Below are 85,478 nucleotides of genomic sequence, written 5' to 3'. Positions count from 1 at the left end.
GTTTATAAATTAACCTACTGTTTAATTTTCAAAGTTCTTTTGTCGTATTTTTGTGCTCCTTTTGGGCACTCATATATAATACCATCTATATGATTTCAAGTCAACGCTTTTTTAACTTTTATTTTAAATATTTTTTTGTCAAAACAAAAATAGCCTATATTAATGCATTTTAACTGCTTTAATACAAGCTATTTACATATTCAGACTTATTTATATAGTAACTTTAACTTAGATATTTTTGTATTCCTATGTATATCGCCCATGCTATCTTCTCTTGATATGTTTCATCAGTCAAAAGTTTACATTCTTTTTCATTCGATAAAAAACCACACTCTATTAGTACTGATGGAATATTGTTCTCTTTTAAAAGATATATATCATCTCTAGGCTTGACTTCTCTATTATTTGTTTTATCTACTACTCTTTTAAGTTCTTCTTGAATACACTTTGATAGCTCTTTACTATCTTGTTTGTCTTTAGGATAAAAAGTTTGAGCTCCATAGTATTTTGATTGTTCAAATGCATTGAGATGTATGGAGACGAACATGTTAGCATTAGAATTTGATATCATTTCTTTCCTATTTTTCAAATTTTCATTATACTTTTGTCTTGTTGTTTTATTATTTCCCTCTTTGTAAAGACTACTATCATCTTCTCTAGTCAATATTACAAGACCTCCGCTTGATTCTATAAGCTCTCTAAGCTTAAGTGTTATAGCTAAGTTAATATCCTTTTCAGATGTGCTCTTATCCTTATTTAACGCACCTGGGTCAATACCCCCATGACCAGCGTCTAAAATTATTGTTTTATTTGTTACTGGCATATACTTAATAACATCTTCAGATATATTTTTCACTTCAAATATTGACACTATTACTAGGCACACCATAACAAAACTAAAAATTATATGTTTTATGTACTTTCTCACAACATCACCCTGTATATGTATACTTATAAAAACACTATAATATTCCAAATATTAGTACAAACATTTAAATTCTCCTTTTCTAATTATCAATTTCCATTTATTATATTGATTTATCAATATCGATATATGTGCTTTCAATATTATATATTATTAACCTCTTTAATTTAATACTCTTATCTACTATTGAATAACTATTATTTTGACAACAAATCATATAATTTATAATAACATAGTCTACGAATTATACTAATGTATATTCATAGACTATGTTATTATAGTATATAAAATTTTTAATTATTAATATATAAACTACTTTTGTTAATAATGCTATTGCATTAAATAAATCTAATGCATAGTCTTTCCATTATATAAATAAAAAAGGATGCTTTCCCTACAGAAAAACATCCTAATAAAATATCTTATTATTTTATTGTATATCACTCTTAATTCAAACCCAACATTTTTAACATACAAATACTTTTTAAATAAAAATATATAAAGTATTTTGTTTTTCCAAAAAAATAAGTAATTATCTTTTTGAGAATTGTGGAGCTCTTCTTGCTGCTTTTAATCCGTATTTCTTTCTTTCCTTCATTCTTGCATCTCTAGTTAAGAAACCTTCTTTCTTTAAAGCAGGTCTTAAATCTAAATCAGCTTTTAATAAAGCTCTAGATATACCATGTCTTATAGCTCCAGCTTGTCCAGTGAATCCTCCACCTTCAACTTTTACTATAACATCATATTTATTTTCATTTCCAGTTAAAACTAATGGTTGTTTAACATCTCTTATTAGTGTTTCATAGTTAAAATAATTTTCTAATGCTCTTCCATTTACTAATATATTTCCTTCACCTGCAACTAGTCTTACTCTAGCAACAGAACTTTTTCTTCTTCCAGTTCCATAATATTGAACGTTAGCCATTATAAACTCCTCCTTTCACCTATTAATCTTACTTAAAGTTTAAAACTTCTGGATTTTGAGCTGCATGAGTGTGTTCAGCACCTGCGAATACTCTTAATCTAGTCATCATTCTGCTTCTTAATTTGTTCTTAGGTAACATACCACTTACAGCATGTGCTATAACTTCTTCTGGTTTCTTATCCATCATATCTCTGTAAGATATTTCTTTTAATCCACCTACATAACCAGTATGGTATCTGTAATATTTTTGATCTAATTTTTTACCACTTAAAACTATCTTTCCTGCATTTACTACAACAACAAAATCTCCACCATCAACGTGAGGAGTAAATGTTGGTTTATGTTTACCTCTCAATACTGTCGCTATTTCTGTTGCTAAACGACCTAGTGTTTTACCTTCAGCGTCAACTAAGTACCATTTTCTTTGTACATCAGCTGGCTTAGCTATATAACTTTTCATAACTGTCCCTCCTTAACTATTTCTCATAAAATTTTTTTACCGTTTATGTCAAGTCCGGGGCAAGTGGACTTATTAACACATTCTCATATATTTTAATACATGTAGCCTGGTGTGTCAAGTTAATAATGAACTTTTTTAAGAAATAATCCTTGTGCTGGAGCTGTATGTCCACATTTTGACCTAGTTTTAGATTCTATTATATCTAAAAATGACTCATTAATCCTACCACGACCTATATCAATAAGTGTTCCAACAATAATTCTTACCATATTATATAAAAATCCATTTCCACTAATTTCTATGACAATTAAGTCATCATTTTTATTGATATCAATATCATATATAGTTCTAATTGTATCTTTTACAGATGAACCAGTACTCATAAAACCTTTAAAGTCATGTGTTCCTAAAATACTCTTTGACTCTAAACACATTTTATCAAAATCAAGTTCATATTTTACTTGATACGATATATCACTAAGTATCGGATTTCTAAACTTGCTATTATATATTAAATATTTATATGTTTTACCTTTTGCACTATACCTTGAATGGAAATCTTCCTTAACTTCACATGCTTTTATAATTGATATATCCTTTGGTAGTTTAGCATTTAAAGCCATTGGTATACTTTCTACATTTATGTCTGAATTAATTTTAAAATTTGCAATTTGACCAATAGCATGAACTCCTGAATCAGTTCTACCTGACCCTATGAGTTTAACTTCTTCCCTTGTTATATCATATATAGCCTTTTCTATTGTACCCTGTATTCCTAAAGAATCAGGTTGTTTTTGCCATCCACAATAATTACTGCCATTATATTGGATTGTAATTTTTATATTTCTCATACTTTACCTCGTTTATATCTATGTTTCTATTAAATTACTATAAATCTAGTAGCTATAATCACGCCTAAATAAACAACTTGGAATACACATGCTATATAGTCTCCCTTTGCTATGACAGACTCTCTCATTTTAGTTCTATTGTGTCCACCTCTATAACATCTAGCTTCCATGGCCATAGCTAATTCATCAGCTCTTCTAAACGCACTCACAAATAATGGCACCAAAAGAGGCACTAAGTTCTTAGCTCTATTTATAAGGTTTTTACTTTCAAAATCTGCTCCTCTAGACATTTGAGCTTTCATTATTTTATCTGTTTCATCCAATAATGTAGGAATAAAACGTAAAGCAATTGTCATCATCATTGCAAGCTCATGTACTGGTAAACCAATTTTTTTAAATGGGTTAAGCAATCTTTCTATACCATCTGTTAATTCTATTGGAGAAGTAGTTAGAGTAAGTAAAGATGTCCCAACCACTAAAAATATAAGTCTTATTGCCATAAAAATTGCTTGTCTTAGACCTTGTTTTGTTATTGCTAAAAATCCAAATGACCATATTTCATCACCTGGCAAGAAAAAAATATTTATAAGAAATGTAAATAAAATAATCCATTTAAGAGGCTTTACACCTTTAATAATATACTTAACTGGTATATTAGCTAACTTTATCATACCTAATAAACATAATAAAACTACTATATAAGGCCAAAATTTATTTACTACAAATATAGACACCATAAATACAATTGTTGCTACAAGTTTTATCCTTGGATCTAATTTATGAATAGCAGAACTTGTTGGGTAGTATTGCCCTATAGTTATATCTTTTAACATAATCCTCGTCCTCTCACAACTTTTAATATTTCTTGTTTTGCTTCCTCTAAAGTCAATATATCTTCTCTGATGTTAAATCCTTTTTGTCTCAATTTCAATGCAAGCTCTAAAACTTGTGGAATATCTAATCCTATCTCTTTCAATTTACTAGCATTTGATTTAAATACTTCTCTAGGAGTTCCCATAAATTCTATTCTACCATGATTCATAACAATTAAAGTCTTTGCTAGTTTTGCCATATCATCCATACTATGAGATGACAGTATTATAGTCATATTGTTTTTTTCATGTAAATCCTTTATTAAATTAAAAATTTCATCTCTTCCTCCAGGATCAAGACCAGCAGTAGGTTCATCCAGTATAAGAACTTCTGGGTTCATAGCTATAACTCCAGCAATTGCTACCCTACGCTTTTGACCACCAGATAATTCAAAAGGAGATTTGTCCTTAAATTCCTCATAATCAAGTCCTACAGCTTCCATTGATGCTTTCACCCTATTATGTATCTCAGACTCCTCTAAGCCTAAATTAGCAGGTCCAAAGGCTATGTCTTTATCAATCGTTTCTTCAAACAATTGGTATTCTGGATATTGAAATACAACACCTACCCTTTTTCTAATCTCAGTTAAATTCAAGTTTTTATCTGTTATATTAAAATCATTTATAAATATTTCTCCTGAGGAAGGCTTTAATAATCCATTTAAATGTTGTATTAATGTAGATTTTCCTGAACCTGTATGACCTATGAGACCAACAAAATCTCTATCTTTAATCTCAAAAGAAACATCATCAAGTGCCTTACTTGCAAAAGGCATCCCTTCATTATATATGTGTGTTAAATTCTTTACTATAATTGACATAATTCCATCACCATCTCATCCACAGTTAATATATCACTACTAATATTCATTCCTTCTTCTATTAATAAACTAGATAATTCTGTCATACAAGGTACATCTAAACCGATTTCCTTTAGCATCTTTATTTCACTGAATACTTCTCTAGGAGTTCCCTCTAAGATTTTTTTCCCTTTTTCCATAACCACAACTCTATCTGCCTCTACTGCTTCTTCCATAAAGTGTGTTATATGTATAACAGTTATATTTTCTTCTTTATTAAGTCTTTTTATTGTTTTCATAACTTCTTTTCTTCCAGATGGGTCTAACATTGCTGTTGCTTCATCAAATATTATACATTTAGGCCTCATAGCAATAATTCCTGCTATTGCAACTCTTTGTTTTTGACCACCTGATAACAAGTGTGGTTGTCTACCTCTTAAATCATACATACCTACACTCTTTAAAGATTCCTCTACAATACGCCTTATTTCTTTAGGCTCTACACCTAAGTTTTCAGGTCCAAACGCAACATCTTCTTCTACTATTGTAGCAACTATTTGATTATCTGGGTTTTGAAATACCATGCCTGCAGTTTGTCTTATATCCCATAATCGTTCTTCCTCCTTAGTATCCATTCCATCAATAAGAATGTTTCCCTCAGTAGGCATAAGAATTGCATTTAAGTTTTTAGATAAAGTAGACTTACCAGAACCATTATGTCCTATTATCGCAACAAATTCTCCTTTTTTAACATCTAGGCTTAAATTATCTATTGCTTTAAGTTTTGCTTCATCTGTAATATACTCAAACGAAATATTATTTACCTTTACTATATTATCCATTAATTCATACTCCTTTTAGTAAGCAATAACTTATAAAAATCATTTTACACATTATTATATCACACCTGAGTCAAAAAAATAAAAAAAAGATTAAGCCATCAAGCCTAATCCTTTCCTTACTATACTAATTCTATAAAAGCCATTTCAGCAGCATCGCCTTTTCTTGGCCCTATTTTTATTATTCTAGTGTATCCACCATTTCTCTCAGCATATTTTGGAGCTAAATCTGTGAATAAGTTATTAACTACTGTTTCATCCATAACATAAGCTAAAACTTGTCTTCTAGCATGAAGATCTCCTCTTTTAGCAAGAGTTATCATCTTTTCAGCCATTCTACGAGTTTCTTTCGCTCTAGTCACTGTAGTTTCTATTCTTCCACTTCTTAGTAAGCAAGTTACTAAGTTTCTTAACATAAGGTTTCTGTGAGCTGTTTCACGTCCTAATTTACGGTACTTAGCCATTCTTATCCCTCCTTTGCTCGCTATTCTTCACTTGGTTTTAATCCTAGTCCAAGTTCCTCTAGTTTTTGTATTACCTCTTCTAATGACTTCTTACCTAGGTTTCTAACCTTCATCATATCATCCTCAGATTTATTAGCTAATTCTTCAACTGTATTAATTCCCGCTCTCTTTAAACAGTTATATGATCTAACTGATAAATCTAATTCTTCTATAGTCATCTCAAGAACTTTTTCTTTTTGATCTTCTTCTTTTTCTACCATGATTTCAACACTACTTACATGTTCAGTTAAGTCTATAAATAGATTTAAATGCTCAACTAATACTTTCGCAGCTAATGATATACCCTCTTGAGGATTTATACTACCATTAGTCCATACTTCTAGCACTAATTTATCATAATCTGTTTTTTGACCAACTCTTGTGTTTTCCACATGATAACTAACTTTCTCAACAGGAGTATATATTGAATCCACAGGTAAAACACCTATTGGAACATTCTCTGTTTTATTTTCTTCAGCAGAAACATATCCTCTACCTTTATCTACAAATATCTCCATATTAAGTTTAGCATTATCATCTAATGTAGCTATTGCTAAATCTTTACTTAATATTTCAACATCTGGAGGACAGATTATATCTGCACCTGTGATAGAGCATGGTCCTTGAGCCTCTATTTTAAGTGTTCTACTTCCTTCACCATCTATAGTTGCTGAAAGCTCTTTTAAAGTTAATATTATCTCAGTAACATCTTCTTTAACACCAGGTATTGTAGAGAATTCATGAAGAACTCCATCTATTTTTATAGCATTTACCGCTACACCTGGTAATGATGATAATAATATTCTTCTTAATGCGTTACCTATAGTTATTCCATATCCTCTTTCTAGAGGTTCTATAACAAACTTACCATATCTATAGTCTTCGCTAAGCTCAACTATATCTACTTTTGGCTTTTCTATTTCTATCATGGACAAAACCCTCCTTAAAATTCAGTAATCCACTGAGGGTAAACAAAATTTTAAAATAATTTTTAAAAGTGTGCTTATTATTTAGAGTAAAGTTCTATGATTAAGTGTTCAGCTATCTCAAGGTCTATATCTTCTCTTGTTGGAACACCAACTACTTTTGCTGTCATTCCTTCTACATTAGCTTCTAACCATTTAGGAGCTATTCTTGAGTTAACTTCTACTAAATTTTTGAATTTTGCAGAAGATCTTGATTTCTCTTTAACTTCTATAACATCCCCAACTTTAACTACTAATGAAGGTATGTCTACTTTATTTCCATTTAAAGTGAAATGACCATGAGCTACTAATTGTCTAGCTTCTTTTCTAGAAGATGCTAGTCCCATTCTGTAAACTACATTATCTAATCTTCTCTCTAATAAACTTAATAAGTTTTCACCTGCTTTACCAGGCATATTTTCAGCACGTTCATATAAGTTTCTAAATTGAGTTTCTAAAACTCCATATATTCTTTTAACTTTTTGTTTTTCTCTTAATTGTAATCCATAGTTAGAAACTTTCTTTCTCCCTTGGCCATGTTGACCTGGAGCATAGTTTCTTTTTACTATAGCACATTTATCTGTATAACATCTATCACCTTTAAGGAATAATTTCATTCCCTCTCTACGGCATTGTCTACATGATGCACCTGTATATCTTGCCATTTATCTACACCTCCTATTTGTACTCTTCTTAATTACACTCTTCTTCTCTTTGGTGGTCTGCATCCGTTATGTGGGATTGGAGTAACGTCTTTTATCATAGTTACTTCTAGTCCAGTTGCTTGTAAAGCTCTTATTGCAGCTTCTCTTCCTGAACCTGGCCCCTTTACGAATACCTCAACACTTTTTAGTCCGTGTTCCATCGCAGCTTTTGCAGCTGTTTCAGCAGCCATTTGAGATGCAAATGGAGTTGATTTTCTTGATCCTTTGAATCCTAATTGTCCAGAACTTGCCCAAGATATAGCATTTCCATGAACGTCAGTTAAAGTTATTATTGTATTATTGAAAGTTGATTGTATATGAGCATGACCACGTTCTATATTTTTACGTTCTCTTCTTCTAATACGTGTAACTTTCTTTTTTGGTTTAGCCATTTTCCTTTTCCCTCCTTCATCTAATTATTATTTATTTATTTTTTCTTTTTACGAGATACTGTTTTTCTAGGACCTTTTCTAGTTCTAGCATTAGTCTTAGTTCTTTGTCCTCTTAATGGAAGACCTTTAGCGTGTCTTATTCCTCTATAACATTTTATATCTCTTAATCTCTTTATGTTTAAAGCAATTTCTCTTCTTAAGTCACCTTCAACTAAGAAATCGTCATCTATAACTTTTCTTAAATCATTAACTTGATCTTCTGATAAATCTTTTATTCTAGTATCTGGATTTATCTCAGCCTTAGCTAATATTTCGTTAGCAGTTGCTTTACCTATACCATATATATAAGTTAAGCCTATCTCCGCTCTTTTTTCTCTAGGTAAATCTACCCCAGCTATTCTTGCCATGATCGCACCTCCTACACATAGTTTTTAGTGTTTAAAACTTCGTATCATATACCAATCCTACGCCAGATTGTTCAACGATTTTAACGTTCTTTTGTTAACATCACAATATAGTATTATACTATAAATTTTAACAAAATACTAGTAATAATTTCTTATCCTTGCTTTTGCTTATGCTTTGGATTTTCACAGATAACCATTACTTTTCCTTTTCTTTTTATTACTTTACATTTTTCACATATTGGTTTTACTGATGGTCTAACCTTCATTATTAATCCCTCCTTAGACTAAATATTAATATAGTCTACTTCTTACGCCAAGTAATTCTTCCTCTTGTAAGGTCATATGGAGAAAGTTCAACATTCACCTTGTCACCTTCAAGAATTCTTATGAAGTTCATTCTTAGCTTTCCAGAAATGTGGCATAATATCTCATGTCCATTTTCTAGTTTAACTTTGAACATAGCATTAGGTAAAGCTTCTGAAACTGTACCTTCTAATTCTATAACATCTTTTTTGGCCATTAACTAACCAGCCCTCCATTTCAATAAGTTAAATTATCTAATTTAACTTAGTAAGTTCAGCTCTTAAAAAAGAATCTGTAATTTCTTGTCCAGATACTACTCTTTTTCTAACTTCATCATTAATAAAATTATATTTTTTTAAGTGCTTCACTTTCTTTAACTTAGGTTTGTCAAGTTTTCTTTTCTTTCCATCAGCTATTAATACATATTCATTATTAACTATTTTGACTACGAAAAATAAATTTCCTTTATCTCGTCCTAATGAAACTTTAACAACTTGACCTATACTTAAATTATCTGATAGCACTTTTTTCACCTACTTTTTAAATTACAACTTTGTCAATATCAAAGGTTCATGTTCAGTAATTGCTATCGTATGCTCATAATGAGCTGATTTTTTTCCATCTATTGTAACAGTCGTCCACCCATCTGATAGAGTCTTTACATGATAACGACCTGCATTAACCATTGGCTCTATAGCAATAACCATTCCTTCTCTAAGTCTTGGTCCTTTTCCTGGGAGTCCATAATTAGGTACTTGTGGATCTTCATGAAGATTTGCTCCAACTCCATGACCCACTAAATCTCTAACTACTGAGAAACCATGTTTCTCAACGTGTGTTTGTACTGCGTGTGAGATATCTGAAAGTCTATATCCTAATTTAGCAAATTTTATTCCTTCATAGAAGCTTTCTCTAGTTACTTCTATCAATTTCCTATCTTCTTCAGATATCATGCCTACTCCGTGAGTTTTCGCAGAATCACCATGATATCCTTTATAATAGGCTCCTATATCTAAGCTTATAATGTCTCCTTCTTTTAATATGGTTTCTCCTGGAATCCCATGTACTACTTCTCTATTGATAGAAGCACATATACTTCCTGGAAAACCTCCATATCCTTTAAAAGAAGGTTTTGCATTATATTTTCTTATATTCTCTTCAGCTATTTTATCTAATTCTAAAGTAGATATTCCCGGAGAAATAGCTTTTCTTAAAACTTCATGAGTATCAGCAACAATTTTTCCAGCTTCTCTTAGAAGTTCTATTTCTTTTTTTGATTTCAAGATAATCATTTATTTTCCACTTCCTAAAGCTGAGACAATATCTTCAAATACTTTATCTATTGCTTGGTCACCTTTTATATCTGCTATTATACCTTGCTTGCCATAATAGTCTACTAAAGGTTTTGTTTCATCTAGATAAACTTGTATTCTCTTAGATACAGTTTCTTCATTATCATCAGCTCTTTGATATAATTCTCCTTGGCATACATCACATACACCTTCTACTTTAGGAGGATTAAACTCAACATGGTAAGTAGCTCCACAAGACTTACATATTCTTCTACCAACTGCTCTAGATACTAGTATGCTCTTGTCAACTTCAATATTAACAACTTTATCTAGTTCTATACCAGTATTTTTTAAGAATACATCTAAGTGTTCTCCTTGTGCTACATTTCTTGGAAATCCATCTAACATAAATCCATTTTTACAGTCTTCTTGAGATATTCTATCAGTAACTAAACCTACAGTTAACTCATCTGGTACTAATAAACCTTGGTCCATGTATTCTTTAGCTTTTTTTCCAAGTTCTGTTCCCTCTTTTATATTCTTTCTGAATATATCTCCTGTTGATATATGAGGTATATTGTATTTTTCTACTATTCCTGCCGCCTGAGTACCTTTACCAGCACCTGGAGGTCCAAGTAATATTATTCTCATATTATCCATCTCCATTTTATTTTAAGAAACCTTGATAGCTTCTCATAACTAAGTTTGACTCTAACTGTCTCTTAAGTTCCAAAGCAACCCCAACAACGATTAGCAATGAAGTCCCAGCTAGACTCATATTTACTTTCATATAATGTGTTGTAAGAGCTGGCACCATAGCAATTATTGCTAAGAAAGTTGCTCCAGCTAAAGTTAATCTAGTTAAAATTCTATTTAAATAATCCATAGTAGGTTCACCTGGTCTTATACCTGGTATAAATCCACCATTGTTTTTCATATTTTTAGATATATCTTCTGTATTGAATGATACAGTTGTATAAAAATATGAGAAGAAAATTATAAGTAGAATCTCAATTGATCTATATGTCCAAAATCCTTGTTCTGTTGCCATACTTAAGTATTTTTGAACAAAAGCTTGAGCATTTGGTCCCATAAACATCGCTATTGTTTGAGGAAAAGCTAAAAGTGAACTAGCAAAAATTATAGGCATAACTCCTGATTGGTTAACTTTCATTGGTATATGAGAACTTTGTCCTCCATACATCTTTCTTCCAACAACTCTTTTAGCATATTGTACAGGTATCTTTCTAGTTGCTTCTTGTATGAATGTAACACCTGTAACTGTAAGTAATATAACTACAATTAGAAGTATTATAACCCAAGGTGCAACTTGACCAGATTTAACTTGTTGCGCGATTTTAATAACATCTGTTGGTATTCTTGATATTATACCTGCAAATATTATCACTGAACTACCATTACCGATTCCTTTTTCAGTAATTTTGTCCCCAATCCACATTACTAACATACTTGCTGAAACTAATGTTATTACAACAGTTGATATAAAAAACACACTATTTGATATTAAAGCACTTCTTACAATTCCTAATGTAATTCCCAAAGCTTGTACAACTGCTAGAGCTAGTGCTGTATATTTAGTGTACTTATTAATTTTTTTCTTTCCTTCTTCACCAGATTTTTGAAGTTCTGCTAGACTCTCAAAACCTACTGTTAGAAGTTGTATTATGATTGATGCAGTAATATATGGACTTATACCTAAAGCAAATAGTGAAAAGTTACTAAATGCTCCACCAGTAAACATATTATACAGAGAAAGTAGACTATTGCCGCCTACCATCTTTTGTATAATACTAGTGTCTATGCCTGGAACTGGTATAGTAGTACCTATTCTGAATATCACGATCATCATAAGTGTATACATTACTTTTTTTCTTACTGCTTTAATCTTCCAAGCTTGTTTTAATTTTGACAGCACGCTAATTCACCCCGCCTGTACTGGCTAGGAGATTAGCAGGTTATTATACTAACTCTGCTTTTCCACCAGCTTTTTCTATTTTTTCTTGAGCTGAAGCTGTAAATTTAGCAGCTTTAACAGTTAAAGCTTTCTCTAAATTACCTTCACCTAAGATTTTGATTCCATCTTTACCTATCTTGCTTATAGTTTTAGTAGATTTTAATAATTCTGCAGTTATTTCTGTTCCATTTTCAAATCTATTTAAAACTTCCACATTAACTTCTGTGTAAACTTTCTTAAATATGTTATTGAAACCTCTCTTAGGAAGTCTTCTAGCTAGTGGCATTTGTCCACCTTCAAATCCTACTCTTACTCCACCACCAGAACGAGACCATTGACCTTTTTGTCCACGCCCTGCAGTTTTACCTTGTCCAGTTGCAGTACCTCTACCTAATCTTCTTTTAGCTCTTACTGCACCTTCAGCAGGTTTTAACTCATGTAACTTCATGGATTGCACCTCCTTGCACTACTTTATAAAAATTATTCAGCTATTTCAGTTACTTCTAATAAGTGACTCACTTTATTTATCATACCTCTTGTTTGAGCATTGTCTTCTTTTACAACAACTTGTTCTCTTTTTCTTAATCCTAACGCTTCAACATTCTTTTTTTGGTTAGGAGTAGTTCCTATAACACTTCTAACTAACTTTATTTGTAATTTAGCCATTTTACACTACCTCCTTACCCTAGAAGTTCTTCAACTTTTTTACCTCTAAGTTTAGCTATATCTTCAACTGTTTTTAGAGAATTAAGTCCTTCTATTGTAGCATTTACCATATTTCTTGGATTGTTAGATCCTAAAGACTTAGCTCTAACGTCTTTTAGTCCAGCTAGCTCAAGTACGGCTCTAGCAGGTCCCCCAGCTATTACTCCTGTACCTTCTACAGCAGGCATTATTAATATATTTCCAGCACCAAAGTGTCCGCGTACTTCGTGAGGAATTGTAGTCCCAACTATTGGCACTACTATTAGATTTTTCTTAGCATCTTCAACTGCTTTTTTTATAGCATCTGGTACTTCCATTGCCTTCCCAGCACCTATACCAACGTGTCCGTTTTCATCTCCAACAACTACTAACGCTGCAAATCTGAAGTTTCTACCACCTTTTACAACCTTAGTAACACGTCTTACTTCAACAACTTTTTCTTGTAAGTCAAGTTGTCCTGCATCTATCGGCTTACGACGTAGCATGTATTTTTCCCTCCTTCGTATTAGAACTTAAGACCAGCTTCTCTAGCACCTTCAGCTAATTCTTGAATTCTTCCATGATATAAGTATCCACCTCTGTCAAATACAACTTCAGTGATTCCTTTTTCAACAGCTTTTTTAGCAACTAATTCTCCAACTTTCTTAGCTGCTTCCTTGTTTCCTGTATGATTGACAGCACTCTTAACTTCTGCTTCTAAAGAAGATGCAGCAACTAGAGTTACTCTGTTTGTGTCATCTATTATTTGAGCATATATATTATTAGCACTTCTAAATACACATAATCTTGGTCTTTGAGAAGTACCGCTTATTTTTCTACGAACTCTCTTATGTCTTTGAAGTCTATTAGCATTTTTATCAGCTTTTTTTAACACCTAGCTCACTCCTTTCTAGCGTTTAAGTTTTGGTATTATTTTTTACCAGTTTTTCCTTCTTTACGTCTGATTACTTCATCAACGTATTTTATACCTTTACCTTTGTATGGCTCTGGTTTTCTCCAAGCTCTTATCTTAGCAGCATAATTTCCTACTAATTGCTTGTCTATACCTTTTACTATTAACTCTGTTTGGTTTGGAGCTTCAACAGTTATTCCTTCTGGATCTTCCATTTCAACTGGATGAGAGAAACCTAAGTTCATAACTAATTTATTTCCTTGTTTTTGAGCTCTATATCCAACACCTTTTAGTTCTAATTTCTTTTCGAAACCAGTATTTACACCTACAACCATATTATCTAATAAAGTTCTAGTTAATCCGTGTAAAGATCTATGTTTTTTATTATCAGTTGGTCTTTCAACCATTATTGTATTTTCTTCTTTTTTTATGTTTAACTCAGCACTTAATTGTTTAGTTAAAGTTCCTTTTGGACCTTTTACTGTAACTAAATTTCCTTCAGCTATAGTAACTTCAACACCTGCTGGTATTATTATTGGCTTAACACCTATTCTTGACATGGTCGCACCTCCTTACATTGTTCATATTAATTACCAAACGTAGCAGATTACTTCTCCACCAACATTTTCTTTTCTAGCTTGCTTGTCAGTTAATATTCCTTTTGAAGTAGATATAACTGATATTCCTAATCCGTTTAATACTTTTGGTATCTCGTGATTAGCAGCGTAAACTCTCATACCAGGCTTAGATATTTTCTTAAGACCTGTTATAACTCTTTCGCCTTCTTGTCCGTACTTTAATTGTATTCTTATGATACCTTGTTTTCCGTCTTCTATAACATCATAACCTCTTATGAAACCTTCTTCTAATAAGATTCTAGCTAACTCTTTCTTAATATTAGAAGCTGGAACATCTACAGTTTCATGCTTAACAACATTAGCATTTCTTATACGAGTAAGCATATCTGCAATTGGATCTGTCATTGTCATTTTGTTGCCCTCCTTCCATTCTAATCAAGCTTCTACCAGCTTGCTTTTCTAACACCAGGTATTTGACCTTTATAAGCTAATTCTCTAAAGCATATACGGCATATACCAAATTTTTTCAAAACTGAATGCGGTCTTCCGCATATAGTACATCTAGTGTATTCTCTAGTAGCGTACTTTTGCTTTCTTTGTTGTTTAACAACCATCGCTTTTCTAGCCACGGGAATCCCTCCTTTGCTTACTTAGAAAATGGCATTCCTAATAATTTTAATAATTCACGAGCTTCTTCGTCAGTTTTCGCTGTAGTAACAAATATTATATCCATTCCTCTTACTTTATCTATTTTATCATATTCTATTTCAGGGAATATTAATTGTTCTTTAACTCCTAAAGCATAGTTTCCTCTACCATCAAAAGCGTTAGGGTTAACTCCTCTAAAGTCTCTAACTCTTGGTAAAGAAACAGAAACTAGTTTGTCCATAAAGTAGAACATTTTGTCAGCTCTTAATGTAACTTTTGTTCCTATTGGCATTCCTTCTCTTAATTTGAAGTTAGCAACAGATTTTCTAGCTTTAGTTATAACAGGCTTTTGTCCTGATATTATTTCTAATTCTTCAACGCCTTTTTCTAATCCTTTTGGATTTTCTCTAGCGTCACCTATACCCATGTTAATAACTATTTTATCTAACTTAGGTATCTCCATTACGTTTTTGTATCCAAATTTCTCCATTAAAGCAGGAGCAACTTCTTTCATGTATTTTTCTTGTAATCTAGAAGCCATTTAAGGTCCCTCCTTTCAAGCAATATTTATTATAATTCTTTTCCGCTCTTTGCTGATACTCTTACTTTGTTCCCATCTTTTACTTCATATCTTACTCTAACGCCTTTTCCTGTTTCAGGATCAAATGGCATTACATTAGATATGTGTATTGGGGCTTCTTTATTTATTATTCCACCTTGTTGGTTCATAGCACTTGGTTTTTGATGTTTAGTTATTACATTTACACCTTCAACTAACACTTTGCTAGCTTTAGGATATACCTTTAAAACTGAACCTTTTTTACCTTTATCTTTACCTGCTATAACTACAACAGTGTCACCTTTTTTAACACGCATCATGTCCTATTGCACCTCCTTAATTATAGTACTTCTGGAGCAAGAGAAACTATTTTCATGAATTCATTGTCTCTTAACTCTCTAGCAACAGGCCCGAATATACGAGTCCCTACTGGAGTTTTATCGTCTTTTATTATAACAGCTGCATTCTCATCAAAAGAAATATAACTTCCATCATTACGTCTCATGCCTTGTTTAGTTCTCACTATAACAGCTTTAACAACTTTACCTTTTTTTACAACTCCACCAGGTGTTGCACTTTTAACAGTAGCAACTATAACGTCACCTATGTTACCATATCTTCTTTTACTTCCGCCTAGAACACGTATACATAAAATTTCTTTAGCTCCTGAGTTATCAGCAACTCTTAGACGTGATTCTTGTTGTATCATATCGTAATCCCTCCTTCTTCAAAAACTATTTCACTTTCTCAACAACTTCAACTAGTCTAAATCTCTTGTCTTTTGATAAAGGTCTAGTTTCCATTATTTTAACTCTATCTCCGATGTTACATATATTCTTTTCATCATGAGCCTTGAATTTTTTAGTTCTCTTAACACGTTTATTATATAGTGGATGACGTACAAACTCTTCAACAGCTACTACTATTGTTTTATCCATCTTATCACTAACAACACGGCCTATTCTAACTTTTCTTCTTCCTCTTTCCATGTTTAAAAAGCCTCCTTTCCAAATTAAGCTCTAGTTTCGTATAACTTTCTTTCAGCAAGAACAGTTTTAACTTTTGCTATATCCTTCTTAACAAACTTTATTCTAGCTGTATTTTCTAATTGACCAGTAGCTAATTGGAATCTTAAGCTAAATAATTCACTTTTGAAGTCGTTTAATTTGTTCATTAGCTCTTCGCTTGTTAAATCTCTTAATTCTTTAGCTTTCATCCTATTCACCACCCTTTACTTCTAAATCTTCTTTTTTCACAAATTTACATTTGATTGGTAATTTATGTGCAGCAAGTCTCATAGCTTCTCTTGCCTTATCTTCAGAAACACCCGCTAATTCAAACATAACTCTTCCTGGCTTAACTACAGCTACCCAATATTCTGGAGAACCTTTCCCTGCACCCATACGAGTTTCTGCTGGTTTTCTTGTTACTGGTTTATGAGGGAATATTTTTATCCAAACCTTTCCCCCTCTTTTTATATATCTAGTCATCGCGATTCTGGCAGCTTCTATTTGATTAGAAGTTATCCAAGAAGCTTCTAAGGCTACTAATCCAAACTCACCATAAGTAACTTTGTTACCTTTATGAGCTTGCCCAGCCATACTTCCTCTATGAACTCTACGACGCTTTACTCTTTTTGGCATTAACATGAGTATTTTTCCTCCTTCCTTGAACCTAACTATTATTAATTTCCTTTGTTTTCAGTTCTTTGAGGTCTTGATCCACCTTGAGGTCTTTGTCCTCTGTAGTTTCCTCTGTTATCATTTCCTCTGTTATCATTTCCTCTATAGTTTCTATTGTCATTTCCTCTTCTATCGTTTCTTCTGTTATCTCTCTTATTGTCTCTTCTATCGCTCTTTCTGCTTTCTTCTCTTGGATTTACACCGTCTCTAGTTGGTAAAACTTCACCATTACATATCCAAACTTTTATACCGATTTTTCCATAAGTAGTATCAGCTTCAGCGAAACCATAATCTATATCTGCTCTTAAAGTTTGTAGTGGCACATTTCCTTCACTATAACCTTCAGTTCTAGCCATCTCAGCTCCACCTAATCTTCCAGAAGCAGAAACTTTTATTCCTTTAGCACCAGATTTCATTGCTCTTTGTATAGCTTGTTTCATTGCTCTTCTGAAAGCAACTCTTCTCTCTATAGCTAAAGCTATATTTTCAGCTACTAATTGAGCATTTTTATCTGTACTTCTTACTTCTACTATATTAACTATTATAGTTTTCTTTGTCATTTTTTCTAATTCAACTTTTAATGCTTCGATTCCTGCACCAGCTCTTCCTATAACTACTCCTGGCTTAGCAACGTGTAAGTCCATTTTTATTTTATTAGCTGATCTTTCTATTTCTATCTTAGCAACTCCAGCTGAGTATAATCTTTTCTTTAAGAATTTACGTATATTATGGTCTTCTAATAATAAGTTTCCGAACTCTTTTTTATCAGTAGCGAACCATCTTGAGTCCCAATCTTTTATAACACCGACTCTTAAGCCGTGTGGATTAACCTTTTGACCCATTACTTTCCCTCCTATCTATTAATTATTTTTTCTCTTTAACAACAACCTCTATATGAGAAGTTCTTTTTCTTATTGTAGTTGCACGACCCATAGCTCTAGGCATGAATCTCTTCATTGTTGGCCCTTGATTAGCAACTATTGATGCTATATATAATTTTTCAGTATCCATTTCGTGATTGTTTTCTGCGTTAGCTTTAGCTGATTTTACAACCTTAGCTATTATTGAAGCTGCTCCTCTTGGAGTAAACTTTAATATTGCTAATGCTTCATCAACATTCTTTCCTCTAACAAGGTCACATATTTGGCCTGCTTTTCTTGGTGATACACGTACGTATTTAGCAGTAGCTTTTGCTTCCATTGTTATTCCTCCTTTCTTAGTCATAATTTAATTATTTTCTCTTATTAGATTTTTCGTCATCCTTATGTCCTTTGAAAGTTCTAGTAGGAACGAACTCACCTAATTTATGTCCAACCATATCTTCTGTTATATATACTGGAACATGTTTTCTTCCATCATGAACAGCTATAGTGTTTTCTACCATTTGTGGAAATACAGTTGAAGATCTTGACCAAGTTTTTATAACTTCTTTACTTCCACTAGCATTCATAGCTTCTATCTTCTTTAAAAGTCTTGCATGGACAAAAGGCCCTTTTTTAGTTGATCTTGACATTTATATTCCTCCTTTCCGAGCAAAAATAAATTTACTACTTAGTTCTTCTTGATACTATTAATTTATTTGAAGCTTTATTTTTCTTTCTAGTTTTATATCCAAGAGCTGGTTTACCCCATGGAGTAACAGGAGATGGTCTACCTATTGGAGATCTACCTTCCCCTCCACCGTGTGGATGGTCATTAGGGTTCATTACAGAACCTCTTACAGTAGGTCTTATTCCCATATGTCTTTTTCTTCCTGCTTTACCGATAACTACGTTACCGTGCTCTATATTCCCAACTTGTCCTATAGTAGCTTTACAGTTTATACTTACTAATCTCATCTCACCTGATGGTAATCTTAATAAAGCATTTTTTCCTTCTTTAGCCATTAATTGTGCAGAAACTCCAGCAGATCTAACTAATTGAGCTCCTTTTCCTGGCTTTAATTCTATATTATGAATGATAGTACCAACTGGCATATCTTTTAATGCTAAACAGTTTCCTGGCTTTATATCAGCACCTAATCCTGATAATATAGTATCTCCAACATTAATTCCAACTGGAGCTAATATATATCTTTTTTCACCATCAGCATAGTTTAATAATGCGATATTTGCAGTTCTGTTTGGATCATATTCTATAGTAGCAACCTTAGCAGGTATACCATCTTTATCTCTTTTAAAATCTATTATTCTATATTTTCTTTTTTGTCCTCCACCTCTATGACGAACAGTTATTCTACCATGTACGTTTCTACCAGCATTTTTCTTTAAGTTAACTAAAAGAGATTTCTCTGGTTGATTACATGTTATTTCATCAGAAACTAAAACTGTCATTTGTCTTAAGGCAGGAGAAGTTGGTCTAAACTTTTTTATAGCCATCTGTTTTCCCTCCTTCGTTTGTTATAATACTACATTCCTTGGAAGAATTCTATTTCTTTACTATCAGCAGTTAATTTAACTACTGCTTTCTTAAAGCTTGATGTTCTTCCTTGAGTTCTACCCATTCTTTTAACTTTTCCATCGTAGTTTAAAGTATTTACTTTATCAACACTAACTCCGAATACTTTTTCTACTGCTTTTTTTATTTCAGTTTTGTTCGCATCTTTAGCCACAACAAAAGTGTATTTTTTTTCACCCATTTCAGCCATACTGTGCTCAGTTACAACTGGTCTTATTATTACATCATGTGGATTAGTCATTATGCGTACACCTCCTCCACTTTTTTAACAGCATCTGTAGTTATTATAAATGAATCATATTTTAATATATCATATACGTTCATAGTATTAACTAATGCAGTTTGAACACCTTCTATATTTCTAGCTGATTTTATTACGTTATCGTTTTTGTCAGCTATAACTACTAAAGCTTTTTTAGCAGCATTTATATTATTTAATATTTGAGCGAATTCTTTAGTTTTAGGAGCATCCATGTTTAATGCATCTAATACTATAACTTCACTATTTTGTACTTTTGAAGATAAAGCACTCTTCATAGCTAATCTTCTTACCTTCTTAGGTAATGTATATCTGTAGCTTCTTGGCTTAGGTGCAAAAGCAACTCCTCCACCTACCCATTGTACAGATCTTGTAGAACCTTGTCTTGCTCTACCTGTTCCTTTTTGTTTCCAAGGTTTTCTTCCGCCACCTCTAACTTCTGCTCTAGTTTTAGCAGATTGAGTTCCTTGTCTCTTATTTGCTAATTGATTTTTTACAACTTCGTATAAAACATGTCCATTAACTTCTACGCCAAATATAGAATCTGATAATTCTATTTCTCCAACGTTTTGTCCACTAACATTTAGTACATTTAATTTTGGCATTGTTATTCCTCCTTTCTCTAGGTTAGTCATTATTTAGAAACCTTTACAGCTTCTTTTATAGTTACTACTGAACCTTTAGCTCCTGGTATAGCTCCCTTAACTAATATAAGGTTCTTATCAGCATCTACTTTAACAACCTCTAAGTTTTGAACTGTTACCTTTACGCTTCCCATGTGTCCAGCTAATTTTTTGTTTTTAAATACTCTACCAGGGTAAGAACAAGCTCCCATTGAACCTGGTCTTCTGTGGTATCTAGAACCGTGAGTTTCAGGACCTCTACTTTGTCCATGTCTTTTTATTGGACCTTGGAATCCCTTACCTTTACTTATTCCAGTAACATCTATTTTTGCACCTGCTTCAAATACATCAGCTTTTATTTCTTGTCCTACTGTGTATCCTTCTACAGAATCTACTCTAAATTCTTTTAAATGTTTCTTTAAAACATTAGCAGCAGCTAAATGTCCTTTTTTAGGTTTGTTTAAAGCTTTTTCTTTAGCATCTTCAAAACCTATTTGTATAGCATTGTATCCATCTTTATCAACTGTTTTTATTTGAGTAACGACCATAGGTCCTGCTTCAACAGCTGTTACAGGTATAACTACACCTTTATCAGTGAATATTTGAGTCATACCAACTTTTTTGCCTAATATTCCTTTCATATTAGCACCTCCTATAATTCTTACAGCGGATTACATCTTTTAGAGTAATCATTCTAAGATAATCATCTATAGGATAATATCTTAGGGGTTCTTATAATTTTATTTCTATATCTACACCTGCTGGTAAGTCTAATCTCATTAATGAGTCAACTGTTTTAGGTGTTGGATTAGCTATGTCGATTAGTCTTTTATGAGTTCTTATTTCAAATTGTTCTCTAGAGTCTTTGTACTTATGTACAGCTCTTAATATAGTTACAATTTGTTTTTCTGTTGGTAGAGGCACAGGTCCTGAAACTTGTGATCCAGCCTTTTTAGCAGTTTCAACTATTTTCCCTGCTGAAAAATCTAATAATTTGTGATCATATGATTTTAATCTTATTCTTATTTTTTCATTCTTAGCCATTTTGTTTTCCCTCCTTTATCACGTGTTTAATTTTCAAGTTGCGTACAACCAATACCGATACACTGCTCCGGGTGTGTTGTAACTTTCAAATCGATATTAGTTCGTATTTCACTAGGATTTAATTCTTATTTTCTTAATCTCTCAAGCACACTATTATATTTTATATCATCTGTTACATTTTTTCAAGTTTTTTTTGTATTTTTTTCAATTTTATTTTCTATTACAACAGCATAACCTCAAACTTGATTGTTAATCTATCTCAAGGCACTAGTTTAGTATATATGCTTTAGTGCTACTTGTCAACAAAAAACAAAAAAGAGAGGTGTTATCCCCTCTTTTTCTATATTAAATCCATTAGTTTAGTAAAAGATTACTCTATTATAGTAGCAACAACTCCTGAAGCTACTGTTCTTCCACCTTCTCTTATTGAGAATCTTAATCCCTCTTCTACAACTATTGAGTTTATTAAGTCTACTTCCATTGTTACGTTATCTCCAGGCATTACCATTTCTATTCCATCTGGTAACTTACAAGCTCCTGTTACGTCTGTTGTTCTGAAATAGAATTGTGGTCTATATCCATCAAAGAATGGTGTATGTCTTCCACCCTCTTCTTTTTTAAGTACATATACTTCTGCTGTAAACTTTGTGTGTGCCTTTACTGATCCAGTTTTTGCTAGTACTTGTCCTCTTTCTATCTCACTTCTTTGTACTCCTCTTAATAATGCTCCTATATTATCCCCTGCTTGTGCTTGGTCTAATAATTTTCTGAACATCTCTACTCCTGTTACTACTACTTTTCTTGGTGCTTCTGTTAATCCTACTAATTCTACTTCGTCTTGTACTTTTAGTACTCCTCTTTCTACTCTTCCTGTTGCAACTGTTCCTCTTCCTGTGATTGAGAATACGTCCTCTACTGGCATTAAGAATGGTTTATCTGTATCTCTCTCTGGAGCTGGTATATACTCATCTATTTGCTCGAATAATTCTACTATCTTATTTCCCCACTCGCTCTTTGGATCTTCTAATGCCATTAATGCTGACCCTCTTATTATTGGAGTATCATCTCCTGGGAAATCATATTCTGTTAATAAATCTCTTACTTCCATTTCTACTAGTTCTAATAACTCTTCGTCATCTACCATGTCACATTTGTTTAAGAATACTACTATATATGGTACACCAACTTGTCTTGATAATAGTATATGCTCTCTTGTTTGTGGCATTGGTCCATCTGTTGCTGAACAAACTAATATTGCTCCGTCCATTTGTGCTGCTCCTGTTATCATGTTCTTAACGTAGTCAGCATGTCCTGGGCAGTCAACGTGTGCGTAGTGTCTGTTTGGAGTTTCATACTCAACGTGTGCTGTTGATATTGTGATTCCTCTTTCTCTTTCTTCTGGAGCTTTATCTATGTTTGCGAAATCTACTGCTTCTCCTAATTGATATCTGTCATATAATGTTTTTGTTATTGCTGCTGTTAATGTAGTTTTACCGTGGTCAACGTGTCCTATTGTACCTATATTAACATGAGGTTTTGTTCTTTCGTATTTAGCTTTAGCCATTTTGAATTTCCTCCCTTTATCTTGTGCGATATGAGATATATCTCATATCGCTGATTATTTTTTATATTTATATTATTAATTATTTTTAAATTATTTTCCTTCAGCTATTTTCTTAGCAACTGAAGCTGGAACTTGCTCATAGTGATCGAATATCATTGTATAAGTTGCACGACCTTGAGTTGAAGATCTTAGGTCTGTTGAGTATCCAAACATTTCTGAAAGTGGAACGAATGCATTTATAACTTGTGCACCACTTCTAGCTTCCATACCTTGGATTAATCCTCTTCTTGAGTTTAAGTCACCCATAACATCTCCCATGTAATCTTCTGGAGTAACAACTTCTACTTTGAAGTAAGGCTCTAAAAGAACTGCATTACCTTTCTTCATAGCATCTTTGAATGCCATTGAACCAGCCATTTTAAACGCCATCTCAGAAGAGTCAACCTCATGGTAAGAACCATCATATAACTCAACAGCAACGTCTACAACTGGATAACCAGCAACTATACCAGATTGCATAGCTCCTTGTATACCCATGTCAACTGGACCAACATATTCTTTTGGTACAGATCCACCAACAGTTTTGTTTGTGAACTTGTATCCTTCACCTGGCTCTTGAGGAGCAACTCTAATCTTAACGTGACCGTATTGTCCTCTACCACCTGATTGCTTAGAGTACTTGTATTCAACATCAACTGGTTGAGTTATAGTTTCTCTATATGCAACTTGTGGTGCACCAACTTTAGCTTCTACTTTAAATTCTCTTAATAATCTATCTACTATTATCTCTAAGTGTAACTCACCCATACCAGATATTATAGTTTGTCCTGTTTCTTGGTCAGTCTTAACTGTGAAAGTTGGGTCTTCTTCAGCTAATTTTTGAAGAGCTATACCCATTTTTTCTTGAGCTGCTTTAGAGCTTGGCTCTATAGCAACAGATATAACTGGCTCAGGGAATTCCATAGATTCAAGTATTATTGGATTAGCAGGGTCACATAATGTGTCTCCAGTAGTAGTATCTTTTAATCCTACTGCTGCTGCTATATCTCCAGCATAAACTTTAGTTATTTCTTCTCTTGTATTGGCATGCATTTGTAATATACGACCAATTCTTTCTCTCTTATTCTTAGTTGCATTTAAAACATAAGAACCAGATTCTAATGTTCCAGAGTAAACTCTGAAGAACGCTAGTTTTCCAACGAATGGGTCAGTCATTATTTTGAATGCTAGTGCAGAGAATGGCTCTTCATCAGAAGAATGTCTTTCAGCTTCTTCTCCATCTTCTAATATACCTTTTATAGCTGCTATATCTGTTGGTGCTGGTAAGTAATCTAAAACTGCATCTATTACTAACTGAACACCTTTATTTCTATAAGCTGTACCACAGAAAACTGGGTTCATTTCACAAGCTATAGTAGCTTTTCTTATAGCAACTTTTAATTCTTCTATAGTAGGCTCTTCACCTTCAAGGTATTTCATCATTAGTTCTTCATCAGTTTCAGCTACTGATTCAACTAATTTTTCTCTCCACTCAGTGGCTAATTCTTTCATGTCTTCTGGTATATCTGTTTCTTCCATTTCAACCCCTAGGTCGTCTTTGTATATAACAGCATCCATTTTTAATAAGTCTATTATACCTATGAATGAATCTTCTTTACCTATTGGTAATTGCATAGGAACTGCATTAGAATTTAATCTAGATTTCATCATGCTTACAACATTGTAGAAATCTGCACCTAATATATCCATTTTATTTACAAAAGCTATTCTAGGTACTCCATAAGTTTCAGCTTGTCTCCATACATTTTCTGATTGAGGCTCAACTCCACCTTTTGCACAGAATACAGCAACTGAACCGTCAAGAACTCTTAGAGATCTTTCAACTTCAACTGTGAAGTCCACGTGTCCAGGAGTATCTATTATATTTATTCTATGGTCTTTCCATGAAGCAGTAGTAGCGGCAGAAGTTATTGTTATACCTCTTTCCTTTTCTTGCTCCATCCAGTCCATTTGAGAAGCTCCTTCATGAGTTTCTCCTATTTTATGAGTTTGCCCAGTATAAAACAGAATTCTTTCTGTAGTAGTAGTTTTTCCTGCATCTATATGAGCCATGATTCCTATATTCCTAGTTCTTTCCAAAGGAAACTTTCTAGCCATGGTTATCCTCCTTATGATATCCTCAATTTTATAAGATATCTATATATCCTACCATCTGTAATGAGCAAATGCTTTGTTAGCCTCTGCCATTTTATGAGTATCTTCTTTTTTCTTAACTGAAGCTCCAGTGTTGTTAGCTGCATCCATTATTTCTTTAGCAAGCTTATCAACCATTCCTTTTTCTCCACGAGCTCTAGTGTATTTTACTAGCCATCTTAAACCTAATGTTTGTCTTCTTTCAGGTCTAACTTCGATTGGTACTTGGTAGTTTGCTCCACCAACTCTTCTTGCTTTTACTTCTAAAACAGGCATTATATTGTCCATTGCTTTATTAAATACTTCTAAAGCTTCTTCTCCTGTCTTTTCAGCAATAACTGCGAAAGCATCATAAACTATACTTTGAGACTTTCCTTTTTTTCCGTCTACCATTAGATTATTTATTAATTTAGTAACTACCTTACTCCCATACATAGGATCTGGTAAAACTTCTCTTTTTGGAACATTACCTTTTCTTGGCATTTCGCTTCCCTCCTTAATTATTTAACTTAAATCATAGGTACTCGACATAATTCACTTAATGCCGTGATGCCATAAATATATATATTTAAAGCACCGAACTATAATCAATCATTAATTGTTTTTACTTTTTAGCTTCTTTAGGTCTCTTCGCACCGTACTTAGATCTTGATTGTCTTCTCTTATCAACACCTGCTGTATCTAAAGTACCTCTTAGTATATGGTATCTAACCCCTGGAAGGTCTTTTACTCTTCCTCCTCTTATAAGAACAACACTATGCTCTTGTAAGTTGTGTCCTTCTCCTGGTATATAAGCAGAAACTTCTATACCATTAGTTAATCTAACTCTGGCAACTTTTCTTAAAGCTGAGTTAGGTTTCTTAGGAGTAACTGTTTTTACTGAAGTACAAACCCCTCTTTTTTGTGGGGCACTAGCGTCAGTTACTTTCTTGTTTAAAGAGTTGTAACCTTTTTGTAATGCTGGAGCAGTAGATTTCTTCTCTACCGCTTTTCTACTTTTACGAACTAATTGGTTAATTGTTGGCATCATCTGCACCTCCTTCCAAATTTTCGATCTTATCAGTGACCGCCAACTACATCAATATGAATATTCATACTGACTGATTGTAACATACGTTACTTACAATTTAATGTCTATAACACATAAATATGTGATATTAGCATTTTTCTAGCTTGATGCTTTTTAGTTTTTATTTATTGCCATCTAAAAGTCACTAAGAGCTTATTCAAGCCCTTAGTGCACTTTTAAACAACACACTTTACTATTTTAACACCACAAATAATGGTTGTCAAGATTTCTTTACTCTATCTGCCATTAATCTTCAATTTTTTCAACAGCTATATTTCTATATTTCTTCATTCCTGTTCCAGCTGGTATTAATTTACCTAATATAACATTTTCTTTAAGTCCTATTAAGTGGTCTTCTTTACCTTTTATTGCTGCCTCTGTTAATACTCTTGTTGTCTCCTGGAATGAAGCTGCTGATAAGAATGAATCAGTTGCAAGAGACGCTTTAGTTATACCAAGTAAAACTCTTTTAGCAACTGCTGGTCTTAGACCTTTGGCTACAGCATCTTTATTACATTCATTGAATGTTAATACATCTTCATATCCACCTGGTAATAAATCTGTATCTCCTGGGTCTTCAACTTTAACTTTAGATAGCATTTGTCTTACTATAACTTCTATATGCTTATCGTTAACGTCAACCCCTTGAAGTCTATACACTCTTTGAACTTCTTTAACTATATATTCTTGAACTCCCTTAACACCATTTACTCTTACTATATCATGAGGATTTATAAACCCTTGTGTTAATGGGTCTCCAGCTTCTAACATTTGACCTTGTTTAACCTTTAATCTAGAACCATATGGTATCACATATGTTTGAGTTTCGCCTTCTGCTGGTATTACATTTACTTCTTTTCTCTTTCCAGTTTCGTCTATTTCAACTCTACCAGATACTTCAGTTATTACGGCTAATCCTTTTGGTTTTCTAGCCTCAAATAATTCTTCAACCCTTGGAAGACCTTGAGTTATATCGGCTCCTGCAACTCCTCCAGTATGGAATGTACGCATTGTAAGCTGAGTACCAGGCTCACCGATAGATTGAGCTGCTATTATACCAACTGCTTCACCTATATTAACTTCTTTTCCTGTAGCTAAGTTTCTACCATAGCACTTAGAACAAACTCCATGATTAGTTTTACAGTTAAGAACTGTTCTTATCCTAATTTTTTCAATTCCTAAATCTACTATAGTTTCTGCTTCATCTTCTTGTATCATAGCATCAGCTTCAACTATAACCTCACCAGTTTCAGGATTTAATATAGGGTCTATAGTATATCTTCCTACAATTCTATCGTATATCTCTTCTATAACTTCATTTCCTTCTTTTATAGCATAAATTTCTGTAGTATCCTCTGTTCCACAATCTATTTCTCTTACGATAACATCTTGACTTACATCAACAAGTCTTCTTGTTAAGTATCCAGATTCAGCTGTACGTATAGCGGTATCAGCAAGACCTTTTCTGGCACCATGTGAAGATGTAAAGTATTCTAGTACTGATAGACCTTCACGGAAATTAGATTTAACTGGTATCTCAACTGTTTTACCAGACGCATTGGCCATAAGACCACGCATTCCTGCCAGCTGTCTAATTTGGTTTTTAGAACCTCTGGCTCCTGAATGTGCCATTATATATATATTATTTAATCTGTCTAATCCACCCATAAGAGCATCAGTAACTTTATCAGTTGTTTCTGTCCATGTCTCTATGACTTTCTCATATCTCTCTTCATCAGATATTAGACCTCTTCTGTACGCTTTTTCATATTTATCAACTTTTGCTTCTGCTTCAGATATAAATACTTTCTTTTCTTCTGGTACACTCATATCATCAACAGCAACTGTTATTCCACCTAGTGTAGAATATTTAAACCCTAGAGCTTTTATATAATCTAGTAATTCAGCTGTTTCTGTATTTCCATGTTTTCTAAAGCATTTATCTATTATTTTACCAAGAGATTTTTTATCTGCTAAGAAATCAACTTCAAGTGCAAATGGGTTTTCTTTTCTATCTACAAAACCTAAATCTTGAGGTATATTTTCATTAAATATAAATCTACCAACAGTACTTTCAACTAATGAGCTGCTTCCATCTTCAAGTGTTACCTTTAATTTTACTAAAGCATGTAGATGAACTGATTTATTATAATAAGCAAGTAATAGCTCATTAAAGTCTTTAAATACCATTCCTGTTCCTTTAGCTCCATCTTGTGCTTCTATTGTTAGATAATAGCAACCTAAAACCATATCCTGAGATGGAGTAGTTATAGGTGAACCATCTTTAGGAGCAAGGATATTATTTACAGAAAGCATTAAGAATCTTGCTTCTGCTTGTGCTTCTACTGATAAAGGTACATGGACTGCCATTTGGTCACCATCGAAGTCTGCATTATAAGCTGTACATACAAGAGGATGTAGTTTTATAGCCTTACCTTCAACTAAGATTGGTTCAAATGCTTGTATACCTAATCTATGTAGAGTTGGTGCACGGTTAAGAAGAACTGGATGACTTTTTATAACATCTTCTAAAACATCCCAAACTTCTGGCTTAACTTTTTCTACTATAGATTTCGCACTCTTTATATTATGTGCATAACCTTCTTTAACTAATTTATCCATAACAAACGGCTTGAATAATTCCAACGCCATTTTCTTTGGAAGTCCACATTGATAGAATTTAAGTTCTGGTCCAACAACTATAACAGAACGTCCTGAGTAGTCAACACGCTTACCAAGTAAGTTTTGACGGAAACGACCTTGCTTACCTTTTAGCATATCTGATAAAGATTTAAGTGGTCTATTTCCAGGACCTGTTACAGGTCTACCTCTTCTACCATTGTCTATTAATGCATCAACTGCTTCTTGAAGCATTCTTTTTTCATTTCTTACAATTATATCTGGAGCTCCAAGCTCTAATAGTCTTTTAAGTCTATTATTTCTATTTATAACTCTTCTATATAAATCATTTAGGTCTGAAGTCGCAAATCTTCCACCATCAAGTTGTACCATTGGTCTTAAATCTGGTGGGATTACTGGTATTGCATCTAAAATCATCCATTCTGGTTTATTTCCAGACTTTTTAAATGCCTCTACAACTTCTAATCTTCTGATTGTTCTAACTTTCTTTTGTCCTGTACTATCTTTTAATTCCGCTCTTAAGTCTTTACTTTGTTGCTCCAAATTTATATTTTGTAGTAATATCTTTACAGCTTCAGCACCCATTCCTACAGTAAAAGTATATCCATACTTTTCAAGAGCAGTTCTGTACTCTTTTTCTGTAAGTAACTGTTTTTCATTCAATCCAGTTTCTCCAGGGTCAACTACTACATATGAAGCAAAGTATAATATTTTTTCTAATGATCTTGGTGACATATCAAGTAAAAGTCCCATTCTACTTGGTATACCTTTGAAGTACCAGATGTGAGACATAGGAGCTGCTAGCTCTATATGTCCCATTCTCTCTCTTCTTACCTTTGATTTAGTTACTTCTACTCCACATCTATCACAAACTACACCTTTATATCTAACTCTTCTATATTTACCACAATGGCACTCCCAGTCTTTTTGTGGTCCAAATATTCTTTCACAGAAAAGACCATCTTTCTCTGGCTTTAAAGTACGGTAATTTATAGTTTCTGGCTTTTTAACTTCTCCTCTAGACCATTGTCTTATTTTTTCTGGAGAAGCCAATGCTATTTTTATCGACTCGAAATTGTTTAATTCAAACAAGGAGTTCTCTCCCTTCTATTTGAGATTTACATTAATTAAATTTACATATCAAAGTCATCACTTTCAAAATCTATTTCTTCTTCAAATAAATCATCTTCAGTGAATTCTTCTAAATTCTCTATATCCTCATCTTCTGCGTTTTCAGCAAAATCATCTTCAATTTCTTCTATTATGTTACTTTCTTCAACTTCTCCCATATGATTTACAACGTCTAGCTCAAATTCACCTATTGTATCATCTTCATCTACAGATTCTCTCACTTCTATTTCTTGGTCTTCATCTGTCAACACTTTTACATCTAAGCATAAACTTTGAAGTTCCTTTATAAGAACCTTAAATGATTCTGGGATTCCTGGCTCAGGTATGTTTTCACCTTTAACTATAGCTTCATAAGTTCTAACACGTCCTACAACATCATCAGACTTAACAGTAAGTATTTCTTGAAGTATGTGAGCAGCTCCATATGCTTCTAGAGCCCAAACCTCCATCTCTCCAAATCTTTGTCCACCAAATTGTGCTTTACCACCTAGTGGCTGTTGAGTAACTAATGAGTATGGTCCAGTACTTCTTGCATGTAGCTTTTCATCTACTAAGTGATGTAGTTTTAAGTAATACATATATCCAACAGTTATTCTGTTGTCAAAAGTCTCACCTGTTCTACCATCGTATAAAGTTAATTTACCATCTCTAGGATAACCAGCATCTTCAAGAGCATCCATTATATCGTACTCATTAGCACCATCGAATACTGATGTCGCTACATACCATCCTAATGTCTTAGCAGCTAGTCCTAAATGTACTTCTAGAACCTGACCGATGTTCATACGTGATGGTATACCTTGTGGGTTAAGTATTATATCTAGAGGAGTTCCATTTTCCATAAATGGCATATCTTCTTCTGGTAATATTCTTGAGATAACCCCCTTATTACCATGACGACCAGCCATTTTATCTCCAACTTTTATCTTTCTCTTTTTAGCTATATAACATCTTACTAATTCATTTACTCCTGGAGATAAATCATCTCCATTTTCTCTAGTAAATACTTTTACATCAACTATTATACCAGATTCACCATGAGGTACTTTAAGTGAAGTATCTCTAACTTCTCTAGCTTTTTCTCCAAATATTGCACGAAGTAATCTTTCCTCAGCAGTAAGTTCAGTTTCTCCTTTTGGAGTTACCTTACCAACTAGTATATCACCTGAATCTACCTCTGCACCTATTCTTATTATACCTCTATCATCTAAGTTTTTGATTGCACTATCTCCAACATTAGGTATATCTCTAGTTATTTCCTCTGGTCCTAGTTTTGTATCTCTAGCTTCACATTCATATTCTTCTATATGAATTGTTGATAATCTATCTTCTTTAACTAATCTTTCATTTATTAATATGGCATCCTCGTAGTTATAACCTTCCCAAGTCATGAATGCTATAAGACAGTTTCTTCCAAGTGCAACTTCACCTAAATCAGTTGCTGGACCATCTGCTATAACATCGCCTCTCTCTATCTTTTCACCTTTACTTATTATAGGTGTTTGATTTATACAAGTACCTGAGTTTGAACGTTTAAACTTAAGTAGATTATATCTATCTCTGTTTCCATCTTCTCTTTTTATAATTATTTCATCTGCTGTTACTCTTTCTGCTATACCAGAATTTCTAGCAACAACAACTGCTCCAGAGTCTTTTGCAGCTCTATATTCTATACCAGTTCCTATAATTGGCGCTTCTCTTCTAACTAGAGGCACTGCCTGACGCTGCATGTTCGCTCCCATAAGGGCACGGTTGGCATCATCATTTTCTAGGAAAGGTATCATAGCAGTTGCAACAGATACAACTTGCTTAGGAGATATATCCATGTAATCTACTCTACTTTCAGGAACCATTTCAACAGCACCATTTACAGTTCTACAAACAACTCTATGGTTTACGAACTTTCCATCATCTGTTAATGGCTCATTTGCCTGAGCTCTTACGAATAAGTCTTCCTCATCAGCAGTTAAATAATGTATTTCATCAGTAACTGTTGCTGTTTCTTTATCAAATTTTCTATATGGTGATTCTATAAATCCAAATTCATTTATCTTTGCATAAGTTCCTAGAGAGTTTATAAGACCGATATTTGGTCCCTCTGGCGTCTCTATTGGACACATTCTACCATAGTGTGAATGGTGAACGTCACGCACTTCGAATCCAGCTCTTTCTCTTGAAAGACCTCCAGGTCCAAGAGCTGATAATCTTCTCTTATGTGTTAACTCAGATAGAGGATTTGTTTGGTCCATGAACTGAGATAACTGAGAACTACCAAAGAATTCTTTTATTGCAGCAGAAACTGGTCTTATGTTAACTAACGCTTGAGGCGTTATAGCTTCCATATCTTGAACTGTCATTCTCTCTTTTATGACTCTTTCCATTCTTGAAAGACCAATTCTAACTTGATTTTGTAATAATTCACCTACAGATCTTATTCTTCTGTTTCCTAGGTGGTCTATATCATCAATATTTCCTATATTATAGAATATATTGAACTCATAACTTATTGAAGCTATTATGTCATCTAATAATATATGTTTTGGTATAAGTTCTTTAATTCTTGATTTTATAGCTTCTTTTATTTCTTCTTCATCGCTATATCCATCTAAAATTTCTTTTAAAGTTGGATAATGTACTTTTTCTTTTATGTTTAAATCATCTATGTCAAAATTAATGTGAGACTTAATATCTACGAAATTATTTCCTATAACTCTAACTTTCTTATCATCATCCATTAGTAGATTTACTACATTTATACCTGCATTTTGTATATCTTTAGCTAACTCATAACTTATTTTTTCTCCAGCTTTTACAAATACTTCCCCAGTTTCTGGATTTATTATGTCTTGTGCTGAAATTTTATTCATTATTCTATAACATAAAGCAAGTTTCTTATTAAATTTATATCTACCAACTTTTGCTAAGTCATATCTTTTTGGATCAAAGAATAAAGCATTTAATAAAGATGATGCACTTTCTACAGTAGGAGGCTCACCTGGTCTTAATTTTTTGTATATCTCTACAAGACCTTCCTCTACTGATTTAGTATTATCCTTTTCTAATGTAGCAGATAATCTTTCGTCTTCTCCTAAAAGGTCAATTATCTCTGCATCTGTTCCTATCCCTAAAGCTCTAAGTAAAACTGTAACTGGTTGTTTTCTTGTTCTATCAACTCTTACAGAAATTACATCATTAGAATCTGTCTCATATTCTAACCATGCTCCTCTATTAGGAATTACAGTAGATGAAATCAATCTCTTACCTGTTTTATCTCTTTCTTCCGCATAGTAAACACCAGGAGATCTAACTAATTGACTTACTATAACTCTTTCTGCTCCATTTATAACGAAAGTTCCTCTTTCTGTCATTAAAGGGAAGTCACCCATAAATACTTCTTGTTCTTTTATCTCGCCTGTTTCTTTATTTATAAGTCTTACCTTAACTTTTAGAGGTGCACAATATGTAGCATCTCTCTCTTTACACTCTTCTATATCGTACTTTGGTTTATCGTCTAAAGAATAGTCAACAAATTCCAATATAAGATTACCAGTATAATCTTCTATTGGTGAAATATCATCAAACACTTCTTTTAAACCTTCTTTTAAAAACCACTCATAGGAATCTACTTGAATTTCTATAAGATTTGGCACATCAGCTATTTCCTTAATTTTAGAAAAGCTCATTCTAGTTCTTTTACCTATCGTGACAGGATGTGGCATTCACTTTTCACCTCTCAATAATTAAAAATAAAACAATAGTTCATTCTAACGCATCTAATAATTTTAGCATATTGTCAAGTATTTTTCAATATATTTTTTATCTTATATGTAAACTATGCATTATTTTTGATTTTTTATAAATTATTTTTAGCATATATTATGTATTATGTACAATTTCTTAATATAAAATCCATATTTTTCATTTATAGGTCTAATTTTCTATATAAACTTATATACAAATACCCTTCCCCTATTTAATTATAATTCCATAATGAAATAGTTGTAAATAATTAGATTTATACAAATATATACAATTTATTAAATATACAAAATAAAGACCATAGATAAATTTAACTTGGAATTTTTAGTCTTAAACTTTTTCCAATGTAAATTATATCTATGGTCTTTATAAAAATAGAATTTCTAACATAACTAATATATAAATTTTCTTTATATATTAGTGTATTGATTATCCTAATATGTTATCTGCAAATTGTGGAGTAGGTAAACCAAATCCTCCTGCAACTTCAAGTAAATCCCCTGTTATGAATGATGAGTCATCACTAGCATAGAATAGAACGGTTTTTGCTATATCATCTGGTTCTCCTATACGATTTAAAGGAACATGCTTTAAAAACTCTTTTATGAACTCTGGAGACATATTATCTAATGCTGCCTTAGTTGCAATAAGTCCTGGAAGTACAGCATTACATCTAACATGATTCTTTGCATATTGTGTTGCTATATTTTGAGTTAATGAATTGATTGCTGCTTTTGATACACAGTAAGCTATTCTAGATAAATCAGGTAATACTGAACCTATACTTGATATATTTACTATACTGCCTTTTCCATTCTTTATCATATGAGGAATTGCTGCTTTACATGGTAAATACACACTTTTTAAATTAGTATTTACTGTATCAAAGAAATTATCTGTATCCCCAGTTACAAGGTCTTTGTCAAGAGAAGGGTTTGTTGAACCAAAATTGTTTACAAGTATATCTATCTTACCTTCTTTTTTAACTACGTCTTCTATCATTGAAGTAAAAGTTTCTTCTTCACGAGCATTAAAGTAAACAAACTTAGCACAACCACCTTCTGCACTTATTTTATTTATAACTTCATTAGCTAATTCTTCTGAACGAGCTGCTAAATATACAATTGCTCCATTCTTTGCTAATATCTCTGCTGAAGCTAATCCAATACCTTTTGTTGCAGCAGTAACTACTGCAATTTTTCCTTGTAATTTTTCCATTATTAATTCCTCCTTAAATACATCCTTCAAAGTCTACAAATTTCGATTTTTTTAATACTTAGTTCATTTTAAAATTTATATTTGTTAATTAATTATTTATTACATTTTATTTCTAAATTATTCATGTATTTTTTTAAAATAATATGTAATTTTTTACAGTTCCATTTAATTATATACCCTATATATATACATTACAATAATTGTTTATATATTAATTTAATAATAGTATTAAATTAATATACCATTACATACTATATGATACCCTTAATTTAATACTATTATATATATTTTTTGCATTTTATAAAAATATTTTCTTTATAATTCTAGATAAATTCTATAATTTTTTGCAAATAAAAAAGATACCCTATGGGTATCTTTTTAAAGAAACTACTTAACTTCTACTTTAGCTCCAGCAGCTTCTAATTTTTCTTTTATTTGGTCAGCTTCTTCTTTAGAAGCTCCTTCTTTAACTGTCTTAGGAGCGTTATCAACTACTTCTTTAGCTTCTTTTAATCCTAATCCTGTTATTTCTCTAACTGCTTTTATAACTCCAACTTTTGAAGAACCAACTTCAGCTAATACTACATCAAATTCAGTTTTTTCTTCAGCAGCTGGTCCACCAGCAGCTGCACCAGCTACCATTACTGGAGCTGAAGCTGATACACCGAATTTTTCTTCAGCAGCTTTAACTAATTCATTTAATTCTAAAACTTTCATATTTTCTATAGCTTCTAATATTTGTTCTATTGTCATTTTTAGCACCTCCGAATTTTATTTCAAATTAATATTTATAATTTTTTAATTAAGCTATTAAGCTTCTTCTTGACCTTCTGCCTTTTTCGCTATTGCATCTATTAAATATGCAAAGTTTGATACTGGAGCTTTTAAGCTACCAAGTAATTTAGCGATAAGAACTTCTCTTGATGGTATGTTAGCCATTTCAACAATTTTAGACTCATCGTAGAATGCACCTTCCACAATACCCATCTTTAATTTCATCTTTGGATGAGAATCCATGAATCCTTTTAATATTCTTGCTGGAGCAACTGGATCATCATATCCAAATGCTATAGCATTAGTTCCAACTAATAATTCATCATTGAATTGCTCTATACCAACTTCTTTAGCTGCTCTTCTAACTAAAGTATTTTTATATACTTTGTAATCTACACCAGCTTCTCTCATTTGTTTTCTTAACTCAGTTACCTCTTCAACTGTTAATCCTTTGTAATCTACAACAACAGCAGCAGAAGATTTTTGTAACTTTTCAACTATCTCAGAAACAACTTCTGATTTAATTTCTATAGCTTTTCTCATATAGATGTGCACCTCCTTCACCAAATAGGCTTAGTATTTACCGCAACATTATAAAAAGCTTTTGTTGCCAAAAGTAGACATCAAAAGCTTTAGTAATCTCAATTTATCTAAAACCTCGGCGGGATATTAAGCTCTCGCACCCACTATCTACGGCAAATCTATTCTTTTTTACATTGACAAGTGATATAATAACATTTTTGTCAACCTGTGTCAACAGTTTTATTATTCAGCTGTTCTTGCTGGGTTTATTTTAACTCCAGGTCCCATTGAAGAAGCTACTGTTACACTTCTTAAATATTGTCCTTTAGCAGCAGCTGGTTTAGCTTTTATTATAGCATCCATTAATGCAGCAAAGTTTTCAGCTAATTTTTCTCCACCAAATGATACTTTTCCTACTGGAACGTGTATTATGTTAGTTTTGTCTAATCTGTATTCAACTTTACCAGCTTTTATTTCATCTATAGCTTTAGCTACATCAAATGTAACTGTTCCTGATTTAGGGTTTGGCATTAAACCTTTAGGTCCTAATACTCTACCTAATCTACCTACTACACCCATCATATCTGGAGTAGCAACTACTATATCAAATTCAAACCAGTTTTCACCTTGTATTTTTTGAACTAATTCTTCAGCTCCTACAAAGTCAGCACCAGCTTGTTCAGCTTCTTTAGCTTTCTCACCTTTAGCAAAAACTAAAACTCTTTTAGTTTTACCAGTTCCGTGAGGTAATACAACTGCACCTCTTACTTGTTGGTCAGCATGTCTTGAGTCAACACCTAATTTAATGTGTGCTTCTACTGTCTCATCAAATTTAGCTCCAGCTATATCTGAAACTAATGTTAATGCTTCTGATGCATCATAAAATTTAGTTCTATCTACTTTTTCTAATGCACCTGCATATCTTTTACCTTTTTTAGCCATTTTATTTTCCTCCTCGTGGTTAATTTCGGCTTTTCGCCTCCCACTTTATAAAAAAAGTGTATCTTTTAATTAGTCTTCTACTACAACACCCATGCTTCTAGCAGTACCCGCTATCATACTCATAGCCGCTTCTACTGATGCAGCATTTAAGTCAGGCATTTTTAACTCAGCTATTTCTCTTACTTGAGCTGAAGTTATTTTAGCAACTTTCTTTTTGTTTGGTTCTCCAGAACCTGATTTTAAGTTTAATGCTTTTTTAATTAAAACTGCAGCTGGTGGAGTTTTTGTTATAAAACTGAATGATCTATCTTGATATACAGTTATAACAACTGGTATTATCATTCCAGCTTGATCTGCAGTTTTAGCATTAAATTCTTTTGTGAATCCCATTATATTAACACCATGTTGTCCTAATGCTGGTCCAACTGGTGGCGCTGGAGTAGCCTTTCCTGCAGGTATTTGTAATTTTATTTGACCTATAACTTTTTTAGCCATTTTGAGCGCACCTCCTCAGATTTTTCTATAATAATAGTATTAGATTTTTTCTATACCTTCAAGCTCTATTACAAATAGAGTCCTTTTACCAAATGCATTTATGCATACTTTGACTTCTCTATTTTCTAAGTCAATTTCTTCTATGTTACCTATTTGTCCACTAAATGGTCCTTGAGATACTTTTACTGTATCTCCTATTTCAAAATCAATATCACTATTTACTACTTTAGGGTCTGTTGTATCTATCCCCATAGCTTTGACTTCATCTTCACTTAATGGTACTGGTTTTGAACCAGGTCCAACGAAACCTGTAACTCCCTTAGTATTTCTTACTACATACCAAGATTCATCAGTTATTATCATTTTAACCAAGACATAACTTGGATAAACTTTACGTTGTCTAGTTTTTTCTTTTCCAGTTTTAGTAGTTTCCACTACCTCTTCTGTTGGAACAACTACTTGTCTTATGCAGTCTTCCATACCTCTTGTTTTAACTGCTTTCTCAATTGTAGCTTTAACTTTATTTTCATGTCCCGAATAGGTATGAACTACATACCAACTTGCTTCTTGTAATTCTGACATTTAACTTACCTCTTTTCGTCTATTTTAGTAATAACGCTAGTGCACCAGATAATATAGTGTCTATACCCCATACTAATATAGTGCATGAAATAACTACAGTTAAAACTATACTTGTGTTTTTAAACAGTTCCTTTTTTGTCGGCCATGTAACTCTTTTTAATTCTTGCTTAGTTTCTTTTAGATATCCAAATAAACTAAACCTTTTTTTAGTTTTTGCACCGTCATTTTTTTGGGCAGCCATTCCATACTCACATCCTTATAAAAAACTATTTTGTTTCTTTATGAGTTGTATGCTTTTTACAGAATCTACAATATTTTTGTAATTCTATTCTGTCTGGATTATTTTTCTTATTCTTAGTAGTGTTGTAGTTTCTTTGCTTACACTCTGTACATGCTAAAGTTACTTTAACTCTCATCTGATACACCTCCAACTTTGTAATACAATAATATATATTGTTAATATATGTGAATATAATACCTTTAAAATATGTATTTATTAAAAATCTACAGTATTCAAGATATTATTAACTTCCTATAATCATTACCTTGTATAAGTTATCACAAAATCCTATGCTGTGTCAATGTTTTTGTATTTCTATGTTAAAAAAAGAGGAGCATAACCCCTCTTTTTATTATTCTTTTTAATCCATCAGTTTAATAAAAGATTACTCTATTATAGTAGCAACAACTCCTGAAGCTACTGTTCTTCCACCTTCTCTTATTGAGAATCTTAATCCCTCTTCTACAACTATTGAGTTTATTAAGTCTACTTCCATTGTTACGTTATCTCCAGGCATTACCATTTCTATTCCATCTGGTAACTTACAAGCTCCTGTTACGTCTGTTGTTCTGAAATAGAATTGTGGTCTATATCCATCAAAGAATGGTGTATGTCTTCCACCCTCTTCTTTTTTAAGTACATATACTTCTGCTGTAAACTTTGTGTGTGCCTTTACTGATCCAGTTTTTGCTAGTACTTGTCCTCTTTCTATCTCACTTCTTTGTACTCCTCTTAATAATGCTCCTATATTATCCCCTGCTTGTGCTTGGTCTAATAATTTTCTGAACATCTCTACTCCTGTTACTACTACTTTTCTTGGTGCTTCTGTTAATCCTACTAATTCTACTTCGTCTTGTACTTTTAGTACTCCTCTTTCTACTCTTCCTGTTGCAACTGTTCCTCTTCCTGTGATTGAGAATACGTCCTCTACTGGCATTAAGAATGGTTTATCTGTATCTCTCTCTGGAGCTGGTATATACTCATCTATTTGCTCGAATAATTCTACTATCTTATTTCCCCACTCGCTCTTTGGATCTTCTAATGCCATTAATGCTGACCCTCTTATTATTGGAGTATCATCTCCTGGGAAATCATATTCTGTTAATAAATCTCTTACTTCCATTTCTACTAGTTCTAATAACTCTTCGTCATCTACCATGTCACATTTGTTTAAGAATACTACTATATATGGTACACCAACTTGTCTTGATAATAGTATATGCTCTCTTGTTTGTGGCATTGGTCCATCTGTTGCTGAACAAACTAATATTGCTCCGTCCATTTGTGCTGCTCCTGTTATCATGTTCTTAACGTAGTCAGCATGTCCTGGGCAGTCAACGTGTGCGTAGTGTCTGTTTGGAGTTTCATACTCAACGTGTGCTGTTGATATTGTGATTCCTCTTTCTCTTTCTTCTGGAGCTTTATCTATGTTTGCGAAATCTACTGCTTCTCCTAATTGATATCTGTCATATAATGTTTTTGTTATTGCTGCTGTTAATGTAGTTTTACCGTGGTCAACGTGTCCTATTGTACCTATATTAACATGAGGTTTTGTTCTTTCGTATTTAGCTTTAGCCATTTTGAATTTCCTCCCTTATCTTTCGATATAAATTAATTTTGCTCACAATAAGCTTATGGTAAGTATTTTACTATTAATCATTTCTGTTTTCAAGATGTTTTTCTAATTTTCTCTTAACCCTTTGTAAAGCGTTATCTATTGACTTTACATCTCTTTTAAGCTTGTCCGCTATAAACTGGTATGACTTTCCATTTAAATATAATTCTAGGACTTCTAATTCCAAGTCACTTAATAATTCATTCATCTTTGATTCTATATTTTTTAACTCTTCTTTACTAATTATAAGTTCTTCTGGATCTGTTACTATACTTGTAGCTATAATATCTAAAAGTGTTCTGTCTGACTCTTCATCATATATTGGTTTGTTCAAAGAAACATATGAATTTAAAGGTATATGTTTTTGTCTTGTTGCAGTTTTTATAGCAGTTATTATTTGTCTTGTTATACATATCTCTGCAAAACATTTAAACGAATTTGTCTTACTTCCATCAAAATCTCTAACTGCCTTATAAAGGCCTATCATTCCTTCTTGTATTATATCTTCTTTATCCGCCCCAATTAAAAAATAGGACTTTGCCTTTGCCTTTACAAAATTTCTGTATTTGGTAATAATGTACTCTAGTGCTATTTTATCCCCTTCACTTGCTCTTAATACAATGTTATACTCATCCTGCTGACAATTGTCTATTAACTCATAACTTTTTTCTTTTGCTACCAACATGTAAATCTCCCCCATATATAAAACAAATTTATAGGTATATTATAGTCTAAAGAAGCTAGTAATTTCAACGCTTTCTACGAATGTTCTCAAGTTTCGACAATGTTTCTTTATCTAACCTTTCCTCCAACCAATTTCGCTGAATTTTTTTCCTCAAACCGATATTTTTTTCCTTCATTTTATTCTTGGAACGATCTAACTCTAACTTTAATTCTCTTGCAGACATTCTTGTAGCACCTTTTCCTAAAATCATTTGTTGCTCTGCATAGTCATTAGTAGCTACTTTTACATCATCATACTTTGATAAAGAAGTTATAAATTTCTCTATATAACTATCTGCTGTTTGGTGCTCTCTCGTATAAACTATCGTTATGTGTTTTCTTTTCTCAACTTTTTCTCGTGAATTCTTAACATTATAAGCATCAAAAACTATTATAGTCTTATAACCCATAAACTCAGAAAATTCTATAATATCATCAATAAGCTTTTCTCTAGAATCTTCTAAATCATCTTTAGCCAGTTCTTTCAAATTATCCCACGCATTTATAATATTGTAGCCATCTATTATTAAGTAATGATTTATATTTTTTTTCATGGTTATTTACTTTTATCCAGTCTTTGTCTGAATATCTCATATAAAAGTATTCCACCCGCCACGGATGCATTTAAAGATGTAACATTACCTATCATTGGCATTTTTACTATAAAGTCACAGTTTTGTTTAACCAATCTAGATATCCCAAAACCTTCGCTTCCAATTACCACACCAAGAGGACCTGTAAGATTTTGTTTATAAAAAGTTTCTCCATCCATATCAGCAGCTGCAATCCACAGCCCCTCATCTTTTAATCTTTTTATTGTATTAACTATATTGGTTACCTTACAAACTGGCATATACTCTACTGCTCCTGCAGACGCTTTGGCAACTACAGGTGTTATGTGTACAGACCTTCTTTTAGGAATAATAACTCCATGTGCTCCTACTGCATCTGCTGTCCTTATTATTGAACCTAGATTATGTGGATCTGTTATCTCATCTAATATAATGAAAAATGGGTCTTCATCTTTGTTTTTTGTTAAATCTATTAGCTCATCCAATTCGTAATACTTATATTCACTTGCATAAGCTATTACGCCTTGATGTGAATGGCTTGTACTTACCTCATCTAATTTATGTTTATCAACATATTGTATAATTATGTTCTTCTCTTTAGCCATTCCTATTATTTTTTTAATTGAACCTTCTTTAGCTGAATTTGAAATTAATATTTTATCTATTTCTCTATCACTTTTTATAGCTTCTATTACTGGATTTCTTCCTTCTATACTTGCCAAATGATTCACCTCCTACAAGGCCTTAAATTTTTCTCTAACTTGAACTATATCTCCACAAGTCATAGTTCCTTCTGGACAACTACCATTTACACAACTTGGTCCAGTCTTTTTAAATAGTATTGGAGCAACCTTTTTAACTTCTCTTAACATTTCTACAGCTAAATTTCTTATTTCCCACTGTGCTCTTTCACAACATCTATGTTCAAAGAAATTAAATAAACTTCTAGCATTTATAGTAAATACCATTTTTGTTTCGCATGCATTTGGAAATACATATCTAGCATCTTCTATTGCTTTCTTTTCAGCTTGTCTTTTTGCTGTTTTCTCATTTTTACCATCTTTTATTAATTCATTATAATGATTTTCAAATAATATCTCTACTAAGTTATCATAAGCCTCTTGGTCTTTTTTCATTGAATTTATAAATAACTCTTTTGCTTTTTCTATTTTTTCTATTTCTGGAGGAATTATGTACTCAAATTGCTCTAATTTAACATATCTTTGACTCTGTTGTGAAAAACTAGCTATACGATGTCTAACAATTTGATGTGAGCAAGCTCTTGATATCCCTTCTATTGAAAATGTAAATGAAGCATGTTCTAATATTGACCCATGACCTATACTTAATAACATATTTAAAAACTTCTCTATACTTTCATCTGTTAAGTCTTTTTCTATTTCGTCTGTCCCAACTGGTGAATAACATAGCTTAGCTGCCATAGCTATTACTTTTTCTGGTTCAGGTGTATGTGATATTAATTTTACTTTCATAAATTTTTATCCTTTCTCATGACTAATTTCTATATATTTATTATACATTAGTTATAAAAAAAGTGTTGCCTTATTGATTATTATTAAGACAACACTCTCTAATATTTACATATCTCTTTCAATAATTTTGATTCCTTTATTGATAATATATTGAAGTCTCTCTATTTCATTATTTAAATACAAATATCCAACCAAGGCCTCAAATCCAGTTGCATGTTTATAGTCTATAATATCTGCATTTTTAGGAGAAGTATTTGATTTTTGATTTCTTCCCCTCTTGTATATTTTGCTCTCTTCCTCAGTTAATTCAGTTTCAATTTCATGAATTATAGTTGCCTGAGCTTTAGCTTTTACATACTTTATAGCTAATTTATGCAAATCATTAACTTTTCTTTGTGTATTCTGTCTAATTAAATGTTCTCTTATATATGTCTCATACACTGTATCACCTAAGTATGCTAAAACTAGTGGTGACATAGTAACTAATTCAGTTTTTTCCATTTTTTATACCCTTTTCCACTTAACACCTTGTCTTGTGTCTTCTAATACAATTCCCATATCTAATAATTGTTGTCTTATATCATCTGCTAATTGGAACTCTTTATTTTTCTTTGCATCCGTTCTTTTTTGTATTAGTTCTTCAATGTCTTTATCTAGTACAGTATCTTTCTTCTTATTTACAATATTTAATACCTTTGTAAGCTCATTAAATTCATCTAAGCACTTTTTAGCAAATTCTAGAGAAGAGTTTTCATCTACATTAGAATTTATTAACTTAGCTAACTCAAATATTACACTCACTGCATCTGCTGTATTGACATCATCGTCCATAGCATCGATAAATTTTTGTCTGAAGTTATCCAATTCTTTAACAAGTTCTACTTCTTTTTCTGTTAAAGTAGACTCTTTTAAATTGCTTAATGTAAATTCTAATTTTTCTTTAGTATTATATAGTCTTTCAAGACCAGCTTTAGCTTGATTTAGCATCTCATCACTAAAGTTCACTGGATTTCTGTAATGTGCTGATAACATGAAAAATCTTACTATTTCTAAATCATATAATTTTGATATATCTCTTACTGTAAAGAAATTACCTTTAGATTTACTCATTTTTTCATCATTTATATTTATATATCCATTATGCATCCAATATTTTGAGAATGTTTTTCCACTTCTAGCTTCACTTTGAGCTATCTCGTTTTCATGGTGTGGGAATGTTAAGTCTTGACCACCTGCATGTATATCAATCGTCTCACCCAAATATCTCTTAGACATAACAGAACATTCTATATGCCATCCAGGTCTACCTTCTCCCCAAGGACTATCCCATCCTGGTTCACCTTCTTTTTTAGCTTTCCAAAGAACAAAGTCCATAGGATGTCTTTTTTGGTCATTAACTTCAATTCTAGCTCCAGCTTCTAAGTCTTCTTGCTTTTGACCTGAAAGTTTCCCATATCCTTCAAACTTGTTTGTATCAAAATACACATCACCATTTACTGCATAAGCATATCCCTTATCTTCTAATTCTTTTATAAAATCTATAATTTGTTGTATATTATCTGTAACTTGAGGATGAACAGTAGCTCTTTTAATTCCTAGTCCATCACAATCTACAAAATATTCTTTTATATACTTAGTAGCAACTTCTTCTGGAGATATTCCTTCTTCATGGCTTCTATTTATAATTTTGTCATCAACATCTGTAAAGTTTTGTACATAAGTTACATCATATCCTCTATACTCTAGATACCTTCTTAGAGTATCAAATATTATAAATGGTCTTGCATTACCTATATGTATATAGTTATAGACTGTTGGACCACACACATACATTTTTACCTTTCCTTCTTCTAATGGAACAAATTCTTCTTTTGTTCTAGTCAATGTATTATAAACTTTCACACTCATCACCTCACCATATTTTTATAAATTATTTTCTTAACATTATATATTATATTATAGTTGAAAATTGCAATAAATAATAGTACTACTATCATTTTTAGTACTATCCTTATAAACTACATAATAACAATACCCCTGTTATTATCTATTGCTCTTCTAAAAATATCTTTTTTTGAGAAGAACATTTTTCAAAAGTTTCTTCTGTAATCATTTTTTCATCTTTTAATTTTTCTAAAATTGTAACATATTCTAAGCATAGCTCCTTTAATTCCTTTTTAACATCATCCATATTACTATACATAGTAATTACCCCCTTAATAATTAAATCAAACTAAAATAATAGATTTCCTTCTTCTATGCTTAATATTTTTATTAGTTTATTATTAATATTTTATTTATATTTTTGCTTTGCTTTTTATATATTAAATTTATTGCCCTAAATACCTTCATTTTCTTAACTAGATATTTTCACCAAATACTAACACAAAAAAAGTCCGCTTCTAAATTAGCGGACTTTTATGACTATAATATATTATTTTTTACATAAGCTATTCTATTTAAGCAAGTTTCTTTTCCTAAAACCTCCATTACTTTTGGTAAATCTGGTCCATGCATTTGCCCTGTCAAAATTATTCTTGAGCCCATAAATAAATTTTTTCCTTTTATTTTATACTCTTTTTGAATTTCTTTAAGCATCGCTTGAACAAATTCAGCATTTAATAAGTCTGCTTTTTCTATTTTTTCTTGTAGAGCATCTATTAAAGTAGGTATGTGTTCTAGCTTTAAGAATTCACTTCCTTCTTCAGTCTCTACTTCTATTTTATCTCCAAAGAATATACTTGCATGATCAGTAACTTCTTTTACATATTGTAATTTCTCTTTAAGTACTGATATCATACTCTTTAAAAACTCATACTTACTAGTAGCTTCTTCTTCTGTTATAAATCCATCTTCTATCAAGAATGGTATTGCTAAATCTGTTAAGTAAGTATCATCACCATCTTTTATATAGTGTTGATTAACCCAATTTAGCTTTTCAGTATCAAATACTCCACCACTTTTAGATACTCTTTCTACAGAAAATGCTTTTTCCAATTCTTCCATTGTAAACAATTCTTGATTATCTTCTGGAGACCATCCAACTAATGCTACATAGTTTACTAAACCTTCTGGTAAATATCCTTTTTTCTTAAAGTCTTCAACTGCCACATCACCTTGTCTCTTACTTAATTTTTTCTTTTCTTTATTAAGTATATTTGGTAAATGTACAAATACAGGTGCTTCCCATCCAAAAGCTTCATATAAATAGACATGTTTTGGAGTAGATGATACCCACTCTTCACCTCTTATTACATGTGTGATTTTCATTAAATAATCATCTACAACTACAGCAAAGTGATAAGTTGGGAATCCATCTGTTTTCATTAGTACCTGGTCATCTAAATCATTGGTATTAAATTCCATATCTCCTCTAACTAAATCTGTAAACTTAATTGTATGATTCTCTGGTAATCTTAATCTTATAACGTATGGTATTCCTGCTTTTATATTTGCTTCTACTTCTTCTTTAGAAAGATTCTTACAATGACCATCATATTTAGCTGTTTCTCCTGCTGCCCTTTGAGCATCTCTTACTTCATCTAGTCTTTCCTTTGTACAGAAACAATAATAAGCCTTTCCACTATCTAAAAGTTGTTTTATATATTCTTGGTATATATCTAATCTCTGAGATTGAATATATGGACCATATTCTCCTTTTTGTACTACTTTTCCAGTATCATCTAATATAACACCTTCATCATGATTGACACCAGCCCATTTCATAGCATTAAGCATATTCTCTATAGCACCTTCTACTAATCTACTTTGGTCCGTGTCCTCTACTCTTAATATATATTCTCCGCCCATTTTTTTTGCAAATAAATAGTTATATAAAGCAGTTCTTAAACTACCTATATGTACAAATCCTGTTGGACTTGGTGCAAATCTTACTCTTACATTCATTTTTACTTCCTCCTGATATTTTATTCAATATAACTATAATATTAAACTAGTACATTGTTTTGCAAGTTTATTTTTACTGAACCTCCCATGACTAAAGTCACAGGGTTCCTGTTTCATAGAATTTTGCATACTAAAATATGTCTTATAAACTCTCCACAGGCTATCCCTGTAGTTCCTACGGTTCTTACATAAGTTATTTATTTTAAACTGTTATTAGTTTTAATCCTTCTTATAGTATATTTATACTCGCATTTATATCTCTATCGTGAGTTTCATTACAACAAGGACAAATCCATTCTCTTATACTTAAATTCTTCATTTCCTCGTTTTTATATCCACATTTATTAAATATGTGTGAACTTGCAAAGAATTTACCTACCTTTACAATTTATCTACCATACCAATTAGCCTTATATTCTAATTGATTTATTATATACAAATCTACAACATCCAAAAGTTTTGTTAATTAGCTCTTGCTGTTTTTTATTTGGATACATTCTAAACTTATATGCTTTTTCCACTACTATCACCTCACTTTACTTGTTTTTCTGATTTTTCCACCCATCCTAATATTAACAAGGTAAATTTTTTTAAACAAGTATTTTAAAGGTTTTTATATTTATTTTTAAATAACATATGTAAGAACCGTAAGTCCTAACTTTTATCAAATCTAATAATAATATCCTTATTTATTTAAAAATACACATGTTTATTATAGCAGAAAATCTTAGTTTTAATTTCATAAATCTTTCTTTTAATCCATTTATTTGCTGAAAATTAAAAGCATTCCCTATTGCTATATTTGTATTTATTAGTTACCTTATGGAATACTTATATAGTAATTGTTCTACAAAGTAAGTATGTACACTAATAATAAATATATATAAGGAAATAAAACTTAAAATAAAATTGGGATGAAAAGTATAAAATACTCATCACCCCAGTTTTTATTTAAACATCTTATTTTAGTAAGCTTTTGCCATTACTACCATATTATCTGCTTCTTTTCCACAATATACACACTTGTGACCTAAGTTTTCTTGTTCAAAAGGTAAGCATCTTATAGTTGCTCCTGTTTCTTCCTTAATCTTAGCTTCACATTCTGCATCTCCACACCACATAGTCTTTATGAATCCTGGCTTTTCTTCTAAAGCCTTTTTAAACTCATCCATATTTTCAACTATAGATGTATTGTCTTCTCTATGTTTTTTTGCTTTTTCGAACATATCGTTGTGTATAACATCAAATAAATCACATATAGCATCAGCTAATCCTTCTAAAGGCATAGAACTCTTTTCTAAAGTATCTCTTCTAAATATCATAGCTTGATTATTTTCTATATCTTTTGGTCCAATCTCAATTCTTACTGGAACACCTTTCATTTCCCACTCATTAAACTTCCATCCAGTTGTATAGTTATCTCTATCATCAACTTCAACAGTTACTCCTTTAGCTTTTAAATCAGCATATATTTTATCAACTGTTTCCATTACATTTCCTTTTTTAGCAGCTATAGGAACTATAACAGCTTGTATTGGAGCTACTCTTGGTGGTAATACTAGACCTCTGTTATCACTATGAGTCATTATAAGTCCACCTATAAGTCTTGTAGATGCTCCCCAAGATGTATGGTATGGATTAGCTAAATTTCCTTCTCTATCTGCAAAAGTAATATCAAAAGCTTTTGTAAAGTGTTGACCTAAGAAGTGACTTGTACCTGATTGTAATGCTTTACCATCATGCATCATAGCCTCTATAGTATATGTTCTTTCACCACCTGCAAACTTCTCACTTTCACTTTTTTGACCAGATACAACTGGCATTGCAAGTAATTCTTCACATAAAGCTTTATATATTTCTAATTGTTGTATTGTTTCTTCTTGGGCTTCTTCTGCTGTCTCATGTAATGTATGACCTTCTTGCCATAAAAACTCAGATGTTCTTAAGAAAGGTCTAGTTGATTTTTCCCATCTAACAACTGAGCACCATTGATTATAAAGATATGGTAATTCTCTATATGATTTTAACCATTTAGCATACATTGTACATATTATAGTCTCAGAAGTAGGTCTTACACATAATCTCTCTTCTAATTTTTTATTTCCACCATGTGTTACCCATGCAACTTCTGGCGCAAAACCTTCTACATGTTCTGCTTCTTTATTTAATAAACTTTCTGGTATCAATAATGGGAAATAACAGTTTTTATGTCCAGTTTCTTTAAATCTTTTATCCATAAATTCTTGCATCTTTTCCCATAATGCATATCCATATGGCTTTACAACCATAAAACCTTTGACTGGTGCATAATCAACTAAGTCAGTCTTAGTTATTACATCTGTATACCATTGTGGGAAATCATCTTCCATCTTTGTTATTTCTTCAACAAATTGTTTTTCATTTTTTGCCATTTCAACTACCTCCTCAATTTATTATGTTTTTATAAAAAAACACCACTTTATCTCCTTATATATAGATAAAATGGTGTTTATAAAGTACAACTCTGATTATCTATACAATAGTTTTTTAAGTTACTATCCTAATCTAACATTATTTTTGATAAACTCTGCCTTTACTTTTTCATTTATTTCTTCTATGTCAATTATTTCTTTATCTTCTTTATGTCTAAATTTAAACTCTACTTTACCTTCACTAATATTTTTACCTACTGTAATTCTCATAGGTATTCCTATTAATTCTGAATCATTGAATTTAACACCTATTCTTTCATCTCTATCATCTAATAAAACTTCTACACCCATAGCTTGTAAATCATTATATATCTTTTCAGCTATTGATACTTGTTCCTCATTTTTCATGTTTGCAGGAACTATCACAACATGGTATGGAGCTACTGATAAAGGCCATATTATGCCTTTTTCGTCATTATGCTGTTCAATTATAGCTGCTGCTGTTCTTTCAACACCTATTCCATAACATCCCATTACTATAGGTTTTGATTTCCCATCTTTATCTATAAAATTCGCATTCATAGATTCTGAATACTTAGTTCCTAGTTTGAATATGTGACCTACTTCAACACCTCTAGCTATTTCAAGTGGTTTCCCACATACTATACACTTGTCACCTTCTTGAACATTTCTAAAATCTCCAACTATTCCTTCAAAATCTCTTCCATAGTTAGCATTTTTTATATGATATTCAGTTTTATTAGCCCCTACAACTATGTTTCTTTGTTCAACAATTTCTTTATCTATAAATACATAGTCAGCATTTATACCTATTGGTCCAGCAAATCCTACTTCTGCATTAGTTACTTTTCTAACTACATCATCTGTAGCAAGTGCAAATTCTATAACAGAGCCTATAGCATTAGATACTTTAACTTCATTAACTTCTCTATCTCCCCTTACAACAACTACAACTGTTTTCCCATCTGCCTCATATACTAAAGTTTTAGCAAATTTATCTGGAGAAATCTTTAAAAATTCCTCTAGTTCTTTTATTGTAGCTGCTCCTGGTGTGTGAACCTCTTCCAGGTCTTTCATATCTTCTTTTTCTGATGCTACATTACAAGATTCTGCTCTTTCTACATTGGCTGCATAATCACATCCACTACAGAATACAACTTCATCTTCACCAACTTCTGACTTAACCATAAACTCAGCTGATGTAGAGCCTCCTATAGCTCCTGAATCTGCTTGCACTGGACTATTCTCTAGTCCACATCTGTCAAATATACTTACATATGCATCAAACATATCTTGATATGATTTATCTAGACCTTCATTATCTACATCAAAACTGTATGCATCCTTCATTGTAAAAGTCTTAGTTCTCATAACACCAAATCTTGGTCTTCTTTCATCTCTATATTTTACTTGTATCTGATATAAGTTTAATGGCAATTGTTTGTATGAAGTAATTTCTTGTCTTATTATATCAGTGAATGCTTCTTCATGTGTTGGTCCAAGACAGTATTCTCTTTCTGTTCTGTCTTTAAGCCTAAACATTTCTTCACCCATAGCAGTCCATCTTCCAGACTCTTTCCATAATTCAGAAGGAAGTAAAGCCGCACAAAGTATTTCTTGACAATCTTTTTTATTTAGTTCTTCTCTAATTATTTGTTCAATCTTTTTGAACACTCTTAATCCCATCGGTAATTGATTATAAACCCCTGAAGTCATTTTTTTTATCATTCCTGACCTAACCATTAATTGATGGCTTGTAATCTCAGCATCTGCTGGGATTTCTTTTAATGTCGGCATAAACATTTTAGACATTTTCATTAATAAATTCCTCCTGAATATTAATTTCTTGAAAATATAAAAAACCTCTCATCTCTATACAAGTATAGAGACGAAAGGTTTAATTTCCGCGGTACCACTCTAGTTAGCTATGTAAATAGCTCTCTTTTGGGAATGTAACGGTTCCTACCGTAAAGATTTTTATACCTTTAAGCTAAAAGACAGGTTCAAACATTTCCTCTTGAAAACTCTCACCAACGTTTTCTCTCTGTAAAGATTTCATAGTTTTACTATTTCTTTATCATAGCTAGTTTTATATTTATATTAATTTCACTTAAATTCACATATTATAGATATTCTATATAGGCCTATTCTTTGATATCCAATAAACTTATTACTAATAATATATTAATTATTCTGACTTGTCAACAATAATAAACAAATACTTTGTGATGCTATACCCTGTTTTGCTCCTGTAAAGCCAAGACCTTCTTCAGTAGTTGCCTTTATGTTTATATTATCAATATCTGTATTTAAGACTTTTGATATATTTTTTCTCATGCTTTCAATATGTGGAGCCATCTTAGGGCTTTGAGCAATTATAGTACTGTCTATGTTCCCAATCTTATACCCTTTGCTTGTTATTAGATTATGTACATATTCTAATAATTTCATACTATTTGCCCCCTTATATTTTTCATCTGTATCTGGGAAATGCTTACCTATATCACCTAGAGCTAAGGCTCCTAAAATGGAGTCCATTATTGCATGTATTAATACATCAGCATCTGAATGACCTAATAAACCTTTATCATGTGGTATCTCTACCCCACCGATTATAAGTTTTCTATCCTCTGTTAATTTGTGTACATCATATCCTAATCCTATTCTCATATAATTCTCCTTCTGCTATTAACTTCATCTCTTTTTTCCATATTTAATATCTGTTCTGCTATATTTAAGTCTTCTGGACTAGTTATCTTTATATTTTCATAAGAGCCCATCACCATAGTAACGCTTTGCCCTATATTTTCAACCAACATTGAATCATCAGTACCATAATAATTATTCTTATAAGCTTGTTCATAAGCATTTATTATGAGATTATACTCAAAAGTTTGAGGAGTTTGAGCTGCCCACAATAAACTTCTCTCTGGAGTTTCTTGTACTGTTCCATCCGACACTATCTTTATAGTATCACTTACTGGCACACCTACAACTACAGCTTTTTTTTCTTTAGCCACCTTTATGGATTCATTAATTATTCTATGATCTACAAATGGTCTCGCCCCATCATGAATGAGTACTATATCACAATTTTCATCTAATTTTTTTAAGCCATTATATATTGAATCCTGTCTTTCTTTTCCGCCATATGCTATTTTTATATTTTTAAAATTATACTTATTTATTATGTTTTCCTTAAAAAAATCTTCTTCCTCTTTTTTTATACATACCACAATTTCATCTATATTTATATTTTCATAAAAAACTTGAATTGTATGAGCAATAATTTCTTTTTCTCTTAATTTTATGAACTGTTTATTTATGTCTAGGTTCATTCTCCTTCCGCTTCCTGCAGCAACAATTATAACACTATACATGGTATCACCTCGTATTTTATTTTTAACCATAATTTATTAAAACTCTTAATATTCTTTTATTTTAACCATCTGATTAATTATATATTAAATTTTCAGTTGTATAAACAGTTAATATCTATTTTTCAGTTAAAAACATGTATATTTAATTCTATATATATTGATTTTTCAATAGCAATGTTTTTAATTTTACAACTTTGTAACAGTTTCTAAACTTGCAAAAAATATTCAAGGCCTCTAATTTGATATAATAAGATTTTATCAAACAAGAGGCCTTATATTAAAATATTAAATTAATTAAATCTATGTAATGTGGGTAATTTTCTAAAATACTATCTCTTATTTCTCGTTTAAAAAAGTCCACATTCAATAACTTATCCATATTAATTACATCATCTTTATAAGATATAAAAAACTTTGATACCTTCCACTTACTTACATGTATATTGACTTCACTTTCATCATTAAATGGAAGTACTATTTGAAATTTAGGTGTTTTACTATATGTCCACTCCATCTTTTTATATTTATCTTCTACTAGATTGTATACATTTTTGATATCATCACTGTCTAATTTAAGTTCTTTTATATCCTTTATCTTGGATTCTAAATACTTAACACAATAGTCCAAAAAGTAATCTATATCTTTTTCAAATAAGAATTTAATATTGGTTACTTTACTTGAGACAGACTTTGTAGCCTTTGACTCAGTTGACTTATTTGAATTTAGATATTTAGTTAATTTATTTAAATCCGAATCATAAAGAAGAGTTCCATGATAAAGAGAATTTTTTCTTTTTATAGACTGGGCAGAGCCTGAAATTTTTTTCCCTTTCAAAAATAAATCTTTTCTTTTAGTTATAGATATATCTAGCCCTAAGCTTAATAGCATATCTTGCATAAACTTAGTATGTTCCAAAAAATCTATTTCATGAAGTTGTCTATCTTTTTGTATGAATGACATATTGATATTTCCTAAATCATGATAAACAGTACCTCCTCCAGATATTCTTCTTAAAATAGGAATTTCTCCCTTTTCAATAACATCATGATGTATTTCTTGATACGGGTTTTGATTTTTACCTATAAAAATAGATTCCTCATTCCTCCATATGATTATAATATCATCATTATATTTCTCATTTAAAAACAGATATTCTTCTAATGCTAAATTAAAGTAAGGATTTGTGCTTTTGTTTAATAAGTAATACATAGAAATACAGACTCCTTTTTTATTTTATCTTATTGCTTATTTTAGACTCAGATAATTTTATATACTATTAGACTTTCTATTTTTATTTCTTAACTATTAAACTTATTATATCATTATAAAACGCCCTAATATTATAGAATATCTATATTTCTACATTAATTTAAAAGTTTTGTTTAATTTATTTATCCTGACCATATACATTAAAAAATACATCTCTAGCTCTTTTAATTTCTTCGTTTGGTAATAATACTGGTGTTCCAATTGATTTTGCCAAGTAATATACTTTTGCTGAATCCTCTAACATTACAGCAGCTGTAAGAGCATGCCCTACAGAAGGACCAACTGCTATTACACCATGGTTTGCTAAAAGACATGCTCTTTTATCTCCAATTGCTTCAATAACACATTTACCCATTTTGTTAGATGTTGGTGGTGAAAACTTTGCAACAGGTACTTCACCTCCTACTTCATTTGCAAGAGTTGTACTTGCACATGCTATAGGTTCATTTAAAATAGCAAAACAACTTGAGTATGTAGAATGTGTATGTATTATGCTATTTATATCTTCTCTATGTTTATATATATATAAATGGTCTGGTAAATCCACAGATGCTTTCCATTTCCCATCTATAACATTTCCATCTATATCTACTATAACAATATCACTTGGTATAAGGTATCTATAGTCCATTCCACTTGGGGTAATTGCTATATATCCTGTTTCTTCATCTCTCCCACTCACATTCCCACCTGTTAATGTCACCAAGTTATAATTTAAAAGGTTTAGAGATGCTTGTAATACTTCTTTTCTCAATTTTTCCAATAACATTAGTTAAATCCTCCTATCTATTATAGATATAATCTTATATATATTAGCAGTACCATATCTTCTAAACACTATCTTTAATCTTAATTTGAAAATTCAAAAAATTTAGTGTAAAGCGTATATCTCCATTTTATCAATAGAAATTATTCTACTTCTATTTTAAGTTTTTTATCTTTAATATGCCTTTATTTTCTAATCTTTTATTTCTAAATTTTAATGACTCTGGATATAAAGATTCCTCTAACTCAATAAGATAATTATATAATTCTAAATCATTATTAAACATATTTGTTCTTATCCAATATCTACCTTTAAGAAGGCTTCCATCATTAATTTTTAGATAAAGATTTTTATTATAAAACTCTCGTATTCTTACTTTTTCGATATCTTTAATTTCATAATTATGTGCAGTAATAAATGAGATAAAATGTATACATTTGTTATCAATAATAATTTCTTTAGGATTACTTGATGATATAAAAGTATTGAATATCCCATATATACAGATGATTATCAACAAACTATATATGTTTACACTAAAATTTTCATAGTTATTAAACAGAGCATAAAGCAATATTAAAATCATAAAAAATCCTGGTATTATCACATTAATTGAGTATCTTATAGAATCGTATTTATATTTTTTCATAATTCATATACTCCTCAATAAAATCATTTTTAGATTTCTTCTTCAAGAGATAATTTTTTATTTTCCCTTATTATTCTATTTCTATTGTAAATAGCCATTCCTAAAGCTATAACTCCAAAAAACACTCCTCCAATAACTTTATAATTCATAATCTTTACAAATATCCAACTTAATGGATTTGCACCATCACAAATACTTGAAATCATAGTTGCTCCCTCTGGCATTTTGAAGCTAGCATTTAAAGCCATTTGAGTAAATAGAGGAGCTAAATTAGTTGCAATTAATAATCCAGAAGTAATTATGAATATTCCTATTATTAATGTCCTAAACACATTCCCTTTTGTAATTGGTACAATTAAAACAAGTGCAAATGGAATTACTGCTAAATCTGCAAATGGCAGAACTTTATTTCCTGGCAATATAGCTGCTATAACTATAGTTAAAGGTACCAATACTAATGCAACTGATAATGTGACAGGATGACCTATCCCTACTGCTGAATCTAAACCTATATAAATCTTTCCTCTATTTTTAAATCTCTTCTCAATAAATTCCTGAGCTGCTTCTGATACTGGTAATAACCCTTCCATCAATAATGCTGCCATCTTTGGAATTAATATCAATACAGCTCCCATAGTTACACCTAACTGTAATATACCTTTTATATCATATTTCGCTGCAATACCAATTATTATACCTATTATAGACCCCATTATTAAAGGTTCTCCAAATAATCCAAATTTTTTCTGTAATGTGTCAGCATTTATCTCAATCTTATTTATACCTGGTATTAAATCTAATAGTTTATTTACAACTATAGCAATTGGAACAAATGCCTGTGTAAACCCATGAGGAAGAGATATTCCTGGCATACCCAAATATTTCTCTATACCTGGAGCAGTTAAATCTGCCATTACCAATACAATTACCATATTTGCTACTGCCGCAAACACTCCCCATACCACACTTTGTGTAGCTCCTGCTACTAAAGCACCTGTAAAAGCGAAATGCCAGTAATCCCATATATCTACATCAACAGTTTGGGTAGTATTAGTAATTAGCATAACTATATTTACTACAAGACCTATTGGAATAATTAAAGCTCCTACTGTTGATGCGAAGGCTATAGCTGATGCTGCCGGCCATCCTACATCTATTATAGATAAGTTTAATCCTAAATTCTTAACCATTTGTTGCGTTGCTGGTCCTAAGTTATCTGTCAGTAAAGCTATAATGGTATTAAGACCTATAAATCCAACTCCCACTGTTAAACCAGCTCTTAATGATTTTCCAAGTTTTGTACCTAATATCAAGCCAAAAATACATATTATTATTGGCATCATTACTTGTGCACCTAAACTAACAATGAAATTTAATATCTCCATTTAAAGACCCTCCATTATTTAATTTTCAGTCTCTAAAACTTATAATTTTAGAGACTATATTTTTTAAAAGTTCAAATTATAATTCTAATTTTTCCAATACATCTTCAATTAATTTGCCCATTCCCACACCAGTTAAAAAAGGTAATCCATTTATTACAGGTGTTTTTATGCTATTAGATACTTGTGTAGTACAAATTATCAAATCATAATCAGGTGCTTTTGATGCAACTTCCACTACTTTACATTGTGTAATGCTGACCATATCCAATTTACCAAGGTCTTGAAGTGCTTTCTTTAATTTGTTTATAGCAATTGTTGAAGTACATACTCCTGTTCCACATGCAACTAATATTTTTTTAGCCACATTATTCACCCCCGTTAAAATTATTTTATTTTAAAGATATCTATAGTTAGAAATCTTCAATGGCATTTTTATATTTTTAATTCCTTTCACAACTTTAATTTTTCAGTTTAGAGTTTAATAAGTCACTCATGCTTTCTTCATTTAAGTTGACAATATTATTTAACATACTCTTATCTTGAAATACAGTCATAAGCTTTTCTAATAATTGTAATTGCTCCTTTGGCTCTTTTACTGCTAACATAAATACAACTTTTACATCAATTTCAGTATCTTCTGTACCCATCATTATAAATTTTACAGGTTTATTCAGTATACCAATCGCTATACCTGGCTCATTTACATGTACTATGTCTGTATGTGGTATAGCCACTCCATAGATTTCTGTTGGTAATCCTGTAGCATACTTTTTTTCTCTTGCTATAACAGCTTCTATGTAACTTTCTTTTACATACTGTTTATCAAATAAACGTTGTCCTAAAAATTTTAATGCATCTTCATTGTTTGATACCTCAATATCTTTAAAAATCAAATTGCTACTAATTATTTGCATTGACTCCATCTAATATCATCTCCCTAATAAAATCTCTATCTTTAATGTTTTTTATCTCTTTAAATTCATCTGTTTCTATAAATGTAAGTAGAGCATTTAATGGATTAAAACATTTTTGGTCTACAGCTAATAAAAGTATTATTTTTACTCTATTTTTACTCCATATAATAGGATTTTTTAAAATAGCTATACTTATAACTGGTCTAATCACATCAATTCCATCTGTATGAGGTATTGCTATTCCATCTGACAATTCAGTTGGAAACAGGTTATCTCTTTCCACTACTTTTTTATAGAAATTTTTCGTCACATAACCTTTCTCTCTAAGTTTTTTACTCATGTACTTTAAAGCTTCTTCTTTTGATTTAACTTGTAAATCTATAAATATATCTTCTTTATGTATTAAATCTGATAACTCATATTTTTTATTTGTTTCAATAATTTGGTTAGTATCAATTAAATTATTTACTTGATTTAATTTCGTTTTATCATTTATGTCTACTAGGCTAAAAAAAGGGATGTTTGCTATCTGTGGGTCAATTGTTCCAACTATAGCAATTACATTCTTATCATTACTTATTTGCTTTATCTCCAAATCAAGACTTGGATATTCAATCATACCTATAGGTCTTATGTCAATCTTCTCGTCTATGCCTTTAATATTTTCTTCTAAGATTTCTTTTATCTTACAAGCTCCCCCTAATCCAGTGATACATAATGTTAAAATAATAGGTTTTCTAGAATCCAATTTCGTGTTGTTATAATTATTAGCTCTTTCCTTTACTTGTGGTTCTATACTTTTAACTTCATCTACTATTTCATCTATTGTTAAATCTGGCAAAACTGCTCTTCGTATAACTTCTATTGATAGTAAAGTATCAAATCTACATATTGTCCTTATATTAATCCCTGTATTCCCAGAGATAATATCCCCAAAGTATGAAAGCGAACCCATATCAACTAATATAATCACTCCTCTACCTTCATCGATATCTTTTACTATTGTAGTAGCTTCTTCAATCATTTCTTCTGGTTTCTTTTCAAATGGCATATCTAAATATCTTGCATGGTTAATTCCTAATAATTTATTTGTAACTTCACATATAGATGAGGCCACTCTTCCATGAGCCATAAGAAGTACACCTATCTTTTTTTGTTCAGATATATCTCTTCTACTACTCATTTTAAAATATATTGCTATTATACCTATTTCTTCTTTTGGCAAATTTATATTATATCTTTCCTTTAGATATTGAGCTACCTTTTCTGCTACAGAATACTCTAATGGATAATTTCCTATTATTTCTTTTAAATGAGCATTTGATATTACTTTACCTTCTTTTAATCTCTCAAAAGCTGCTTTTAAGTGAACTGCTAAGCATAAGTGTAGATTTGGTTCTAATGAAGTAAGATATTGTGATGCTATTTTGATTACTTCATAAGTAAGTTCTACAATATATTTTCCAACAATTGGACTTATATCTGGAATATTATCATTAATAGAAACTTTTTTAACTTGCTTTATATATTTTTGAATACAACTTTCTAACTCTCCTCCAACAATTCTATTTATAACATCGAAGTCTAAACCTTGCTCCAACAAATCAATATGTCTTCTTTCTGTAAGCTTATATATTTCATCAGGAAAAGTATATATATCTTCATTTTTCTTTTCTATCTCCCCTTGAAAATTTGAATCTATAATTAAGTCTCCATCTACATAATTTTCTATTTTATCTCTACAATTTCTGATTTTCATAAGACCTTGTTTAACATATCCAGGTACATCTGATATATTTATATTTACTTCTTTCTGTTTGCTGGTAAGTTGATTTAATAATCCCCTAGCACAAGCTACTTGAATATCACTTCTAAGCTGACCAACATTTCCTATGCAATCATAAAGCATAAGAGCTTTTAATACGTCAGATTTTATATGTATGCTTGTTCCCATTCTTTGAGCTTCTATCAAGAAGAAGTTATTTATAATATCAAACCTTTCATTTAATGGTCTTGCAACTAATTCTGGTATTTCAATTGTTACAGGTATACGCCTTTTAAATGTATTAAGTAGATGAGAATCTATTGGTTCGGAAGTTGCTGAGATAATCATTACATCTATTTTATTTGTTAATCTAGTCTCTCCTAATTTTCTTACCATACCTTTATCAATCAGTTGGAATAGTATCTCTTGACCTTCATGAGGTAATCTATGTATTTCATCTATAAACAATATTCCTCCATCTGCTTTTGATACTAGTCCTTCTTTAGTCTCATCAGCTCCTGTAAAAGCACCTTTGACATGACCAAATAATTGAGATAATAAAAGCTGTGGATTTTCTGAATAGTCTGCTGCATTAAAAATTATAAATGGTGCATTCTTAGGGAATCTAGATGATTCTACTGCAAATTTATACATACATTCTGCCAGCTCACTTTTTCCAACACCAGTTGGGCCCATAATAATAGTATGAAGACCATGAGGTGGATAGAGTATTGCTGCTTTAGATAGTTTTATAATTGTACTTAAGCTACCACTACTACCTATTAATTTGTCAAATGCTATATCTGTATTTTCCCCATTATTGTTTATCTCTTCTTTTTTATCATCACCTCCTTTATTATCCTTTAACTCATCAGAATCTTGAATCTCTTTTAAATATTGTATAACTGTAAATCTTGATACTGTAAATCCAATGCTATTTAATCTTCTTGTTATATCATTTTTATTTATGCTTTTTTCTTCTTTTAAAATATCTTTTATAGCTTTAATCAAAACAATTTTTCTTCTTTGTCTTGAATCCTCTATTTTTAACTCATTTCTTAAAAAGGTAACATCTTCTCTTCGAACATTTAACATGTTTGAAATAGCTTCATCTGTTAAAGGATTTTTCTTATCCTCATTTTCAATTAGTGTTTTTATTCTTTGCCTCATTTATAGTTGTTCCCTCCTTATTATTTATATAGCAACTTATATGCCATATATTGTTTTTTTTGTGTTTATTATTATTGCATAAAACCACAACATTTAAATTAAGCTATTCTTTTATTAAAAGATTAAGAAAATTTTTTTAGGTATTTTACAAATAATACTTTAAAAAAAACAAAAAAGTCTTTTTTTCTAATTTCAAGTAAAATCAATCTAAAATGGCATTGTTATTTTATATTACTATCTTTTTTGTACAACAAAAACTACAAATACTCCGATTCTGTATTTTTCCATAAAAAATACTCCTTCTTGTACAAATACATACATTTATACAAGAAAGAGTATGGCCAAATAAGCATTTTAATATTTTATAAAATAAATTTATATTAATAATAGACTTACTTTAATATTTTATTCTTCTAATTTATTTTTTAGGTAAATGTAAACATTCACCGCTTACATCTGCCAAAGCTTCCATCAAAGCTTCTGAAGTACATGGATGACCAAATATCAACTCACTAGCTTCATCAGCAGGTATTTCTAATGCCTTAAATGATGCTGCATGATTTATAAGTTCTGCTACACCACAGCCAAACATATGCACACCTAAAATTTCTCCATATTTAGCATCTGCTATCACTTTTACATATCCTTGCTCTTGTCCAGAAGCTAAAGCTCTTCCATTCCCAGCAAAGTTAAATTTACCCACATTTACATTGTGTTTCTTTCTAGCATCTTCCTCCGTAAGCCCAACTGATGCTACTTCTGGAATTGTATAAACACAACTAGGTAATGCACTTAAATCAACTTCTTCATTCATACCTAAAGCATTTGAAGCTGCTGCTTCTCCCATTTTAAATGCTGCATGAGCTAACATTACACCTCCAGTAACATCACCTACTGCATATATACTTGGTATACTTGTTTCCATTTTGCTATTTACAGATATAGAACCTTTATCTATTTTAATGTCTAAATCTTCTATACCAGAAAGATTAGCTTGTCTTCCTATAGCATATAGACATAAATCTGCTTTTATTGTCTCCTCACCTTCAATACAAACTAATATTTTATTGCCTTCTTCTTTAAACTCAGAAACTTTCTTTTTAGTTAATACGTTTATGCCTTTTTTATTAAGAGAATAATTCAAAGATTCACTTAATTCCTTGTCCATTCTTGGGATTATTCTATCTTCCATTTCTACAATAGTTACCTTAGAGCCTCTTGAATTGAATATCTCTGCAAATTCGCAACCTATCACTCCACCACCGATTATTACTAATTCTTCTGGTACTGTCTCTAAGTCTAAAGCCTCTGTACTAGTTATTATCAAATTCGATTCTATTCCTTTTATAGGCAATACCCTTACTTTAGAGCCTGTTGCAATTATTATATTTTCTGTATCTAAAACCTTTCCATCAGATAATATTACTTTATGCTCTTCTTTAACACTAGCTTTAAGATTAAATACTTCTACATTTCTGCTTTTTAATAGACCACCAACTCCAGCAGTAAGTTTTTTAACTACTCTATTTTTATATTTTATTGCCTTCTTGATGTCTTGTTCTTTATCTACAGTTACTTTTACACCTCTTTTTGATAACTGGTCAATCTCCTCTAATATTTCTGCGGTTTTTATATAAGTTTTTGTAGGAATACAACCTCTATTTAAACAAGTTCCTCCTAATACATTTTCTTCAACTAATGCAACTTTTCCTCCTAACAGGGCTGCTTTTAATGCTGCTAAGTACCCCCCAGGTCCTCCACCTATTACCACTACATCATAGTCATGATTACACTCTTTTTTATTTACTTTTTCTTCTTTATCCTCCACGCTTTGCTTTTCTTCAATAGCATCTTCTTTTGGCACATCTCCAGATAAATATTTAGCTTTTATTTCTTCTTGATTTTCACCTTTTTCTGCTATTACACCTATTACTGTAAATACTGGTAATACTTCACCTTCTTCTTTATGTATGATTACAGCCAGTGTACCTTCTCCCTCTGATTCTATTTCCATATTTACTTTATCTGTTGTTATTTCTAATATAGGTTCTCCAATTTTTACTTCTTCGCCTTCTTGTTTTAGCCAAGATACTATGGTACCTTCTTCCATAGCTACTCCTGCTTTTGGCATTATAACTTCTACTGACATAGGCTCTCCTCCTATTTATTTTCATATATTTTCATTAATCAATTTATATTCATATAGTTCACTTTAAAAATAATGCTAAATATATAAAGGTTTTAAATTCACCTAAATAATTATAACTATGTAACCTATTCAAACTATTATATCAATAAAGAAACATCAAAACCTATACAAGCATTGATAAAGGATTTTCTAACAATTCTTTTAACTCTTTTAAGAATTTTGCTGCTACTGTTCCATCTATCACTCTATGGTCTGATGTCAATGATAAGTTCATTATAGGTTTTATTTTAGCCTCTCCATTTACTGGAACAAACTTATCTTGTGTAGCACCTACCCCTAATATTGCACTTGAAGGCATATTTATTATAGGTGTAAATGTAGTTATACCATACATTCCGACATTACTTATAGTAAATGTATTCCCTTCTTGGTCTGCTGGTAGAAGTTTCCCTGTTTTTACTTTTTCAGCAAGCTCTTTACTTTCTTTTGCTATTTCTTTTAAAGATTTTTTATTTACGTTCTTTACTACTGGGACATATAGACCTTCATCTAGGCCAACTGCAATAGCTATATTTATATCTTTGTATCTAAATATTCCCTCATCTGTCCATGCAGAATTTAATGCTTGATGCTTTGGAAGTATTCTAGACACTGCCATTACTATTAAATCTGTCATAGTCAATTTTACTCCAACTGATTCTTTTACTGTATCTATTAATTTTGCTCTGAGTGACTTCAATTCTGTAGCATCTACCTCTATGTTGAATGTAAATACAGGAGCACTAAAGTAACTTTCTGACATTCGTTTTGCTACAGTAGCTCTCATTGGATTTGGTTTTTCAAACTCTCCTTCTACTGTATTAAACACACTTGAATTTTCACTTTTCGTATTTATCTCCTCTGTATCATTAGTTTTAGATATGTTAGTTGACACAACAGCCTCTTGTGTATTTACTCTTTCCACATCATACTTTCTTATTTTTCCATTATATCCAGTACCTACAATAGTTTCTAAATCTATATTTAAATCTTCTGCTATTCTTTTAGCTAAAGGTGTAGCATTTACCTTACTATCTTTTAAGTAATTTAACACATCAACTAAATGAATTCTTCCATTTTCTCCACTTCCAATCAGCTTATCTAGTTTTATGTTGTCTTTTCTAGCTTGGTTTCTAGCTGCTGGTGTGGCCTTTACTTTATTTGCCACCATATCTATCCCTCCTTATTTAACAATCAAAGATTTTATTGCTTCTTCTATTTCATCAACTCTTGGGACAACTGCTTTTTCTAACTCTGGATTATATGGTATTGGCACATCTTTTCCGCATATTCTTTTTACTGGTGCATCTAAATAATCGAATGATTCACTTTCTGTTATTAAGGCTGATATTTCTCCACCTAGTCCACCAGTCTTAGCTGCTTCATGACAAATTAGAGCTCTTCCAGTTTTACATACACTTTTAACTATAGTCTCCTTATCCAATGGATATAAGGTTCTTAAATCTATAATTTCTACATTTATATTTTCTTTTGATAATGTCTCTGCTGCTTCCTCAACACTTTGTAACATCCTTCCATAAGTGATTACTGTAACATCTGTTCCTTCTCTTTTTATGTCTGCCTTTCCAATTTCAATTACATAATCACCTTCTGGTACAATACCTTTTTTTCTATATAACAATTTATTTTCAACAAATATAACTGGATTATTATCTCTTATAGCTGCTTTTAATAAACCTTTAGCATCTGCTGGTGTAGAAGGTGCAACTACTTTTACTCCTGGAACATGGCAAAACCAAGCTTCTAAACTCTGTGAATGTTGTTCTGCTGAACCAGTCCCAGAGCCACCAGGACATCTAACAACCATTGGAACTTGTGCTTTTCCACCAAACATATATCTCATTTTTGCTGCTTGATTTACAATTGCATCCATAGAGATTGTCACAAAGTCCATAAACATTACTTCCATAATAGGTCTTAGACCAGTTGCTGCTGCTCCTGCTGCTGCTCCTGCTATAGCTGCTTCTGATATAGGAGTATCCCTTACTCTTTCTGGTCCAAATTCATCTATCATTCCAACTGATACACCAAATGCTCCTCCATATATTCCTATATCTTCTCCCATAAATATTACATTTTCATCTCTTCTCATTTCTTCTGACATTGCTTCCTTTATCGCTTGTGCATATGTTAATTCTCTTGTACTCATTTTTTTCTTCCTCCTTTACCATTTTTAGTCTGCATATACATCCTCTAATAAAGATTCTATTTTTGGATTTGGACTATTTTGAGCAAATTCCACTGCCTCTTCTATTGATTGTTTGGCAAACTCTTGAATTTTATCTAATTCATTTTCATTAGAGATATTCTTTTCGATAAGATAATTTCTTAAAAATTCAATAGGGTCTTTTGCTTTCCATGATTCTATTTCTTCTTTTGTTCTATATACATTTGCATCTGACTTTGAGTGACCTAACCATCTATAAGTTCTACTTTCAATCAATACAGGCCCTTCTCCTCTTCTACATTTTTCAGCAGCTTTTTGTACTGTCTCATATACTTCTATTGGATTATACCCATCTATTGATATTCCCTCTATTCCATAAGAAGCTGCTCTAGTAGCAATACTTTCTATATTCATATGGCGTTTTATGCTTGTTGACATTCCATATAAGTTATTCTCACAGTAGAATATTATTGGCAACTTCCATATTGAGGATAAATTTATACCTTCATGAAAAGTACCTTCATTTGATGCTCCATCACCAAAACTACATAAAACTATTTTGCCTGTTTTTTTATATTGTTGTGTAAGTGCAGCTCCTGGGGCTATTGTAAGACCTCCACCTACAACTCCATTTGCTCCTAAATTACCTGACTCAATATCTGCTATATGCATTGAGCCTCCTTTTCCTTTACAAAATCCAGTTTCTTTGCCCATAAGTTCAGCCATCATTTTGTTTAGGTCTATCCCCATTCCTATAAATTGACTATGTCCTCTATGAGTCAATGATACCAAGTCTCCCTTTTCTAAAGCCATTACAGCTGCCACACTTGATGCCTCTTGACCTACAGATAAATGAGTTGTTCCGTGAACCATACCTCTTGCAAAAAACCAACTAACTTTCTCTTCAAATTTTCTAGCCTGATTCATTCTCTTATACATTTCAAGTAATGTTTCTTTTGATATTGACATATACATTCCCTCCTGTTAACTTTTATCTATCTTTCTATTAGTCACAATCTTCTAATAATTTAATTGCTAAACTGTGATTAATTGCTAAACTATTTATAAACTTTGCCTTTAATGATGCCTTTATTGCTTCTATTTTTTCATCTCCTGAAGCTACACCTATAGTCCTTTTTATCTTTTTTAAATCTTCTAGCTTTACTCCTAGTACTCTTTGATTAAATTCAAGTATAGAAGTTTTTCCTTCTTTATCAAAGGCTTGCAAACAAATCGCACCTATTGAATTATATTTTTTCAAATCTTCTATATCTGCCTCATTCATATACCCAGAAGCCATTATTGTTGAGTTTAAGCTCATTGGATTTCCTATACCTACGATTGCTATAGTCGTTTTATCTATTAAATCTAGCACTTCTTTAATTTTTTCGTCTTTGCAAAGTTTTTCTTTGGTAGATAAATCAGACATAACAGCTGGAGCATGTAATAGTTTAAAATCTCCTCCAAAAGCCCTTGCTAAACTTACTGCTATTTGATTTGCGTGAATATCTATTTCATTGTCTCCAATCCCACCTAATAGAGGTATAAATGTAACATTCTTACAGTTATTTTTTTCCACATATCTAGGTATTTCTTTTAGTGTAGTTCCTATTGAAACTCCTATTATATCATTTTCCTTTACTACTCTGGTTAAATATTCAGATACAGCTCTTGCTAATTCTTGTTTTTGTGTTAGTGAATCCTGTTTATCATCTACTACTATTACTTCTTTTAATTTATATTTTCTCTCTAAACTTCTCTCTATTTTTTGGTAGTCATTTTTCAAAACATCAACTATTTGTATTTTTACTATGCCTTGCTCAAAAGCTTCTTTTAATATTCTTGATATTGTTGGTCTTGATATTCCCAATTGATTTGCTATTTCTTGCTGATTTAAATTATCTTCATAATAAAGTGAACAACACTTCATCATTAACCTTAGGTCTCCAATTTTTTTCATTTGCTTTCCTCCAAAATCAAGCTTTTTAATTATCTTTACATTTGTTCAATCATTTTACTTAATTTCAGTAACATTATAGAAGGGATTCATATAAAAAGTCAACTGTTTTTTTGCATAACTAAAAAATTATTACACAAAAATCCCAAGTTAAAATAAACTTGGGATTTTTGTGTAATAATTAATTTTTATAAAATTTCTTCTTTAAAGTTATTTAGTCAAAATAAATTCAAATTAATCTATTATCAATATTCATATAGAGCCTATATAACTTATTCTTTTAATACTATCAGATTTATACTTAATATAATCATAGCCACAATTACATAAATAAAAGCTGTAGCTGATGACACAATTCCAGAATCATTTACTAAAAGAGTTACAAAGCATCCTGCTATTGACGCTATAAAGCCTTTAAATAAAATTGGGTATTCATCAATTAATTGTTTAAAATATCTAATTTGATTAATCATAAGAATTAAGATAACTCCTATCCCAGTTAGTAGTATATTTACCCATGCACTGGTTTGAGCTAGCTTCAAGTTCATCTCTATCTTTCTGCTAAATGTTTGTATTATTTCTCCTGGCCCATTAAAGTAAACTTCTTTTACAAACATACCTAAATGTGAGTTACTTCCTGAAATCATATCTATAGCTACAAAGGCGCCTAAAACAAGCAATACTGCTATACCTAATAATACAACTTTTTTTAAGTCTATTTTTACATTATATATCAATAGTATAAATAGTAAAAATGCAACACATTCCGAAATAGCAGTTCCAACATTTGCGCCCATAGCTGGAGACGCACTCGTAATTAAGATAACTAAAGAAAAAACTATCACAGACCATTTTGGTATCTTTTTATATGTAAGTAAAACTGCAAACGTAAGTATCGCACTACCTATTGCTACTCCTTGATATTCATTACCTACTCCATAGTATCTAGCTCCAATTATACAATCATAACTCATTACATTACTTTTCATTAAATATGAACCAAATGCAGAATCAATAACCATAATCAATATGGTTAAACCTGTAAAGAATAAGATGTTTTTTAAATCATTCTTTATCAGAACTTTGCTTATTAAGTATATAGTAAGCGTTATTATAATTATTCCTAAAGATATTGCTACTGGTGTTTTAAAATTCATTATTGGAGTTATCATAAATGATAATGGCATTACTATTCCTATTTTTAGAAATTCTTTTAATATAAAAAATATTGTTTCTTTGTGATTTTTTGATATATGCTTTCTAAATAAAATTAGAATCATAGCAACTATCCACGACAAGAATACTATACTTACAAATCCATTAAGTATTATAGACCTTATACTTGAAACAGATACTATCTTTTGGTACTCATCCATCAGATATTCTTTATTATCATCTCTGTTAATAAGTTCATACTTCTTTCCAACCATATTTTGATTTTTTATATCAAAGTTATTTAATATCTCAGCTCCAACATCTAGATTAGTCACAATACCTTCTCTTCTCGTAGTTGAAGATGATAACATCCCTTTTCCATTACCATTTAGTTTTATTATTGGAGAAAGCCTTCTTTTATTTTTGTAATCTAAGTCACTTGGAAATGCACTTGATATATAAACAGTGTCATTCTCTCCAACCATAGAAAATACATTTTTTAAGTATACATCTATGTTTTTTTCTATGTTATTTTTTATGCTCGCATATGTTTCTTCAGTTAGATTTGGTTTATATAAATCTAATCTATATGTATCTCCAAGCTCTACAAAAACTACATCATTGTTTTTGTAAGCTTCTCTAGTCTCTGTAATCAATTTATTATAATCAGTTGATATTCCATAAGGCATAGATAAATCTTTCTTATTTATATTATCTACATTTCCATTAGGAATTCTCCCATACTCATCCATTGCAACTAGGCATAAGTTTCTATTTTTTATGAGTTGACCATTTTCAATTATATCTGCATTTCCCAACACAGATGTTTTTAGTCCATTATCAGATAAACTTTGACCTAATGACCCTAGTACAGAACCATACTCCCCAAAGTTTAAATTTTCATTTATAGACTTATTTATAGTTAAATTATTTATACCTTTTGCATTTTTTCCTGTAGCTGCTTTAAAAACTATGTCCCTATCTTTACTTGAGCTCTCAAAATTAATATCTTCTTCATTAGCTACATTAGCTCTTCCACCAGCACCCATGCTAGCATATGACCGTCTGTCATCACTACCCTTATCGCCTCTTATGTTCATTAGACCGATATATCCTCTATTATCTAGTTCTTCTCTCAATGATTTTATTCTCAACATATTGCTCATACTAGTTCTATTCATATCTATAAATACTACTTTTCCATATGTTGTCATATCATCTGCAAAACTATATTGACTCATCGATGTTAATATTATGATAAATGTTGCTAAGAAAGATATAATTTTTTTTCTCATAAATTCTCCCTGCTTTCTGATTTAAATCCTCACCTTTAAGAATACATTAAACATTGTCGTTATAAATAAATAAATTTGGACCATCTATTTAAAATAAACAGCCCAAACTATTGGTTTATTTGAATATATTAATTTTTAGGTTTTGCAAATATCATTCTACCTGCAGGAGTTTGAAGAACAGATGTCACAAGCACCTTTATAGTCTCATTCATATGCTTTCTTCCTCCATCAACAACTATCATAGTTCCATCATCTAGATATGCAACACCTTGTTGAGCCTCTTTTCCTTCTTTAACCACTTGAACAACCATATCTTCACCTGGTATCGCAACTGGTTTTATGGCATTAGCTAACTCATTTATATTTAATACTTCAACACCTTGGAATTGAGCAACTTTATTTAAGTTATAATCGTTAGTAACAACTTTTCCATTTAAAACTTGAGCAAGCTTTAGTAATTTGCTATCAACTTCAGCTATTTCGTCAAAGTCTCTCTCACTTATTTCAACTTCTATATTTAATTCTTTCTGAATTATATTTAATATATCCAGACCTCTTCTACCTCTTACTCTTTTTAAATCATCTGAAGAATCTGCAATGTGTCTTAGTTCCTCTAAAACAAAAGCAGGAATAATAAGTTTTCCCTCTATAAATCCTGTTTTACAAATATCTGCTATCCTTCCATCAATTATTACACTTGTGTCTAATACTTTTGGAGGAATTGCTTTTATATCTTTTTTATTTTCTTTGTCCTTATCTTTATCTTTAATAGGATTTGCTAATCTTCCTAATTTTCCAATATTAAATAAATCATTTTTACTTTTAAGCGCAACTTTCATTCCAAGATATCCTAGGAATAAATATAATAGTAAAGATAGTATCCCACCTACTATTGGTATTCTATTTACTAATCCACTTAATAAATATGCAATCACAAATCCTACTATAAGCCCCATAGACCCTAACAATATATCAGTTTGAGGATATTTTGATAATTCTTTATCCACTATTTTAGCAATTTCTTTTACTCTATTTACAACCCATGGTTCTATAAGATATCCTAAAATGGCTATTATTATACCTGCTACTACAGCTGCGATATAACCATATGTTTCTTTCCCAAATGTTAATATTTCAAAATCTTTCATTAATGTTAAATAGGTCGTTATACCTATCGTAAATCCAAGTAAAATAAACAATATCCTTGTTACTTTCCTTATCAATGCTTCACCCCCTAGTTATACTTATCTATTATAGACCAAAGTGTATATTATATTCAAGAAAAAAGTAGTAAAATTCATTTAAAATTCATCATATGTGTCTATCTAATAATACTAATTGTTTCATTTTTATGAGTCCATTTTTTATATATGTTGCTCTTATTTCACCTATTCCTTCAACTTCATCTAATTCTTCAATAGACGCATCTAATATTTGCTGGAAGTTTTCAAAATAATTTACTAAGTTTTCTATTATTGCTGTTGGTAGTCTATGTATTTTACTAAGAATTCGATAGCCTCTTGTTTTTATAGGCATATCCATACTTTCTGAAAAACCACTATACCCTAATAGTTTTGCCATATTAACCAATTCTATTAGTTCTTCTGAATTTAAATTTTTAACTTTTTTCATAAGTTCCTTTATTTCTGTATTTTCTTTATTATAATCTTTGAATATTAATTTCTGATCTATTCTAGTTGTACCCATTAATTCTTCTAATTGCATACTTACTAAAGTTCCCTCATCACCCAATTCTATCACATATTTTTCAATTATACTTGTAACTCTCATTACCATTTCCATTTTTTGCATGACTAATGCAACATCATAAATAGTTACCAAATCATTAAACTCTAAAGCGTTTAAATTTGTTATAGCTTGATCTAATACAGTCTTATATTTTTCTAGAGTTTGTATAGCCTGATTTGCCTTAGTAAATATCTTAGATATATCTTCGACCACATACTTCTCATTTCCTCTATAAACTGTTATAACATTTCTTCTTTGTGATATTCCTATGACTATAGCACCAGTCTGTTTCGCTACTCTTTCAGCTGTTCTATGTCTTGTTCCAGTTTCTGATGTCTCTATAAAATAATCTGGTATAAGTTGTGCATTAGCAAATAGTATTTTCTTTATATCACCACTTAAAACTATTGCTCCATCCATTTTAGCTAATTCATATAAATATGATGGCGAATATTCTGCATTTATAGCAAATCCACCATCTACTATTTTCATTACATCTTCGTTAGTTGCAATTACAATTAAGCCACCTGTCTTAGCTCTTAGTACATTGTTTAGACCTAATCTAAGTGGAGTTCCAGGAGATATCATTTTTAATGCATATAACATATTTTTATTATCTAGAAAGTTCTCCATATTTATTGATTCCTCCCAAGCACTATATTTATGGCTTGTCTTAAGTTATCTACTGGCCATATTTCTATACCTTTGGTGTCTTTTACAACCTCATAATTACTTCTAGGAACTACTATCTTTTTAAATCCAAGTTTTTTACATTCAGCTATTCTCTTTTCTATAAAACTTACTGCTCTAACTTCTCCTGTAAGACCCACTTCTCCTGTAACAGCTATATCTTCATCTATAGGTATATTTCTAAAACTAGATGCTACAGAAATAGCTATTCCTAAATCAATTGAAGGTTCATTTATTTTTATCCCTCCAACTATGTTTATATAGACATCTTGATTTTGTATTTGCAATCCTACACGTTTTTCTAATACTGCTAATAACATACCTACTCTATTATAATCTACACCTGTAGATGTTCTCTTTGGTATACCAAAACTTGTAGGTGAAACTAATGCCTGTAATTCAAGTAACATCGGTCTTGTACCTTCTACAGTAGATATTATTACTGACCCTGCCACATCTTTAGGTTTCTCAGATATTAAAATTTTAGATGGATTATCAAGTTCTACTAATCCTAAATCTCTCATTTCAAATACTCCAAGTTCATTCGTTGAGCCAAATCTATTTTTGACAGCTCTCACTAATCTATAAGTATTATATCTTTCACCTTCAAAATATAGAACAGTATCAACCATATGCTCTAATAATTTTGGCCCTGCTAGTGAGCCTTCTTTTGTCACATGACCAACTATAAATGTTGAAATACCCATTTTTTTAGAAATTTTCATAAATTTTGAAGTACCTTCTTTAATTTGGCTGACAGTTCCTGGTGCCGAGGATATTTCTGGACTAAAGACAGTTTGAATTGAGTCTAGAATTATTAATTCTGGATTTACACTTTCTAAATAAGATTCAATTATGCTTAAATTATTTTCAGCAAATATATACAGATTTTCTGAGTTAATTCCTAATCTTTTAGCTCTCATTTTTATTTGAGATTCTGATTCTTCTCCAGTTATATATAAAACAGTTTTTCCCAAATTAGCAACGTTACTAGAAACTTGAATTAAGAGTGTTGACTTACCTATACCAGGGTCTCCACCAACAAGTACTAAGGAACCTTTAACTATACCTCCTCCAAGTACTCTATCCAGTTCATTTATATCGGTTGTAAATCTTTCTTCTTCTTTGCTTTCTATTGAATTTATACTAACTGGTTTAGATGAAGATTTATCTATTATAAAGACCTCTTTTTTTGTGCTTTTTTGGTCTACTTCTTCTACAAATGTATTCCACTTTGTACATTCAGGACATTTTCCAAGCCATTTAGCTGTTTCATATCCACAAGATTGACATACATATTTTGTTTTTATTTTTGCCATACTTTTATCATCCTTAATTTATTATTATATACTATAATTTTAGCATATGTGAAAGACAATATGTAAAGATTAAATAAAATAATTAAGGGCAATGAATTATTATAGATTCATTGCCCTTAAAATTTTGTTTAAGTTATAAAACTTGTATCTACAAGATTTTAAAATGCAACTCTATTAAATTATTTAGTTTCAAAAACTATTTTTTCATCTTTTACTTTTGCTACTACATTACTTCCCTTTTTCACATCACCTTTTAATATTGCTTCAGATAATTCATCTTCTAACTCTTTTTGTAAAGCTCTTTTAAGAGGTCTTGCTCCATATTCTAAATCAAATCCAGATTTAGAAATTAATTTAACAGCTTCGTCACTCATTTCTAATTTTATATCCATTTCTTTTAGTCTTTCTTGTAACTTAGCCACCATTAAAAGTATTATTTTTGATATGTGATTTTCATTTAATGAATGGAAAACAATTATATCATCTATTCTGTTCAAAAACTCAGGTCTGAATCTCTGTTTTAATTCACCCATTATATTTTCTTTCATTTTTTCATATTGAGACTTTTCTTCTTCATCTCCTTTAGCTATACTAAAACCTAAAGTTTTTTGTCTTCCAATCGTAGATGCCCCAACATTTGATGTCATTATTATGATAGTATTTTTGAAATCTACAGTTCTTCCTTTTGAATCAGTCAATCTACCATCATCTAAGATTTGTAATAGAATATTAAATACATCTGGATGAGCTTTTTCTATCTCATCAAATAAAATAACTGAATATGGATTTCTTCTTACCTTTTCAGTTAATTGGCCACCTTCATCATGACCAACATAACCTGGAGGTGAACCTATCATTCTTGATACAGCATGTTTTTCCATATATTCAGACATATCTATTCTTATTGTTTGATTTTCATCTCCAAACTGTACCTCTGCTAATGCCTTAGATAACTCCGTTTTACCTACTCCTGTAGGACCTAAAAATAAAAATGAACCAATTGGTCTATTAGGGTCTTTAAGACCTGCTCTTGACCTTCTAATTGCCTTTGAGATAGCTTTTACTGCTTGTTCTTGACCTATGACTCTATTGTGTAAGATTTCTTCAAGTCTTAGAAGTCTATCAGCTTCTTCTTCAAGAATTTTATTAACAGGTATTCCTGTCCATAAGCCAACTACTTCAGCAATAACTTCTCCATCAACTAAATCAGAGTGTTTAGATGATTTATTCCATCTTTCTCTTACATCTTCTAATTGTTTTTTAAGTAGACCTTGTTCATCTCTTATTTTTGCTGCTTTTTCAAAATCTTGGCATCTTACAGCTTCTTCTTTTTCTTTATCTATATTTTCTATTTCTAGTTCTAATTTTTTTATTTCTGAAGGAGGTGTGTTTTCCTTTAATCTTACTTTTGATGCGGCTTCATCAATCAAGTCTATAGCTTTATCTGGTAGATATCTATCTGATATATATCTAGTTGATAATTCTACAGCTGACTTTATAGCATCGTCAGTTATCTTAACTTTATGATGAGCTTCATATTTATCCCTTAATCCTTCTAATATTTTTATTGAATCTTCTTTACTTGGTTCATCTACCATAACTGGTTGGAATCTTCTTTCTAGTGCAGAATCTTTTTCAACATGCTTTCTATATTCATCAATTGTAGTTGCACCTATAACTTGTATTTCCCCTCTTGCTAAAGCTGGCTTTAATATATTCGATGCATCTATAGAGCCTTCTCCTGTAGACCCAGCTCCTATTATAGTATGCATTTCATCTATAAATAAAATTATATTTCCATTTTTAACAACTTCATCTACAACTTCTTTGATTCTCTCTTCAAATTCTCCTCTATATTTAGCACCTGCTAATAAAGAACCCATTTCTAAAGAGTATAATGTTTTATTTTTTAATGTTTCTGGTACATTTCCCAGAGCTATATTTGTTGCTAAACCTTCCGCTATAGCTGTTTTACCCACTCCTGGGTCTCCTATTAACACTGGATTATTTTTTGTTCTTCTACTTAATATTTGTATTACTCTTTGTATTTCTTTTTCTCTACCTATTACTGGGTCTATTTTATTCTGTTTTGCATATAGAGTAAGGTTTCTTCCATACTTATCAAGTACCTTAGACTCCACTTGATTTTGGTTGCTCGTGTAACTATTTTCTGCTTTATATTGATTTTTATCACTAATTCCCATCATATCAATTGTTAATTGGGCAAGAGTTCTATCATTTACTCCTGCATAATTTAAAATCTTATTAGCTATTCCTTCACCTTCTTGAATGATAGATAATAGTATATGTTCAGTTCCAATATAATTTGTTTTTAATTTATTTGCAAACATTCCTGATAGTTCTAGTATTTGTTTACTTCTTGGGCTTAATACTATATCCTCTGGAATCCCGTCTCCTTTGCCTTCCATATCAATTATTTTACCCTCTAAATAAGCCTCTGTAAATCCAACTTTACTTAGAACCTTAGCAGCTATACCTTCTTCTTCTCTTAAAAGACCTAGAAGTATATGTTCACTTCCAACAATATTATGTCCTAATGTTTTAGCTGATTCAAATGCTAAATCTATTGCCTTCTTAGCTCTTTGTGTAAATCTATTGAAGTTCATAATTTATCCCTCCTCTTAATTTTTCCAAAGTCTCTCTAATGTATGTTGCTCTATTTATATCTCTATTCTCAACATCATCACTCTTATACATTATTGACTGATGTGCTGGTTGTATACCTATCATAAGTTGTTCTATAGCTTTTAAATCTAATTTATCTATATAATTCATTTCTATGCCCATTTTTATATTTGATAGATGACTCATAGCCTCTGAGCTACTTATTACTCTTGAATTTTCAAGAATACCTATTGACCTAAATATTTTATCTTCTAATTTTATACCTAATTTTTTTTGCAATATTTCTCTTGATTTTATTTCTTTTGAAATTGCATCTTTTGTAAGACCACTTACATTCTCTATGATGTTAGATTCTGTTCTTCCAAGTGTAAGTTGATTGGATATTTGATATATGTTTCCTAATGCTTCTGTTCGTTCTCCATATATACCTCTTATAGCTATCCCTATTTGTGAGGATATTTTATAAAGTTCATCCATATAACCTAGTTGACTTAATGCTGGTAAATGCATCATTACAGAAGCTCTCATTCCTGTACCTGTATTAGTTGGGCAAGATGTAAGATAACCTAACTTTGTACTAAATGCGTATTCTAAACTTGATTCTAACAAATCATCTATCTCATTTGCTATGTTATATGCATATTCTAAATTTAAATCATCACACATAGTTTGTATTCTTATGTGGTCCTCTTCATTTATCATTATACTTACAGTTTTATCTTTCTTTACTATAACTGCACTTTTATCATTTTCCGCTAAATCAGGGCTTATTATATGTTCTTCAACCATAAGCATTTTTTTAGATTCATCTAAATCTTCAATTTTATAGAAATCAAACTCTTCTTTTTGTTCTAAACTAGAATTCATAAATACATTTTTTACTTTTTCTATTATTTCCATAGCACTTTCTTTATCTAATCTATTTGGAAAAGGATAATTATTTAAGTTTCTAGCTAGCCTAACTCTTGATTTCATGACTATGTTTTCTCTCATAATATCACTCCAATCTTAGTCAATAGAACCTTTTAAATATTTAATTTTATCTCTAAACTGAGCAGCCAATTCATACTCCTCATTTTTTATAGCTCTATCTAAGTCTTCTTTTAATTCCTTAATCTCATTTTCTACACTTATCTTATAAAAAGATTTTTTAGGTGCCTTACCTGTATGTTCTATATGTCCATGTATATTTTGAAGCATAGGATTTACTTGACTACTAAATGCATTATAGCATTCACTGCATCCGAACCTTCCATTATTCTTAAATTCACTGTATGTCATATTACAGTTTGGGCAAACTAACTTTTCTTCAAGTTCTTTTTTTGGTTGAAATCCTAAGTTAGAGAATATATCCATCATTGAAAAAGGCATATCTAAATTAAAATTCATTTCTGTATTCTCTTTTGCACATTCACTGCATAGGTACATTTCTGTCTTTTCTCCATTGACTATTTTATTATAATATACGGATGCTTTATTCTTATTACATTTTTGACATAGCATAAACTATCACTCCTCTATACTAAATAACCCTATTATTATATTCTTTAGAATGTTAGACCTTACCTTCTCTTTTAATTCATATATTGGCATACATAATGATTTATCATCTATTGCATATAATATTAATTTTAATTCTCTTTCACTAATTAGACCTGACTCTTTTAAACTTTCCAATAATTCTTTTGCCTTTTTATATGATATTTGATTTCCTATCTTTTCATTTAAAAGTTCTCTAATATGCCCATCTTTACTTTTTCGTATTTTTTCTATCTGAACATATCCTCCGCCACCTTTTTTGCTTTCAATATAATACCCTTTATCTATTGTAAATCTTGTTGTTAACACATAATTTATTTGTGATGGTGCACAACTAAACAAGTTTGCTAGTTCATTTCTTTGAATTTGTATGCTATTATCTTCTTCCATCAAATCTTTAATAAATTTTTCAATTATATCTGTCATAGTTGCCATTAATATCACCACACACCTTTTTAATTTTGACTTTCTTTGACTATTATTTTACACCTATTATTTAAATTTTTAAAGCCCTAAATTATATATTTTTATATTTTTTATAACAATCTAGATATGAGTTTATGACTTCACTGATTGTAAGGCTTTATTTATTATACTTATAATAAATAAATTTAAAACTTTTGCTTTATTAGGTCTCAATACTTTTATATATCTTCTATATTTTAAATATACCTTCTCACTTTTATTATTAAACATTTCTAAAAAATAATAATAAAAAAATACTTTCTTTTTATTAAAGCTTTCAAGAAAGTACTTTTTATTTTTTATCCATTAAAAATACATAAAAAACTAGGTATATGTTTGTCTAAAAAACCTATACCTAGTTTAAATGCAAAAAATATTTTTAATAGTATCCTATTAATTATTTATGATTATATTTTGCTTATTATTTTGCAGTAGCTAATCCAATTATTTTTTCTGCAAATTGTGATGGTACCTCTCCATATTTTGCTAATTCCATTTCAAAGTATCCTCTACCTTGTGTCATTGCTCTTAAATCTATTGCATATTTAAATGTTTCTGCCTGTGGTGCTTCTGCAAATATTATTTGTTTACCTTTATTATCTGGCTCCATTCCAAATATTTTTCCTCTTCTCTTATTTATATCACCCATAACATCTCCCATATATTCTTCTGGCACAGTTATCTTTAATTTCATTATAGGTTCTAGTAGTATTGGGTGAGCCTCTTCCATACCCTTTTTAAAAGCTGCACTTGCTGCCATTTTAAAGGCCATTTCAGAAGAGTCTACATCATGATATGAACCATCATAAAGTGTAGCTTTTATATTTGTAACAGGATAACCAGCTAATACACCTTTTTGCATAGAGTCTTTTAGACCTTTTTCAACTGCAGGTATATATTGTTTTGGTACAGAACCTCCAAATATCTCTTCTGTAAATTCAAAATCAGATTCACATCTTTCAAATCTTATTTTTACATCTCCATATTGACCATGACCACCTGATTGTTTTTTATGTTTTCCTTGTACATCTGCTGTCCCTTTTATAGTTTCTCTATAAGGTACTTTAAGGTCATTTAATTCAACATCAACACCAAATTTATCTTTCATTTTATTTTTAATTGTTTTTATATGAAGTTCTCCTTGTCCTCCTAAAAGGGCTTGTTTTGTCTCTGTATTTCTATAAGAATGTAATGTAGGGTCTTCTTCTACTAGTTTATTTAATACAGATGCTACTTTTTCCTCATCACCTTTATTCTTAGGAGTTACTGCATAGTATATTTGTGGCTTAGGGAAATCTATATTCTCCAAAGCTTCTGCATCTTTATCTATAGATATGGTATCTCCTGTTTTTAGAGAGTTAATTTTAGTTACGACTACTACATCTCCAGCTTTAGCTTTTTCTACTTCCACTAATTCACTATTTTTCAATGTATATATATTAGCTATCTTTTCCTTTACATTTTTATTTATATTAAAGATATCTTTATCTTTAGAAAGTACACCTTCAGTAATTTTTATATATGACATTTTACCAACAAATGGGTCAACCATAGTCTTAAATACCAATCCTCTAAATGGTTTACTTTCTTCTGTAAAAATAGGTTCTAGATAATTTGATATAGTATCTAATATTTCTTTTGTTCCTATATTATTTATAGTTGAACCACATATTACAGGTATAATATCACCTCTTTGTATCCCTATAACAATACCTTTTTGTATTTCTTCTGTAGTTAATTCTTCACCATTAAAATATTTATCTAATATTTGGTCATCTGTCTCTGCTATAAGCTCCATTAATGCTTCTTTAACACTCATAGCTTGTTCCTTGAATTCACCTTCTAAATCATCTATGTTTTCAAATACATTATGTAACTTTACAAAGTTTTTATCTTTATATATAGGACTTATCATAGGAACTATCTTATTGTTGTATTTTTCTCTTAACATTGCTATTGCGTCTTTATATCTTGCTTTTTCATTATCTATTTTATTTATAAACATTATCTTAGGAATACTCTCAGTTAGTTCCAATGATTTCTCTGTACCAACTTGAATAGGTGCTGTTGCATCTATTACTATTATTGCTGCATCACTTGCTCTAAGAGATGATACAACGTCTCCGCTAAAGTCAAAATATCCTGGGGTATCCAATAAGTTAAACTTATAATCATTATACTCTATAGGTATTAATCCCATACTATAAGTCATATTTACCTTGTCTGTTAATTTAGGTATCTTATTAGTGTTTGCTGTGTAAGCTATAGTTTCGATTAGATTTGTTTTTCCACATCCGCTATGTCCTAATACCGCTACATTTCTCAACATTTTACTATCATAAACCTTCATATAAGCACCCACCTTTTAAATTTATGTATTTTCTCTTAGCTGTTATTTCCTAAGAAATAGTCCAGAAAATGTTTATTATTTTTAGAATTTTTAGATAACATTTTCCTTACTAGCTTTATTTCTACATATGGATGTAATTTTCCTCTTTTTTTTAACAAAAATTTAATTTAAATAAATAAAAACACTCTAAAACATTTTTTATTAAATGTTCTAGAGTGTTTTTTTAATTATCTTAATTCAATTATTTCATTATCATTAATAATTGTTTATCTTCAACCATATCATCTTCTTTTACTTTGATTGACTTAATTACTCCATCAGTCTTAGCAACTATTATAGTCTCCATTTTCATAGCTTCTATAACTATTAGTGGTTGATTAGCTTTTACTTCATCTTCTTCTTTAACCATTATTTTTATAACTTTTCCTGGTATACTTGCTCCAATTTGAAGAGGGTCATTCATATCCGCTTTCTCAACATTATGAATTTTACCAGAGAAGTTTCTATCTTTTATTTCTACTTCTCTAACCATTCCATTCAATTCAAATCCTATAGTTCTAAATCCATTTTCCTTAACTTCACCGATTTCAACTAATCTTATTGTTAATACTTTACCTTCTTCTATCTCTACTTCACATTCTTCATTTTTATTTAAACCATAGAAGAATACATCACTTTCAAGTTTAGATATATCATTATAGTGTTGTAAATGCTTGATATAATCCTCATAAACTTTTGGATATAAAGCGTAACTTATAACATTTCTTATATTAGCATTTATATCATATTTCTCATCCAGATATTTAGCTATTTCATCAAAATCTTCTGCTGGTAATAATGAACCAGGTCTTACTGTAATAGCTTCTTCGCCTTTTAAAACTACTTCTTGTAAATCTTTTGGTATTCCACCTTCTGGTTGACCAATCATACCTTTACAGTAGTCCACAACAGAATCTGGGAATGATAAGTTTTTACCTTCTTCAATTATATTGTCTTTATCTAATTTATTTTTAGTCATAAAGATAGCTAAGTCTCCTACAACCTTTGAAGATGGAGTAACTTTTATTATATCTCCTACTACTTCATTAGCTTCTTTATATTTTTCTTTAACTTCATCAAATCTATTAACTAATCCTAAACTATCAGCTTGAGGTTTTAAGTTTGTATATTGACCACCTGGTATTTCAAAATTATATATTTCTGCGCAAGAGTTAGTTAAATCACTTTCAAATTTGCTATAGACTTTTCTTAAATCCTTATAATATTTACCTAATTCATCATATCCAAACAAATCTATACCAGTATCTCTTTCTGTATTTTTAAGAGCTTCTACTATCGCATTAAGTGATGGTTGACTTGTAAGTCCTGCCATAGATTCTAATGCGGCATCAATTATATCTACACCAGCTTCTGATGCCATCAAACAAGTTGCTACACCATTTCCACTTGTATCATGAGTGTGTAAATGTATTGGTGCTTTTATATTTTTCTTTAGCTCTTTAACTAGAGTGTAAGCTGAATATGGTTTAAGAAGTCCTGACATATCTTTTATTGCTATTATATCTGCTCCTAAACTTTCTAATTCTTGTGCCATCTTAATATAATATTCTAGATTATACTTAGTTTTAGTCTTATCTAGTATATCACCTGTATAACACATAGTTGCTTCAACAATTTTTCCAGTTTCTAAAGCTGTATTTATAGATGGTTTCATATTTTCAACCCAGTTTAATGAGTCAAATATTCTAAATACATCTATACCTTGTCTAGCAGATTCTTTTGTAAATTCTTCTATTACATTATCTGGGTAGTTTTTATATCCAACTCCATTTGATGCTCTAAGCAACATTTGGAACATTATACTTGGTATTTCCTCTCTTAGCTTTTGCAATCTACGCCAAGGTGATTCTTTTAAAAATCTATATGCAACATCATAAGTAGCTCCACCCCACATTTCAAGTGAGAATAAATCTTTTTGATATTTTTCTGTTGGCTGAGCAGCTTTTAATAAATCATATGTTCTTATTCTTGTTGCTAATAATGATTGATGTGCATCTCTCATTGTTGTATCTGTTAGCAATAATTTCTTATCATTTTTTATCTTTTCTATATATGCAGATTTACCTAACTTATCAAAAAGTATTTTGCTTCCTTCTGCCTTTGAACCATCTTTATCCATTCTTGGGTCATGTAACGCATCAAATAGTGGTTTCTCTTTACAAGCATTATCATTTACAATTACATCCCCTATAAATTGAAGTAATTTTGTACCTCTATCTTTACTTTCTGTTATTTCAAATAAATCTGGATTTTCATCTATAAACTTAGTACTACATTTACCATTTGAGAATATAGGATTATTTAAAACATTAACTAAGAATCCTACATTAGTTTTAACTCCTCTAACTCTAAGCTCTTTTACTGATCTTATAGTTTTATTTATAGCTCCTTGGAATGTTCTATCCCAAGAAATTGTTTTAACTAACAAACTATCATAGTGAGGACTTATATTTGCACCTGTAAATCCATTTCCACCATCTAGTCTTATACCAAATCCTGAACCAGTTCTATAAACTTGAATTTTTCCTGTATCAGGCATAAATTTATTCTTAGGGTCTTCTGTAGTTATTCTACATTGGATAGAATACCCTCTTATTTCTACATCATCTTGTGATTTTATATTTATTTCTTCACTGTCTAAACTATAACCTTGAGCTATTAGTATTTGACTTTGAACTATATCTATTCCTGTAACCATCTCTGTTACAGTATGTTCAACTTGTACTCTTGTGTTCATTTCTATAAAATAATGTCCACCATTAGCATCTACTAAGAACTCTAATGTACCAGCATTAGAATAGCCAACATGTTTTGATAATTTAACTGCATCTTCACATATTTCTTGTCTTACTTTATCATCTAGTGAAAAAGCTGGGGCATATTCTATTATTTTTTGGTGTCTTCTCTGAACAGAACAGTCTCTTTCATATAAATGAACTATATTTCCATAGTTATCTCCTAATATTTGAACTTCTATATGTTTTGGATCAGCTATATATTTTTCTATAAATATGATATCTTCTCCAAAAGCTTTTCTTGATTCACTACAAGCAGTCTCATATTCAATCTCTAAGTCTTCTTCGCGGTGTACAATTCTCATACCTCTACCGCCACCACCGTTAGATGCTTTTATCATAACAGGATAACCTATTTTATTTGCAACTTCTTTTGCTTCTTCAGTACTTTTTATTGCTTTTTCTACACCTGGTATAGTTTGAACATTAACTTCTTTTGCGATTTTCTTAGAATTTATCTTATCTCCCATCATATTCATTACTTTAGATGATGGTCCTATAAAAGTAATTCCATTCTCTTCACATTTACGAGCAAACTCTGCATTCTCTGCTAGAAAACCATATCCTGGATGTATCGCATCAACTTTTTTTCTCTTCGCCAAGTCAATTATTCCATCCATGTCTAGATATGCATCTATTGGACCTTTGCCCTCCCCTATCAGATATGATTCATCTGCTTTTGTTCTAAATAATCCATATTTATCTTCTTTACTATATATACCAACACTTTTTATCCCCAATTCTGAACAGGCTCTAAATATTCTTATAGCTATTTCGCCTCTATTAGCTACTAGTATTTTATTAAACTTTTTAAGCATACTCTATTCTTCTCCTTTATTGTTTGTGTAATATTAAAGATTATAGACTAAAATACTTTATTTTTGAAGATGTTTAAGCAAGTTCCTTAATTAATAAGATAAATTTATAAATATAAGTAATTTTTAGACTGTGTAAACTCAATTTACCTCACTAAAATTAAGGCATTTTTTATGGAATTTCAGGCAAATTTATGTGAAAATTTCTACAATTGACTTGATTTTATACTGTTTTTTCTTACGTTTACATAATTATTTTCATCTTTACGTAAGATTTTATATATTTTTTTAATATCGTTCATACCCTAATCTATTTGTCTAGATACCCTCTTCACTACATCTGAAAGTTTTAAATGACCTAAATCTGCATAAGCTATAGCCAATATTATTTTTACGACTCCATCTACCTCATCTAATTTATATGCTCTAGCATTTATTATTGTGTATTTTGGCATAAATTCTTCTAAATCTAGTGCAAGTTCATCAGATAAAGTCATATATTCATCAAATTTTTCTTCATCAGATAAGTTAACAGAATCATATTGTTCACTTATTATAGTATCTAAGTAACTCAAATCTATACTTAACTGATACGCAATTACATCTTCTCTCTTTGTACTTTTACTTAAATCTTTTTCAACTTTAAATTTGCTATTTTTATCTATAGTTACTTTTAGTTCTTCGCTATCAACTATTTCATTTCCTATTATTATATACAAGTTCCTTACCTCCAAAATATAAAAACTTTTTTAATCAAAAATAAAACCTCTAGTAAAATTACTAGAGGTTTGCACTGGTGGGATTAACAGGGCTCGAACCTGTGACCCCCTGCTTGTAAGGCAGGTGCTCTCCCAGCTGAGCTATAATCCCTCGATGTTTATATGGTGCGCCCAAAGGGACTCGAACCCCTAACCTTCTGATTCGTAGTCAGACACTCTATCCAGTTGAGCTATGAGCGCATTTTTATTGGAGGCGACACCCAGATTCGAACTGGGGATCAAGGAGTTGCAGTCCACTGCCTTACCACTTGGCTATGTCGCCGCCTTTTTGGTGATCTATCCGCGACTCGAACGCGGGACACCCTGATTAAAAGTCAGGTGCTCTACCGACTGAGCTAATAGACCGTATTAGTTGGGGTGGATAATGAGAGTCGAACTCACGACCTCCAGAGCCACAATCTGGCGCTCTAACCAACTGAGCTATACCCACCATGTATTCATAATTTAATGTGGTGGGCCATCAGGGACTCGAACCCCAGACCTACCGGTTATGAGCCGGGCGCTCTAACCAACTGAGCTAATGGCCCACATTAAATTTTGGTAGCGGTAATAGGAGTCGAACCTATGACCTTTCGGGTATGAACCGAACGCTCTAGCCAACTAAGCTATACCGCCATAT

At 31.1% G+C, this 85,478-nt stretch carries 89 protein-coding genes, 7 tRNA genes, 1 pseudogene and 2 other annotated features; all 97 genes and pseudogenes read right to left on the bottom strand.

Annotation, left to right across the window (positions count from 1 at the left end):
- Positions 1-223 precede the first annotated feature (223 nt).
- The 97 genes and pseudogenes from cwlD to Q3287_RS11700 all read right to left on the bottom strand — a co-directional run bounded on the left by cwlD (position 224) and on the right by Q3287_RS11700 (position 85,474).
- Positions 224-928, bottom strand: a complete 705-nt coding sequence (cwlD, locus tag Q3287_RS12180; RefSeq protein WP_074179374.1) for an N-acetylmuramoyl-L-alanine amidase CwlD — start codon at positions 926-928, stop codon at positions 224-226.
- 529 nt (positions 929-1,457) lie between these two features.
- On the bottom strand, positions 1,458-1,850 hold the full coding sequence (rpsI, locus tag Q3287_RS12175; RefSeq protein WP_003421105.1) for a 30S ribosomal protein S9: 393 nt from the start codon (positions 1,848-1,850) through the stop codon (positions 1,458-1,460).
- 28 nt (positions 1,851-1,878) lie between these two features.
- Entirely contained in the window at positions 1,879-2,310 is a 432-nt protein-coding gene (rplM, locus tag Q3287_RS12170) for a 50S ribosomal protein L13 (RefSeq protein WP_021382526.1), read from the bottom strand.
- A gap of 119 nt (positions 2,311-2,429) precedes the next feature.
- Positions 2,430-3,161 carry a tRNA pseudouridine(38-40) synthase TruA gene (gene truA, locus Q3287_RS12165; RefSeq protein ID WP_074179356.1) on the bottom strand — a complete coding sequence of 244 codons (732 nt, stop codon included), beginning with the start codon at positions 3,159-3,161 and terminating at the stop codon, positions 2,430-2,432.
- Positions 3,162-3,190: 29 nt separating this feature from the next.
- Positions 3,191-3,994: an energy-coupling factor transporter transmembrane protein EcfT gene (locus Q3287_RS12160; RefSeq protein ID WP_054275571.1), complete on the bottom strand. Its 804-nt coding sequence runs from the start codon at positions 3,992-3,994 to the stop codon at positions 3,191-3,193.
- A complete protein-coding gene (locus Q3287_RS12155) occupies positions 3,988-4,854 on the bottom strand; it encodes an energy-coupling factor transporter ATPase (protein ID WP_054275570.1) in 867 nt (288 codons plus the stop codon). The genes Q3287_RS12160 and Q3287_RS12155 overlap by 7 nt, the downstream gene beginning before the upstream one ends.
- A complete protein-coding gene (locus Q3287_RS12150) occupies positions 4,842-5,675 on the bottom strand; it encodes an energy-coupling factor transporter ATPase (protein ID WP_054268686.1) in 834 nt (277 codons plus the stop codon). The genes Q3287_RS12155 and Q3287_RS12150 overlap by 13 nt, the downstream gene beginning before the upstream one ends.
- Before the next feature lie 119 nt (positions 5,676-5,794).
- Entirely contained in the window at positions 5,795-6,136 is a 342-nt protein-coding gene (rplQ, locus tag Q3287_RS12145; protein WP_003421117.1) for a 50S ribosomal protein L17, read from the bottom strand.
- A 20-nt stretch (positions 6,137-6,156) separates the two neighbouring features.
- Positions 6,157-7,104, bottom strand: a complete 948-nt coding sequence (locus tag Q3287_RS12140; RefSeq protein WP_003427733.1) for a DNA-directed RNA polymerase subunit alpha — start codon at positions 7,102-7,104, stop codon at positions 6,157-6,159.
- Positions 7,105-7,181: 77 nt separating this feature from the next.
- Complete coding sequence (gene rpsD / locus Q3287_RS12135) at positions 7,182-7,805, bottom strand: 30S ribosomal protein S4 (protein ID WP_021382518.1); 624 nt, start codon at positions 7,803-7,805, stop codon at positions 7,182-7,184.
- 32 nt (positions 7,806-7,837) lie between these two features.
- Positions 7,838-8,236, bottom strand: a complete 399-nt coding sequence (rpsK, locus tag Q3287_RS12130; RefSeq protein WP_003421122.1) for a 30S ribosomal protein S11 — start codon at positions 8,234-8,236, stop codon at positions 7,838-7,840.
- A gap of 35 nt (positions 8,237-8,271) precedes the next feature.
- Complete coding sequence (rpsM, locus tag Q3287_RS12125; protein ID WP_021382517.1) at positions 8,272-8,643, bottom strand: 30S ribosomal protein S13; 372 nt, start codon at positions 8,641-8,643, stop codon at positions 8,272-8,274.
- A 152-nt stretch (positions 8,644-8,795) separates the two neighbouring features.
- Entirely contained in the window at positions 8,796-8,909 is a 114-nt protein-coding gene (rpmJ, locus tag Q3287_RS12120) for a 50S ribosomal protein L36 (RefSeq protein WP_002509257.1), read from the bottom strand.
- A gap of 35 nt (positions 8,910-8,944) precedes the next feature.
- Entirely contained in the window at positions 8,945-9,163 is a 219-nt protein-coding gene (gene infA / locus Q3287_RS12115) for a translation initiation factor IF-1 (protein WP_003421127.1), read from the bottom strand.
- Positions 9,164-9,200: 37 nt separating this feature from the next.
- Positions 9,201-9,470, bottom strand: a complete 270-nt coding sequence (locus tag Q3287_RS12110; protein ID WP_021382520.1) for an RNA-binding protein — start codon at positions 9,468-9,470, stop codon at positions 9,201-9,203.
- Positions 9,471-9,491: 21 nt separating this feature from the next.
- Complete coding sequence (gene map / locus Q3287_RS12105) at positions 9,492-10,238, bottom strand: type I methionyl aminopeptidase (RefSeq protein WP_407964133.1); 747 nt, start codon at positions 10,236-10,238, stop codon at positions 9,492-9,494.
- Positions 10,239-10,889, bottom strand: a complete 651-nt coding sequence (locus Q3287_RS12100; protein WP_054268685.1) for an adenylate kinase — start codon at positions 10,887-10,889, stop codon at positions 10,239-10,241.
- A gap of 16 nt (positions 10,890-10,905) precedes the next feature.
- On the bottom strand, positions 10,906-12,174 hold the full coding sequence (secY, locus tag Q3287_RS12095) for a preprotein translocase subunit SecY (protein WP_054268684.1): 1,269 nt from the start codon (positions 12,172-12,174) through the stop codon (positions 10,906-10,908).
- 43 nt (positions 12,175-12,217) lie between these two features.
- Entirely contained in the window at positions 12,218-12,661 is a 444-nt protein-coding gene (gene rplO / locus Q3287_RS12090; RefSeq protein ID WP_003421135.1) for a 50S ribosomal protein L15, read from the bottom strand.
- Positions 12,662-12,693: 32 nt separating this feature from the next.
- Positions 12,694-12,879: a 50S ribosomal protein L30 gene (gene rpmD / locus Q3287_RS12085; RefSeq protein WP_003421137.1), complete on the bottom strand. Its 186-nt coding sequence runs from the start codon at positions 12,877-12,879 to the stop codon at positions 12,694-12,696.
- 14 nt (positions 12,880-12,893) lie between these two features.
- On the bottom strand, positions 12,894-13,403 hold the full coding sequence (gene rpsE / locus Q3287_RS12080) for a 30S ribosomal protein S5 (RefSeq protein ID WP_003421138.1): 510 nt from the start codon (positions 13,401-13,403) through the stop codon (positions 12,894-12,896).
- Between the two features lie 20 nt (positions 13,404-13,423).
- Positions 13,424-13,792: a 50S ribosomal protein L18 gene (gene rplR / locus Q3287_RS12075; protein ID WP_054268683.1), complete on the bottom strand. Its 369-nt coding sequence runs from the start codon at positions 13,790-13,792 to the stop codon at positions 13,424-13,426.
- A gap of 35 nt (positions 13,793-13,827) precedes the next feature.
- Positions 13,828-14,370 carry a 50S ribosomal protein L6 gene (rplF, locus tag Q3287_RS12070; RefSeq protein WP_054275568.1) on the bottom strand — a complete coding sequence of 181 codons (543 nt, stop codon included), beginning with the start codon at positions 14,368-14,370 and terminating at the stop codon, positions 13,828-13,830.
- A gap of 30 nt (positions 14,371-14,400) precedes the next feature.
- Positions 14,401-14,799, bottom strand: coding sequence for a 30S ribosomal protein S8 (gene rpsH, locus Q3287_RS12065; protein WP_021382525.1), 399 nt, complete (start codon positions 14,797-14,799; stop codon positions 14,401-14,403).
- Between the two features lie 32 nt (positions 14,800-14,831).
- Positions 14,832-15,017: a type Z 30S ribosomal protein S14 gene (locus Q3287_RS12060; protein WP_003421149.1), complete on the bottom strand. Its 186-nt coding sequence runs from the start codon at positions 15,015-15,017 to the stop codon at positions 14,832-14,834.
- A 17-nt stretch (positions 15,018-15,034) separates the two neighbouring features.
- Positions 15,035-15,577, bottom strand: coding sequence for a 50S ribosomal protein L5 (rplE, locus tag Q3287_RS12055; protein WP_021382514.1), 543 nt, complete (start codon positions 15,575-15,577; stop codon positions 15,035-15,037).
- A gap of 29 nt (positions 15,578-15,606) precedes the next feature.
- Positions 15,607-15,912, bottom strand: coding sequence for a 50S ribosomal protein L24 (gene rplX, locus Q3287_RS12050; RefSeq protein ID WP_021382513.1), 306 nt, complete (start codon positions 15,910-15,912; stop codon positions 15,607-15,609).
- Positions 15,913-15,935: 23 nt separating this feature from the next.
- Positions 15,936-16,304, bottom strand: a complete 369-nt coding sequence (gene rplN, locus Q3287_RS12045; protein ID WP_021382511.1) for a 50S ribosomal protein L14 — start codon at positions 16,302-16,304, stop codon at positions 15,936-15,938.
- Between the two features lie 25 nt (positions 16,305-16,329).
- On the bottom strand, positions 16,330-16,584 hold the full coding sequence (gene rpsQ / locus Q3287_RS12040; RefSeq protein WP_003421156.1) for a 30S ribosomal protein S17: 255 nt from the start codon (positions 16,582-16,584) through the stop codon (positions 16,330-16,332).
- A gap of 23 nt (positions 16,585-16,607) precedes the next feature.
- Entirely contained in the window at positions 16,608-16,811 is a 204-nt protein-coding gene (gene rpmC / locus Q3287_RS12035; RefSeq protein ID WP_003421158.1) for a 50S ribosomal protein L29, read from the bottom strand.
- Position 16,812: 1 nt separating this feature from the next.
- Positions 16,813-17,244: a 50S ribosomal protein L16 gene (rplP, locus tag Q3287_RS12030; RefSeq protein ID WP_003421160.1), complete on the bottom strand. Its 432-nt coding sequence runs from the start codon at positions 17,242-17,244 to the stop codon at positions 16,813-16,815.
- A gap of 35 nt (positions 17,245-17,279) precedes the next feature.
- Positions 17,280-18,119, bottom strand: coding sequence for a 30S ribosomal protein S3 (rpsC, locus tag Q3287_RS12025; RefSeq protein ID WP_054268681.1), 840 nt, complete (start codon positions 18,117-18,119; stop codon positions 17,280-17,282).
- A 22-nt stretch (positions 18,120-18,141) separates the two neighbouring features.
- On the bottom strand, positions 18,142-18,477 hold the full coding sequence (gene rplV / locus Q3287_RS12020) for a 50S ribosomal protein L22 (RefSeq protein ID WP_009887891.1): 336 nt from the start codon (positions 18,475-18,477) through the stop codon (positions 18,142-18,144).
- Positions 18,478-18,508: 31 nt separating this feature from the next.
- On the bottom strand, positions 18,509-18,790 hold the full coding sequence (gene rpsS / locus Q3287_RS12015; protein WP_021386634.1) for a 30S ribosomal protein S19: 282 nt from the start codon (positions 18,788-18,790) through the stop codon (positions 18,509-18,511).
- Between the two features lie 34 nt (positions 18,791-18,824).
- The gene (gene rplB / locus Q3287_RS12010) at positions 18,825-19,655 is read right to left on the bottom strand and encodes a 50S ribosomal protein L2 (protein ID WP_003421168.1); all 831 of its coding nucleotides are present in this window, start codon (positions 19,653-19,655) and stop codon (positions 18,825-18,827) included.
- A 29-nt stretch (positions 19,656-19,684) separates the two neighbouring features.
- Positions 19,685-19,975 carry a 50S ribosomal protein L23 gene (gene rplW / locus Q3287_RS12005; protein ID WP_003435681.1) on the bottom strand — a complete coding sequence of 97 codons (291 nt, stop codon included), beginning with the start codon at positions 19,973-19,975 and terminating at the stop codon, positions 19,685-19,687.
- Positions 19,975-20,598 (bottom strand): 50S ribosomal protein L4, encoded by a 624-nt coding sequence (gene rplD, locus Q3287_RS12000; RefSeq protein WP_054268680.1) that lies wholly within the window; start codon positions 20,596-20,598, stop codon positions 19,975-19,977. Before rplD ends, rplW begins: the two co-directional genes overlap by 1 nt.
- 29 nt (positions 20,599-20,627) lie before the next feature.
- Complete coding sequence (rplC, locus tag Q3287_RS11995) at positions 20,628-21,257, bottom strand: 50S ribosomal protein L3 (RefSeq protein ID WP_021386632.1); 630 nt, start codon at positions 21,255-21,257, stop codon at positions 20,628-20,630.
- A 91-nt stretch (positions 21,258-21,348) separates the two neighbouring features.
- Positions 21,349-21,660 (bottom strand): 30S ribosomal protein S10, encoded by a 312-nt coding sequence (rpsJ, locus tag Q3287_RS11990; protein ID WP_054268679.1) that lies wholly within the window; start codon positions 21,658-21,660, stop codon positions 21,349-21,351.
- 370 nt (positions 21,661-22,030) lie between these two features.
- On the bottom strand, positions 22,031-23,224 hold the full coding sequence (tuf, locus tag Q3287_RS11985) for an elongation factor Tu (protein ID WP_054268673.1): 1,194 nt from the start codon (positions 23,222-23,224) through the stop codon (positions 22,031-22,033).
- A gap of 90 nt (positions 23,225-23,314) precedes the next feature.
- A complete protein-coding gene (gene fusA, locus Q3287_RS11980) occupies positions 23,315-25,381 on the bottom strand; it encodes an elongation factor G (RefSeq protein ID WP_021382502.1) in 2,067 nt (688 codons plus the stop codon).
- Between the two features lie 48 nt (positions 25,382-25,429).
- Positions 25,430-25,900 carry a 30S ribosomal protein S7 gene (gene rpsG / locus Q3287_RS11975; RefSeq protein ID WP_021382504.1) on the bottom strand — a complete coding sequence of 157 codons (471 nt, stop codon included), beginning with the start codon at positions 25,898-25,900 and terminating at the stop codon, positions 25,430-25,432.
- Between the two features lie 121 nt (positions 25,901-26,021).
- A complete protein-coding gene (rpsL, locus tag Q3287_RS11970; RefSeq protein ID WP_021382501.1) occupies positions 26,022-26,444 on the bottom strand; it encodes a 30S ribosomal protein S12 in 423 nt (140 codons plus the stop codon).
- A gap of 288 nt (positions 26,445-26,732) precedes the next feature.
- Positions 26,733-30,218 (bottom strand): DNA-directed RNA polymerase subunit beta', encoded by a 3,486-nt coding sequence (gene rpoC / locus Q3287_RS11965; protein ID WP_054268678.1) that lies wholly within the window; start codon positions 30,216-30,218, stop codon positions 26,733-26,735.
- Between the two features lie 41 nt (positions 30,219-30,259).
- Positions 30,260-33,976: a DNA-directed RNA polymerase subunit beta gene (rpoB, locus tag Q3287_RS11960; protein WP_054268677.1), complete on the bottom strand. Its 3,717-nt coding sequence runs from the start codon at positions 33,974-33,976 to the stop codon at positions 30,260-30,262.
- Between the two features lie 469 nt (positions 33,977-34,445).
- Positions 34,446-35,234 (bottom strand): SDR family NAD(P)-dependent oxidoreductase, encoded by a 789-nt coding sequence (locus Q3287_RS11955; protein ID WP_407964132.1) that lies wholly within the window; start codon positions 35,232-35,234, stop codon positions 34,446-34,448.
- Between the two features lie 387 nt (positions 35,235-35,621).
- Entirely contained in the window at positions 35,622-35,987 is a 366-nt protein-coding gene (rplL, locus tag Q3287_RS11950; protein ID WP_021382505.1) for a 50S ribosomal protein L7/L12, read from the bottom strand.
- A 57-nt stretch (positions 35,988-36,044) separates the two neighbouring features.
- Positions 36,045-36,551, bottom strand: a complete 507-nt coding sequence (gene rplJ, locus Q3287_RS11945) for a 50S ribosomal protein L10 (protein ID WP_003421187.1) — start codon at positions 36,549-36,551, stop codon at positions 36,045-36,047.
- A 42-nt stretch (positions 36,552-36,593) separates the two neighbouring features.
- Positions 36,594-36,722 (bottom strand) — a sequence feature (ribosomal protein L10 leader region).
- Between the two features lie 51 nt (positions 36,723-36,773).
- Entirely contained in the window at positions 36,774-37,472 is a 699-nt protein-coding gene (gene rplA, locus Q3287_RS11940; RefSeq protein ID WP_054268675.1) for a 50S ribosomal protein L1, read from the bottom strand.
- A gap of 69 nt (positions 37,473-37,541) precedes the next feature.
- On the bottom strand, positions 37,542-37,967 hold the full coding sequence (gene rplK, locus Q3287_RS11935; protein ID WP_054268674.1) for a 50S ribosomal protein L11: 426 nt from the start codon (positions 37,965-37,967) through the stop codon (positions 37,542-37,544).
- Positions 37,968-38,006: 39 nt separating this feature from the next.
- The gene (gene nusG / locus Q3287_RS11930) at positions 38,007-38,549 is read right to left on the bottom strand and encodes a transcription termination/antitermination protein NusG (protein ID WP_003421190.1); all 543 of its coding nucleotides are present in this window, start codon (positions 38,547-38,549) and stop codon (positions 38,007-38,009) included.
- A 19-nt stretch (positions 38,550-38,568) separates the two neighbouring features.
- On the bottom strand, positions 38,569-38,790 hold the full coding sequence (gene secE / locus Q3287_RS11925; protein ID WP_003429494.1) for a preprotein translocase subunit SecE: 222 nt from the start codon (positions 38,788-38,790) through the stop codon (positions 38,569-38,571).
- Positions 38,791-38,815: 25 nt separating this feature from the next.
- Positions 38,816-38,965 (bottom strand): 50S ribosomal protein L33, encoded by a 150-nt coding sequence (rpmG, locus tag Q3287_RS11920; protein ID WP_003421192.1) that lies wholly within the window; start codon positions 38,963-38,965, stop codon positions 38,816-38,818.
- A gap of 249 nt (positions 38,966-39,214) precedes the next feature.
- Positions 39,215-40,408 (bottom strand): elongation factor Tu, encoded by a 1,194-nt coding sequence (tuf, locus tag Q3287_RS11915; protein ID WP_054268673.1) that lies wholly within the window; start codon positions 40,406-40,408, stop codon positions 39,215-39,217.
- A 73-nt stretch (positions 40,409-40,481) separates the two neighbouring features.
- Positions 40,482-41,129 carry an RNA polymerase sporulation sigma factor SigH gene (gene sigH, locus Q3287_RS11910; protein ID WP_021382468.1) on the bottom strand — a complete coding sequence of 216 codons (648 nt, stop codon included), beginning with the start codon at positions 41,127-41,129 and terminating at the stop codon, positions 40,482-40,484.
- A gap of 64 nt (positions 41,130-41,193) precedes the next feature.
- A complete protein-coding gene (locus tag Q3287_RS11905) occupies positions 41,194-41,721 on the bottom strand; it encodes an NYN domain-containing protein (RefSeq protein ID WP_054268672.1) in 528 nt (175 codons plus the stop codon).
- 2 nt (positions 41,722-41,723) lie between these two features.
- Positions 41,724-42,461: a 23S rRNA (guanosine(2251)-2'-O)-methyltransferase RlmB gene (gene rlmB / locus Q3287_RS11900; protein WP_054268671.1), complete on the bottom strand. Its 738-nt coding sequence runs from the start codon at positions 42,459-42,461 to the stop codon at positions 41,724-41,726.
- Between the two features lie 12 nt (positions 42,462-42,473).
- Entirely contained in the window at positions 42,474-43,232 is a 759-nt protein-coding gene (gene thyX / locus Q3287_RS11895; RefSeq protein ID WP_054275565.1) for an FAD-dependent thymidylate synthase, read from the bottom strand.
- A 105-nt stretch (positions 43,233-43,337) separates the two neighbouring features.
- Positions 43,338-43,733 carry a Mini-ribonuclease 3 gene (locus Q3287_RS11890; protein ID WP_054268669.1) on the bottom strand — a complete coding sequence of 132 codons (396 nt, stop codon included), beginning with the start codon at positions 43,731-43,733 and terminating at the stop codon, positions 43,338-43,340.
- 3 nt (positions 43,734-43,736) lie between these two features.
- The gene (cysS, locus tag Q3287_RS11885) at positions 43,737-45,134 is read right to left on the bottom strand and encodes a cysteine--tRNA ligase (protein WP_021382482.1); all 1,398 of its coding nucleotides are present in this window, start codon (positions 45,132-45,134) and stop codon (positions 43,737-43,739) included.
- Between the two features lie 145 nt (positions 45,135-45,279).
- Entirely contained in the window at positions 45,280-45,435 is a 156-nt protein-coding gene (locus Q3287_RS11880; protein WP_021382499.1) for a hypothetical protein, read from the bottom strand.
- Positions 45,436-45,656: 221 nt separating this feature from the next.
- Positions 45,657-47,138 carry a glutamate--tRNA ligase gene (gltX, locus tag Q3287_RS11875; RefSeq protein WP_054268668.1) on the bottom strand — a complete coding sequence of 494 codons (1,482 nt, stop codon included), beginning with the start codon at positions 47,136-47,138 and terminating at the stop codon, positions 45,657-45,659.
- Positions 47,139-47,367: 229 nt separating this feature from the next.
- A pseudogene (locus tag Q3287_RS11870) lies at positions 47,368-47,604 on the bottom strand (zinc ribbon domain-containing protein); the annotation flags it as partial.
- Positions 47,605-48,103: 499 nt separating this feature from the next.
- The gene (gene proS / locus Q3287_RS11865) at positions 48,104-49,549 is read right to left on the bottom strand and encodes a proline--tRNA ligase (protein WP_054268667.1); all 1,446 of its coding nucleotides are present in this window, start codon (positions 49,547-49,549) and stop codon (positions 48,104-48,106) included.
- Positions 49,550-49,672: 123 nt separating this feature from the next.
- A complete protein-coding gene (locus Q3287_RS11860; protein ID WP_227832539.1) occupies positions 49,673-51,388 on the bottom strand; it encodes a proline--tRNA ligase in 1,716 nt (571 codons plus the stop codon).
- 63 nt (positions 51,389-51,451) lie between these two features.
- Positions 51,452-51,660 (bottom strand) — a binding site (T-box leader).
- A gap of 94 nt (positions 51,661-51,754) precedes the next feature.
- Positions 51,755-52,240 carry a 2-C-methyl-D-erythritol 2,4-cyclodiphosphate synthase gene (ispF, locus tag Q3287_RS11855; protein ID WP_054268665.1) on the bottom strand — a complete coding sequence of 162 codons (486 nt, stop codon included), beginning with the start codon at positions 52,238-52,240 and terminating at the stop codon, positions 51,755-51,757.
- Positions 52,237-52,950, bottom strand: a complete 714-nt coding sequence (gene ispD / locus Q3287_RS11850; protein WP_054268664.1) for a 2-C-methyl-D-erythritol 4-phosphate cytidylyltransferase — start codon at positions 52,948-52,950, stop codon at positions 52,237-52,239. Before ispD ends, ispF begins: the two co-directional genes overlap by 4 nt.
- Before the next feature lie 277 nt (positions 52,951-53,227).
- Complete coding sequence (locus Q3287_RS11845; protein WP_407964131.1) at positions 53,228-54,160, bottom strand: biotin/lipoate A/B protein ligase family protein; 933 nt, start codon at positions 54,158-54,160, stop codon at positions 53,228-53,230.
- 178 nt (positions 54,161-54,338) lie between these two features.
- Positions 54,339-54,989, bottom strand: a complete 651-nt coding sequence (locus Q3287_RS11840; protein ID WP_407964130.1) for a class II aldolase/adducin family protein — start codon at positions 54,987-54,989, stop codon at positions 54,339-54,341.
- 151 nt (positions 54,990-55,140) lie between these two features.
- Positions 55,141-55,635, bottom strand: a complete 495-nt coding sequence (locus tag Q3287_RS11835; protein ID WP_223195505.1) for a hypothetical protein — start codon at positions 55,633-55,635, stop codon at positions 55,141-55,143.
- Between the two features lie 29 nt (positions 55,636-55,664).
- Entirely contained in the window at positions 55,665-57,020 is a 1,356-nt protein-coding gene (locus Q3287_RS11830; protein ID WP_284181501.1) for a PTS transporter subunit IIC, read from the bottom strand.
- A gap of 76 nt (positions 57,021-57,096) precedes the next feature.
- Positions 57,097-57,384, bottom strand: coding sequence for a PTS sugar transporter subunit IIB (locus tag Q3287_RS11825; protein WP_054275559.1), 288 nt, complete (start codon positions 57,382-57,384; stop codon positions 57,097-57,099).
- A 94-nt stretch (positions 57,385-57,478) separates the two neighbouring features.
- A complete protein-coding gene (locus Q3287_RS11820; RefSeq protein WP_054268658.1) occupies positions 57,479-57,943 on the bottom strand; it encodes a PTS sugar transporter subunit IIA in 465 nt (154 codons plus the stop codon).
- Complete coding sequence (locus Q3287_RS11815) at positions 57,921-60,869, bottom strand: sigma 54-interacting transcriptional regulator (protein ID WP_407964129.1); 2,949 nt, start codon at positions 60,867-60,869, stop codon at positions 57,921-57,923. Before Q3287_RS11815 ends, Q3287_RS11820 begins: the two co-directional genes overlap by 23 nt.
- Before the next feature lie 418 nt (positions 60,870-61,287).
- Positions 61,288-63,018 (bottom strand): dihydrolipoyl dehydrogenase, encoded by a 1,731-nt coding sequence (gene lpdA / locus Q3287_RS11810; protein ID WP_407964128.1) that lies wholly within the window; start codon positions 63,016-63,018, stop codon positions 61,288-61,290.
- A gap of 163 nt (positions 63,019-63,181) precedes the next feature.
- Positions 63,182-64,228 carry a 2-oxo acid dehydrogenase subunit E2 gene (locus Q3287_RS11805; protein WP_054268655.1) on the bottom strand — a complete coding sequence of 349 codons (1,047 nt, stop codon included), beginning with the start codon at positions 64,226-64,228 and terminating at the stop codon, positions 63,182-63,184.
- Between the two features lie 12 nt (positions 64,229-64,240).
- Positions 64,241-65,227: an alpha-ketoacid dehydrogenase subunit beta gene (locus Q3287_RS11800; protein ID WP_407964127.1), complete on the bottom strand. Its 987-nt coding sequence runs from the start codon at positions 65,225-65,227 to the stop codon at positions 64,241-64,243.
- Positions 65,228-65,251: 24 nt separating this feature from the next.
- Positions 65,252-66,214, bottom strand: a complete 963-nt coding sequence (locus tag Q3287_RS11795) for a thiamine pyrophosphate-dependent dehydrogenase E1 component subunit alpha (protein WP_054268653.1) — start codon at positions 66,212-66,214, stop codon at positions 65,252-65,254.
- A 37-nt stretch (positions 66,215-66,251) separates the two neighbouring features.
- Positions 66,252-67,205 (bottom strand): sugar-binding transcriptional regulator, encoded by a 954-nt coding sequence (locus Q3287_RS11790; protein WP_263322656.1) that lies wholly within the window; start codon positions 67,203-67,205, stop codon positions 66,252-66,254.
- Between the two features lie 269 nt (positions 67,206-67,474).
- Complete coding sequence (locus tag Q3287_RS11785) at positions 67,475-69,652, bottom strand: hypothetical protein (RefSeq protein ID WP_054275552.1); 2,178 nt, start codon at positions 69,650-69,652, stop codon at positions 67,475-67,477.
- A 128-nt stretch (positions 69,653-69,780) separates the two neighbouring features.
- Positions 69,781-70,875 carry a PIN/TRAM domain-containing protein gene (locus tag Q3287_RS11780; protein WP_021382466.1) on the bottom strand — a complete coding sequence of 365 codons (1,095 nt, stop codon included), beginning with the start codon at positions 70,873-70,875 and terminating at the stop codon, positions 69,781-69,783.
- Positions 70,876-70,963: 88 nt separating this feature from the next.
- On the bottom strand, positions 70,964-72,034 hold the full coding sequence (gene disA, locus Q3287_RS11775) for a DNA integrity scanning diadenylate cyclase DisA (RefSeq protein WP_054268646.1): 1,071 nt from the start codon (positions 72,032-72,034) through the stop codon (positions 70,964-70,966).
- A 2-nt stretch (positions 72,035-72,036) separates the two neighbouring features.
- Entirely contained in the window at positions 72,037-73,410 is a 1,374-nt protein-coding gene (gene radA / locus Q3287_RS11770; protein ID WP_054268645.1) for a DNA repair protein RadA, read from the bottom strand.
- A 179-nt stretch (positions 73,411-73,589) separates the two neighbouring features.
- Complete coding sequence (locus Q3287_RS11765) at positions 73,590-76,037, bottom strand: ATP-dependent Clp protease ATP-binding subunit (RefSeq protein ID WP_054275550.1); 2,448 nt, start codon at positions 76,035-76,037, stop codon at positions 73,590-73,592.
- Complete coding sequence (locus Q3287_RS11760; RefSeq protein ID WP_407964126.1) at positions 76,024-77,049, bottom strand: protein arginine kinase; 1,026 nt, start codon at positions 77,047-77,049, stop codon at positions 76,024-76,026. The genes Q3287_RS11765 and Q3287_RS11760 overlap by 14 nt, the downstream gene beginning before the upstream one ends.
- A gap of 15 nt (positions 77,050-77,064) precedes the next feature.
- The gene (locus Q3287_RS11755) at positions 77,065-77,559 is read right to left on the bottom strand and encodes a UvrB/UvrC motif-containing protein (RefSeq protein ID WP_044211945.1); all 495 of its coding nucleotides are present in this window, start codon (positions 77,557-77,559) and stop codon (positions 77,065-77,067) included.
- A gap of 6 nt (positions 77,560-77,565) precedes the next feature.
- A complete protein-coding gene (locus Q3287_RS11750) occupies positions 77,566-78,030 on the bottom strand; it encodes a CtsR family transcriptional regulator (protein ID WP_054268642.1) in 465 nt (154 codons plus the stop codon).
- Positions 78,031-78,481: 451 nt separating this feature from the next.
- Positions 78,482-80,410: a translation factor GTPase family protein gene (locus tag Q3287_RS11745; protein WP_054268641.1), complete on the bottom strand. Its 1,929-nt coding sequence runs from the start codon at positions 80,408-80,410 to the stop codon at positions 78,482-78,484.
- A 241-nt stretch (positions 80,411-80,651) separates the two neighbouring features.
- Positions 80,652-84,083 carry a pyruvate carboxylase gene (locus tag Q3287_RS11740; RefSeq protein WP_054268640.1) on the bottom strand — a complete coding sequence of 1,144 codons (3,432 nt, stop codon included), beginning with the start codon at positions 84,081-84,083 and terminating at the stop codon, positions 80,652-80,654.
- A 302-nt stretch (positions 84,084-84,385) separates the two neighbouring features.
- Positions 84,386-84,799, bottom strand: coding sequence for a hypothetical protein (locus Q3287_RS11735; RefSeq protein ID WP_054275548.1), 414 nt, complete (start codon positions 84,797-84,799; stop codon positions 84,386-84,388).
- Between the two features lie 75 nt (positions 84,800-84,874).
- Positions 84,875-84,950: transfer RNA gene (locus Q3287_RS11730), tRNA-Val, on the bottom strand.
- Between the two features lie 12 nt (positions 84,951-84,962).
- A tRNA-Arg gene (locus Q3287_RS11725) sits at positions 84,963-85,039 on the bottom strand.
- 8 nt (positions 85,040-85,047) lie between these two features.
- Positions 85,048-85,121, bottom strand: a tRNA-Cys gene (locus Q3287_RS11720).
- Positions 85,122-85,128: 7 nt separating this feature from the next.
- A tRNA-Lys gene (locus tag Q3287_RS11715) sits at positions 85,129-85,204 on the bottom strand.
- An 8-nt stretch (positions 85,205-85,212) separates the two neighbouring features.
- Positions 85,213-85,289, bottom strand: a tRNA-His gene (locus Q3287_RS11710).
- A 20-nt stretch (positions 85,290-85,309) separates the two neighbouring features.
- Positions 85,310-85,386: transfer RNA gene (locus Q3287_RS11705), tRNA-Ile, on the bottom strand.
- An 11-nt stretch (positions 85,387-85,397) separates the two neighbouring features.
- A tRNA-Met gene (locus tag Q3287_RS11700) sits at positions 85,398-85,474 on the bottom strand.
- Between the last annotated feature and the right edge of the window lie 4 nt (positions 85,475-85,478).

It is taken from the genome of Clostridioides sp. GD02404 (assembly GCF_045898275.1).
Lineage (GTDB): Bacteria > Bacillota > Clostridia > Peptostreptococcales > Peptostreptococcaceae > Clostridioides > Clostridioides difficile_A.
This window is presented reverse-complemented; position numbering and strand designations above follow the sequence as displayed.

Excerpts from the sequence above, each read along its gene's own strand:
- disA (WP_054268646.1), bottom strand. The coding sequence starts at position 72,034 with ATGGAGAACTTTCTAGATAATAAAAATATGTTATATGCATTAAAAATG.
- rplW (WP_003435681.1), bottom strand. The coding sequence starts at position 19,975 with ATGACTAATCCACATGATGTAATAATAAGACCAGTTGTAACTGAGCAC.
- Q3287_RS12160 (WP_054275571.1), bottom strand. The coding sequence starts at position 3,994 with ATGTTAAAAGATATAACTATAGGGCAATACTACCCAACAAGTTCTGCT.
- nusG (WP_003421190.1), bottom strand. The coding sequence starts at position 38,549 with ATGTCAGAATTACAAGAAGCAAGTTGGTATGTAGTTCATACCTATTCG.
- truA (WP_074179356.1), bottom strand. The coding sequence starts at position 3,161 with ATGAGAAATATAAAAATTACAATCCAATATAATGGCAGTAATTATTGT.
- sigH (WP_021382468.1), bottom strand. The coding sequence starts at position 41,129 with ATGTTGGTAGCAAAAGAAAAAAGTTATGAGTTAATAGACAATTGTCAG.
- Q3287_RS12140 (WP_003427733.1), bottom strand. The coding sequence starts at position 7,104 with ATGATAGAAATAGAAAAGCCAAAAGTAGATATAGTTGAGCTTAGCGAA.
- rplA (WP_054268675.1), bottom strand. The coding sequence starts at position 37,472 with ATGGCTAAAAAAGGTAAAAGATATGCAGGTGCATTAGAAAAAGTAGAT.
- infA (WP_003421127.1), bottom strand. The coding sequence starts at position 9,163 with ATGGCCAAAAAAGATGTTATAGAATTAGAAGGTACAGTTTCAGAAGCT.
- rplL (WP_021382505.1), bottom strand. The coding sequence starts at position 35,987 with ATGACAATAGAACAAATATTAGAAGCTATAGAAAATATGAAAGTTTTA.
- Q3287_RS11740 (WP_054268640.1), bottom strand. The coding sequence starts at position 84,083 with ATGCTTAAAAAGTTTAATAAAATACTAGTAGCTAATAGAGGCGAAATA.
- Q3287_RS11795 (WP_054268653.1), bottom strand. The coding sequence starts at position 66,214 with ATGTCAATATCAAAAGAAACATTACTTGAAATGTATAAGAGAATGAAT.
- rplF (WP_054275568.1), bottom strand. The coding sequence starts at position 14,370 with ATGTCAAGAATAGGTGTTAAGCCAATAATAATACCAGCAGGTGTTGAA.
- rpsC (WP_054268681.1), bottom strand. The coding sequence starts at position 18,119 with ATGGGTCAAAAGGTTAATCCACACGGCTTAAGAGTCGGTGTTATAAAA.
- rpmC (WP_003421158.1), bottom strand. The coding sequence starts at position 16,811 with ATGAAAGCTAAAGAATTAAGAGATTTAACAAGCGAAGAGCTAATGAAC.
- rplQ (WP_003421117.1), bottom strand. The coding sequence starts at position 6,136 with ATGGCTAAGTACCGTAAATTAGGACGTGAAACAGCTCACAGAAACCTT.
- rpsL (WP_021382501.1), bottom strand. The coding sequence starts at position 26,444 with ATGCCAACAATTAACCAATTAGTTCGTAAAAGTAGAAAAGCGGTAGAG.
- Q3287_RS11745 (WP_054268641.1), bottom strand. The coding sequence starts at position 80,410 with ATGAAGGTTTATGATAGTAAAATGTTGAGAAATGTAGCGGTATTAGGA.
- rplJ (WP_003421187.1), bottom strand. The coding sequence starts at position 36,551 with ATGAGAAAAGCTATAGAAATTAAATCAGAAGTTGTTTCTGAGATAGTT.
- rpoB (WP_054268677.1), bottom strand. The coding sequence starts at position 33,976 with ATGCCACATCCTGTCACGATAGGTAAAAGAACTAGAATGAGCTTTTCT.
- Q3287_RS11785 (WP_054275552.1), bottom strand. The coding sequence starts at position 69,652 with ATGAGAAAAAAAATTATATCTTTCTTAGCAACATTTATCATAATATTA.
- rplK (WP_054268674.1), bottom strand. The coding sequence starts at position 37,967 with ATGGCTAAAAAAGTTATAGGTCAAATAAAATTACAAATACCTGCAGGA.
- Q3287_RS11820 (WP_054268658.1), bottom strand. The coding sequence starts at position 57,943 with ATGGAGTCAATGCAAATAATTAGTAGCAATTTGATTTTTAAAGATATT.
- Q3287_RS11845 (WP_407964131.1), bottom strand. The coding sequence starts at position 54,160 with ATGTATTACTTATTAAACAAAAGCACAAATCCTTACTTTAATTTAGCA.
- lpdA (WP_407964128.1), bottom strand. The coding sequence starts at position 63,018 with ATGTCAGTAGAAGTTATAATGCCAAAAGCAGGAGTAGCTATGGAAGAA.
- rpmJ (WP_002509257.1), bottom strand. The coding sequence starts at position 8,909 with ATGAAGGTTAGACCATCAGTAAAACCAATATGTGAAAAATGTAAAGTA.
- Q3287_RS11880 (WP_021382499.1), bottom strand. The coding sequence starts at position 45,435 with ATGTATAGTAATATGGATGATGTTAAAAAGGAATTAAAGGAGCTATGC.
- rpmD (WP_003421137.1), bottom strand. The coding sequence starts at position 12,879 with ATGGCTAAATTACAAATAAAGTTAGTTAGAAGTGTTATAGGAACTACT.
- rplP (WP_003421160.1), bottom strand. The coding sequence starts at position 17,244 with ATGTTAATGCCAAAAAGAGTAAAGCGTCGTAGAGTTCATAGAGGAAGT.
- Q3287_RS11835 (WP_223195505.1), bottom strand. The coding sequence starts at position 55,635 with ATGAAAAAATATAAATACGATTCTATAAGATACTCAATTAATGTGATA.
- tuf (WP_054268673.1), bottom strand. The coding sequence starts at position 23,224 with ATGGCTAAAGCTAAATACGAAAGAACAAAACCTCATGTTAATATAGGT.
- Q3287_RS11830 (WP_284181501.1), bottom strand. The coding sequence starts at position 57,020 with ATGGAGATATTAAATTTCATTGTTAGTTTAGGTGCACAAGTAATGATG.
- Q3287_RS12150 (WP_054268686.1), bottom strand. The coding sequence starts at position 5,675 with ATGGATAATATAGTAAAGGTAAATAATATTTCGTTTGAGTATATTACA.
- Q3287_RS11755 (WP_044211945.1), bottom strand. The coding sequence starts at position 77,559 with ATGCTATGTCAAAAATGTAATAAGAATAAAGCATCCGTATATTATAAT.
- Q3287_RS11890 (WP_054268669.1), bottom strand. The coding sequence starts at position 43,733 with ATGGAAAAAACTGAATTAGTTACTATGTCACCACTAGTTTTAGCATAC.
- ispD (WP_054268664.1), bottom strand. The coding sequence starts at position 52,950 with ATGTATAGTGTTATAATTGTTGCTGCAGGAAGCGGAAGGAGAATGAAC.
- tuf (WP_054268673.1), bottom strand. The coding sequence starts at position 40,408 with ATGGCTAAAGCTAAATACGAAAGAACAAAACCTCATGTTAATATAGGT.
- map (WP_407964133.1), bottom strand. The coding sequence starts at position 10,238 with ATGATTATCTTGAAATCAAAAAAAGAAATAGAACTTCTAAGAGAAGCT.
- Q3287_RS11800 (WP_407964127.1), bottom strand. The coding sequence starts at position 65,227 with ATGAGTACAAGAGAATTAACATATGCACAAGCGATAAAGGAAGCAATG.
- Q3287_RS12155 (WP_054275570.1), bottom strand. The coding sequence starts at position 4,854 with ATGTCAATTATAGTAAAGAATTTAACACACATATATAATGAAGGGATG.
- Q3287_RS12100 (WP_054268685.1), bottom strand. The coding sequence starts at position 10,889 with ATGAGAATAATATTACTTGGACCTCCAGGTGCTGGTAAAGGTACTCAG.
- thyX (WP_054275565.1), bottom strand. The coding sequence starts at position 43,232 with ATGAAAGTAAAATTAATATCACATACACCTGAACCAGAAAAAGTAATA.
- rpsE (WP_003421138.1), bottom strand. The coding sequence starts at position 13,403 with ATGCTACGTCGTAAGCCGATAGATGCAGGACAACTTGACTTACAAGAA.
- rplE (WP_021382514.1), bottom strand. The coding sequence starts at position 15,577 with ATGGCTTCTAGATTACAAGAAAAATACATGAAAGAAGTTGCTCCTGCT.
- Q3287_RS11790 (WP_263322656.1), bottom strand. The coding sequence starts at position 67,205 with ATGAAAAAAATTGGAGACCTAAGGTTAATGATGAAGTGTTGTTCACTT.
- rplD (WP_054268680.1), bottom strand. The coding sequence starts at position 20,598 with ATGCCAAAATTAAATGTACTAAATGTTAGTGGACAAAACGTTGGAGAA.
- radA (WP_054268645.1), bottom strand. The coding sequence starts at position 73,410 with ATGGCAAAAATAAAAACAAAATATGTATGTCAATCTTGTGGATATGAA.
- Q3287_RS11750 (WP_054268642.1), bottom strand. The coding sequence starts at position 78,030 with ATGGCAACTATGACAGATATAATTGAAAAATTTATTAAAGATTTGATG.
- rpsM (WP_021382517.1), bottom strand. The coding sequence starts at position 8,643 with ATGGCAAGAATAGCTGGGGTAGATTTACCTAGAGAAAAAAGAGCGGAG.
- Q3287_RS11765 (WP_054275550.1), bottom strand. The coding sequence starts at position 76,037 with ATGAACTTCAATAGATTTACACAAAGAGCTAAGAAGGCAATAGATTTA.
- rplO (WP_003421135.1), bottom strand. The coding sequence starts at position 12,661 with ATGAAGTTACATGAGTTAAAACCTGCTGAAGGTGCAGTAAGAGCTAAA.
- Q3287_RS11760 (WP_407964126.1), bottom strand. The coding sequence starts at position 77,049 with ATGAGAGAAAACATAGTCATGAAATCAAGAGTTAGGCTAGCTAGAAAC.
- Q3287_RS11840 (WP_407964130.1), bottom strand. The coding sequence starts at position 54,989 with ATGTTATTGGAAAAATTGAGAAAAGAAGTATTACAAGCATCTCTAAAC.
- fusA (WP_021382502.1), bottom strand. The coding sequence starts at position 25,381 with ATGGCTAGAAAGTTTCCTTTGGAAAGAACTAGGAATATAGGAATCATG.
- rpsD (WP_021382518.1), bottom strand. The coding sequence starts at position 7,805 with ATGGCAAGATATACAGGTGCATCATGTAGACAATGCCGTAGAGAGGGA.
- Q3287_RS11815 (WP_407964129.1), bottom strand. The coding sequence starts at position 60,869 with ATGAGGCAAAGAATAAAAACACTAATTGAAAATGAGGATAAGAAAAAT.
- rplX (WP_021382513.1), bottom strand. The coding sequence starts at position 15,912 with ATGCGTGTTAAAAAAGGTGACACTGTTGTAGTTATAGCAGGTAAAGAT.
- rplV (WP_009887891.1), bottom strand. The coding sequence starts at position 18,477 with ATGGAAGCAAAAGCTACTGCTAAATACGTACGTGTATCACCAAGAAAA.
- proS (WP_054268667.1), bottom strand. The coding sequence starts at position 49,549 with ATGGCAAAAAATGAAAAACAATTTGTTGAAGAAATAACAAAGATGGAA.
- secE (WP_003429494.1), bottom strand. The coding sequence starts at position 38,790 with ATGGCTGCCCAAAAAAATGACGGTGCAAAAACTAAAAAAAGGTTTAGT.
- rpsI (WP_003421105.1), bottom strand. The coding sequence starts at position 1,850 with ATGGCTAACGTTCAATATTATGGAACTGGAAGAAGAAAAAGTTCTGTT.
- Q3287_RS11905 (WP_054268672.1), bottom strand. The coding sequence starts at position 41,721 with ATGAAAAAAAATATAAATCATTACTTAATAATAGATGGCTACAATATT.
- rpsS (WP_021386634.1), bottom strand. The coding sequence starts at position 18,790 with ATGTCAAGATCAACTAAAAAAGGGCCTTTTGTCCATGCAAGACTTTTA.
- rpsK (WP_003421122.1), bottom strand. The coding sequence starts at position 8,236 with ATGGCTAAACCAAAAAAGAAAGTTACACGTATTAGAAGAAGAGAACGT.
- rpsQ (WP_003421156.1), bottom strand. The coding sequence starts at position 16,584 with ATGGAAAGAGGAAGAAGAAAAGTTAGAATAGGCCGTGTTGTTAGTGAT.
- rpsJ (WP_054268679.1), bottom strand. The coding sequence starts at position 21,660 with ATGGCTAAGAATGAAAAAATAAGAATAAGATTAAAATCATATGATCAC.
- rplN (WP_021382511.1), bottom strand. The coding sequence starts at position 16,304 with ATGATACAACAAGAATCACGTCTAAGAGTTGCTGATAACTCAGGAGCT.
- rplB (WP_003421168.1), bottom strand. The coding sequence starts at position 19,655 with ATGGCTATAAAAAAGTTTAGACCAACTTCTCCTGCCTTAAGACAAATG.
- rplM (WP_021382526.1), bottom strand. The coding sequence starts at position 2,310 with ATGAAAAGTTATATAGCTAAGCCAGCTGATGTACAAAGAAAATGGTAC.
- rplC (WP_021386632.1), bottom strand. The coding sequence starts at position 21,257 with ATGAAAGGAATATTAGGCAAAAAAGTTGGTATGACTCAAATATTCACT.
- ispF (WP_054268665.1), bottom strand. The coding sequence starts at position 52,240 with ATGAGAATAGGATTAGGATATGATGTACACAAATTAACAGAGGATAGA.
- Q3287_RS11805 (WP_054268655.1), bottom strand. The coding sequence starts at position 64,228 with ATGGTGGCAAATAAAGTAAAGGCCACACCAGCAGCTAGAAACCAAGCT.
- gltX (WP_054268668.1), bottom strand. The coding sequence starts at position 47,138 with ATGAATGTAAGAGTAAGATTTGCACCAAGTCCAACAGGATTTGTACAT.
- Q3287_RS11955 (WP_407964132.1), bottom strand. The coding sequence starts at position 35,234 with ATGGAAAAATTACAAGGAAAAATTGCAGTAGTTACTGCTGCAACAAAA.
- rpsG (WP_021382504.1), bottom strand. The coding sequence starts at position 25,900 with ATGCCAAGAAAAGGTAATGTTCCAAAAAGAGAAGTTTTACCAGATCCT.
- Q3287_RS11860 (WP_227832539.1), bottom strand. The coding sequence starts at position 51,388 with ATGAAAATGTCTAAAATGTTTATGCCGACATTAAAAGAAATCCCAGCA.
- rpsH (WP_021382525.1), bottom strand. The coding sequence starts at position 14,799 with ATGACAATGACAGATCCAATTGCAGATATGCTTACTCGTATAAGAAAT.
- rpmG (WP_003421192.1), bottom strand. The coding sequence starts at position 38,965 with ATGAGAGTTAAAGTAACTTTAGCATGTACAGAGTGTAAGCAAAGAAAC.